Origin of the sequence: Chloroflexus islandicus (assembly GCF_001650695.1) — a bacterium.
GTDB classification, from domain to species: Bacteria; Chloroflexota; Chloroflexia; order Chloroflexales; family Chloroflexaceae; genus Chloroflexus; species Chloroflexus islandicus.
The window spans coordinates 1-83,932 of sequence record NZ_LWQS01000041.1 but is presented as its reverse complement, the minus strand read 5'-3'; the positions used below and the strand labels follow the sequence as shown (position 1 = coordinate 83,932).

70 protein-coding genes are annotated in these 83,932 nt (G+C 61.6%); 39 read left to right on the top strand and 31 right to left on the bottom strand.

Going from position 1 to position 83,932, the window contains the following annotated elements; genetic code table 11:
• Window positions 1–166: 166 nt before the first annotated feature.
• Complete coding sequence (gene cas6 / locus A6A03_RS20825) at window positions 167–772, bottom strand: CRISPR system precrRNA processing endoribonuclease RAMP protein Cas6 (RefSeq protein ID WP_245668868.1); 606 nt, start codon at window positions 770–772, stop codon at window positions 167–169.
• A complete protein-coding gene (locus tag A6A03_RS20820) occupies window positions 733–1,134 on the bottom strand; it encodes a hypothetical protein (RefSeq protein ID WP_245668867.1) in 402 nt (133 codons plus the stop codon). Before A6A03_RS20820 ends, cas6 begins: the two co-directional genes overlap by 40 nt.
• 357 nt (window positions 1,135–1,491) lie before the next feature.
• Here A6A03_RS20820 and A6A03_RS06695 point away from each other — a divergent pair, with 357 nt between their 5' ends.
• Together A6A03_RS06695 and A6A03_RS06690 are read left to right on the top strand one after the other, a co-directional pair.
• A complete protein-coding gene (locus A6A03_RS06695) occupies window positions 1,492–5,109 on the top strand; it encodes a GAF domain-containing protein (protein ID WP_172812288.1) in 3,618 nt (1,205 codons plus the stop codon).
• A complete protein-coding gene (locus A6A03_RS06690) occupies window positions 5,070–5,705 on the top strand; it encodes a response regulator transcription factor (protein ID WP_066785300.1) in 636 nt (211 codons plus the stop codon). Before A6A03_RS06695 ends, A6A03_RS06690 begins: the two co-directional genes overlap by 40 nt.
• A gap of 179 nt (window positions 5,706–5,884) precedes the next feature.
• On the opposite strand, the gene A6A03_RS20320 is transcribed toward A6A03_RS06690, so the two are convergent.
• Window positions 5,885–6,067: a hypothetical protein gene (locus A6A03_RS20320; RefSeq protein ID WP_156525286.1), complete on the bottom strand. Its 183-nt coding sequence runs from the start codon at window positions 6,065–6,067 to the stop codon at window positions 5,885–5,887.
• On the opposite strand from A6A03_RS20320, the gene A6A03_RS06685 reads away from it, so the two are divergent.
• Window positions 6,057–6,500: a YdbT family protein gene (locus A6A03_RS06685; protein ID WP_066785296.1), complete on the top strand. Its 444-nt coding sequence runs from the start codon at window positions 6,057–6,059 to the stop codon at window positions 6,498–6,500. The two genes, A6A03_RS20320 and A6A03_RS06685, sit on opposite strands and share 11 nt — an antisense overlap.
• A complete protein-coding gene (locus A6A03_RS06680; RefSeq protein ID WP_066785293.1) occupies window positions 6,500–7,354 on the top strand; it encodes a serine/threonine protein kinase in 855 nt (284 codons plus the stop codon). Before A6A03_RS06685 ends, A6A03_RS06680 begins: the two co-directional genes overlap by 1 nt.
• Before the next feature lie 48 nt (window positions 7,355–7,402).
• Here A6A03_RS06680 and A6A03_RS06675 read toward each other — a convergent pair whose 3' ends face one another.
• Entirely contained in the window at window positions 7,403–8,407 is a 1,005-nt protein-coding gene (locus A6A03_RS06675; RefSeq protein ID WP_082908932.1) for a helix-turn-helix transcriptional regulator, read from the bottom strand.
• 147 nt (window positions 8,408–8,554) lie between these two features.
• Here A6A03_RS06675 and A6A03_RS06670 point away from each other — a divergent pair, with 147 nt between their 5' ends.
• A complete protein-coding gene (locus A6A03_RS06670) occupies window positions 8,555–8,995 on the top strand; it encodes a hypothetical protein (protein WP_066785289.1) in 441 nt (146 codons plus the stop codon).
• Between the two features lie 484 nt (window positions 8,996–9,479).
• On the opposite strand, the gene A6A03_RS06665 is transcribed toward A6A03_RS06670, so the two are convergent.
• From A6A03_RS06665 to A6A03_RS06650, 4 genes are all read right to left on the bottom strand, one after another.
• Window positions 9,480–11,345: an MDR family MFS transporter gene (locus A6A03_RS06665; RefSeq protein ID WP_066785286.1), complete on the bottom strand. Its 1,866-nt coding sequence runs from the start codon at window positions 11,343–11,345 to the stop codon at window positions 9,480–9,482.
• Between the two features lie 502 nt (window positions 11,346–11,847).
• Entirely contained in the window at window positions 11,848–12,315 is a 468-nt protein-coding gene (locus A6A03_RS06660) for a MarR family winged helix-turn-helix transcriptional regulator (protein WP_066785283.1), read from the bottom strand.
• A 177-nt stretch (window positions 12,316–12,492) separates the two neighbouring features.
• Window positions 12,493–16,302, bottom strand: a complete 3,810-nt coding sequence (gene bchH / locus A6A03_RS06655) for a magnesium chelatase subunit H (protein ID WP_066785280.1) — start codon at window positions 16,300–16,302, stop codon at window positions 12,493–12,495.
• A 141-nt stretch (window positions 16,303–16,443) separates the two neighbouring features.
• Window positions 16,444–16,803, bottom strand: coding sequence for an STAS/SEC14 domain-containing protein (locus A6A03_RS06650; protein WP_066785278.1), 360 nt, complete (start codon window positions 16,801–16,803; stop codon window positions 16,444–16,446).
• 205 nt (window positions 16,804–17,008) lie between these two features.
• Here A6A03_RS06650 and A6A03_RS06645 point away from each other — a divergent pair, with 205 nt between their 5' ends.
• Entirely contained in the window at window positions 17,009–17,467 is a 459-nt protein-coding gene (locus A6A03_RS06645; protein ID WP_066785275.1) for a hypothetical protein, read from the top strand.
• Between the two features lie 155 nt (window positions 17,468–17,622).
• Here the strand turns inward: A6A03_RS06645 and aat are convergent, their stop codons facing one another.
• The 4 genes from aat to purL all read right to left on the bottom strand — a co-directional run bounded on the left by aat (window position 17,623) and on the right by purL (window position 22,763).
• Window positions 17,623–18,219 (bottom strand): leucyl/phenylalanyl-tRNA--protein transferase, encoded by a 597-nt coding sequence (gene aat / locus A6A03_RS06640; protein ID WP_066785268.1) that lies wholly within the window; start codon window positions 18,217–18,219, stop codon window positions 17,623–17,625.
• A 69-nt stretch (window positions 18,220–18,288) separates the two neighbouring features.
• A complete protein-coding gene (locus A6A03_RS06635; protein ID WP_245668866.1) occupies window positions 18,289–18,942 on the bottom strand; it encodes a hypothetical protein in 654 nt (217 codons plus the stop codon).
• 90 nt (window positions 18,943–19,032) lie between these two features.
• The gene (locus A6A03_RS06630) at window positions 19,033–19,842 is read right to left on the bottom strand and encodes a DUF1444 family protein (protein ID WP_066785262.1); all 810 of its coding nucleotides are present in this window, start codon (window positions 19,840–19,842) and stop codon (window positions 19,033–19,035) included.
• The gene (gene purL / locus A6A03_RS06625) at window positions 19,839–22,763 is read right to left on the bottom strand and encodes a phosphoribosylformylglycinamidine synthase subunit PurL (RefSeq protein ID WP_066785260.1); all 2,925 of its coding nucleotides are present in this window, start codon (window positions 22,761–22,763) and stop codon (window positions 19,839–19,841) included. The genes A6A03_RS06630 and purL overlap by 4 nt, the downstream gene beginning before the upstream one ends.
• Window positions 22,764–22,948: 185 nt before the next feature.
• Here purL and A6A03_RS06620 point away from each other — a divergent pair, with 185 nt between their 5' ends.
• Window positions 22,949–23,461 (top strand): YbaY family lipoprotein, encoded by a 513-nt coding sequence (locus A6A03_RS06620; protein ID WP_066785258.1) that lies wholly within the window; start codon window positions 22,949–22,951, stop codon window positions 23,459–23,461.
• Here the strand turns inward: A6A03_RS06620 and A6A03_RS06615 are convergent.
• Complete coding sequence (locus A6A03_RS06615) at window positions 23,453–24,199, bottom strand: winged helix-turn-helix domain-containing protein (RefSeq protein ID WP_066785251.1); 747 nt, start codon at window positions 24,197–24,199, stop codon at window positions 23,453–23,455. The genes A6A03_RS06620 and A6A03_RS06615 overlap by 9 nt on opposite strands.
• Before the next feature lie 135 nt (window positions 24,200–24,334).
• Complete coding sequence (locus A6A03_RS21030; protein WP_082908930.1) at window positions 24,335–24,463, bottom strand: RNA polymerase factor sigma-54; 129 nt, start codon at window positions 24,461–24,463, stop codon at window positions 24,335–24,337.
• Window positions 24,464–24,874: 411 nt separating this feature from the next.
• Between A6A03_RS21030 and A6A03_RS06610 the strand changes: the two genes are divergently transcribed.
• From A6A03_RS06610 to A6A03_RS06600, 3 genes are all read left to right on the top strand, one after another.
• Window positions 24,875–25,099 (top strand): hypothetical protein, encoded by a 225-nt coding sequence (locus tag A6A03_RS06610; protein WP_066785248.1) that lies wholly within the window; start codon window positions 24,875–24,877, stop codon window positions 25,097–25,099.
• Between the two features lie 200 nt (window positions 25,100–25,299).
• Complete coding sequence (locus tag A6A03_RS06605; protein ID WP_076798224.1) at window positions 25,300–29,142, top strand: magnesium chelatase subunit H; 3,843 nt, start codon at window positions 25,300–25,302, stop codon at window positions 29,140–29,142.
• A 116-nt stretch (window positions 29,143–29,258) separates the two neighbouring features.
• Entirely contained in the window at window positions 29,259–30,215 is a 957-nt protein-coding gene (locus A6A03_RS06600) for an AAA family ATPase (protein WP_066785245.1), read from the top strand.
• 799 nt (window positions 30,216–31,014) lie between these two features.
• Here A6A03_RS06600 and A6A03_RS06595 read toward each other — a convergent pair.
• Complete coding sequence (locus tag A6A03_RS06595; RefSeq protein ID WP_066785243.1) at window positions 31,015–32,109, bottom strand: STAS domain-containing protein; 1,095 nt, start codon at window positions 32,107–32,109, stop codon at window positions 31,015–31,017.
• An 81-nt stretch (window positions 32,110–32,190) separates the two neighbouring features.
• On the opposite strand from A6A03_RS06595, the gene A6A03_RS06590 reads away from it, so the two are divergent.
• Both A6A03_RS06590 and A6A03_RS06585 read left to right on the top strand, forming a co-directional pair.
• The gene (locus A6A03_RS06590) at window positions 32,191–33,420 is read left to right on the top strand and encodes a hypothetical protein (protein WP_066785240.1); all 1,230 of its coding nucleotides are present in this window, start codon (window positions 32,191–32,193) and stop codon (window positions 33,418–33,420) included.
• Window positions 33,417–34,124: a hypothetical protein gene (locus A6A03_RS06585; protein ID WP_066785237.1), complete on the top strand. Its 708-nt coding sequence runs from the start codon at window positions 33,417–33,419 to the stop codon at window positions 34,122–34,124. Before A6A03_RS06590 ends, A6A03_RS06585 begins: the two co-directional genes overlap by 4 nt.
• Before the next feature lie 29 nt (window positions 34,125–34,153).
• Here the strand turns inward: A6A03_RS06585 and A6A03_RS06580 are convergent, their stop codons facing one another.
• The 7 genes from A6A03_RS06580 to A6A03_RS06545 all read right to left on the bottom strand — a co-directional run bounded on the left by A6A03_RS06580 (window position 34,154) and on the right by A6A03_RS06545 (window position 41,319).
• Entirely contained in the window at window positions 34,154–34,780 is a 627-nt protein-coding gene (locus A6A03_RS06580) for a hypothetical protein (protein WP_066785235.1), read from the bottom strand.
• A gap of 146 nt (window positions 34,781–34,926) precedes the next feature.
• Complete coding sequence (locus tag A6A03_RS06575) at window positions 34,927–35,598, bottom strand: Crp/Fnr family transcriptional regulator (protein WP_066785232.1); 672 nt, start codon at window positions 35,596–35,598, stop codon at window positions 34,927–34,929.
• On the bottom strand, window positions 35,595–36,359 hold the full coding sequence (gene argB, locus A6A03_RS06570) for an acetylglutamate kinase (protein WP_066785229.1): 765 nt from the start codon (window positions 36,357–36,359) through the stop codon (window positions 35,595–35,597). Before argB ends, A6A03_RS06575 begins: the two co-directional genes overlap by 4 nt.
• Before the next feature lie 1,232 nt (window positions 36,360–37,591).
• Window positions 37,592–37,882: a GIY-YIG nuclease family protein gene (locus A6A03_RS06560; protein ID WP_066785223.1), complete on the bottom strand. Its 291-nt coding sequence runs from the start codon at window positions 37,880–37,882 to the stop codon at window positions 37,592–37,594.
• Between the two features lie 333 nt (window positions 37,883–38,215).
• Window positions 38,216–39,163: a hypothetical protein gene (locus A6A03_RS06555; protein ID WP_066785218.1), complete on the bottom strand. Its 948-nt coding sequence runs from the start codon at window positions 39,161–39,163 to the stop codon at window positions 38,216–38,218.
• 48 nt (window positions 39,164–39,211) lie between these two features.
• The gene (locus A6A03_RS06550; RefSeq protein WP_066785215.1) at window positions 39,212–40,351 is read right to left on the bottom strand and encodes a DUF4350 domain-containing protein; all 1,140 of its coding nucleotides are present in this window, start codon (window positions 40,349–40,351) and stop codon (window positions 39,212–39,214) included.
• Entirely contained in the window at window positions 40,348–41,319 is a 972-nt protein-coding gene (locus A6A03_RS06545; RefSeq protein ID WP_082908929.1) for a DUF4129 domain-containing protein, read from the bottom strand. The genes A6A03_RS06550 and A6A03_RS06545 overlap by 4 nt, the downstream gene beginning before the upstream one ends.
• A gap of 94 nt (window positions 41,320–41,413) precedes the next feature.
• Here A6A03_RS06545 and A6A03_RS06540 point away from each other — a divergent pair, with 94 nt between their 5' ends.
• The 6 genes from A6A03_RS06540 (at window position 41,414) to A6A03_RS06515 (ending at window position 50,374) form a co-directional block, all read left to right on the top strand.
• Window positions 41,414–44,704, top strand: a complete 3,291-nt coding sequence (locus tag A6A03_RS06540) for an efflux RND transporter permease subunit (RefSeq protein WP_066785210.1) — start codon at window positions 41,414–41,416, stop codon at window positions 44,702–44,704.
• An 87-nt stretch (window positions 44,705–44,791) separates the two neighbouring features.
• On the top strand, window positions 44,792–46,351 hold the full coding sequence (locus A6A03_RS06535) for an HlyD family secretion protein (RefSeq protein ID WP_066785204.1): 1,560 nt from the start codon (window positions 44,792–44,794) through the stop codon (window positions 46,349–46,351).
• A gap of 115 nt (window positions 46,352–46,466) precedes the next feature.
• Window positions 46,467–47,090, top strand: coding sequence for a TetR/AcrR family transcriptional regulator (locus A6A03_RS06530; protein WP_066785201.1), 624 nt, complete (start codon window positions 46,467–46,469; stop codon window positions 47,088–47,090).
• Between the two features lie 14 nt (window positions 47,091–47,104).
• The gene (locus tag A6A03_RS06525; RefSeq protein ID WP_066785198.1) at window positions 47,105–48,253 is read left to right on the top strand and encodes an NAD(P)/FAD-dependent oxidoreductase; all 1,149 of its coding nucleotides are present in this window, start codon (window positions 47,105–47,107) and stop codon (window positions 48,251–48,253) included.
• 191 nt (window positions 48,254–48,444) lie between these two features.
• Entirely contained in the window at window positions 48,445–49,347 is a 903-nt protein-coding gene (locus tag A6A03_RS06520; protein WP_066785195.1) for an ABC transporter ATP-binding protein, read from the top strand.
• 109 nt (window positions 49,348–49,456) lie between these two features.
• Window positions 49,457–50,374: an ABC transporter permease subunit gene (locus A6A03_RS06515; RefSeq protein WP_066785192.1), complete on the top strand. Its 918-nt coding sequence runs from the start codon at window positions 49,457–49,459 to the stop codon at window positions 50,372–50,374.
• A 7-nt stretch (window positions 50,375–50,381) separates the two neighbouring features.
• Here A6A03_RS06515 and A6A03_RS06510 read toward each other — a convergent pair whose 3' ends face one another.
• The 3 genes from A6A03_RS06510 to mtnP all read right to left on the bottom strand — a co-directional run bounded on the left by A6A03_RS06510 (window position 50,382) and on the right by mtnP (window position 52,685).
• A complete protein-coding gene (locus A6A03_RS06510; protein ID WP_066785190.1) occupies window positions 50,382–50,984 on the bottom strand; it encodes a nitroreductase family protein in 603 nt (200 codons plus the stop codon).
• A gap of 71 nt (window positions 50,985–51,055) precedes the next feature.
• Window positions 51,056–51,817, bottom strand: coding sequence for a coenzyme F420-0:L-glutamate ligase (cofE, locus tag A6A03_RS06505; protein ID WP_066785188.1), 762 nt, complete (start codon window positions 51,815–51,817; stop codon window positions 51,056–51,058).
• Between the two features lies 1 nt (window position 51,818).
• Entirely contained in the window at window positions 51,819–52,685 is an 867-nt protein-coding gene (mtnP, locus tag A6A03_RS06500; RefSeq protein WP_066785185.1) for an S-methyl-5'-thioadenosine phosphorylase, read from the bottom strand.
• A gap of 1,535 nt (window positions 52,686–54,220) precedes the next feature.
• Between mtnP and A6A03_RS06495 the strand changes: the two genes are divergently transcribed.
• From A6A03_RS06495 to A6A03_RS06440, 12 genes are all read left to right on the top strand, one after another.
• Window positions 54,221–57,508: an AfsR/SARP family transcriptional regulator gene (locus tag A6A03_RS06495; RefSeq protein ID WP_066785181.1), complete on the top strand. Its 3,288-nt coding sequence runs from the start codon at window positions 54,221–54,223 to the stop codon at window positions 57,506–57,508.
• Window positions 57,509–57,604: 96 nt separating this feature from the next.
• Complete coding sequence (locus A6A03_RS06490) at window positions 57,605–59,170, top strand: acyl-CoA synthetase (protein WP_066785178.1); 1,566 nt, start codon at window positions 57,605–57,607, stop codon at window positions 59,168–59,170.
• A gap of 286 nt (window positions 59,171–59,456) precedes the next feature.
• Entirely contained in the window at window positions 59,457–60,527 is a 1,071-nt protein-coding gene (locus A6A03_RS06485) for an alpha/beta fold hydrolase (RefSeq protein WP_066785174.1), read from the top strand.
• 19 nt (window positions 60,528–60,546) lie between these two features.
• Window positions 60,547–61,317, top strand: a complete 771-nt coding sequence (locus A6A03_RS06480; protein WP_066785171.1) for an alpha/beta fold hydrolase — start codon at window positions 60,547–60,549, stop codon at window positions 61,315–61,317.
• Window positions 61,318–61,388: 71 nt separating this feature from the next.
• Window positions 61,389–61,781, top strand: a complete 393-nt coding sequence (locus A6A03_RS06475; protein ID WP_066785168.1) for a MaoC family dehydratase — start codon at window positions 61,389–61,391, stop codon at window positions 61,779–61,781.
• Complete coding sequence (locus tag A6A03_RS06470) at window positions 61,774–62,559, top strand: enoyl-CoA hydratase/isomerase family protein (RefSeq protein ID WP_066785165.1); 786 nt, start codon at window positions 61,774–61,776, stop codon at window positions 62,557–62,559. Before A6A03_RS06475 ends, A6A03_RS06470 begins: the two co-directional genes overlap by 8 nt.
• Window positions 62,556–62,912 (top strand): hotdog family protein, encoded by a 357-nt coding sequence (locus A6A03_RS06465; protein ID WP_156525285.1) that lies wholly within the window; start codon window positions 62,556–62,558, stop codon window positions 62,910–62,912. Before A6A03_RS06470 ends, A6A03_RS06465 begins: the two co-directional genes overlap by 4 nt.
• A gap of 151 nt (window positions 62,913–63,063) precedes the next feature.
• A complete protein-coding gene (locus tag A6A03_RS06460) occupies window positions 63,064–64,425 on the top strand; it encodes a substrate-binding domain-containing protein (protein ID WP_066785162.1) in 1,362 nt (453 codons plus the stop codon).
• 125 nt (window positions 64,426–64,550) lie between these two features.
• Window positions 64,551–65,321, top strand: a complete 771-nt coding sequence (locus A6A03_RS06455) for an ABC transporter ATP-binding protein (RefSeq protein WP_066785159.1) — start codon at window positions 64,551–64,553, stop codon at window positions 65,319–65,321.
• Window positions 65,318–66,025, top strand: a complete 708-nt coding sequence (locus A6A03_RS06450; protein ID WP_066785156.1) for an ABC transporter ATP-binding protein — start codon at window positions 65,318–65,320, stop codon at window positions 66,023–66,025. The genes A6A03_RS06455 and A6A03_RS06450 overlap by 4 nt, the downstream gene beginning before the upstream one ends.
• Window positions 66,026–66,237: 212 nt before the next feature.
• On the top strand, window positions 66,238–67,716 hold the full coding sequence (locus tag A6A03_RS06445) for a branched-chain amino acid ABC transporter permease (protein WP_066785153.1): 1,479 nt from the start codon (window positions 66,238–66,240) through the stop codon (window positions 67,714–67,716).
• 3 nt (window positions 67,717–67,719) lie between these two features.
• Window positions 67,720–68,754, top strand: coding sequence for a branched-chain amino acid ABC transporter permease (locus A6A03_RS06440; RefSeq protein ID WP_066785150.1), 1,035 nt, complete (start codon window positions 67,720–67,722; stop codon window positions 68,752–68,754).
• Here the strand turns inward: A6A03_RS06440 and A6A03_RS06435 are convergent.
• Window positions 68,725–69,750, bottom strand: coding sequence for a GHMP family kinase ATP-binding protein (locus A6A03_RS06435; RefSeq protein WP_066785147.1), 1,026 nt, complete (start codon window positions 69,748–69,750; stop codon window positions 68,725–68,727). The two genes, A6A03_RS06440 and A6A03_RS06435, sit on opposite strands and share 30 nt — an antisense overlap.
• 757 nt (window positions 69,751–70,507) lie before the next feature.
• Between A6A03_RS06435 and A6A03_RS06430 the strand changes: the two genes are divergently transcribed.
• The 7 genes from A6A03_RS06430 to A6A03_RS06400 all read left to right on the top strand — a co-directional run bounded on the left by A6A03_RS06430 (window position 70,508) and on the right by A6A03_RS06400 (window position 76,654).
• Entirely contained in the window at window positions 70,508–71,572 is a 1,065-nt protein-coding gene (locus tag A6A03_RS06430; protein ID WP_066785140.1) for a histone deacetylase family protein, read from the top strand.
• Entirely contained in the window at window positions 71,559–72,305 is a 747-nt protein-coding gene (locus tag A6A03_RS06425) for a CPBP family intramembrane glutamic endopeptidase (protein WP_066785137.1), read from the top strand. The genes A6A03_RS06430 and A6A03_RS06425 overlap by 14 nt, the downstream gene beginning before the upstream one ends.
• 185 nt (window positions 72,306–72,490) lie before the next feature.
• A complete protein-coding gene (locus A6A03_RS06420) occupies window positions 72,491–74,035 on the top strand; it encodes an acyl-CoA carboxylase subunit beta (RefSeq protein ID WP_066785134.1) in 1,545 nt (514 codons plus the stop codon).
• Window positions 74,036–74,054: 19 nt separating this feature from the next.
• Complete coding sequence (locus tag A6A03_RS06415; RefSeq protein WP_066785132.1) at window positions 74,055–74,408, top strand: OadG family protein; 354 nt, start codon at window positions 74,055–74,057, stop codon at window positions 74,406–74,408.
• Window positions 74,409–74,414: 6 nt separating this feature from the next.
• Complete coding sequence (locus tag A6A03_RS06410) at window positions 74,415–74,873, top strand: biotin/lipoyl-containing protein (RefSeq protein WP_066785130.1); 459 nt, start codon at window positions 74,415–74,417, stop codon at window positions 74,871–74,873.
• Window positions 74,874–75,005: 132 nt separating this feature from the next.
• Window positions 75,006–76,121 carry a sodium ion-translocating decarboxylase subunit beta gene (locus A6A03_RS06405; RefSeq protein ID WP_066785127.1) on the top strand — a complete coding sequence of 372 codons (1,116 nt, stop codon included), beginning with the start codon at window positions 75,006–75,008 and terminating at the stop codon, window positions 76,119–76,121.
• Between the two features lie 95 nt (window positions 76,122–76,216).
• Window positions 76,217–76,654: a CBS domain-containing protein gene (locus A6A03_RS06400; RefSeq protein ID WP_066785112.1), complete on the top strand. Its 438-nt coding sequence runs from the start codon at window positions 76,217–76,219 to the stop codon at window positions 76,652–76,654.
• Between the two features lie 6 nt (window positions 76,655–76,660).
• Here the strand turns inward: A6A03_RS06400 and A6A03_RS06395 are convergent, their stop codons facing one another.
• From A6A03_RS06395 to A6A03_RS06375, 5 genes are all read right to left on the bottom strand, one after another.
• Window positions 76,661–76,867 carry a hypothetical protein gene (locus A6A03_RS06395; RefSeq protein WP_066785109.1) on the bottom strand — a complete coding sequence of 69 codons (207 nt, stop codon included), beginning with the start codon at window positions 76,865–76,867 and terminating at the stop codon, window positions 76,661–76,663.
• A gap of 14 nt (window positions 76,868–76,881) precedes the next feature.
• Complete coding sequence (locus A6A03_RS06390; protein WP_066785106.1) at window positions 76,882–78,087, bottom strand: MFS transporter; 1,206 nt, start codon at window positions 78,085–78,087, stop codon at window positions 76,882–76,884.
• Window positions 78,088–78,181: 94 nt separating this feature from the next.
• Window positions 78,182–78,544, bottom strand: coding sequence for a calcium-binding protein (locus A6A03_RS20980; protein ID WP_066785103.1), 363 nt, complete (start codon window positions 78,542–78,544; stop codon window positions 78,182–78,184).
• Window positions 78,541–80,283, bottom strand: coding sequence for a signal peptidase I (locus A6A03_RS06380; RefSeq protein WP_066785099.1), 1,743 nt, complete (start codon window positions 80,281–80,283; stop codon window positions 78,541–78,543). Before A6A03_RS06380 ends, A6A03_RS20980 begins: the two co-directional genes overlap by 4 nt.
• Window positions 80,284–80,362: 79 nt before the next feature.
• Window positions 80,363–80,734: a hypothetical protein gene (locus A6A03_RS06375; RefSeq protein ID WP_066785096.1), complete on the bottom strand. Its 372-nt coding sequence runs from the start codon at window positions 80,732–80,734 to the stop codon at window positions 80,363–80,365.
• A gap of 287 nt (window positions 80,735–81,021) precedes the next feature.
• On the opposite strand from A6A03_RS06375, the gene A6A03_RS06370 reads away from it, so the two are divergent.
• Both A6A03_RS06370 and A6A03_RS06365 read left to right on the top strand, forming a co-directional pair.
• Window positions 81,022–81,966 (top strand): NAD-dependent epimerase/dehydratase family protein, encoded by a 945-nt coding sequence (locus A6A03_RS06370; RefSeq protein WP_066785093.1) that lies wholly within the window; start codon window positions 81,022–81,024, stop codon window positions 81,964–81,966.
• 50 nt (window positions 81,967–82,016) lie between these two features.
• The gene (locus A6A03_RS06365; protein ID WP_066785090.1) at window positions 82,017–83,225 is read left to right on the top strand and encodes an aminotransferase class I/II-fold pyridoxal phosphate-dependent enzyme; all 1,209 of its coding nucleotides are present in this window, start codon (window positions 82,017–82,019) and stop codon (window positions 83,223–83,225) included.
• Window positions 83,226–83,932 lie beyond the last annotated feature (707 nt).

Sequence of the window (83,932 nt, the reverse complement as noted above, 5' to 3'; positions counted from 1 at the left end):
CCCGCGCCCCATCCCCCCCCCGGCGCGCGGGCAGCTCGCCCGCACCTATTACCGCCGGCGGGCCAGCGGCCCGCGCCCCATCGCCCCAGACCGCTGGCGGGCCAGCGGCCCGCGCCCCATCCTCCACCCGGCGCGCAGGCAGCTCGCCGCATCCGCGTCCTACGCCTCACCGCAGCGGGCGCACCTCGATCCAACCGTGGCCAAACACGCACGATTTGCCGGTATGCACCAAGCTTGCCGCCAACAAGAACGACCGCACCAGCGGCGGCACATTGCGCAACGTGGCTGCGCCGACCAACCCTCCCAACACCATTGACTGGCGCTTGCTGGGGCGGGTGCTTGAACGTTCCCAATCGACCCAGCGGGTGGTGTCATCTTCAACCGTTACCTGCTGCGCAGCAGCGATCGCTGGCCGGTAATCAAGCTCCCACGGCACATGGCCGTAAAAGTGATTAAGCGCCTGCAAGCGCCACGCAGTCGCCTGCACAATCGCCGGAATCTCCGGTTTCTGCATGAGCTCGCCGCGCGTCTTGATCCGCAGCGGCGTGCGGAGCGCGAGCCGGAGATCGGCGGGCAGGCGTTGTGCGATTGGCGTCAGTTCCGAGAGGTTAAAGACCGGCAACTCGCCGAGGGCCAGATCAGCATCGCCATCGCGGTAGATCGTCACCCCCAGCAACTGGCCATACGGCAACGCCTCGATCCGTTCGAGGCGCGCTGCGGTTTGGTAGCGGCCTAAACCGGCGCGGGCGAAATCGGCGAACGCCAGCGCCACAAAGGGCAGAACCTCATATTTGTTTCGAGCAGATCGCCGGCAGCGTAGACGCGGCGCTGGTCAAGCGGCGGCTCGATCACGAACGGGCGCGGCGCATCGCGCAGATCGTGCAAAAACTCGCTGTTCGGCGGCGCCGCTGGCTCAAACAGATCACGGTACACGCAATGCGCTAGCGCTGCCGGGCAAGCGTTCGACTGGCCCCAGCACTGTTGCGGGCACGCAATCCGTTGCAGCGCATAGCCCAACCCGCCACGAAATAATGCGCCTTTAAATGGCGGCAACCGCGCCGGCGCCGCCAGCCGCAACGTGACCCGAATGCGCAACACGTTCAGCGCCGGCAGTGTCAGTTCAGGTTCAGCCATGACCATCGACTTTCCGTGACAAGAGGGTTCGTAACCAATAACGATGATTCCCGCACGTCTCCCAGCCGGGAGAGAGCGCCAGTGGCTTCTCACACATAACGGCGGGGAAGAATAGCGCAAAACGCACATCGAAAACGCGTTCGGCATTTAGGTGCAAGTATACCGCATCGGCGTTGAAAGCATGTGCGATGCGCCAAACAGATCACCTATTGCTGAACGAATCGAATAATTTGTACCTTCCCATGCGACCACCATGGCTGGTACGATACATGTATTCACGGCGAAAGACTAGCGCGTAAAGGATGGTCAACCATGCCGCTCGATTCTGAAGTTCAAAGGGCGCAGTTGAGCCGCGACATGCAATTCAATCTCAACTGGCGGTGGCGTCAAATCAGGGCATGGTTTGGCCAAGAGCGCGGTGCGTTATTCTTGATTTGGTGCTTGCGGGTCGGCGGTTTGGGTTTGCTCATTATGTGGGCATGGCTCAAAGCGCCAAACATACCGGAGCCAAACCTGAAGACAGGCTGGCTCATTATCGGTGTGATGGCCTGTTTCCAGATCTTTACAGCGGTCTGGGGAGCATTTCAACCCGAACAATGGCACAAACCGCCAGCGAAGTTTCTGCAAAACCTGATCGAAGTCATCTTGATCAGCTCGGCTATTCTACAGTTTGGGACCGCGTCTAATGTCTTTTGGGTACTTTACCTTATCCCCATTGTTAGCGCGATGCGCTTTCTCAATAACGTATGGGGCAGTGTCATCGTTGGGCTTTCGATTAGCGCGGCCACCGCAGTAGGTAGCGTTCATGCCGATAATCTGCTCGAAATCGCGATCGCGCCAACCATCACGATCTTTGGCTTGCTGTTGTTGTATGTTTTGCGCCGCACCTCGGTGCATCCGGACGCTTTTGCCAATCAGCAGACCGAATTAGTCCAAATCCTCGATCGATACCAAGCCGGGATCTGCGTGGTCGATCAACATCGCCGGCTCGTGTTTGTCAATCATGCGCTTGAACAGCAATTTGGCCCGTGGACGCCCAAGATGACCTGCTACGAGTATTTAGTCTGCTTGCAGGCGAATTGCACGGCCTGCCAAAAACCCCAGCCATATCCGCAACCATACACGATGCAAGTCCCCGGCGGGCGCAAAATACTATTCAATGTCGAGTCGCAGCGGGTCGCTGATGGCGAGCATCTCTTGCTGTTTCTCAATCCGCCGCGCCCGATCCGGCTTGATTTGTACGAAAAATTGCTCAATGCCATTGTTGAAGAGGATCAGCAAAGGTATATCAGCGCCCTTCGCGAACTGCTTGACTCGGTACGTAAAGCGTTTGAAGCGGAATCAGCGGCGATCTTTTGGTTCAAGGATGGGAGGCTGACACGTGACATCATTAGTGGCCCGCCCTTGCCATTCGATGAGGATTACGAATCGGGCCAAGGGATTACCGGGTTGGCGTTGCCCGGTTCAGAAGGGGCGCCATTTGGGCGCACCGTCGTCGTCAATAACCTCGATGTCGCACCAGTAGTCATCGATAATTTTGCCGAACACCCTGTCGTGCATCCCAAATACTTCGAGGCGTACAAACAGGCACTCCCTAGCCGGCAGGTAAAACACCTCTTAGTAGGGCCACTCAACGGACGCCGGCGGATTATCGGCGTGTTGCGGTTAGTCAACCGGCTGAACGAGCACGGTCAATTTTACAGCGAGGGTTTTCAGCGCCTGCATGAAATTGATTTGAACATCATTTGTGAACGGCTGGCGCACGTCATCGAGTATGGGGAATTGTACCTTGCCCGGAAACGACAGCTTGAAGAGACGGAACGGTTCTACCGCATCTACGATGCTAGCACACGCGGCCAAGCCGTCTTTACGACGATTGTTGAAGAAGCGCTGAAGGCGTTTCCTGCCGCGAGCAAATGTGAAATCCGGCGGCTTGATCGGGCGAGCCAGACCTTACAATTGATCGCGGCACGACACCGGCGCGGCTTTGATTACGGCGCGCCACCGAGCCCGCTCGCCGGCATTAATGCGCGCGCCCTGCGTGAAGGGCAAATACAGTTTGTCACGGATACCGCCCACGACCCCGATTTTATTCACCGCCAACCACCCATTGGCGCACTGATGGTCGCGCCGCTGATCGGCTACCTCGGCATTATCGGCATTCTTACCCTTGATTATGATGAGCCTCGCACGTTTACCACCGAGGAACGCCGGCGGTTCGAGGCGCTAGCGACCCATGCCCGGCTAGCGGCAGCCGTGATCTGGCGGAACGAACAGGCTGAACATCTGCGCAAGCATATTCAACAGATGAGCGACTTGAGCGAAGGGATCACTGGCGTCTATCAGCACATCCTTAAGGCTTACCATAACCTGATTGGCTATGATAGCGCTTCGATTCAGTTGCTTTACGGTCATTATTTGCAGATTGTCGAATGCAGCGGCTTTGCTGATCGGAATGCGGTCTGTTCTTTATCGTTCGACCTGCACGATGAGCGGTTTCCTAACAGCCGAGTATTGCGCGAGCAACAACCGCTGGTTGAGGCTGATGTCACCCAAACCTACCCCCACTTCGTGCAAGAATCGGAACGGTATCAGACAGCGAATATTCGCAGCATCCTTTATACGCCGCTGACCTATCGCGGCCAATGTATCGGGATGATTGCGCTCGACAGCCATACACCCTCCTTCTACCGTGAAGGCGATGTAGTGTTGAGCACGCTGCTTGCCAATGCCGCCGCTTCGGCGATCGACAACGCGCGGCTAGTGGAAACGCTCCAACAGCGACAAGAACAGTTACGGGTGTTGCTCGAGCACAGCACGTTGTTAATGGGAATTCATGACGAGCGCAAACTCATTGCATCGTATGCCCAGCTTGGGGCGAAGCTGTTCGCATGCGAGCACTGTGCCATCTTCCTGCGCCGATCGCCGGATTATGAGTTTGAGCTAGCGGTGTCCTCGCAGCACGATGGTTACTTCGACAATGAAGCCTATGGGCGATTGGCGGCAACCATTGCGGCGCACAATCAGATCATCGCCCTCACTGGTGATGAGTTGTTGGCATGGTATGCCGAACATGGCATTGCCGGCGATGAGCTTGCGCATTTGCCCACCGCGCGCGGTCGTTCCTTGCTCGCCGGCCCGATCCGCGACCAACGCCAGATGGTGGTTGGCGTATTAATCTTTGAAAATCACGAACCTGATTATGGCACAGGTTTCCCGCAGCCGGCGCATGATTTATTAGAATTGTTTGGCAAACAAGTTTTGAACGGGATGAATATCGTCAATATTCGCCGGACAACTCGCGAGAGTTTAGGTCTCGATGTCCATGATTTACTTAATTTTGTCCAAGGAACAATTATTTTCTCACTCAACACGATGATCAAGCAGATTGAACGAGCTGAGCCGGTGGCTTCACTTACCCCTCAATTATTGCAAACGAACCAAGCGGCAAAGTTTCTCTATCAACAATTACGCTATATTCAAGACGATCTCCGTGGACGTACCGATCTTGAGCAGCCATTTGACCGGATGGTCAATGATTATATCAATTTACTCAGAGGATCGGTGCTCAAAGATGTCCCGATCTCCTTCAATCCCTTGACTAACGTCAACCTGCCTCCGAAAACGGCTTACGCCCTCTTCCGTATTTGCCAAGAAGCGCTCGCCAACATCGCTAAACACGCTGAAATCCACCTCAAGCCAGATGGCGCAGTGTGGATCACGTATACCCAAACAGAGACTGGATTTACGCTCACGATCGAAGATAACGGTCGCGGCATAGCAGAGAGCATGGAAAGCCTGCGCCAGCGGGGCGCGTATGGCTTAACCACGATTCAACAATGGGCAGAACGGATCGGCGGGCGGGCAACCGTACAACCACGTCCTACCGGCGGCGTCGTTGTGCAGGTCACCGGCCAGATCAAGGAGGAGCAGGCATGGACACCCCCATCAGAGTCATTATTGCCGATGATTTAGCCCTCTTTCGCGAAGGGCTGAAAAAGGTGCTCGCCTATATTCCTAACATTCACTGTGTTGGCGAAGCGCATACCCCGCAAGAAGCGATCAGCATGGCAAGCAGGCTCCAACCAGATATCATCATGATGGATATCTCGTGGTACGGCGACCGATGGACCGGTATTCATGCGATCGAACAGATCAAACGCCAAACGCCTCAGGTGGCAGTTATCGCCATGACAGCCTATCCCGAGTGGATCGAACAGGCCCAGCGCAAAGGCGCTGACATGGCAGTCTCAAAAGAGGTTTTCAATGATTCTGACCAGCTCGAACGCTTGTTAGAAGAGGTGTTGCGGAAAGTTCGGCAGGCGCACACCCGGCATATCATCACGACCCCGCTCACCGAACGCGAAAAACAGGTGCTTCGCCTAATGGCGCGCGGCGCTCTGATCGGAGAGGTGGTGAAAGAGTTGAGTTGTAGCGCCGGCACAATTAAACGGGATGTGCAAAACATCTGTGATAAATTGCAAGTGACCAACCGGGTTCACGCCATTGCGCGCGCCTACGATCTCGGCATCTTAACATTGGGCAGCAGCTTCCCACCCGAACCGATCTGAGCCGAGAGCCAGTAACGATACCGAAAGACGGCGCAGCCGGCTGCGCCGTTTTTTCGTTGCTACATGATTGCACATAGACGCATTTCTTCCAGTGAGAGAGCATGATCCATTCGACGATCAGACCCGGCGTCACTATGAGTCTTCTGATGGATGCGGTGTGATCATCGAATTACGTATAATCATCGTAATAAATCTCCATCACAGCACACAACAAACTCACCCGTTAAAAAAGAGTAAAAAGGAGGTGATTGGCCGCACTCGTTGCCATAGGCGGGCACCAAGCGGAACACCGGCACCCAGATCGGTTCGCGCTGGCGAACCGGCTCGCGCCACTCGGCGAAGGAGGATACGATGGCGATCATTCACCAGTCTCCCCCGACCCCGTTCCGTCGACATCCGCTGCGGCGCCTGCAGCAGTATCTCGGCTTCGCTGCCCTCTACGGCATCCTTGCCGGATTAGCGTGGCAAACGTTCACCGTCGGGTATGTCTCGATCGCGCTTGGCTTCGCCTTAGCGAGTACGGCTTCTCTGCTGGGCATCATCGTACTGGTGATCCAAGAACGCCGGTTCCACATCGTGATCACCTGCGACCGGTTCATCATCGATAACGGCTATCCGTTTTGTTCACGCCGCGTTATCGAACGGATCTATATCCGTGGACATTACTTCCCGCCCAATCCGATTGGTCATTGGTTCGACACCGGCACACTGGTGATCGAATATGGCGATGAAACGATCGTCCTCGACGGCTTGACTCCATTCAGCACCCTCCGCAACCTCTTGGAGGTGTCGTGATGATGGGGACGCCGCGCAACGAGGTAGTGGCCGATCGCTTTCAGGTGGCTCACCGGCTAGCCCGCACGGCTCACAGCATTGTCGATCTGGCGTACGACGCGCGGGATCAGCAACCTGTGGTGATCAAACGCCTTGCCCCTACTGGTCGCAGCATGTCGCTCGCCAACGCTGCCCGCGCCTTCCGGCGCGAGATCGACATTGTGTGCGCATTGCCGGCAGCAGGCAACGATGAATGGCATTGCTTCCCGCGGTTCATCACGATGGGCCGTGATCGTCACGGGTATTACTATGTCCAGAGCTACATTCCCGGCCAGACGCTGGCTTCCATCCTTGCCGCCGGTCATCCGCACAACGCTCTCACCATCGCGATCAACCTCTGCTGGGTGCTGCGTATCTTGCACGCGCACGGGATTGTTCACGGCGATCTGCATCCGCAAAACATTATGGTGGGATTGCACGGCGAGGTGGCGTTGATCGATTTCGGTCTGAGCCGCTATCGCTACCAACTGGCGCCGGAAGTGCAAGGGATTGGCCGGCCCATCTATACCCCGCCGGAACAGTTGGCCGGCTGGCCGCTTGACGAACGGAGCGATTTCTTCGCGTTGGGTTGGGTATTGCACGAGCTGCTGGACATTGAGCAGTTACCGCCGGCTACCCAGCATCTGATCGCAACGATGTGCGATCCGTTTCCGGCCAACCGGCAGGTGACACTGGCGGCATTGCAGGCCGAGCTTGAGGAAGTGCGCGATGAGCGCTCGCAACCGCAGCCGGCGCCACAGTGGTTTATCAATGGCCTCATCATTGTGAGTACCGCCGCTATCGCGCTGCTCTATCTCAGCTTGTTTTGGCGATAATTGCATCGCTACGTGCGGCAGCGAGCCTGCCGCACGCCATCCTTCCCCTTACTCGGCATACACCGCGCGCATCCGTTCGATCGTCTGCCGGATCATCGCTACCAGCTCATCCGGTTCGAGCACACGGCAATGTTCGCGGTAACGGAGCAGAATCTGCTCGGCTTGCCACAAATCGCTGGTTTGGGCCACGATCTCGGCGCTGCCGTCGGGGTGATACGTCACCGCACTGTTGGGAAACCAGAGCGCCACGTCACGGTTGCGCGCCACTTGCGGCGAGAGCCAGTAGCGCAACGACCACACCTTGCGCGGCGGCAATTCGGGTGGCAACACCCGCCGCTCGACGTGCAACGAGTCGGGGATGATCCGGTCTACCCGGTAGGGAATGTAGCGACCCACCGTCGCTTGATGGGGTGAACTGTAGCAGTAGGCTTCGAGGTAGGTATGGCCATCGCGCATCAAGAGCCGCACCGGCGCCACCCGGTGCGCTTCCGGTTCTTGGCTAAAGGTCGAGCGATAGAGAAAGCGCAGGGCATGGCGGCGAAGATTGCGCCGGAGCCGGGACAGTAATTGCGGATCAACGGTTGCGCTGCTTTGAGGCAGCTCAATGTCCATATTCTGCTGCTGGCGGAGGTTTGCCCGCCGTTCCGGCGGTAGCAGCGCAATGACATGATCGAGCAGTGACCGTACCTGCAGGCCGTTGGGCCAACTGCCCTCACTGAACAGCGATGTGAGAAACGCGAGCGCCTCTAATTCTTCGTCGGGCAGATTGAGCAAGGTGAGCCGGCCAAAATCGGTGAGTGCATAGCGTCCGTCAGGCTGGCGCTCAATCGTGCAGAGAAATTCGTTGCGGAGCGCGTTGAAATCGTGGCGAAGCGCAACCAGCGCGTTAGGCGGATAGATGCTGGAGTCGAAGGTGCGGCGCGCGTCCGCAATCAGCTCGGCGGGTGTCGCCGGGCCGCGTACAAACCGGCTGATCAGCCACAACCGCCGCTGCACCGTCAACGCAGAACTGCGCTTTTGGCCGCGACCACGACGAGAGCGTGGAGTCGCCACGTGACACCTCGTTGCCATATCGTGCGGATCTTTTGCGTATTATACCTGACTTGGCCGATGATGGGAATAGCCGCTTGACAAGAATAAATTAACGGTGTATATTTACATTATAAATAAACACCGTTAACTCAGAAAGGAACCGCCCCTATGCACCTCGTCTCGATTACCCGCCTGCGCGTCCGTTCAGTCTTCCTCATGCCACTCTTTATCTGGCACGCGCTGCGCACAATGGCGCAGGCCCAACGCGCCGATGGCATCGTTCACATCGCCACCCGTTTCGAGTGGGGCAATGTCGTCTGGACAAAGACGATCTGGCGCGATGCGGCGGCGATGAAGGGGTATCGCAATGGCGGCGCGCATCGTTTGGCGATGCGGTTGCTGGCCGAGCTGTGCAGTGAGGCGGCGGTCACGCGCTGGGAGCAAGCTTCGCCCGAACCGCCAAGCTGGGCCACGGCCCACGAGCGGTTGCTGCGCGATGGCCGCTTATCGCATGTCAAGCGTCCATCGCCTCTGCATGCCGCCGGTCACACTGCACCGGCGACGATGCAGCCGGGGTTTGCGCCGCCATCACCGCCGGTACTAAGCTGATGAAGGTAAGCTAGTTACCACAGAGAGCGCAAAGGGCGCAGGCAGAGAGGCAGGCTGTCATTGCAAGGGCGCGCCGCGCCTGCAGCAATCTTCTCCGTCAGCAGAACAGCATCCTTGAAAGGCGTCACTTCCCCTCCCCCAGCGGGGGAGGGGCACGGGGTGGGGGCAAATCGACCGTGGGCATGCCGAACGCTACCCTTGAGCAAAACCCAGCAGCGCCCCTCTCCCGCGCCAGTCGGAGCGGGGACGGGGGTGAGGGTACGGCGCCAACTAGCCACAAAGAGCCACAAACGACGCCAAAAGAGCACGTTTTTGTGGGTTTTGTGGCTTTTCGTGGCTATGCTCCACCCCTCCCCCAGCGGGGGAGGGGCACGGGGTGGGGGCAAGCAAAACCTCTGCGTCCTTCGCGCCTTTGCGTTAAAACCCTCTGCGCCTTTGCTTGCTTTGCGGAGCCGGACAGCCGTCCGGCTCTACACGCGCCTTCTCATTCCATCATTGGCGGCAAATCTTGGCCGTAGCTGCGCTGGAGCGGCAGTTCAGGAATGAACAGCGCCAGCACCAATCCGATCACGGCCAGCCAGATCGCGTACCAGTAGATGGTCGTCACGCTGGTAGTGAAGGCATCTTTCAGCGCCGCACCGATCTGCTCGCCGATTGCCCGCCCCTCAGCGCGGGCCGTCTGCTCAGCTTGGTCAAGCTGCGCCAACACCCGATCGAGCGCCTGCGCGCGGGCGGCTGCCGGCAAACTCCCGATCATATCCAGCATTGCCTTCTGCTGATCAGGGATTTGCGGATCGGCGCGCAGAGCCTCGATCGCCGCCGGATCGGCATCGCGCAGCGCGCGGGTGAGCAGATCACGCCGGGAGGCAAATTGCTCGGCAATCGCCTGCTCGATCTTCACCGCCGGATCAACGGCGCCGCCACTCGCACCCTCACCGGCTCCCATCCCATTGCGCAGCGCGCTGCTGTCAAACTGGGCAGCCATAGCCGGCGGCAACTGGGCTTGGATCGGGGCCAGATTCGCGCTCAGCGTCGTCGTCAAGACACTCGTGAGCAGCGCGCCAAAGACCGCCGAACCGACCACCTGTCCGATCTGCTGGAAGAATTGCCGGCTGGCGGTCGCGGCCCCCATGTCGGTGCGCGGCACCGCATTCTGCATCGCCAGATTGAGGATCGGCATCGAGGGGCCTAACCCCAACCCTAGCGCGATCATGCGCAGCCGCACCATCCAGATCGACGTCTCCGGGGTTAGCGTCGTCAGCCACCACAGCGACGCCACGATAATCGCCATCCCGCCGATAATCACCCATTTGTAGCGCCCGGTGCGCTGCACGATCTGCGACGACACCATCGCCCCCACCACAAGGCTCAGGGTGAGCGGGATGAGCGTGGTGCCGGCGGCGGTGGCGCTGACGCCGAGCACGTTGACCAGATAGAGCGAGAGGAAGAAGATTGCTGCAAAAAGAGTCGCGCCGACGGTGACACCGATCATGGCGGTGAGCGTGAAGGTGCGGATGCGGAAGAGGTGCAGCGGCAAGATCGGCGACTCGGCCCGCCGTTCGATCAGCAGGAAGAAGATCAAGCCAACCACGCTGACGGCAAACAAGCTCACGATCAGCGGCGATGTCCACGGAAAGTCATTCTTGTCGAGCGTCAACGCCAGCAAGAATGGGATCACCGTCAGCAGCAATGTCGCCGCGCCGGCGTAATCAATCGCTGGTTTGAGACCGCTGTGCAAACGCGGCAGCTTGGCAATGATGAAGCCGAGCGCGACCACACCCAACGGCAAGTTGACGAAGAAGACCCAGTGCCAGCTCAGGTTGTCGGTGAGCAGACCGCCGATAAACGGCCCCACCACGCTCGACAGACCGAACACGGCGCCAAACAGGCCCATATAGCGCGCCCGTTCCGCTGGCGCAAACAGGTCGGCGGGAATGGCGAAGGCGGTTGAGGTAAGCGCCGCCGCGCCAAAGCCTTGCAAGCCGCGGAAGACAACCAACTGGGTCATATCACCAGCCAAGCCGCACAACAGCGAGCCGAGCAGGAAGACCACGATCCCGAACAGCAAGACATATTTGCGCCCGTAGATGTCCGACAGTTTGCCGTAGATCGGCACCATCGCCGTAGACGCCAGCAGATAGCTGGTCGAAACCCACCCAATCAGTTCGATCCCCTTCAGATCGGCCACGATCCGCGGCAAAGCCGTCGAGACGATCGTCTGATCGAGCGCCGAGAGAAACAGACCGAGCAAGACTCCGATGAGGATCAGCACCTTGCTGCGCTGATCAAGGGTTACGGCGTAATCAATCCGTGTGGTAGCGACAGTCGTTGGCGATGTGGTGGTGGCCATACGGTTGTGTGACTCCTCGTCTTGTTGAACGTATGTCAAATAATAAAACCCATGTCATTGCGAGGGGAGCGGTGGCATCTAGCACGGCTGGGAGCCGCCCGACCGAAGCAATCTCCTTCTTCAGCGGAACGAACCGCTGAGGGGCTTCTCCCGCCCTCGCGGGAGATTGCTTCACCGCCTCCGGCGGCTCGCAATAACAACCGGCCTGTCATTGCGAGGGGCACCGTCTCCGCAACGGCGCAAAGGTGATACACGCAAAGACGCTAAGGCGCAAAGGATTTAGAGGAATTGACCTAAGTACGCTTATACCTCCAACCATAACAGCTTCGCGTCCTTCGCGCCCTTTGCGTCTTTGCGTTGAGAGTCTCTGCGTCTCTGCCCCCTTTGCGCCTCCGGCGGCTCGCAATGACAATTGGTCTGTCCTTCAAACGCAACAGCTACCCATGACAGCGCGGCATCCACGCTGCCGGCAACGAAGGCCAACCTGCTGAACGCGGTGGCGTTACTCAGCCGTTACGAGGTTCCACTCGCGGCATGCGGCACTGAGCGCCTGACCAAGCCGTTCGAGCAGCTCAGGCGACAACTGGCGCAGATGGCGGCTGGCTTCGCTCAAGCGAATCTGGCGCGCTTCCGCTACCAACCGCTCGCCTGCAGGTGTGAGCGAGACCAACTTTTGGCGGCGGTCGTGCGGCGATTCGCTGCGCTCCACCAACCCATCTTGCACCAGTTGATCGACAATCTGGCTGGTGGTCGCCATCGTCAAATTGAGCTGCTCGCTCAGCGATGAGATGGTCGCAGCATGGCGACGGTCAATATGCATCAGCGCAATCAGGCGCGGCATCGAGAGGTTCGTCCGCTGCAAGAATTGCAAGAGCGTCTCCATGCTTTGGCCCATCAGCTCGCTATGCACGAGGTTGAACAACTCAGCGACGCGCTCTGGAGTGTAGGGCGGGTCGAGTTCATGGTACACGATTTGATCCTCCAAATAGTTTGGTTATTCAAACTATTTGGAGGATACAACTAGTTACCCGGCTTGTCAAGGGGGAATTGTGCGGCAGTATTGTGGAGGGCGGCAGTGTGACTGCCGCCCTCCATAAAACAAAACCGGGCGAGCCACGATTGGCTCGCCCGGCGCCGTCATTCAACCCTAGGCCACGCCCTCTAACCGGTCTTCCAGATCGGCGTGCAGTTCGCGCAGCCGCTCTAGCGTCTCTTCGTCGGTCTGCCAGATGCCGCGCGCATTGGCTTCGAGCAAGCGGCCTACCATATTGCGCGCTGCCGCCGGATTGAGCTGCTCGATCCGGGTGCGCATGGCGTCGTCGAGCACGAAGGTTTTCGCCGCTTCGTCGTAGACCCACTTGTCAACCGCGTCGGTCGTGGCGCTCCAGCCGAGCATGTAGGTAAAGCGGCTGGCAATCTCGGCGGCGCCGTTGTGGCCGTGGCGCAGCATGCCTTCGTACCACTTCGGATTGAGGAACTTGGTGCGATACTCAACCCGCAAGGTCTGCTCGAGCGTTTGCAGCTTGGTCTCGGCGGTAAAGCTCTCGACGAAGTTGAGCGGCACGCGCTGGCCGGTAGCCCGCTCAGCCGCCGCCTTCAACGCCCCCGAATAGCCATAGTAGTGCTGCATATCGGTCAAGCCGTACTCCACGCTGTCGATCTCTTGCGCTACCCGGCTGACCGTGCCGAGCAACGAGCGCAACACCTCTGGCTGCGCTTCGCCATTCTGCCGTCCGCCGAAGGCGTAGGCATTGCGCTTGATGAACAGATCCTCTAGCTCTTCGCGCTTCTCCCACGCACTGCCTTCAATCGCCTCATCGACATCGGTGCCGTAAGTGCCGGCAGCCTGCGTGAAGATGCGCGCTGTCGCCTGATCGAAGCTCTTGCCGGCGGCCATCATCTCTTGCACGTGCTTGCGGATGTAGTTCATCTCAACCGGCTCGTCGGCCTCCGCCGCTTCCCGCACCAACCGGTCGAGCATATCCATGGTGCCGGCGAAGATGTCGCGGAAGATGCCGGAGGCGGTCATCAGCACGTCGATCCGGGGCCGGCCCAGCTCGGCCAGCGGGATGAGCGCGTAGCGACCGACCTTGCCTTGCCCATCCTTCACCGGGCGCGCGCCGATCAAACCAAGCACAATGCCGATCGACTCGCCCTTGGTCTTGATTGCATCGAGCCCCCACAGCACCTGCGCAATCGTCTCTGGGTACTGGCCGGTCTCGGCGCGGTGAGCGGCAATGAGTGTCTCGGCGATACGCGCGCCGCGCTCGTAGGCGCTGTCGGTCGGCACCCGGAAGGGGTCGAGGCTATGGATGTTGCGCCCGGTGGGCAGCACCGTCACCCCATCGCGGATAATGTCGCCGCCGGGAGCCGCCGGGATGTAGTGACCACCCAACCCGCGCACGAGGTAGTCGAGCTCTTGCGTATTATCGCGCAGCGCCGCCAGCAGCGCCCGCCCATGCTGGATCAGTCCCAGCACTTCGTTACCGTTGGGCAAGCCAAACTGGCGCGCAGCCTGATCGGGCGACAGATGGCCAAAGACCGTCTGCTGGACGAACTCGGTGCAGCGGGTCTCGATCTCGTCGCGCAGGGCCAAGGCTTCGGCATCACCCTGCCGCGCCCGCGCCAGCACATCGCCGTAGCGCACGGTGGCGCGCCGCGCCGCGAGGAACAGATCAGCCAGACCGGGCAACTCGCCGCGCGGCACCTTGAGCGTCTCGACAATCAGGGTCAGTTGCTCTTCGGGCGGCGGGGCGCTGCCCAGCACGTGCAAGCGGTCGGTAATCATCGTCGCCGCGAGATCGCGCAAATAGGCGTAGGCCCGCGACGCAAAGCGGCTGAACGGCTCGTTGGGCTGGCGCACCAGATCGCTATCAAGGTTGAGCAGCGCGATCTTCTGCATGATCGCCACCGCCTCCGGGCTTTGGTCATCGTCGGCGACCGATGCCGGACGCTCGCGATACTCGGCCAGCAGGTCTTGCAAGGCCTGCAACTCACGGTAAAGACCGGCCCGTCCGTATGGCGGAATGGCGTGGCCGATAATTGTGCTATAGCCGCGCCGCTTGGCGATATTGGCTTCGGCGGGGTTGTTGATCGGATAGACGTAGAAATTAGGCGTCTCACCGAGCAAAATATCGGGCCAGCAGCGATCGGTCAGACCCAGTTGCAAGCCGGGCATCCACTCGGCAGTGCCGTGCATACCGAGGTGAATAATCGCATCGGCGCCGAAGCTCTCGCTGAGGTAGCGGTAGAAGAGCGCATACTGGTGGTGCGGCGTATTTTCCTTATCAAACAGCAGCCGCATCGGGTCGCCGGGCATGCCGATCACCGGCTGCACACCGATAAAGATATTGCCGAGCTGGGTACCGGCCAAGCGCACCTTATCGCGCCCCAGCGGGGCAATATCGCCGGGGAACGCGCCCCAGCGGGCATTGATCCGCTCTTGATCACTGGGCCGCAGCCAGCGGTAGAAATCTTGCAGATCGGCGCTCACCCCCATCACCACCGGCGGGTGGCCGGGAGGCAACGGCTGATCGCTCACCAACCCCTCAAGGCAGCGGGCAAAGGTTTCCGGATCGCGCGGATAGCGGCCCACCTGATAGCCTTCGGCAGCCAGCCGGTCGAGGATCGCGATCAGGCTCGCCGGCACATCGAGCAGGGCCGCCGTCGCCACCTTGCCTTGGCCGGGTGGATAGTTATAGACGATAATCGCCACCTTCTTATCGCGATTCGCCTTCTTGCGCAAGCGGACGAAGCCGCGGGCAATCCGGGCCAGCCGCTCGATCCGGTCTTGCACCGTCGTGATCGTGCTGCCGCGCATCCCACCCAGCACCACCGGCGCGATCGCGCCATCCATTTCGGGCAGGCTGTAGAGGAACGTGCTTTGTAGCGGGCCGACGCCGCGTTCGCGCCAATCGTCTTCATCTTGCACAAACAGCGGTTGGGCGACGATATACGGCACATCGAGCTTGCTGAGCAACTCGCGGGCGACGTCGACGGTCAAACCGGCCTTGGTCGAACCAGCCGGGCCGCCGACCAGCGGAAAGCCCATCGTGTTAATCACCAGATCGACCTTCATGTGACTGAGCCACTCGCGCACCACGATATGGCTCTCGATCCCCATCACGAAGATCGGCAGCACCCGCAAGCCGGCGGCTTCGAGCGTCTGCACAATCTTGTTATGGTAATCGGCCCCCGACAGGATGTGGGCGCGGAACGACAGCACCGCCACCGTACCGAGCGGGGCCGGCACCCCTTTGCGCGCGCGGTTGCGTTCCTTTTCCCACCGTTCGTACTCGTGGGGATTGGCGAACAACTTTGGCGCATCGGGGTGGGCAAAACCCATATTCGGCATCTCGACCACCGGGTCAACCCGCAGATGGCTCATCCCGCTATATTCGCGCATGATGAGCTTAAACATATTGGCCGCGTTGGCAATGCTACGATGATTCCAATAATTATTGACATTCGTCCAATTGCGAAAATCGTTGAGGCGTTTGCCGGGCAAGAAATTGATCAGTTTTGAGGTAATTTTTTGCAATTTAACGTAGCCATAGAGCGCGTCTTCCTCGCGCCCGCCGACCAACAGCCGGGCCACATTTTGCACCGGCTTAGGCATGCCCTTGCCGCCTTTGAGGTTATACGACCCAACCTTATTCAGCCGCATCACCTCAGGCAACCCCTCAAACGAGAAGACCACCGGCGGATCGTGGCGTTCGACCATCGGGATCAACACCTCCGCCGTCTCGTTCAAGGTAATCAGTGAAAGGATGAGGCACTGGCAACGGGCAATTGCCGCCTCGACTTCAGCCGGACGTGCGGTGACATCACGATCTTCGAAAATATGCAAGCGGAAGTCAGGCACCTCTTTGCGCACCTCAGCTTCGGCGCGGCGGAAGAAATCCTGACTGTACCGCTGCATCCCCAGCACCATCACAAATTCTGTCGGCTGGCTCATAGCACCATTGCTCCTGTCGTCAGCGATAATAACCTGAGTATATTATGCAAGATCGCACAAAAAATAACAATCTGAACAGAAAACGAACAAAACCTGTGCATAATTGCACAGGTTTTGCAACAAAGATGAACAGCAAAACCGTCAATCGCCATATTCCATCACCGTACCGAGATAGCGCAACGCCTCTTGTTCGGTGCCAAACAGGCCAACTCCACTGACAAAACGCACCAATGGCGCAAACAACAACAAATGATGTTCGGAAACAATAAAGGCAATCCGGCCTAAATGCTTATGGCGCGCAATAGCTTCGGTGCGCTGGCGCGCTCCCCAATCAGCGCTAGCGATTCGTCGCCCATCAACCAGCAGATCTGTCGGCTTTGGGCACTGGTCGAGCAAGCGCCACATTTCTTGATAGTACCGTTCCGCTTCGGCCAAGTGTAGATGATCCTCCATCACCACCCAGATCAGATCATGGGCCCGGCGACGAATGCGGTAGGGCATAGTGTACTCCCTCACAAATTACGCGACGTTTTGCACATTATACATACTTTTGCTGTATATGTCTAGCGAAAAAGATGGCACGTTTCCGGTGCGAACTTTGTGCAAGGCAACACGGACGGTTGACGAGCATCCCCGGCGCTGCTATAATCGCCGCCACAATCTAGCAGTACCGACGCTCGGCGACCGTGGAGAGAGGCTTGTCATTATGGGGTTCTTCGACTATTTCGTGACAGTGAGTCCTACATTTGGCTCGTATGCGTGGACATTCTTTATTGTGCAGATTCTGCTGGTCGCGGGCGGCGCCTACTTCATCTGGCTGCACACTGAGCGGAATGTTGCCAAAGCGACCTTTTTCCGCCAGTTGGGGATTGCGCTGATGATTGTGGGTGGCTTTGGCGTGGCGCTTGGTGTGGCACGCATGCTCAATACGCCAACCTTTAACCTGCGGTTCTGGTTTTACATTCAGTTTGTGGTTGAGCTGATCTTGGGCGGTTATGTCTTTTATTACATGCGTAATGTGCTGCCCGAGTTGGTGCGTAACTCGCGCACCCGTGCGCCCGCACCCCGCCAGATGCCGGCCGACGCTGCTCCGGCTGCGCCGCGCCCGGTAGCCACCACTGGCCGCCGCGAAGCCCGCCGCGAACGCAAACGCAAACAACGGTAGTAAGGGCGACGCATGCGTCGCCCCTCATCTACTGGCAGCTATGGTCAGGGCGAGGTATGCCTCGCCCCGCATCTACCGGCAGCGATCAGGGCGACGCGGGCCGCTCCCCCAGCAGATATGGTCAGGGCGAGGCCTGCCTCGCCCCGCCCCTTTTATTACCACACTGCCGGCGTCCGCAATGCCGCTCGCAACAACCGGTGATACTCAACCCGCGAGATCTCGATCGTGCCGAACTGCAACATGTGCGGCCCGACCACAAACTGCGAGTCGAGCAGTGTAAACCCGCCTCGCCGTAACCGTTCGACCAGATGCACCAACGCCACTTTGCTGGCATCGCGCACGCGGTGGAACATGCTTTCGCCGGCAAACAAACCGCCTATCGCCACCCCGTACAGGCCGCCGGCCAATTGGCCGTCACGCCAACACTCGACGCTGTGGGCATAGCCTAACCGGTGCAATTCGCTGTAGGCCCGGATGATCTCTGGCGAAATCCACGTGGTTTCCCGGCCCGGCGCCGGTTCGGCGCAAGCGGTGATGACTTCATCGAAAGCTGTATCAAAGGTGACGGTAAAGAACCCCGATCGCACGGTGCGCGCCAACCGGCGTGGGACGTGAAAGCGGTCATCAAGCGGAATGATCGCCCGCCGCACCGGCTCGTACCAGCCAATCTCGCCGTTCTCGTCGGCCATCGGGAAGATGCCTTGCCGGTAGGCGGCAAGCAGGAGTTCGGGGGTCAAGCGTGGTGTTGCCATCGTCAGCGCCGTTCGCGTGCTTCTGTCCCATTCCAGACCCAGACGTTCGTCTCCGCATCCGGGTCGCGCTTACGCCACCCGGTTTAAGCGATTCAACCCTGATGTGATAATCGCCACACACCACCCCAACAGCAGCAGCGTCAGCCCTAAGCCGACCCGTGCCGGCCACTCGCCGTCGGGCAACAGCCGGCTGATGAGCAACGGCGCACCGGCCACCCCGTAGACCAACCCGCCAAAGATCAGCGGCATCGGCAAGATAGCTGCCGCCATGCTCGGCCACGAGTAATTCTGTACGGTAATGAAGACGTAACAGAGGCCATACGTGATCGTGGCGCTCATCAGTGCTGCCAGCAACTCAGCGCTCATACCGAAGGATAATGCGCCGAGCAGCGCCGGCGGCGCCGGCTCACGCAAACCGAGCAAGCTCACCAATAACTGAAGGCTGATGAAGATGACGTAGGTGAAGAGACCGGTCAGCAGGCCGGGGTTCCACCAGCGATAGAGGTAAAGCGCCACAATGATCATCGCCGGCAAGGTGTCGGGCCACGCTGCGCGAAACGAAGCCGTGACATTGAAGGGTGTCGTCAGCGCCGCCACCAGCGAAGTTAGCGACGGTACGGTTTGGATGCTGTACAGCAGCCGCCAAAACGGATCGAGCAGGGTGCTCAGTTGGCCTGCTACCAACGCAAAGACGTAGAGCGGATTGCGCTGCTGCCACCACAACCAGAAGGCAGCGCCGTACAGCAGAAAGGTGATAACAACCGCCAGCAGAGTTCTCGCTCCTTGCGCGCCATCGCGTGATGGCGCGCGCTGCTATTCCCAGATGTACTCTCGAATCTGACCGTCTTCAATCGTGAAGAGCTGATCGGTCAGACTATATTCGCGTTGGGCGGCATCAAGCTGGATCTGATGTGCGACACTGGTCAAGATGTCTTGGTCGGCATCGCTAAAAGCAATCAGAAAATCGCGATTCGGAATGCCGATGACCATCTTGCCCGGAAAATGCGGCTGCCAGCTCGCCAGCAGATCGGGCAAGAGCAGGCGGGTCGCATCGTAACCGTCTTGGGTGTTGGCGACAATGAGCCGTTGCGCCCCTTCGCCGGTCATCAAAAAGTGGGCTCGCTCTTGGGTGCGGGCGGCTAAATTGGCTAATGCCCGCTCGTGCAACTGGTGCTCGCCGATCCCCCACCGCTCAAGATGGCGCTCGTTGATGTAGGCCACGCTCTGCGGTTCATCGATCACATACGCGATGATCAGATCGGCCAGAAAGGGCCGGTAGGCCAGCATCGGCAACTTCTTTTCAAACACCGCGTTGAGCAGCGTGATCGGTTTGAGCATCGGCATCACCCGATCGGCCACCTCGGCGAAGGTGCGCGCCTCGCGCGCTGGTGTCTGTTCGCGCAGCACGCGCAAGAGGGTGCTGTACACCAGCTCAAGATGCTCAGGCGCTTGGGTGTAGGCATTGTAGAAGTTTGTCAGGTCGACTCGCATCCGTTGATTGGCGACGCGCACCTGCAGAATGTCGCCTTCGCGCCCAAGGAAATCAACGGTTGGCTCAGCCACCAACCGGCGCTCGATTTCAGCCGCAAACGCGGCCCGATCGAGCGGAACCTGCCCGTTCATAGCTCCTCGTCCTTCACACTAATCACATCAAGCCCATGTTGCCACACCGCGCGCAACTGAGCCACCGGCAGGTTGATCAAGGTCTGGTCGTGCCAGACCGCCTGCACCTCCGGCGCTGCCGTCACCACCCCCAACCGCGTCAGCGGCAAGCCGGCCAGCATCGCCTCGAATGCCGCACTCTGCGCCGGATCGACCGCGATCAAGAACCGGCTCGGCGTTTCGCTAAACAGCAGCGCGATCGGGTCAAGATCAATCCCATCGAGGGTCAGGTGCATCCCTAACTCACCGGCGATCGCCATCTCGGCTGCCGCCACCGCCAACCCGCCCTCACTCAGGTCATGGCAGGCGCGCACCAAACCGGCGCGAATAGCACGATGGAGCGCGCGGAAAGTGGTGCGCGCCACCGCCAGATCGACCTTAGGCAACGCACCAGCGTCTTCGATCATGCCAACCGCCGCCAAATGGCTGCCGGCGAACTCGGCCCGCGTCGCGCCGAGCAGGTAGATCACATCACCGGCCTGCTTCAGATCCATCGTCACACACTGGCCGATATCATGAACGTGGCTCAGGGCCGAAATCAGCAAGGTGGGAGGGATCGCCACTCGATTGCCGTCTGCATCGCGATACTCGTTGTTGAGCGAGTCTTTGCCGCTGATGAAAGGGGTGCCAAAGGCGACTGCGCCATCGTAGCAGGCGGCTGCGGCCCGCACCAACCCGGCCATGCGATCGGGTTGCTTGGGATCACCCCAGCAGAAGTTATCGAGGATAGCGGTGCGGTCAGGGTCGCCGCCAACCGCCACCACATTGCGCAACGCCTCATCGATTGCGGCCAAGGCCATCCAATACGGATCGTGGCGGCCATAGCGCGGGCAGATACCAAAACCGAGCGCCAAACCAGCCGGATCGTGCGGCACTGGTTTGATCACCGCCGCATCAGACGGCCCGGCGAGACTGGCGCCGACCAACGGCTTGATCACCGTGCCGCCACCCACCTCATGATCGTAGGTGCGGATAATCCGCTCTTTCGAGGCGATCGAGGGATGGGCCAGCAATGCTAGCAACGCCGCTTCCGGTTGCACGCCAGCCAGCGCCGGCGAGCGGCCCAGCGCCGGCGACGGTTCCCAACGCGCGTTGAGGATGCGCTGGGGCCGCCCCTCGTGCAAAAAGTCCATATCGAGATCGACAACGGCCAGATCGTGATAGTACACGCGCAACCGGCCATCATCGGTAAAGCGCCCGATCGGCGTCGCTTCGACCTCTTCGGCGGTGCAGAGCGTGAGCAGCGCTACCAGCCGGTCTGGCGGCACCGCCAGCACCATGCGCTCTTGCGCCTCTGAGAGCCAAATTTCCCATGGCTGTAAACCGGCGTACTTACACGGCACATGTTCAAGATGCACCTCGGCCCCCAGCTCAGCCCCCATCTCGCCGACCGCCGACGACAAGCCGCCGGCGCCGCAGTCGGTAATCGCCGAATAGAGCTGGGCATCGCGGGCCTGTAACAGCACATCGAGCATCTTCTTTTCGGTGATCGGGTCGCCGATCTGCACCGCGCTGCCCACCTCGCTGGCAGTGGTATGGGTCAACTCAATGCTGGAAAAGGTCGCGCCGTGGATGCCATCGCGCCCGGTGCGCCCGCCCATCACCACGATAATATCGCCGGGCCGCACGTTGCGCGGGTGCATACCGCGTGGAGCAATGCCGACCGTGCCACAGTAGACCAGCGGATTCGCCGTATAGCCGGGATCAAACAACACTGCCCCGCCGACGGTCGGAATGCCGAGCTTATTACCGTAATCGCGCACCCCGGCCACCACGCCGCTTGCGATCCGGCGCGGATGCAGCACGCCGGGAGGCGGCGGCGGCGCATCGGGCATGCCAAAACAGAGCACATCAATATTGGCGATCGGGCGGGCCGACACACCCAGCACATCGCGAATCACGCCGCCGACGCCGGTATTCGCGCCGCCAAACGGCTCCAGCGCGCTCGGATGGTTATGCGTCTCGACCTTATACGACACCTCGTAATCGTGGCCAAAGGCAAGAATGCCGGCGTTATCAACGAACGCGCTCAACACCCATGCATCATCGCGTCCGGCCAGCGCCTGCTCAGTCGCCCGCATCAAGAAGGTGCGGATCAGACTGTCAATATCAGCCTTGCCGGTAGCCAGCCGGGCTAGCATAGGATGCAACGCCGCATTCGCCGGTAACTCCTCTGGCGGCTGCTCGTACTGCACGCGAGCCTTAAAGGTCTTATGCGAACAATGCTCGCTCCACGTCTGGGCAATCGTCTCCAGCTCGCCATCGGTCGGATCGCGCCCCTGCGCCGCGAAATAGGCCTGAATCGCCCGCATTTCGGCCAGATCGAGCGCCAGCACCCCGCGCCGGCTAATCTCAAGCAATTCGGCGTCATCAGCCGCGCGCAACGGCACCGTCGCCACCACCGGCTTGGCCGGGGCCGGATCAGCGACCAGCATCGTGTAAAATGCCGTTCGCGCCGCATGAGGCTGGCCAGTATGGTAGGCAATCGTCGTATGCACCACGTCGATGGACAGATCGGCAGCAGCTTGGGCCGGATCGGTCTCAGGCGGCAAGAGATAGCGGCGCAACGCGCGGGCATGCTCGATCCCGCGCACCCCCAACCGGCGCGCCCCTTCCAGCGCACTCTCGCCCTCGCTGTCGGTCACGCCGGGCCGGTAAGCCACTTCCAACACCAGCGCCTCAGTCGCCGGCAAAAACGGATCGGTCAAGGGCCGGTTCTCCTCCACGACCTGCCAATGCGCCTGCTGCACAATCGGATCGTGCAAGAGCTGATCGACCACAAGGGAAACCGCTGCCGGAACCAATTCATTGCCAGCCAGCAAATAGAGCGTCTGCGGCGAAGCGGCGGCGCGTGACGCCACCGTCACAAGATAGAGCGGCATAAGAACTCCGAAACTTCACGCAAAGGCGCATCGGCACGAGCACCGGCAACAGATTGGCATCATCTTACTATCACCGCCCCAACAGGTTCGCACCTACGTCTCTGCGCCAGATTTTGCGCGTTCACATCGTTTATAATCTTGAGTATACCATCTTCTCTTGCCGATGTTGCAGCACGGAGCAGATTATGCAGTTCTATCGCCGGGCAATGGTTCTTCTGATCGGGGTCTTGCTGCTCATTGCGCCAACCCTGACCATAGCGCAAGGCACTGCCAGCCTTACCGGCACGATCACCTACCGCGAGCGGATAGCGTTGCCGGCTGATGCGCTGGTGACGTTGCAGATCGCTGAAGTGACGGCGAGCGGCGCGGCGGGCCGGGTGATTGTTGAACAGACGTTTGCCACCAGCGGCGCGCAGCCGCCCTTCCGCTTTAATCTCACCTACAACCCGGCGGTCATCGACGCCGGACGGGTGTACACGCTCCGAGGCTACATCCGGTCGGGTGGCAACACGCTCTTCGCCACCGATGGTCTCATTCCGGTGATCACCGGCAACGCGCCGCGCAGCGATCTCAGCGTGGTGATGGTCACGGCCCGCAGCACCAATCTGCCGGCTGCTGGCAGCGGACTGTGGTTAGTGTGGCTAGCGATCGGGTTAGGACTTGCCGGCGGCATTGTGCGGATGGTGCGCTTACGCTAGCAATTGGGGCTGCGGGTCGGCAGCGGATTGCTTGCAAGGCACGCGTAATTGATACCCAACACCGCGTTCGCAGACCAGATACTCGGGATGTTTCGGATCACGTTCGATCTTCGATTGCAGGTAGTACATCCGCCCCCGCAACAGATGGCGCGCCTCTTCTTCGTCGTAATGTGACGGGTAGAGAAGGCGCGCCAATTCTTCGTACCGGCAGAGACGCCCATTCGCATCGTACAGGTATTGCAACAGCGTCAACTCAGCTTTGCTCAAACGCACTTCGCGTTGGCCGAGATAGAGCCGGCGCTGGACGGGATCGATTGCGAACAAGCATGGCGGATCAGCATTGATATGATCAGCGGCAAGCCCAACCCCATCGTCAGCAACGCGCTTTGATAGAACGATCGCCTCTAGCAGCGCCATTGGCACCGGATATGGCAACCAGATCACGCACGCTAGCCAACTGGCATTGCGGGCCATCAACAACCACGGATCGCCACCGGCTAGCACGATCTTCAGATGTGGCGATAGTTTATTCGTAACTAGATTCAGATCGCTTTGTAGATCAGAAAAAAGATCAGCATTCGCAATACAGATAGTAATTCGCTGATCGTTGAGATAATGCGCCATCAGCCGAGCATTGGCTGTTGCCAAGACAGGCCATTGCCATTCGTGCAAGCGGTTTACCAACGTTGTGCGGCTAGCGTTATCGTAGTCGAGGAGCAGCGCGATACCACGGCTCATAATTATTGACGACTCCATATTTGATGAGAAGACTGCTTGGCGGGTAGTATAGTCAGAAATGAAAATTTGTGCAAACGAACACGAATATTGTATGTAGATGCAAAACCAAGATTTCATGCCTTTTTTGAAATGAACCTACGCAAGTTCTGACCTGCCATTGACCAATTGGCGCTGACGAGCACGTTGATGGCAGGCCGGAATCCCCATCTGTTCGCGGTATTTGGCAATAGTGCGCTGCACAACTGCATGCCCCTGCCCAACCAACCGTTAGGATAGTTCATCCAATACACTCAGGCCTGTGTTATTCAGCGCCTCAATTCTCTGCCAGACGCTGGACCTGATGCTGATGACGGAAGTCCAGTCGCGCAGCGTTGCGCCCGTAGAAGTCGTAATGCCTCCTTTTATACCGCTTTAGCGGTAGGCGGTGATCGTCTTCTGACGAACCATGACTTCGAGGGTTGCATATCACGATGGCGTTTGCTATGATACGTTCAAAAGTAAATGTTTAATATCCCACGGGCAACCTGTATGGCTGGCATCCCCGACCCGAGCAACCAGTCGCATGATCCCATACGGGACGACATCAGTCTAGATGCGTCGCGTCGTACGGCCATCACGCTTCATGAGGCACTGCGACCGCTCCTCGGTCCTAAGCACCAAGCAATCCTCCCAGAATTGGCATCGCTGCTCGCGCAAGTCATCAGTCGCGCATTGTCGCCTGAGCAGGCCAGCAGCCGTTTGGTCGATAAACCAGCACTGATTGAAGCAATCCGCTCCTTAGCTGGTCAGCGGATTGAGGCTAGCGGCCTCGAACTCCACATCAACAAACCTGCCACGACTGCTGGTTCCAGCAATTCGCTCCATACCACCACTTCGGCAGCGCCTGTACGTAGACTGTGACTAACCTCCGCTGGCGCCGCTAAGACCGGTTGTTGCGCTAACATTCGACTGCCCTCGCCTCTGCTCACCCCAGTTGCCGAATCTTCACCATCCTCTTAGCCAGAATGCGCGTTTCTTTACAAAATGAGATAATGTATCTATAATGACATATCATATAATAAGAAATAGCTTCTCGGACAAAGGTTGATCACACAAACGTGATGGCGCCGGCGCGCCGCACCATTGCGTCGCTGCACCAACTAGCAAGGAGATCAGCTATGCGCTTCGTGTTCATGTGTATCGAAGCCAACAACGCTCCCGCGCTGCGCAAGGCGGCGGCGGCAATCGAACGCGAATACGGTCTGCGGTTGGCGATTGATTTCTTTACCCCGCCCGATATGCGCACCGCCGCCGATTGGGAGCGGTTGGCCGCGGCGGTGGCGCGGGCCGATTTCGTCTTCGGCTCGATGCTCTTTGGCGAGGAGTATGTCCGCCCCTTGAGCGAGATCTTGGCAACCGCGCCGTGCCCGGTCTGTATGATCATGAGCAGCCCCTCGCTGATTAAGCAGACGCGCATTGGCAAGTTTGATCTCCGCCCCAAGCCTGCCGCTGAACAGAGCGCCTTCCGCCAGTGGCTGAGCCAGTTCCAACCTAAGCATGGTCACGGCGAGATTCAGCGCCAGATGTCGTTGGTGCGCGGCCTGAGCAAGATGCTGAAGTTTTTGCCCGGCAAGGCGCGCGATATTCACACCTATGTGATGGCGCACCAGTTTTGGGCCGCGAGCACGCCTGAAAATCTGCGCCGATTGCTGCTGCTGTTGATCGAACGCTATGTGCCCGGCTATAAAGGCAAGCTGCCGGTGCTCGATCCGCAGGATATTCCCGAATCCGGCGCGTTTCACCCCGATGCGCCGGAGCCGTTTGCCGATCTGGCCGCCTACCGCGCTTGGCGGCGCAAGCAGCGCCAGAAGCTCACTGCCGGCACGGTCGGGTTGTTGACGATGCGCCCATTTGCGCTGTCAGGCAATAGCGCCCATCTCGAAGCGCTGATCCGCGCGCTGGAGGCCCGTGGCATCGAAGCACGCGCCGCCTATAGCCCGACGCTCGATATGCGCCCCACCGTCGAGCGTTTCTTCACCGATGCTGCCCGTGCCCGCCGCCACGAGCCGCCGTCAGACGTCGATCTGATTGTCAATACCACCGGTTTCGCCCTCGTTGGCGGGCCGGCTAGCACCGATCCCGTCCAAGCGAGCACTACCCTCGACCAGCTCGATACGCCAATGCTCGATCTCTTCCCGCTGGTCTTCCAGCATATCGAGCAGTGGCGCAGCGATGACCGCGGGATTGCGCCGTTCCAATTGGCGCTGAATGTGTCGCTGCCCGAACTCGATGGCGCGACCGATCCGCTGGTGATCGGCGGCATGCCACGCGGTCGCGAAGATGTGATCCCGCTCCCCGCCGAGATTGAATTGGCCGCCGAGCGAATCGCAGGCCGGGTGGCGCTGCGCCGCACGCCTCCATCTGAACGGCGGATCGCGATTACCCTGTTCAATTTCCCGCCCAACCTCGGCAACGCCGGCACTGCTGCCTACCTCGATGTGTTTACTAGCGTCTTCCGCCTGATGCAAGAGCTGCGCGCCGCTGGGTATACGGTCGAATTGCCGCCGAGCGCTGATGATCTGCGCCGGTTGGTGGTTGAAGGCAATGCCTTGCTGCACGGCACCGACGGTAACGTCGCCGATTCGCTGCCGGTCGAAGAGTATCGCCGCCTCTTCCCCGATTATGTCGATATTGAGCCGTATTGGGGGCCGGCTCCCGGCCAGTTGCTCAGCGATGGCAAGCGGCTGCATATCCTTGGCCGCCGCTTCGGGAATGTGTTCGTCGGTCTGCAACCCAGCTTCGGCTACGAGCGTGACCCGATCCGGCTGTTGATGAGCAAGGATGCCGCCCCGCACCATGGCTTTGCCGCGTATTATGTCTGGTTGCGCAAGGTCTTCAAAGCTCACGCCGTGCTCCATTTCGGCACTCACGGCGCGCTCGAGTTTATGCCCGGCAAGCAGGCCGGTCTGAGTGCGCAGTGCTGGCCGCTGCGCCTGCTCGGCGGCTTGCCTAACGTGTACTACTACTGCGTCAATAACCCCAGCGAAGGCAGCATTGCCCGCCGGCGCGGCATGGCGACGCTGGTCAGCTATCTGGTGCCGCCGGTGCAGCAGGCCGGTCTCTACAAAGGGTTGCGCGCGCTCAAAGACAGTATCGATCGCTACCGCGCCCACCCCGACCCGGCGCTGATCGACGACCTGCGCGCCCAAGCCGAGGCGCTGAATATTGCGGTCAGCGGCGAGGGTGACGAGTATGTCGCCGCGCTCGGCCACGAGCTGTTGCAGGTCGAGCAGCGCATGATCCCGGTCGGTTTGCACGTGCTCGGCCAGCCGCCCCAAGCCAGCGAGCAGGTTGATGTGCTCAGCCTGATCGCAACCTTTACCCGCGTGCCGCGCGGCCATAACCAGCCGCCGCTCGAACCGCTGCCGCACATTGTTGGCCGCGCCTTGGGGGTTGACTACGCTGCCTTGACTGGACGCTTGCGCCACGATCCGGCGGCCCAAGCCCAGTATCGCCAGATCGAAGAGATTTGCCGCGCGACGATCACGGCCTTGGTTGAGCATGGCACGGGCCGCGCCGCCGATGAGGCGCTGGCCCGCCACGTGAAGCTGCCGCACGGCCAGCTTACGCCCTTGTGGGACTACCTGCTCGATATTCAGCGCCGGATGACGACCGAGCGCGAGATCAGCGGGTTGCTGCGCGCGCTCAACGGCGGCTATGTGTTGCCTTCGGCAGGCAACGATGTGGTGCGCAACCCGTCGGTCGTGCCCACTGGCCGCAACATCCACGCTTTCGATCCGTTCCACGTGCCGGCCCCGGCTGCCGCTGCCGCTGGTATGGCTGTCGCCAACGAGCTGCTCGAGCGGGTGCGCGCCGAGCAGGGGGCCTACCCCGAAACGGTGGCGATGGTGTTGTGGGGCACCGATAACATCAAGACCGAAGGTGAGGGAATCGCGCAGGCGCTGGCCTTGGTCGGCGCGCGCGCCGTCGCCGACGAACTAGGCCGGATCACCACGGTCGAGCTGATCCCGCTGGCCGAGTTAGGCCGCCCGCGCATCGATGTGGTGCTGACGGTGAGCGGCATCTTCCGCGATCTGTTCGCCGCGCAGGCCGCCTTGCTCGATCGCGCCATCCGCATGGCCGCCACCGCCGATGAGCCGCCAGAGCACAACTTCGTGCGCGCCCACGCGCTAGCACAGGCGACTGAATTGGGTTTGAGCGTCGAAGCGGCGGCGACCCGCGTCTTCTCGAACGCTTCCGGCAGCTATGGCGCTAACGTCAACCATCTGGTCGAGAGCAGCACATGGGAGGAAGATGGTCAATTGGCTGAAGCCTTCATCACCCGCAAGAGCTTCGCTTTGCAACCCGGCGGTGAATGGAGCGAAGCGCGGGCCGTGATGGAAAAGGCACTGGCGACGGTCAGCGTGACCTTCCAGAATGTCGATAGCGTTGAGAATGGGATTAGCGACATCGACCACTACTACGAGTACCTCGGCGGCTTGACTAAGAGTGTCGAGAAGACGCGCGGCGAACGTCCGCTGGCGCTGATGGGTGAAGTGGCCGAGCTGGTCACGCCGGGATCTAGCCGGGTGCGTTCGCTTGAGCAGATGGTGCGGATCGAGAGCCGGGCCAAGTTGCTCAACCCGAAGTGGTACGAAGGCATGCTCAAGCACGGCTACGAAGGCGTGCATGAGATCGAGATCCGGGTGAGCAACACTTACGGTTGGAGCGCCACTGCCCACGCGGTGGACGGCTGGGTCTACCAAGGCGTTGCCGAAACCTACCTGCTCGATCCAGAGATGCGCGAGCGGCTGGCCAGTCTCAACCCGCACGCCACCGCCGGCATCGCCGGACGCCTGCTCGAAGCCCACAACCGCGGCTTCTGGCAAGCCGACGAAGCCACGCTCGAGCAGTTGCGCGAGATCTATGCCGACCTCGAAGACCGGCTGGAGGGGGTGCGGTAAACGCCGAACTTGTCGCAGCGACGGCCCGTTGGGGCCGTCGCTACTTGACACGCTGCACCTGCTCTACTACACTGGCAACGCATTGCATCACAGAGCGCCAGAGTAAGGAGCGGCGCATGGCGCGGATCGTCGCAGTCATCAATCTCAAAGGCGGGATCGGCAAGACCACCACCGTTGTCAATCTCAGCGCCGGGTTGGCGCTGAAGGGGGCGCGGGTGTTGCTGATTGACATCGACGCCCAAGGTAATTTATCCATGGCGCTCGGTGTGCGCGCGCGCCGTACCCTCTACGAAGCGATCGTTGATCATAAACCGCTAGCCGATCTACGGGTCAGCGCCCGCCCCAACCTCGACCTCGTCGCCGCCGATGAGTCATTGCTGCTCGCCCAGCAAGCCATCGCCGGACGCGCCGATTGGGTGCGTGTGCTCGAACAACTGGTGCGCCCGCTGCGCTCGGAATACGACTTTATCTTCTTCGATTGCGGCGGTTCGCTAACCGTGCTGAATCAAAACGCACTGATGGCAGCCACCGAGGTGATCGTCCCTACAACGGTTGAACCCTTCTCAGTGCGCGGCTTAGAAAAGCTGATCGCCCAAATTGCGCGGGTGAAGGGCAGCACCAGCGTGGTGCGAGCGATCATTCCCACCATGGTCGATCCGCGCATGAAGCAATCGATTGAACTGCTCGCGCATCTCAACCGCACCTATGGCCAGCTCGTCATGCCGCCGGTGCGGGTCAATGTGCGCTTATCGGAAGCTTCGGCAGTGGGGAAGACGATCTACGAACACGATCCGCGCTCACGCGGCGCGCTCGACTATGCCCAGATCGTTGAATTGCTCAGCAAAGCGTGGAGTTTTCAGCCTCAACGTGCCACACCGCAACCAGCCACGCCCATTCGCCCGGCAGCGCCAGCCGCACGCGCTGAACCGGTCGTGACCGGCGGCGGCGAAGTGCAGACCAACGTCTGCCCCAACTGCGGGCACACGCTCCAGCGTGCCACTGTCGCTGGCTACCGCATCACCTACTGCGCCAACTGCCGCTATCGCCGGCAAGAGCTGATCAACGGGAGCTAAAGCCGGAACGCGAGCCGCTGGCCCGCCATGCTAGCTCGTCACCCCCGCCCCAGTATCGCGAGGAGCGCGGGCCGCTGGCCCGCCATGCTTCACCTGCGGGCGAGCCGCCCGCGCCCCGCTACCCATTGCGCCCTTGGGTTTACATCCGCTGCGTCTTTGCGTTGACTCCCTCACCCCCGGCCTCCACCTGACGGCGGGCGAGGGGGAGCCGCGCGATGGGCGGGTGAGGCATTGGTGGAGCGGAACGCAGCAGCGCCCTGAGCGGTTCCCGCCTGCCTGTGGGGTGTATTTTTACCGCAGAGGACGCGGAGAACGCAGAGGATGAGCGGCATGCTGTCATTGCGAGGGCGCGTAGCGCCCGAAGCAATCTCCTGCTTCAGCGAACCACGTGCCTGAGCGGTTCCCGCCTGCCTGTGGGGTGTGTTTTTTACCGCAGAGGACGCGGAGAACGCAGAGGATGAGCGGCATGCTGTCATTGCGAGGGCGCGTAGCGCCCGAAGCAATCTCCTGCTTCAGCGAACCACGTGCCTGAGTGGTTCCCTCCTGCCTGCGGGGTGTATTGTTTACCGCAGAGGACGCGGAGGACGCAAGGAGCGCGGGCCGCTGGCCCGCCCCGCTAGCGCCGCCCGCGCCCCAGCATCGCGAGGAACGCGAGCCGCTGGCCCGCCCCACTATTCACTTACGGGCGAGCCGCCTGCGACCCTGCATCAGTAAGGAGCACGGGCGGCGCTGGCCCGCCCCGCCAGCGCCGCCCGCGCCCCGATCACTAGCATCCGTACCCTATTGCGCTGCAATGTCTCTATCTCGTCGCCAATTGCCGTCCCACCCGCTCAACCGCCCCGGCGAGATCGCTGAAGACGTGTGAAATCGGCAACTCAATCCCAAGGCTCACCATTGTCTGCGCCACTTCTGGCCGCACCCCGACCAGCGCCACCTCAGCCCCCAGTAAGCGCACACTCTGCACCAGTTGCACCACCCCAGCAGCGACATCGGTATCGATCACTGGCACACCGGTTACATCGAGGATCAGCCAACGCGCGCGCTGCTGCTCGATCTGAGCCAACGCTTGCTCTTGGATCAGCGCCAACCGATCGCGATCAATGGCACCCACCAGCGGCATCACCAACGCCTGCTTGCCAACCGGCAACACCGGCACGCTCAGGTCACGGATTACGTCACGCTGCGCAATCACTTCGGCTAGCAGGCGATCCTGCGCAACGGCGCGCTCTTCGAGTTCGCGCAGCGCCTCTTGCAGCGCAGCGGTCTGCATCTCGACCCGCTGATCCAGCTCAGCGTTAATCTGTTGCAGTTGAGTTGCCGTATGCTGCGCCTGTTGCAATGCGGTCTGCAGCCGGCGATGGAGCGATTCGTTGCCGGCGCTTTGCACAAAACTGACAATCGCGACAAACCCTACTAAAATCCCGGTCGTCACCAGAAAATGGTGTAATGGCAACGAAATGATCGCCGGCTCAGCTAAAAATGCAATACTTATTAACCCCATCACCACTGCCGCTGTAACCATCACGACATCGCGAAACCGTAAAATGGTCGCTGCCAGCACTAAGGGCACGGCAATAAACTGGGCAACTGGACGATCAGGATTAACGACTGCTGCCGTGATTGTGCCAAGCAATGCCACCAAAATAGTCAGCCACCCCGCGAGATCAACATATCCCATGCGCGTCAGCGCAATGATCACGACGTAGAGGGCGGCGCCAAATGTAGTTGAGATTAACAGCGCGGGCAATTCTGGAAAATAGAACAGAATCGTAACTGCAACGAGCACATTGATAACAAACAGACCAAGACCGATAATAACAATATTTCGTCCACGCTGGCGGGTTTCTTCATCAGGGTGGCGAATGTCGAGCAGGGTGGCAAAGATGCGTTTCATACGTCGTACAGCACAGTTGCAAGAACGATTATTCGGTGATTATAATAGATACACCTTATTTTGACAAAGTATGCTCCTCACATGCATTTCCTACCCTTCAACCACGTACCCTACCGGCTGACCGGCGCAATCGCCGGGTTGAGCGGCATTGGCATGCTGTTCCGCATCCAGCGCCAGCCATTCACCACCCTTCACGCCTTCATCGTGATTGACGGGTTAAGCTGCCTCGTGCTCATCACGGCTGGCCTGCTGATGTTCACCATACCGGCCCACTGGCGGCGTGTGGGGCAACTGGCGGCGCTGGGTTTTGCGATACTGAGCGGCCATCTGGCCGGAATCGCAGTGGGGTTGATGATCACACTGCTCTTGAGCGAACGCTGGCGGGAACGAGGGGCCGGGGTGGCGTTGGCGACGGGGTATGGCTTGATCGGCTGGTTTGCTTCGTCGTGGCGCTTGAACGCCAGCGGCGATGGCTTGAATAGCCTGAGCTTCATCTTGCTCTTGGCCGGGGCAGCAATTGCTGCCGGCCTCCTTGATCTCGCCACGGCTAAACGAGGGCCATTCGATCCACTGGCGGCGTTGGCTGGAATTGCCGCCGTATTGCGGTTGTTTAGCGTGGGGCCGTGGAATCTGGGTTGGCAGTTGGCCACGCTGCTGCTAGGCGGCATGCTCGCTATCAGCGCAGCATGGCGCGCGGCCACGACAACCGAGCCGCTGGAAGCGGAGGAGTGGCTGCAACGGAGTTTGAGCGGCTTAGCCCTTACCGTGACCGGCTGCGCCTCGCCGGCGGGGGTAGCGGCGGCTGGGTTGCTGTTGCTGCATCTCACTTTGCGCCGGCTGGCGCAACCAATGGCAGGATCTGCGACGTGGGCCGGTTGGCTGTTAACTGGCGCCGTGCCGGGCACCCTCGGCTTTGTCGCCTTCTGGTCGGCCAGTGCCGCAGCGATGGCCGCCGGTATACCGGTCTTGGCCATTGTGGTGTGGGCCGCCGCGTTGTTGTGCATGCTGGCGGCAGGCCGCCACATCCAAGGGCCGGCCCGCTGGCCAAGCACAGCCGGCGCGCTGGCTGGTCTCGCGCTCGGCCTTGCCGCGCCGGTCTTGGCGCGTTGGCTGCTCCGTCCGCTCAGCGACCATCTGCAAGGCGGATTGACGCCGTATGGAGCGATCGAACCGTGGGGATGGGCTGGGTTGCTAGCGCTCGACTCCGGCGCGCGCACCGCAGCCACCGCGCCGGGACTAGCGTTGTTGGCGTTGATGGGGCTGTTTGGCGCACTTGTCTGGCTGATCAGTCGCTGGCGCGGGTGGGTATGAGCGATCTGCTGGGTGCGTTTGGCCAAGCGTGGCTGCGGCTGCTGCTCTACCCCGGCGGGCTGAGCGCGGTGCTGGCTGCGTTGGTCTTAGCCCGGTTGCGTGGTATCCGGCAGCTTGAACCGCTCACCGCACCAAGGTTGCTCGATCTGTTGCCGCCGCTCAGCGCCATTGCGCTGCTTCCTCTCGCTCCAGCAGCCTCGTTCCCTTACGGTCTCGATTTGCCCACCGCCGTGACGTTGCTGCTCTGGCCGGAATTGCGCCGCGCCGCCGCCGAGCGCCGCGATCCGCACCAGCTTGCTGCGCACTACCTGCCCACCTTCCTTGCCGCAATCGCTCTGGCTAGCGCAGCAGGCACCTTCGACCTCAGCGGCTTGCTGCGCTGGCCATCCACCCCGGTACGGCAAGCGGCACTCCTCCTCGGCGCCGGGGCTTGGATCGCTGCCATACCGCGCCTTGCTCCGCCCCAACCCCATCTCGCCGCCGCTTGCAGCGCCTTGGGGCTCATGCTGATCGGAGTCTTGCCGCTCAGCGCCGCCATCAACACCATCGCCGCCGCTGCCCCGGCGTGGCTAGGTGTGGCGGCGGCGATAACGATCGCCCTTGCCGGTATGGCAGCGGCGCGCCGCCTACCGGTGCAATGGGGATATGTATGGGCAAGCGCGGCGTTGGTAGCGGCAAGCGGCGTGCTGCTCGACAGTCGCTGAAGCAAGGCGCGGCAGACCGCGCCCCGCTGCTACGCCGCATCTACCGAGCGATAGCCGCCATTGCCATGCGGATGGAAGGTATCGCTCAGATTAGCGATGATCGTGCGGGCCAGACTCATCTCCGAACGCAAGAGCCGGCGGAGGCTCTGCACATCACGGTCTTCCCACTGCTCGAACAGATCAACCATCGTTGAGCTGACTAACTGCACCGCTTCTAATTCAACCCGTTGCCCGGCAGGTTGATACACGCGCCGCACTTCCACTGAAACCGGCTCAACTTCGGCTATCTCAGCCGGAAAATGGCGCTCAAAGGCGGTGTGGACGGCGCGCTGAAACATGCGCACCAATTCAATGTCGCTCCGATCACGGTGATTGGTCAGCGTCACCGTGTACGTCATGGTCAATTCAAGCGGATCAGCCGGCAAATCGCGGCCTTCGCTAATCAGTTGATGCACCGGCGACCACGTAAAGTTAATCTCAAGCCACGGCGGCATCGTCGCCAACGTTAACGGCTCGGCGTGATCGGGGAAGAGTTCAATCTTGCAGGTACGATCGTGCGTGGCGGGGATGACGCTCTCTATCAGCGCGTGTTCATGCAGGCCAACGCTGAGCCATGCATCTTCCAGCGCCATCACGAGATCGTCGTAGGTTACCATCAATTGCACTCCTTGCAACAGTATCATAACCTCTCGATTGTACCTGAGTCTGACGATGATGGCAACCGCCGTTAGCCGGATGTCATCTTTACCTATTACTGTAACACGAGAACGCGGTTGTTGCGGTATAATTCCGTAGAGAATATTTACCCGGATGCTAAGCGGCGCAATTGGGCAAGATCGACTAAGACGATCGCATCGTCAGCGATCCGGATGAGGTTCGCCTCACGCATATCGCCGAGCGCCTTCGTCACCGTTTCGCGGTAGGCGCCGATCATCTCGGCCAATTGCTGGTGGGTATACCGGACGAGCGTCGCCGGCGGTGCGCCATCAGCCGGATCGCCGGCCAGATCGAGCAACAGGGCCGCCAAGCGCTGCGGCACGCTCTTGAAGGCAATATCGGCCAGCCGTTGTTCCATGGTACGCAAGCGCGCGCCCATCAACTCCATCAGATCAATTGCCGCCCCCGGATGGCGGCTGAGAAAGGCGCGCAACGCTTCCCGCTCGATCCGCGCCACTACGCAATCGGTCATCGCTTCGGCGCAGGTATCGTGAATCCCCGGCCCGATCAGCGCCATTTCACCAAACAGACTCGGTGGATGGAGCACCAACAGCGTCAATGCCCGCCCTTCCGGCGAGAGCTTATAAATCCTGACCCGGCCTTGTTGCAAGAGAAAGACGTGCGCGCCGGCTTCATTCGGCATGTGAAAGGTATGCCCCGCCGGATACGAACCAACCTGCAATAATGCCGCCAGATCGGCTTGGGCCGCTGGATCAAGATCGGGAAAGAGCGCCAAGAGACTCTGGCGGTTGGTCATGGCCCGGTTTCCTCGCTCACAAAGCGCGTGCCGCCATCGCTGAGACCGGCCAGATTCGTGATCCGGACGCTCGCCGCGCCCCGGCTGAGAGCAGCCAAGGCCGCCCGCACCTTCGGGATCATGCCGCCGCTGATCACCCCCGCCGCGATATACGCTTCCGTTGCTGAAGGGGTGAGGGTTGGCGCAACCCGGCCTTCCACCAATACCCCCGGCACATTGCTGACAAACACCAATTCAGCGCCGCTGAGCGCGCCAGCCACCGCTTCAGCCACCATGTCGGCGTTCACGTTGTAACTCAGGCCATCGGCGCTCCCCAACGCCACCGGCGCAATCACCGGCAACCAACCCAACGCCAGCATCTGGCGCAACGCCGCACCATCAACCGTTGTCACCACTCCCACCCGGCCTAAATCGCGCCCGTTGGGCCGGTAGGGTTCACAGCGGAGCAAGCCGAGATCTAGCCCACTGAGGCCGATCGCGCGCGCACCAGCATTGACCAGCGCCGTAACGATCCGCTTGTTGATCGCCCCACAGACGACCATTTGCATAATCGCCATCACTTCCGGCGACGTCACCCGCAAGCCATCGACAAACTCTACCTGCAACCCGGCTTGTTCCACCGCTGCGCTGATCTCTTTCCCACCGCCATGCACCAGCACCACCGGTTGGTGCATGGTGCGAATCGTTTCAGTCAGACCACCCAGAAATGCCGGATCGTCGAGTTCGTGGCCGCTGACTTTAATCACACTGATTGGATCCATACGATCATCCCATTTATGATGGATGGTAAACAAGATAATAGTATCACTTTATCACTATTGCCGCTTTCCGCCAGTCATTGCGCACCGCCGCCCTCCACCTGTCATTGCGAGCGTAGCGCAGCGGAGCGAAGCAATCCCCCACGAGCACGGGATGCACCCGCTCAGGCACCCTGCCTTGTGACTCCCTCCCCCAGCGGGGGAGGGCTGGGGTGGGGGCCACATTCCCCCGCCCTCCACCTGTCATTGCGAGCGTAGCGCAGCGGAGCGAAGCAATCCCCTTCGAGCACGGGATGCACCCGCTCAGCGCTCGTTCCCGCCGAAGCGGGGGATTGCTTCGGGCGCTTCGCGCCCTCGCAATGACAGAGCCGCCCTCCACCTGTCATGGCGCACCGCCGCCCTCCACCTGTCATTGCGAGCGTAGCGCAGCGGAGCGAAGCAATCCCCCACGAGCACGGGATGATCCCCCTCAGCGGTCGTTCCCGCCGAAGCGGGGGATTGCTTCGGGCGCTTCGCGCCCTCGCAATGACAGATCTGCTCCCCACCTGTCATTGCGAGCGTAGCGCAGCGGAGCGAAGCAATCTCCTCCGAGCACGAGATGCACCCGCTCAGCGCTCGTTCCCGCCGACGCGGGGGATTGCTTCGGGGGCTGCGCCCCCTCGCAATGACAGATCGGCTCCCCACCTGTCATTGCGAGCGTAGCGCAGCGGAGCGAAGCAATCTCCTTCGAGCACGGGATGCACCCGCTCAGTGGTCGTTCCCGCCGAAGCGGGGGATTGCTTCGGTCGGGCGGCACCCAGCGCTGCTGGGTGCCGCCACTCCCTCGCAATGACAGATCTGCTCCCCACCTGTCATTGCGAGCGTAGCGCAGCGGAGCGAAGCAATCCCCTTCGAGCACGAGATGCACCCGCTCAGCGCTCGTTCCCGCCGACGCGGGGGATTGCTTCGGGCGCTTCGCGCCCTCGCAATGACAGATCGGCTCCCCACCTGTCATTGCGAGCGTAGCGCAGCGGAGCGAAGCAATCTCCCACGAGCACGGGATGATCCCCCTCAGCGCTCGTTCCCGCCGAAGCGGGGGATTGCTTCGGGCGCTTCGCGCCCTCGCAATGACAGATCTGCTCCCCACCTGTCATTGCGAGCGTAGCGCAGCGGAGCAATCTCCCCCGAGCACGGGAGCGGAACCTTTCCGCCGAAGGAGGAGATTGCTGCGGGCGCTGCGCCCCCTCGCAATGACACTACGCCCAATCCACTGACAGATCGCGCCACTCCGGATTCATCGCTTCAATTAAAGCGATCTTCTTTTGCCGTGAGCCGGCTTTGATCTGTTTCTCCCTCGTAATGGCAGCACGTACATCTGTCGTCATTTCATAGTACACCAATTTCGTGGCTTGATATTTTCGCGTAAATTGTGATCCTCGTCCAGTCTTATGTTGATAAACGCGCCGTGTTAAATCGTTTGTCATACCGGTATAGAGAACAGTGTGGTGGTTATTCGTCATAATATAGACAAAGTAATGATGTTGCATGGCGATTGATGATAAGATCGTAGATTAATGACTCCTTCGCCTTCGATCATAGGAGCAAGCCGCTCAGTGGTCGTTCCCGCTGAAGTGGGAGATTGCTTCGGGGGCTGCGCCCCCTCAGCGCTCGTTCCCGCCAAAGCGGGAGATTGCTTCGGTCGGGCGGCACCCAACCCTGCTGGGTACCGCCACTCCCTCGCAATGACAGATCTGCTCCCCGCTTGTCAGTGCGAGCGTAGCGCAGCGGAGCGAAGCAATCCCCTTCGAGCACGGGAGCGGAACCTTTCCGCCGAAGGAGGAGATTGCTGCGGGGGCTTCGCCCCCTCGCAATACCCCACCTCACGACGCCAAGCGTACCTCGCTGTGAGCCGCCTGCTGGATGCGCCGGGCCAGATCGACACCGTTGCGCTCAGCTAGCATTTGCCGGTAGTGAAGCGTGCTCCAGATCGGCAATAGCGGCATCGCCGCCGTCAACCCAATCACCCACGCCACGGCGCTCAAGCCGCGGGTCAGCGGATGTTCCGCGCCGAACAGCAGACCAAAGGGCGCTGGCAGCAAGACCGCGATCGTCAGCGTTACAATCACTGCCAATACGCTGAAGAGCAACGCTGCACAGGCAAAAACAAGCACATTATAGGAGAAACGCCGGAAAAGCAGACTCCACGAGAGCTTGAACGCAAACCCAATAGGAATGGTGTCGTCAATGATCGGTTGGATGCTGTACAGAGCAGCCACCAGACCAGAGGCGCTCAGAACGAGATAGAGGAAATACGCGATGAGTCCGGCGATGATGATTAATGGCAAAAATACAATCAACGCGCTGGTGCTTAACGCAGTGCTCGTAACGAAAACTACAGCAATCAGCACACAAAAAGCGATAAACATTAAAACCCCGCTAACCGACGACATGATCATCACCCAAACCAACGCCATTGCCCCGCCGTACATACTAGCGATGAGCCAGCGCCCAATCTGCGGCCACCGCCATAGCACGCTGCGCAGCGACGGCGGCTGGCCATCGACCGCCATCCGGGTGGCGCGGGTCAGCGGTGGAATCATCAGCAGCGAGGTGAAGAGCAGGCCGGCGAGAATGAGGAACAGATCCTCAAAGAACGTTTCCTCTAGATCGCCGAGTGAAAAGAGAAGATTGAAGGTGACGATCAGCGCCGGCAAGCTAAACAGAGCGGCTAGCAACGCGAAGGTGCTGAGATAGCGCCGGTAGAGATTGACGCCTTCGTCAAGCAGGTTGATCGCTTCTTGCAAGGGCAAACGCCGTGGGTTGGGCATCGGTTTGTCCTCTCGGTGTATGGACGGCAATAGCTGCGCAGACGGTCGCTACCTAATGCGATCAGCTTCGGCGACGAGGTTCAGCAACTCGACTTCACTCAGATCCGGACGCCGTAATTCAGCTAGCACCCGGCTCAGGGTGGCGCGATCGATCGGGCGAATCGCGGCTAATTCGGCGACAAAAGCCTCATCGTCAAGCGCGAGCGAGATGCCATAGGGTTGGCCGAGCCGGCGCCGGAGCGTGTGCCGGTAGTGTTCGGCGGCGTAGGTAATCTGTTTCGCGCGGCGCAACATGCCGGCCATACTGTCAATGAATTCGACACTGCTGCGGCGAGCGGCTTCGCTGCGCAACGGCAGCGGGCGGGCGAACCGGCGGCTGCCGGCGAGGATGTATAGGCCCACCATCGCCACACTGTACAGGATGGCCCAACCGAGCGGATTGCTCAGCAACAAGCTGCGCAAATCGGTTGACGGGCCGAAGCCATGGTGAAATTCATCGAACACGATCCGCTTGCCGGGAGGCAGCCAGCGGAGCAGGTTGAGCACCAGCGCCGCCGATTCAGGCTCGCGCAGACCTTCGTTCGTGAATGGGTAGACGCTTGACAAGGCGATTACATACCCGTCGCCGAAGCGTTGGCCGGCAATGATCGTTGTTGCGCCATCAGCCGCCAGCGGCGCAAAGGCCGGCAATGGCGTGGTCGCAGCGATCGCGGCGCGTGTGTATGCCGGCACGCGGGCCACCGGCGGCGCGCCGAGGGCGGGGTGCAAGACCGCGGCGGTAGTGATGCGCCGTTCGCTCGCGATGAGTTTGAGATCAAACGCCGCCAGCAAGGGCGACACAGCGCTCTGCGGGCTCGGCGCATTATCGGCCACCACCAGCACGCCGCCAGCTTTGACCCATTCCACCACTGCGTCAACTTGCGCCGGCTGGTACCGTTCGCTTGGCCCCAACACCAACAGCAGTCCGTCATTCGGGGTCAAGGTAAACGGGCGATAGGCCAGCCGGTCAACCTGCCCCACCCGCGAGAGCCAACGGTAGAGCGCCAGCGCGCCATTATCGTCACTACTAAACGATGTTACCCGCGCGTCAATGGTGCGCTGGCCGCTCTGCTCGGCGCTGTAGGCGGCAAAGAGGCCAAGCGCGATAAAGAGCGCAATCAGCGCGATCACTTCAAGTCGCAGCTTCATGATGCCGTTCCCGCTGATTTGGTCAAGGATTGCACCGCCGCTACCTGCTGCTCATAACGGGCGAACGCTTGGTCATCGATTGGCTGAAAACCGTACCACACCGCGTCAAAGGTTGCCACCACCGGCGCGAGCAGATCGCGTACCGGCGGCTGACTGCGCAGCCGGTGCAGGTGTTCGCGGTTGGTAAGCGACCGCTCGTAGCGCAATAAGCCCTGTTCATCGAGCCAGAGCAGGGCAGCGAGATAGAGATAGCGCACCGCGCTGCGCCGGTCGCCGGCTTGGCGCGCTTCAGCGGCCAGACGTTGCGCTTCGCTGTACGTGACCGGATCCTCGCCATCACCAGCCGGCGCTTTGACCGGCGCGCGCAAGGTGCGGCGCACACCCCGCGCCCAGAAAACCAACAAACCAACGATTAAGACGGCTGCGATCCCTAAAATGGCCCAGACCACCGGGGTAAACGCGGCGGGATTAGCCCCTGCCCCCTCGGGTACGGGGACATCCGGTAGATCGGGGCTCAGTTGATCGAGCAGATCAAACAACCAATTCAAAAATCGGGTGAACCATCCCTCTCCCTCGCGATTGAAGGGAGGCTCGTTGTACACCGCTTGCCACTGGCGCAACGCAGCCTCTGCCGGCACAGTGGCGGGCGGCGCTAAGGCATCGATCAACGCCCCTAGCCGGGCGGCAATCGCCGGCAAATCAGGATCGCCGGATGCGAGCGCGGCTGTGAGCCAGCTCTGATCGACCTGCGCAAGCTGGCCGTCAGGCATGCGCACCTGCTTAATCGCCGCCAATTCAGCCGCCAGCGCCTGTACATCGAGCAGATCGCCGCGCTGCGCTGCGGCATGGACGGCCCGCAGCAACCGATCGTAATCGGCCAATGACACGTCAGCGGGTTGGGCCGCAGCCAGCGCCGGCCATCCCCACCAAACGGCAAGAACGATGATCAGCCATTGGCGAACGCTCATTATTTTCATCCTTGACCGTCAGAAAACTTTACGCTATAGTAAAAACAAGTGTGTAACAAAACCTGTGCAACAACGTCTTGTGGGAGGATAACCAATGACCCCGCCACGCCGGGAGAAATTGAACGGCATCTGGATTTCCGATGTCTCGATCCGCCAGCCCGTCTTTATCACGATGGTTATGCTGGCGTTCATCACTTTCGGTATTCTCTCATTCCGCTCAACGCCCGTCAACCTCTTGCCTGAGATCGACGTTCCGATCGTCGCGGTCAGTATCACCTACCCCGGCGCCGGCCCCGAAAGCGTCGTTGATCAGGTGGTGCGCCCGGTTGAAAACGCCGTGAACACCCTCGCCGGCCTCAAGCATATCACATCGCAGGCCAGCGAGGGATTTGCGTTGATTATCCTCGAATTTGAAGCCGGCAACCGGGCTGAACAACTCGAAGAAGATGTGCGGCAACGGGTGAATAGCATCTTGCCGCAACTGCCGCGCGATGTGCGCCAGCCGGTCTTCCAGCGGTTTGACCCCAATCAGTCGCCGATTATGCAGATCGCCGTCGCCGACACCAGCGGGCGCACGCCGCTCGAATTGCGCACGCTGATCGAAGACGAGATCGTGCCGCGGATTCAGCGCGCTCCCGGCGTCGGCTCGGTGACGGTGACCGGCGGCCAACAGCGCCAGATCAACGTCTGGCTCGATCTGGCCAAGTTGCAGGCGTATGGCCTGCTGCCGGCGCAGGTCAGCCGGTCGCTGCAACAGGCCAATGCCAACCTTGGCCTTGGCACCATCGTCGAGAATAATACCGAGATTAGCCTGCGCGTACCCTCGTTGCTGCGCAGCGTCGAGGATATTGCCCGGGTGCAGATTTCGGGCACGCCCTACCGGGTCGGCGATGTGGCGGTGGTCGAAGAGGGCATTGCCGACGTTACCACCATCTCGCGGCTGAACGGCAGCGACGCGATTATTCTCAACGTGCTCAAGCAATCGGGCGCCAATACCGTCACCGTGGCCGATAACGTCTACAAAGCGCTCGATCAGGCGTTTGCCGCTTTCCCCGAACTGACCTACACCATCCCGCTTGACTCGTCTGAGGCGGTTCGGTCATCGGTACTCTCTTCGTTGGAAGAGTTGATGTTCGCCTCGATCGCGGCGTTTCTGGTGGTGTGGTTCTTCTTCCGCAACCTGCGCAGCACGATCATCACTATGGCCGGCCTGCCGGTGATCTTGATCGGCACCTTCATCTTTATGCCGATCTTCGGCTTAACGATCAATCTGATCACCCTGCTGGCCCTCTCGCTCTGCGTCGGTCTTGTAATCGACGACGCGATCGTGGTGCGCGAGAATATCTTCCGCCACCTCGAACGGGGTGAAAGCCCGCGGGTAGCCTCATCACGCGGCACGTGGGAAGTCGGCCTGTCGGTGGTGGCGATGACGCTGACGATTGTGGCAGTCTTCGTGCCGGTTACGTTTGCCGAAGGCGTGGCCGGGATCGTCTTCAAGTCGTTCGGCTTGGTGGTCTCGATCGCGATTCTGCTCTCGCTGGCCGAAGCCTTCACCTTCGCGCCGATGATGTCGGCCAACCTGTTCCCCAACGTCAAGATCAAGCCCAAGCCGCATCACAACAAGCACCAGCCGATCGTAGAGGTGCCGATCTCCGATGAGGTGAGCGAGCGCGACATTGGCTTGCTGCAAGAAGCCAATGAAGACCCCGGCGCGATGGGCCGCTGGTACGGCAAATTGCTGGGGTGGACGCTGGCCAGCCTGCGTAACCGCATGATTGTGGTCGGGATTTCGCTCGCCGTGCTGGTGTTAAGTGTCTGGGTCGCTAGCGGCCTGAAACTGACCTTCTTCCCCGAGCAAGACCCGCACGAGTTCATTATGCGCTTCGAGGCGGCGCCGGGTACGACGCTGGCCGAAACTGACCGGCTAGCCCGGCAGGCCGAGCAGATCTTGCTGAACGATCCGGCGGTCGAAAATGTGATTGCACGGGTCGGCGCAACCGGCTTCCCTGAGCGGGCTGAATTCGCGGTGACGCTGGTTGGCCGTACCCCAACCTTGCCGACTCAAGAGCGCCTGCGCGAGCAGTTGGATTTCTTGCCGCGCCTGAGCTTCTCGGTGCCGAGCTTCCAGCCTTCAAGCGCCGGCGTGGAAGGGCGCGAGTTGCAAGTGAGCTTGCAGACGACTCGCCCCGCTACTGAACTGGCGCCGATTGTGGAGGCGATCCAACGCGAGATGGCGGCGATTCCGGGATTGGTTGACATCGACAGCAATTTGCAGGTGGGCAAGCCTGAATTGCGCTTGCGCGCCGACCCGGCCCGCATCGGCGAGCTGGGGATTACGAACGAGGACATTGCCACCTCGGTGCGGGCTTTGATCAACGGCGACCGGGCCACCGTGCTGCGCACTGGTACGATCGATACCGATGTGGTGGTGCGGCTAGCTCCGCAAGATCGGGCCGGCATTGAGACCCTCGGCGCGATTAGCATCCCGACCCGCGCTGGGGTGGTGCCGCTCAGCTCGTTGGGCACGCTGGAACTCGCATCGAGCCAAGTCTCGATCCGCCGCTACGACCGGCTCAATCAGGTGTTGATCGGGGCCAATCTTGAGGACATCAACCTGAGCGATGCCCAAGCGGCGCTGCAAGCGCGGATCGATGCGCTCAACATCCCGGCCGAGGTGATTGTCAGCTACGTCGGTACCTTTGCCCAGACCAGCGAAGGCTTCTCGTCGCTGTTCCTCGCGATGGGTCTCTCGGTGCTCTTCGTCTATATGGTGCTGGCATCGCAATTCGGCAGCTTCACCCAGCCGCTGGTGATTATGATGGCGATGCCGTTCAGCTTCATCGGCGCCTTCCTCGCCTTGCGTTTGGTAGGGATTGATCTCGACATCACCGGCATGATCGGTCTGATTATGCTGCTCGGTTTGGTGGTGAAAAACTCGATCTTGCTGGTTGACTTTACCAACCGCTTGCGCGAGTTGGGCCTCGACAAGCACTCGGCGCTGAAATTGGCCGGCGCGATCCGGTTGCGCCCGATCTTGATGACAGCACTCTCGCTGGTGGCTGGCGCGATGCCGACCGCGCTTGGCTTGCACTTGCTGGCGACCGGTGAAGGCAACGAGTTCCGCAAAGGGCTAGCGTGGGTGCTAATCGGCGGTATGCTGACCTCGACTGCGCTGACCCTGCTGGTGGTGCCGACGGTCTACAGTTTGATGGACGCAGCGGTGACGTGGCTGAAGCAGCGCTTTAGCGGCGTACAGCCGCACGAAGGATTCGAGCTGCCTGCTCCCGGCCCCGGCGTGACGACTCCGCCGGCAACCCAAGTCACCCGGCCAGCAGTGCCGCCAGCGCCGCCCACGACACCGGCCAGTGAACCTTCAGGCGACTAATCCATACCGTAACGGCACTGCCGTGCCGTTACGGTACACCTACCGCTAATCAGAATGTATGATCATCACACAGGAGCGAAGCGATCCATGCGACGAGTGATTGTTCCCACCCTGATCGGCGGCGCGCTGGCGATCCTGACCGCCTGCGCCACTCCCGCCCCGTCAGCGACGCCGGCGCCGACGGCAGCGGCGGTCGAAGTGCGCCCAACCGTGGCGCCGTTGCCCACCACCGCGCCGGTGACAACAATTGACCTTGCGAGCGCGCCGGCGATTAGCCTTGGCGTCACCGCCAGCGGCGAAGTGGTGGCGCGCAGCAGCGCCAACCTCAGCTTCCGCGTGCCCGGCGTGGTCGCCGAGGTCTTTGTGGCTGAAGGCGACCGGGTCAAAGCCGGTGATCCGCTGGTGGCGCTCGATGCGCGCGAACTTGAGTTGCAAGTCGCCCAAGCCGAAGCGAGCTTGGCGCAAGCGCGGGCCAATTACGAGCGCCTGATCGAAGGGGCGACGCCGGAAGAGATCGCGGCGGTGCGGGCGCAAGTCGCGCAAGCCCAAGCGGCCTTGCGGCAGGCGCGCGGCAGCGTCACTGACGCTGACATCGCCGCGGCTGAAGCGGCGCTGGCACAGGCCATCGCCCGCCGTAACGATTTGCTCGACGGGCCGAGCAATGCCGATCTGACGGCAGCGCGGGCCGCGGTTGAACAGGCCGAAGCTAATTTAAACATCCAGCGCACCAACCTTTCGGCAGCGAAAACGAATGCCGAGCTGCAGGTGACGTTGGCGGCCAACGCGCTGCGCGATGCCCAGCAAGCGTATTCCGATCTGTACTGGAAGAACCGCGAGCGTGAGCAGCAATTGGCGAAATTTGGCTTGGAATTGCCGAAAGAGGCCAAAGATGCCGAAGAGCAGTTACTGCGCGCCGTCGAGTCGGCGGAAGCGCGGTATAAGCAAGCGCAATTGGCGCTCGAGCAAGCGCGCCAGAACGAGATTGACGGCATTGCCGCCGCTGAAGCGCAGCTCCGCACGGCCCGCAGCAACTTGCAGCGCCTGCTCGATGGGCCAACGGCTGATCTGATCGCAGCCGCCGATGCAGCAGTCGCGCAAGCGCAGGCCACCCTCGACCGGCTGCGCGGCGATCAGCGGGCCGGCGCGCTAGCAGCAGCGCAGGCCGGCGTAGCGGCGGCTCAAGCTAATCTGGAACGGATCACCGCACCGCCAACGCGCCAGAATCTGGCCGCCGCCGAGGCCGCGGTCAAGATTGCGGAAACTGCGCTGGCCGCCGCCAAACTCAACCTCGACAAGGCCGTGTTGCGCGCGCCGTTCGATGGCATCGTGGCGCGGGTGAATGTCGATCCCGGCGATCTGGCCGGCACGGGAGCGCTGCCGGCAGTGCAGATCGTTGATGACAGCGTATTGCACGTTGAGGCGGCGATCAGCGACACCGACGTGGCCCGCGTGCGCGAAGGCCAAGCCGTTGAGGTACGGGTCGATGCGCTGCCCGGTACGGTGTTTAAGGGGACGGTTGATTTTGTCGCGCCAGTGGCGAACGTGGTCGGCAATGTGCGCACCTTCACCGTGCGGGTCAAGCTTGATGAACAGGATGGGTTGCGCGCCGGCGTGAGCGTGCGGATTACCATCCTCACCGATAAGTGATGTGGGCGAACGATGGCCGCAGCCGTGGATTACAACCCGGCTGCGGCATTGTTGCGCAATGTGTGGTATAGTTCCGGTTGACAACAATGTCGTTGGCCGGTTGATATAGACGCTTATGAGCACAACGCTCCGTGAACGCCGCCGTCAGATGCTGCGCGACGAGATCCTCGCCGCGACGCAGCAATTCATTGCCGAACGCGGGTTTGCCGCGCTGGCAATGGATGAACTGGCTGCGCGGGTTGGCATCTCGAAACCCACCCTCTACAACCAATTTCCCACCCGTGAAGATTTGCTGGCCGCCATGATTGCGCGCCTCGTTCGCGATCTCTTTGCGGTCGCGGCGGTCGGTGAGCCAACCGATCGGTCACCGCTCGAACAGCTCTGCGATCTCTTGCACGCCAGCGTGTTGTTCCAGATCCAACATCGCGCGGCAGCGTACCAGCTCTGGTTGCCGGAAGTAGCCGAGCTGCTGGAAAAGCATCCCCATTCACGCAACGAACTGCTGCAAGCGCAAGCGCGCGTCTTGCGCTTGGCCGAAGCGGCGATCGCTACCGGTGAAGTGGCTGCCGACTTGCAGCCGGTGGATGTGATTCGCACCTTCTCATCGCTGCTCTGCTTTCCGTTTGTGGGCGGGCGCAATCTGCCGCCAACCGATGATCCAGTGGCGACGGCGGATTTAGTAGTGCGTATCTTCCGGCAAGGGTTGCAAGCGCCGGCAAGCCGGTCAGAACCGGTGTGAAGCTGGTTGTGCCAATGACCCGCTCGCTTTCATCAGAAAACCAACCGGTTTGGCACGATGCCCCCGACCCGCTCTATCCGCCCCTCGCGGAAACGATTGCAGTTGATGTCTGTGTGATCGGGTTGGGCGGATCGGGCTTGACCTGCATCCACGAGTTGCTTGAGCTAGGGGTGAGTGTTGCCGGCATTGATGCCGCCGCAGTAGGTGGCGGCGCAGCCGGACGCAACGGCGGCTTTTTGCTGGCCGGGCTAGCAGCGTTTTACCATGAGGCGGTCGCCGCCATCGGGCGTGAGCGGGCCGCAGCCATTTACCGGCTCACGATCGCCGAAATTGAGCGGATGGCCGCCGCGATGCCGGGAATCGTGCGCCTGACCGGATCGCTGCGCATTGCTGCTTCGCCGGAAGAGGCCGCTGATTGTAACGCTCAGTTGCAGGCGATGCGGGCCGATGATTTGCCGGTCGAGCCATACTACGGCCCAGAGGGTGAAGGGTTGCTACTGCCCACCGATGGCGCGTTTCAGCCGCTGCACCGGTGCCGGTTGCTAGCCGAGCAAGCCCGGCAAGGCGGGGCATTGCTCTTTACCCATACCCCGGCGCTGGCGATCGAAGGCACAACCGTGCAATGCCCACAGGGACGAATCATAGCCCGCCACGTGATTATTGCCGTTGATGGCGGTCTCGAACGGCTGGCACCGGAGCTGCGCGGTATTGTGCGTTCGGCCCGCTTGCAAATGCTGGCTACCGCGCCTGATCCAGCCTGTTCTATCTCACGCCCCGTCTACACCCGCTGGGGCTACGATTACTGGCAACAGTTGCCCGATGGCCGCATCGCGCTCGGCGGCTGCCGCGATCGCTTTGCCGCCGAGGAATGGGACGCACCGCTGCAGCCGTCGGCGCCGGTGCAAGCTGCGCTGGAACAGATCCTGCGCGAGCGGATCGGCAGCCGCGCACCGGTTGAACGGCGGTGGGCAGCACAGGTGGCTTATCGCAGGGATAGCATCTTGCCGATTGCGCGCCAGATCCGGCCCAACGTGTGGGCGATCGGCGCGTACAACGGCACCGGCAACGTGATCGGTGCGCTCTGTGGGCGGGCGGCAGCGCGGGCGGCGGTGGCCAGTGATCTAGAGCTGATACGGTTGTTGGATGGCGCAGAGGGAGGATAGGTTTTTTACCGCAGAGGACGCGGAGGGCAGTTTTTTACCGCAGAGGGCGCGGAGGACGCAGAGGGATAGGTTTTTACCACAGAGGGCGCAGAGGAAACTATGGCACCCACGGCGGTCCCGGCGGTAAAGTATCCTTCCGCACGGCTCGTTATGGTATCATTAGACCGAGCAACACTGCCACGGAACGCGCCATGAACGCCATCGAAACGATCGAACTCACCAAACGCTACGGCAAACGGCTAGCCGTCGATCAGCTCAACCTCACCGTCGGCAAAGGTGAAGTGTTCGGCTTCCTCGGCCCGAACGGCGCAGGCAAGACCACCACGATCGCCATGTTGCTAGGGTTGGTCAAGCCGACGAAGGGACGGGCCATCGTGCTCGGTTACGACGTGCAACGCGAGCCGGCGCTGGCTTTACAGCGAGTAGGTGCGATGATCGAAGCGCCGGCGTTCTACCCCTACCTCAGCGGCGCCGACAATCTGCGCGTCTTGGCCCGCGCCGGCGGCATTCCACTTGAGCGAGTGCAGCGCGTGCTTGAGATTGTTGAGCTGAGCGATCGCGCGCGTGACAAGGTATCCACCTACTCGCAGGGGATGAAGCAACGGCTGGCGATTGCGGCTGCGCTCTTGCCCGACCCCGAATTGATTATGCTCGATGAGCCGACCAATGGCCTTGATCCGGCGGGAACGGTCGAGATTCGCAACCTGATCCGCGATTTGGCTGCCGGCGGACGCACCATCTTGCTCTGTAGCCACCTGTTGCACGAGGTCGAGCAACTGTGCCAGCGGGTGGCGATTATGAAAGAGGGCAAGCTGATTGCGTCCGGCGACGTTGCTACCCTGTTGCGACGCGGGCAAGGCGTGCGCGTGCGGGTACAGGGCGATCCGGGGCCGGCGGTGAGCCTCTTGCGCGGGTTGGCATGGGTGAGCAGCGTCACTGTGCAAGGCGATGCGCTGATCGTGGATGCTCCTACTGATCGCACTGCCGAGATTAATGCGCTGCTGATCAAAGCCGATATTGTGGTAGCTGAGATTGGGGCCAGCAACAACTCGCTGGAAGAGTTTTTCTTGACCGTTACCAAAGCTGAACCGTAGCAATTATGGCATGCGGCAGTCAAACCGCCGCACGCCATACAACCCCGCAAGAGAGAACTGGGCTTACGATAGTCGGATCAGCTAGCTCTCACCCGAAAGGCATCCAACCGTGGACACCCGCACCATGTTCACCAACCTGCTGGCTGCCGAATGGATGAAGATCGCACGCCGGCCAATGGCGCTGTTGCTGCTGGGTATTTTTCTGGCGTTGACCATCTTGCAACAGACGCTCTGGTTTTTGGTGGTGGCGCTGCAAGAGGGAACTTTCAGCGGCGGCGAAGTGACGTTTGGCTTGCTCAGCGCGGCGGCGATCGAACAGATTAAGCGCCAACTCAGCTTGCCCGGCGTGTTTGGCGCTATGCTGAGCGCGATCAACGGCACCGGCGGCATTCTGGCAGTGATCTTGACCGCAGGAATCTTTGGCAGCGATTTTAATTGGGGCACGTTGCGCATCTTGCTCACCCGCGCCCCTAACCGCGGCGCGTACTTGTTGGCCAAGCTGGTTGCGTTGCAACTCGCCCTGCTGGCTGCGATGGTAATAACGCTGATCACTGGCGCCTTGCTGGCGTTGCTCTTTAGCAGCATCCTCGACTTGCCGCAGCAGTTCAGGGTAATTGACCTGCTCTTGGTGCCCGCCGGCATGCTGCGGGCGCTGTTGGTGATACTGCCCTACACCTTAATTGCCGCTGCCAGCGCCATCTTCGGGCGCTCGGTGATTGCCGGCGTGGGTGGCGGATTGATCTTTCTTGCCTTTGATGTCAGCGCCGGCTCGCTCAACACGATCGGCGCCGTCGATCCGCTGATCCGCACGCTGGTCAATCTCTTACTGCAACCGAACATCAACCGGCTCGTGGTCGAAAACAGCCGGATGTTCGGACTAGATCAAAGCGTGCTGACCTCGGCGCTCGATCTCAACCTGTTGCCGTCGCAATGGCAGGCGATCATCGTGATCGTCGTCTACAGCGCGATCTTTGGCTACAGCGCCTACCGCACGCTCAGCCGGCAAGATATTGGCGGGGCGTCGTAACGCACGGTCACATCCACCCAACCACCAACTCGCTCAATGGCCGGCGCGGACGGCGTTTCGGTTCTTGGGCTAGATAGCCGATGGGAATCAGGGCCTGCGGGTGCAGATCATCGGCTAAATCAAGCGCAGCCCGCACCGCCGCCGGCGCAAACAAGGGCGCGCACATCCAACCTGCGGCCAAGCCGAGCGCAAATGCCGCCAAGAGCATATTCTGCACCGCGCACCCCAAACTCTGGATGGCCATCGTGGTCTCAGCAGCTTGGCGGTCAGGATCGGGATAGACATCCAGATCGTTCAGATAAAGGCAGGGAATAATGATCACCGGCGCATTGAGCACCCGCTCCCGCGAGCGTTGCAGCCGCTGCTCAATCGTCGCTGGATCGTGACCGTCGAGGCCGAGGTGGTAGCGCCACGCCTCACCCATCGCCTCAGCCAAGGCCGCTTTACGTTCAGCCGACTCAACCACTACAAACCGCCACGGCTGGCGACCGTGGGGCGATGGCGCCCAACTGGCGGCGGTGAGGATTTGCTCGATGGCGGCCCGTGGCGGCGGGTCAGGCAAAAAGGCGCGCACAGTGCGGCGAGTTTGGGCCAGCGTCAAAAAGTCCATAGGTTTTCACCACAGCGGACGCAGAGGACTCGCACATATCCTCCGCGTCCTCTGACACACCTCTAGAACCATCATCGGAACAGATCAAAGCGGGGATCGCGGATCAACTGGCGCGCAGTGGCGGTCTCGCTCGGTTGGTACTGGTAGCCGCGCACCAGCGCCGCCGGCACGCGATCGATCTTGCCCATCACCAGCTCGGCGGCAGCGGCCAGCTCATCGGCGACGGCGATCAACGTGGCCTGCATTGTATAGCCGTAGGAGTCAGCAACACCGGCGAAATCGCGCAGCGGGGCAATGCCGGCGACGCCGATCGCGACATTAACCTGCCCTTCACGCCATGGCCGGCCAAAGGTATCGGTAATGATCACCGCCGGCGCGTGGTCGTAGCGGGCAGCCAAGGCGGCGCGCAACGCAGCGGCGCTGGCGTCGGGATCAACCGGCAGCAACGCCAACCGCCTCCCGCCATCGACGTTCGACTCATCAACCCCGCTGTTGGCGCAGACAAACCCGTGATGGGTTTCGGTAATGAGCACGCCATTCGCCATCTTAACGATACGCTTGCTCTCGCGCAAGACCACCTCTTGATAATGGGCGTCTTTTTTGGCGGTGCGGGCAATCTGATGGGCAAACGGCGACGGCTCAATCGTAGCCGGATCAACCAGCCGGCCCTCGGCCTTCGAGACTATCTTTTGGGTGACGACCAGAATATCACCGGCGACTAATCCGCCAACATCATCGATCGCCGTGGCGAGGATGGCGGCCAGATCATCACCCGGCCGCACCTCGCCAATGCCGCGCAACGGGATAATCCGAATCTCAGATTGGGATGTCATGTTACGACCAATACCGGCCGGCAATCGGCGCTAACCGCTCTTTGACCGCGGCGGGAATATAATCAGGATGGGTGATAATCGCATGGCGCAGCGCATCGTGAGCCGGACTGGTAAAGTTCTCATCGATCTGAGCCACCGCCAAGCGCACAATCTGCTGCGACAGAGCCACATTCGCATTCAGCACCCGAATCACTTGCTCAACCGTCACCGCATCGTGTTCGGGATGCCAAACATCGTAATCCGTCACCATCGCCAGCGTAGCATAGGCAATCTCAGCCTCACGGGCCAGCTTAGCTTCGGGCAGCGCCGTCATCCCGATCAGGCTATGGCCGCGGCGGCGATTTTCTTCACTCTCCGCCTTGGTCGAAAACTGCGGCCCCTCCATCACCACCAGCGTCCCGCCCTGATGCACTACCGCACCGGCAGCTTGCGCGGCATGCAAGAGAATGTTGCTGAGGTTTGGGCAGAAGGGCCGGTCGAAGCCGACATGGGCCACGACGCCACCCTCAAAGAAGGTAGCGGGACGGATGCCCTTGGTGCGATCGAAAATTTGATCGGGAATAACCGCGTGACCGGGAGCGTAATCTTCGCGCAGCGAACCGACCGCGCTGACCGAGATCAGCGCCCGCACGCCCAACAGCTTAAAGGCATAGATATTGGCCCGCGCCGGCACTTCGCTGGGATTGAGGCGATGGCCACGCCCGTGCCGGGGCAAAAACGCCACCCGCCGGCCTTCCAATTCACCGATGATAAACGCATCGCTCGGATCGCCAAACGGCGTCGTCAGGCGCACCTCTTCCGGGTTTTTGAGATCAGGCATTGCGTACAGCCCGCTGCCGCCGATTACACCGATCATTGCGCTGCTCATAGCCAGTGCTCCTTAGTTCAGAAGACTACGCCGCTATGCAGTATACCGTAGGTGGCGGGGAATAGGCAAAGGGGGGCAGGAATAGCCACAAAGAGGCGCAAAAGGTTGTACGTTTTTGGGCTTTTTGTGTCTTTTTTACCGCAGAGGGCGCAGAGGACGCGGAGGGAATAATGTCATTGCGAGGGCGCGTCAGCGCCCACAGCACGCTCCTCCTGCGGCGGCAAGGTTCCGCTTCCGTGCTCGCGGGGGATTGCTTCGCTGCGCTGCGCTCCGCTCGCAATGACAACCGGAGAGCGGCGCTGCCGATCTTTTGTCATTGCGAGGGCGCGGAGCGCCCGAAGCAATCTCCTGCTTCAGCGGAACCGGCTCCCTGACAGGGGTCGCTTCCCCTCCCCCAGCGGGGGAGGGGCACGGGGTGGGGGCACGGAACCGAATAGCCACAAAGAGACGCAAAAGGCACAAAAGGTTGTACGTTTTTGTGCGTTTTGTGTCTTTTCGTGGCTATTCCACCCGCGCAGCGGGCTGGCCCTCACCCCCCAGCCCCTGCTCCCACCTGACGGCGGGAGCGGGGGAGCCGCGCGATGGGCGGGCGAGGCATGGCAGGAGCGGAACGCAGCAGCGCCCCTCTCCCGCGTTGCGGGAGAGGGGATGTGGGGTGAGGGTCTATGTACCGCCAGCGCCCGAAGCCCGCTCCCCCTCCGGCGGCAAGGTTCCGCTTCCGTGCTCGCGGGGGATTGCTTCGCTGCGCTCGCAATGACAGGCGGGAGGCGGCGCTGCCGATCTTTTGTCATTGCGAGGGCGCGGAGCGCCCGAAGCAATCTCCTGCTTCAGCGGAACAGGCTCCCTGAAAGGTATCGCTTCCCCTCCCCCAGCGGGGGAGGGGCACGGGGTGGGGGCACGGAACCGAATAGCCACAAAGAGACGCAAAAGGCACAAAAGGTTGTACGTTTTTGTGCGTTTTGTGTCTTTTCGTGGCTATTCCACCCGCGCAGCGGGCTGGCCCTCACCCCCCAGCCCCCGCTCCCACCTGACGGCGGGAGCGGGGGAGCCGCGCGATGGACGGGTAAGGCATTGCTTGAGCGGAACGCAGCAGCGCCCCTCTCCCGCATTGCGGGAGAGGGGTTGGGGGTGAGGGTCTATGTACCGTCAGCGCCCACAGCACGCTCCCCCTGCGGCGGCAAGGTTCCGCTTCCGTGCTCGCGGGGGATTGCTTCGCTGCGCTGCGCTCCGCTCGCAATGACAACCGGGGAGGACGATGCCCCCCTCCCAGCCTCCCCCCGCTGTGGGGAGGAGCCGCGTACCCCTCCCCCAGCGGGGGAGGGGCACGGGGTGGGGGCACGGAACCGAATAGCCACAAAAAGACACAAAAGGCACAAAAGGTTGTACGTTTTTGTGTATTTTGTGTCTTTTCGTGGCTATTCCCCTTTTGTGTCTCTTTGTGGCTATTCCCCACCAAACCCTCTGCGCCGCCGCTGCCCGTCGCGCTGCTGGTATAATACTCGGTACCATCAGTGGCCCTGTATCACCATACCGCTATGGCGATGGCGCGTGAGGAGACAGTGTTGTTGCAGGCTAAAGTCGCGCCGCCGCGACCGCACCGTTACCGGCTGGTGCGCCCGGCAGTCACGGCGCGCTTGCGCGAGGCGTTTGATTATCGGGTGACGCTGGTGCAGGCCGGCGCTGGCTATGGCAAGACCACGGCGCTGGCTGAGCTGGCGGCCAGTGCGCAGACCGTCTGCTGGTATACGATTGGCGAGAGCGACCGCGATCCGGTGACGTTTTTGACCTATCTGACTGCGGCCTGCGCGCCGGTGTTGCCGCAAGGCGCGCCGGAAGCGCTGGCGGCGCTGCATGCCCGTCCCGCTGACCGGACGGCGTGGACGCAGGCGCTCGATGGGTTGCTGAATGCGCTGGCCGGCGTTGATCCCCGGCCAACCCTGCTCATTCTCGATGACTACCACTTCGTGACGGCATCCGCCGAGATCCGCGCCTTGACCGAACGGCTGATTACCTACGCGCCGCCGTGGTTGAGCTTGTTGATTGCCACTCGCTACCCGATTGTCAGCGGCGAGCTGGTGCGCTGGCGCGCGCGCGGCGAGGTGCTGGAATTGCACCGCGAGGCGTTGGCTTTTACTCGCGATGAGATTGCTGCGCTCTTCGCCGAGGTCTTTGGCATGCCGTTGAGCGCCGCCGATGTTGATCTGCTTAGCCACCAGACGGAAGGGTGGCCGATTGCGTTGCAACTGGTTTGGCAGGGGTTGCGCGGCGGGCAGGCGCGGAGCGTGGCCGAAGTGCTGGCGAACGGCCCAGCTTCGCTGGTGGCGTTATTCGACTTTCTGGCCTGCGATGTGCTTGATCGCCAGCCGCCAGAGATTGCCGCCTTTTTGCGCGCGACGGCGCCGTTGCGGGTGCTGACCGCGGCGGCTTGCGATGCGGTGCGCCAAGCCGCTGACAGCGCCGAACTGTTGGCGCAGGTGCGTGATCGCGATCTCTTTGTGGTTGACTTGGGGGCCGATCATTATCGTTACCATCACCTGTTTCACGACTTTTTGCGCCAGCAGACCCGCCACGATCCCGATTTGGCGGCGCGCCACCGGCGGGCAGCGCAGCACTACGCTGCCGCCGGCCTCGCCGAAGAGGCCATCTATCACTGGTTCGCCGCCGGTGAAGGCGCGATCGCCGCTGATGCGATTGAGGCCGCCGGTGAAGAGGCGTTGCGCAATGGCCGGCTCGATACCGTCGCTGGCTGGATTGATGCGCTGCCGGCGGAGTTGATCGCCAACCGGCCCCGGCTGCAATGCTACCTCGGCGACCTCTACCGGCTGCGCGCCCGCTTCGACGAGGCCCGGAACTGGTATGCCCAAGCTGAAGCAACCAGCCGCCAGCAGGGTGATCGGGCCGAGCTGGCCCGCGCGCTGTACGGGCAGGCGCTGGTCTACATCGATCAAGTGCAGCCGGCCCAAGCCGAGAGTGTGTTGCAAGAGGCGCTGCGGGTCAGCGAGGGGTTGGAGGATCAGGTGGCCCGCGCCCGCGTGCTGGAATTGCTGGCCGAGAATAAGCTCAATATGGGCCAACCCGCCGAGGCCGAAGCTTTGCAGCAGCAAGCGAGCCAGTTGCGCGCGGCTAGTCCGGCGGCTGACCTGCTCAGTGCGCGGGTTAAGCTGCGCACCGGCCAGTTGGCGGCGGCGCGAGCCTTGTTGCAGGCGTGGCGCGATCACGAGCGGGTGGCCACAGCGCGCGGCGCGACCCCGGCCCCGCGCGGCCATCGCGAAGCGGCGCTGGTGCTGGCTTTGATCGCTGCGTTTGAAGGTGATGTGGATCAGGCGCTGGCGATGGCTAGCGAGGGGGTGCAAGTGGGGGTTGAACGCAATTCCCGCTTTATTACCTCGGTCGCCTACGCCCGGCTTGGCCATGCGTGGTTGTTGCAGAGCGCCACTGCCGGGGCAGCCGCCCGTGACCACGCGCTCGACTACTACCGCAAAGCCTTGGCCGAAGGCAATGCCTTGGGGGTTGATCGGCTGCGGGTGGAACCGCTGTGGGGGTTGACGCGCCTCTACGGTTTGGCCGGCGATCTGGCCGCCGCCGAGAGCGCTGCCGCCGATGGCCAAGCGTTCTGCCGGTGGGCCGGCGATCTCTGGTTAGGCGCGATGATCCAACTGCAACGCGGCGTGAGCCATCTGATCGCTGGGCAGGTGGAACGGGCGCACGAGGTGCTGTTAGCCGCCCGCGCCGATCTGCGCGCGTGCAGCGATCGGTTCGGTCAAGCGGCGGCGGCGCTCTGGCTAGCCCTTGCCTATCACGAGCAACGGCAGGATGCGGCGGCGATCGCTGCCATCAACGAGGCGCTTGATCTCAGCGCCACCCACGGCTACGACTACCTCTTCACCCGCCCCACCTTTCTCGGTCTCACCGACCCGCGCCGCGCGCTGCCGGTCGTGCTGGCGGCCCGCGCGCGCGGCCATCACCGCGACTATATCGAACGCTTGTTAGCGACGCTCGGTCTGCGCGGGTTGGAGGCGCACCCCGGCTACCAATTGCGGGTGCAGACACTGGGAGCGTTTCGGGTGTGGCGCGGCGATCACGAAATCGAGGCCCGTGAATGGCAGCGCGACAAGGCGCGCCAGCTCTTGCAGGCGTTGATTGCCCATCGCAGCCGCTGGTTGCAACGCGAAGAGCTGGCTGAGATGCTGTGGCCGCACCTCGCCCCCGAAGCCGCGATCCGTGATTTTAAGGTGGCGCTGAGCGCGCTCTACCGGGTGCTCGAACCGAGTCGCAGCGAGGCGACCTCATCGTTCATTGCGCGCGACGGCAGCGCCTACCGGCTGCGTCCCACCGCCGATATCTGGCTCGATTGCGCTGAATTGAGCGCCGGCTGCGCCGATGGGTTGCGCTTGCTCGATCAAGGCCGCACCGAGGCCGGCATTCAGCGGCTGCAAGCGGCCTTGCAGCTCTACCACGGCGACTTTTTGCCCGACGCGCTCTACGAGAGTTGGGCCGAAGCCGAGCGGGAACGGTTGCGCAATACCTTCTTGCGCAGCGCCGACCGGCTAGCGCAGGCGCTGGCCGAGCAGGGGCGCGACGAAGAGGTGATTGCCCTCGCTGAACGCATGCTTGGCTACGACAACTGTTGGGAGCGGGCCTACCGGCTGTTGATGCTGGCCCATGCTCGCCAAGGCAATCGCGCCGCCGCCTTGCGCGTCTTCCAACGCTGCGTAGATAATCTGGCGCGCGAATTAGAGGTGGAACCAGCGCCGATCACGCTCGCCTTAGCCGAACGGCTGCGCGCCGGTGACGCCACCCTACCGCCTGTTACCGATTTGTAACCGCCGCGCAACCCCCTTCTGCTACCCTCAACCACAAATCCCCGGCTACACGTTGCGCATCTGCGCGTATCGCGGCGGCGACGCCGCACAGAACACATGGACGTGATGAACCTTGGCGACTGGCTGGGCCGGCGCGCACAGTTGTCACCGCATACGGTGGCGCTGTTCGATGCCCAGCATGGCATGCGCCCAATCACTTACGGCGAGTGGAATGCGGTGGCGAACCGCACCGCCAATCTGCTGCGCGCGTTGGGTGTTGAGCGGGGCGATCGGGTGGCGACGTTGGCCCAAAACTGCGTCGATCTGCTCGATCTGTGGTTTGCCTGCGCGAAACTCGGCGCGATCCTGCAACCGCTCAACTGGCGGCTGACCGCTGCCGAGCTGAGCGATTTGATCGCCGATGGCGAGCCGAAGGTGCTGGCGTATGGCCCCGAATACGCCGCCATGACGCTCACCCTGCGCGCGCAAGCGCCATCGGTCGCGCACTGGCTGGCAATTGACGGCGCGCCACCCGCCGATCCATCCGATCCAACCATTGCCCAACGCGACACGTTGCCCGCCGAATGCACCCCGGTCACGCTGAGCTGGAACGATCCGTGGGTCATTTGCTACACCGGCGGCAGCACCGGCTTGCCAAAAGGGGCCATTCTCACCTACCGTAGCATTACCGCCAACGCGGTCAATACGGTGATGAGCTGGCAGTTGCGGCCCGACGATGTGGCCATCCTTAACGCGCCCCTCTTCCACACCGGTGGCCTCAACGTCTTTACCGCGCCACTCGTGCAAATCGGCGGCGCCTCGATCGTCTGTCGCGGCTTCAATGTCGATCAGGTCTTCGATCTGATTGATCACGGCCCAGCCACCCTGTTCTTCGGCGTACCGACGATGTTCATCGCTATGCAACAACACCCGCGCTGGCCGACGGTTGACTTCAGCCGTATGCGGATCGTGATCAGCGGCGGCGCACCCTGCCCCGAACCGGTCTTCCACGCCTTCTGGGAGCGCGGCATTGACTTTAAGACCGGCTACGGCCTGACCGAAGCCGGCCCCAACACCTTCTGGCTGCCGCCGGAGCTGGTGCGGGCCAAGCCGGGAGCGGTCGGCTATCCGCTGATGTTTATCGATGTGCGGGTGGTAGCGAGTGATGGCCGCCTCTGCGGCCCGGACGAAGTCGGCGAATTGCAGATTCGCGGCCCGCACGTTTGCGCCGGCTATTGGCGGCGGCCTGCCGAGACGGCGGCGGCTTTTGTGGATGGCTGGCTGCGCACTGGCGATCTGGCCAGTGTTGATACCGATGGATGTTATCGCATTGTCGGCAGGTTGAAAGATGTGATCATCTCTGGCGGCGAAAACATCTATCCCGCCGAGGTTGAGAGCGTCTTAGCCGGGCACCCGGCCGTCGCCGAAGTGGCACTGGTGGGGATGCCCGACCCGCACTGGGGCGAAGTGGGGTGGGCGGCAGTGGTGGTGCGCCCCGGCAGCGACTTCTCTGACCAAGACCTGCTCGCGTTTGCCGGCGCGCGTTTGGCCCGCTATAAGCTGCCGAAACGGGTTGTGACCCTTCCCGAACTGCCCAAGACCGGGGCCGGCAAGATTGACAAGCAGGCGTTAAAGCGGATGTTTCAACAGGATGGAGGTAACGCCGCGAGCGCTGAGGGGTGAGGTCGTTTCGCTGGGTTGAATGCCCCCATCCCCGCTGGGGTGAATGCCCCCACCCCCAGCCCCTCCCCCGCTGGGGGAGGGGAGTGCGGAGGGGGTGTGCTAGAGGGGAGCAGGGATGGGAGGTGAGACTCATCAGCCCGCGCAGCGGGCTTCGTAAACATAGCCCGGCCCTTCAGGGCCGGGGGGGAGGCGGTTCTTTACCCTCTGCGGTCTCTGCGCCCTCTGCGGTAAACATCCTCCTGCTGGAGGAAGAACCGGTGTATCGTCATAACGAATGGAGCATAGCATGAGCAACATTCCCACCCTGCCCGGAATCACGTCCACCATGGTGCAAACCCCACGCTTGCAGATGCACGTCCTCAGCAGCGGCCCGGCTGACGGCGAGCCGGTGCTCTTCGTGCATGGCAATGCGTCGTCGGCGACCTTCTGGGAAGAGACGATGCTAGCCTTGCCGGCGGGTTTCCGCGCGATTGCGCCTGACCTGCGCGGCTACGGCGAGACCGAAGACCTCTTGATCGACGCTACTCGCGGGTGTGGCGATTGGGTGGATGACCTGCTCGCCCTGCTCGACACACTCGGCATTGAGCGTTGTCACGCGGTTGGTCACTCGCTCGGCGGCGTGGTGCTGTTCAACCTGATCGCTGCCGCGCCGCAGCGGATCATCACCGCCACGCTGGCTGCTCCCGGCTCGCCCTACGGCTTCGGCGGCTGCAAAGGGCTGAACGGTGAACTCTGCTGGCCGGACGGAGCTGGATCGGGTGGCGGTACGGTGAATCAAGCATTTGTTGAGCGGATGGCGGCGGGTGATACCACCGAAGAGGCAGGGGTGGCGGCGCCGCGGGTGGTGATGAACACCTACTACTGGAAACCGCCCTTCCGCCCGGCCCGCGAAGAGGCGCTGCTGCTCTCGCTGCTCAGCGAGAAGGTTGGGCCGCAGCGCTACCCCGGCGACTTCAAGCCGTCACCTAACTGGCCGGGGATCGCGCCGGGAGTGTGGGGGCCGATCAACGCCATCTCACCCCTGTATGTGGGTGACTCGGTCGAACGCTTTGTGGCAGCCGATCCCAAGCCGCCGATCTTGTGGGTGCGCGGCGCCGATGACCAGATCGTCAGCGATATGTCGCTGTTCGACGTCGGCACGCTCGGCCAACTTGGCGTGTTGCCCGACTGGCCCGGCGCCGAAGCGCATCCGCCGCAGCCGATGATCAGCCAGACCCGCGCCGTGCTCGAACGCTACGCTGCCGCCGGTGGCTCGTACCGCGAAGTGGTGTTTGAGAATTGCGGCCACACGCCGTACATCGAATATCCAGAGCAGTTTAACGCAGCTTTTCATGCGCATTTGGCAGGCCAAGGGTAGGGAAGAGGAAGGAGGGCCTATGCCCACCATCAAAGCCGGCGATCTCGATGTGCATTATCTCGATTATGGCCACGGCGAACCGGTCATCTTCGTGCATGGCAATTGGGCCAGCAGCGGCTGGTGGCTGCGGGTGCTCGAACGGTTGCCCGCCGGCTACCGCGGCTTGGCCCCCGACCTGCGCGGACGCGGAGCGACGCAGGGGCCTGACAACGACTACACGATGCCGTCGTTGGCCGCCGACCTGTGGAACTTCGCCGATGCGCTGGGGATTGAACGGTGCCATCTGGTTGGTCACTCGCTGGGGGCGGCGGTGGTGTTGCAAGCCGCCCTTGACCGGCCCGATCGTGTGCTGACGATTGCCGTGCTGGCCCCGCCGTGGGTGGATGGTATGCCCGACGAAGTGTACCAACCCGAGCGGCAGCAACTGCTGAAAGACAACCCCGATTTCTTTGCGCAGGCGATCAAGGCGATGGCGCCAACCGCGCCGGAAGACGATCTCTGGCGCGAGTTAGTCGCGATCGGGCATAGCCAGCGGCTCAGCGCAGCCAACGGCGCGATCAACGCCCTCCGCGCATGGAAACCGGGTGACGCCTTGCGGCAGATTGGCGCGCCGGCGCTGGTGATGGGCGGCGAACTAGACCCGCTCGTCACCGCCGAGACGGTCAAACGCGCCGCCGCGGCATTGGGGGTCGAACCGCAGATCATCGCCGGGGTGGGCCATTCGGCCAACCTCGAAGCGCCCGACCGGTTCGTCGCATTATTGACGGCACATTGGCAACGCACCCCGTAGGGACACAGCGTGCTGTGTCCCGTGCAGCCACAGCGTGCTGTGTTCACACGAGATACGTCAAGGACATCCGTATGACGCCAATCCCAACCGGCACGCGGTACAACCGCGCGCACACCATCAGCCAAGCGGACATCGATCGCTTTGCGGCGGTGAGCGGTGACACCAACCCAATCCATATTGATCCGGCGGTAGCGGCGACCACCCGTTTTGGCCGCACCATCGCCCACGGCATGTTGCTGTACGGCTACATCAGGGCCGCGCTGCGCACACTGGCGCCAACCGGCGTGCAGCGCAGCCAGACCCTCAGTTTCACCAACCCGGTGTTCGCCGGTGAAACGATCGAGATCGTCGTCGAGGTGCTGGAAAGCGATGGCCACCAGCTTCGGTGCGCGGTGAGCGTCGTGCGCAGCGACGGCAAAGTTGCGTGCAGCGGCGAGACGGTGATCGAGATCACCCATGCATGACGTTGTGACCATCCAACCTGACGGCCCAGTGGTGGCGATCACGCTCAACCAGCCAGCGCAGCACAACCCGCTCACGCCAGCATTGCTGGCCGCGCTGCTGGATGCGCTCGCCGCCGCGCGCCACCACCACGGCGTGCGGGCAGTGATCTTGCAAGCCGCTGGGCCGTCGTTCTCGCGCGGGATCGACATCGCCAGCTTAGCCGGTCACGCTGAGCGTGTATTGTACGCCGATGAATTGCTGCGGCAATTGCACCGCGTGATGCTGGAGTTGATCGATCTGCCGGCGCCGTTGATCGTCGCCGTGCAGGGGCCGGCTAACGGCAGCGCCATGGGGCTGGTGCTGGCTGCCGATGTGGTCTTGGTCGCGCCGGAAGCCAGTTTCACCGCCTACACTACCACCCTCGGCCTCAGCCCGGAAGGGGGTTGGGCAACGCTCCTGCCGCGCTTGATCGGCCAACGGCGCGCCGCCGAGGCGCTGCTGCTCGAACGCTCGATCAGCGCAGAGGAAGCGGTAGCGTGGGGCTTGGCCAACCGGCTCGTACCGGCCAGCCACCTCGCTGAAGAGACGCAAGCCGTGGCCCACCAAATGGCGGCGCAGTTACCGGGGAGCATCGCCTGCACCCGCCGGCTGCTCTGGAGTGAACGCGACCGGTTGGCCGCCGAACTGGATCGTGAACGGGAATTGTTTTGCGCGCAGATCCGGTCAATCGAAGCGAGCATTGGTCTCAACGCTTTTCTTGACCGGCAACGCGCCATGATGACGGAGGCAGACCTGTGAAACAGCTTGCTGTTGGGATGCAGGCCACGACGCAGCGGGTGTTCGATCACGACCTGATCGCCGAATACGCTGCGCTCTGCGGCGACCAGCCGGGCGAGACCGTGCCGGAGCCGCTGATCGGCGCGCTCTTTTCCTACCTGCTCGGCGTGGAATTGCCCGGTTCCGGTTCGGTCTATCTCAAACAAGACCTGACCTTTGTCGATCGGGCGCGTGCCGGCGAAGCGTTAACCGCGACGGTAACGATTACCCACATCCGCGCCGACAAACCGTTGGTGACGTTCCAGACGCGCTGTACCGGCGCTGATGGTCGCCTGATTGCCGATGGCGAGGCGATTGTGATGGCGCCGAGGTAGAGAAGCAGGGCGCAACCCTGATTTGTTGTTCGGGTAGACGGAGGGTGCGAACGAAGCTGGTGCGGGAGAGCAGCAACCCGCACAGGAAACGTCGTTCATCCCTTGTCAACCCGCTGGTGATAGGAAAAGGTTAGTCGAAGGAGACCGTTCAATGCAGAGTACCCACTTTGTCCGCCGTGTTGCCATGACGTTGTTAGTGATTCTTGCGCTGGCGCTGAGCGCCTGTGGCGGCGGCCAGACCGCGCAGCCAACCGCGGCCCCGCAGCCGACCGCTGCACCCACCGCCGCGCCCCAACCAACCGCCGCACCCACCGCGGCCCCGCAGCCGACCGCCGCACCCACCGCAGCCGCTACCGGTGAACCAATTGTGGTCGGCTTGATGACCGACAACTCTGGCCTGCTCGCCATCTACGGCCCGATGCTTGAGCGTGGCTTTACGCTCGGGTTGGAGTATGCAACCAACGGTACGAATGCGGTGGCTGGCCGCCCGATCAAGGTGGTGGTGAAAGACACCGCCAGCAACCCTGAGACCGGCGTCGCGCTGGCCCGCGAAGCGATCGAGAGCGACGGGGCCGATGTGCTGGTCGGTTCGCCCAGCTCGCCGGTGGCGCTGGCGATCTCGGCTGTGGCCGCCGAAAACAAGATTATCTACATCGCTGCGCCGGCAGCGACCCCCGCCCTCACCGGCGACAACTTCAACATCTACACCTTCCGCGCCGGACGCACCAGTGTGCAAGACGCGCTGACGATGAGCGCCGCACTCTTGCAGACCGGCAAGAAGTTCATCCAGATTGCCCAAGACAACGCCTTCGGGCGCGGCTCGGCAGGCGCGTTCTATCTCACGGTGAAGGCGCTTGGCGGTGAGTTTGTGCTCAATGACACCGCTGAGGGCGCCGGCACCGTCTTTGCCCCGCCGGACACCACCGACTTCACGCCCTACATCAACCAGTTGCTCGATTCGGGAGCGGAAGTGTTGATCGTCACGTGGTCAGGCACCGGCTTCGTGCCGATGTTCCAGCAGATGCAGCAACTGGGTGTGTTCGACGTGATGACGGTTGCCACCGGCTTCGGCGACAACCAGACCATGGTCAACGGCTACGCCGACGCAATCGGCTCGGTCGGTGTGAGCGTCTACCACTACAGCCTGTTCGACAATCCGGTGAACAAGTGGCTCACCGAGCGCCACAAAGCAGCTTACGGCACGCCTCCCGATCTCTTCACCGAGAGCGGCTTCAACGCGGCGATTATGCTGGTCAAGGCGTTGGAAGCGACTAAGGGCGATCCGGCGGCTGAGGGGATGATCGCCGCGCTCGAAGGCATGACCTTCGACGGGCCGAAGGGTACGTACACCGTGCGCGCATCAGATCACGTGCTCTTGCAGCCGATGACGCTGGTGCGCCTGCTCAACACCAACGATCCCGACTTCAAGTTCTTCGAGCTGGTGACGCTGTTCACGCCTGAGCAGACCGCGCCACCCTGTATGGTGCCGGCAGCGATGAACCGGTGCCCGTAGGTTGAAACGTGCGTATGGAGTGCGGCAGTCAAACTGCCGCACTCCCAGCAACCGGCTTCTGGTTGATGATCCCCCACGCGGGGCAACGCAATGCAGAGTGCGAGGGGACACCCCAAGGAGTCTACGTGAGCGATTGGATTATCGAAACGCACCGCCTCACCCGCGACTTCGGCAGCTTACGCGCCGTTGATCAGGTTGATCTACAGGTGCGCGCCGGCAGTATTCACGCCATCATTGGCCCGAACGGCGCTGGGAAGACGACGCTGTTTAACTTGATCAGCGGCTACATCAAACCAACCGCAGGGCGAGTGCTGCTGCGCGGGCAAGACATTACGCGCGTGCCGCTGCACCGCATGGCGCACCTCGGCATTGGGCGCTCGTTCCAGATCACCAACATCTTCCCAACGCTGACGGTGCTGGAAAACGTGCGGCTGGCGGCGCAAGCGCGCGGGCGTGACAACTTCCGGCTGTGGACGAGCGCCGCCAAGTTGCGGGCCTACACCGAGCGCGCGTTAGCGGCCTTGCATCAAGTTGGCCTCCACGAGCGGGCCTTGCAAATTGCCGCCACCCTGCCGCACGGCGACAAACGCCGGCTCGAACTGGCGATTCTGCTGGCTGGCGACGCCGACATTCTCCTGCTCGATGAGCCGACCGCCGGTATGGCGACCGAACAGGTGCCAATGTTGCTCGATCTGTTGCGCGGCATCCGGCAAGGAACGAACAAAACCATCTTGATCGTTGAACACAATATGTCTGTCGTCATGAGTCTCGCCGAGACGATAACCGTCATGCATCAAGGGCGCGTGCTGGCAGAGGGCAGTCCGGCGGCGATCAGCGCCAATCAGGCAGTGCGCGAGGCGTATCTGGGCACGGCCTTCGCCGGAGGGCAACCATGAGTGACGTGTTGCTCGAAGTTGATGCGATCCATACCTTTATCGGCCAATTCCACATTCTGGAAGGGGTGTCGCTAAAGGTGCGCGCCGGCAGCATTACGGCGCTGCTAGGCCGCAACGGGGCCGGCAAGACGACCACCCTGCGCTCGATCATGGGGCTCAATCCGCCGCGCAGCGGCAGCATTCGCCTCGCCGGCGAACCGATCAATGGCCGGCCAGCCTACGAGATTGCCCAGCTTGGCGTCGGGTACGTGCCCGAACATCGCGCCATCTTTCGCGATCTGACCGTCGAAGAGAATCTGCGGCTGGCCGAGCGCAAACGCGGCGATCTGGCCAAGCGCAGCGATTTCATTATGGCGCTGTTCCCCGATCTCAAGCGGTTTTACCGCCATCCGGGCGGCAAGCTGTCGGGCGGCCAACAGCAGATGCTGGCGATCGCGCGCGCGTTGGTGGCCGATAACCGGCTGTTGTTGATCGACGAACCGAGCGAAGGGTTAGCGCCGATCATCGTCGAGCAGATTGTCGCCGCGCTGCGCCAAATGGCCGCCGAAACGACGATCTTGCTGGTTGAGCAGAACTTCGCGATGGCCGCGCAGTTGGCCGATGAGTACTACATTCTCGATGATGGGCGCAGCGTGCAACACGGACGTATGGCTGATCTGGTGCATGACCACGCCACGATCGACAAATATCTCGGCGCGGGGTGACGCAAAGGCGCTGAGATTAAACGCAAAGACGCGAAGAACGCAAAGGTGATACACGCAAAGACGCAAAGGACGCAAAGGGTTTGGAAGGATCGGCCCAAGCTCGCTTATACCTCAACCATATAAACTTAGCGTCCTTCGCGTCCTTTGCGTCTTTGCGTTGAGAGTCTCTACGCCTCTGCTTGCTCTGCGGCTTGGGGTTGAAGGAGTAGTGCATGATCGAGTGGATTCAGCGCCGGCGCGGATTGATCGCCGGCATCGTAGCGGCGATCCTCTTCGCCGTGTGGGCTTCGAGCCAGTACGAACCACGGGTCTTAGCCAGCATCTTATTGTCGGGTCTCACGCTCGGCGCGCTCTATTTTCTAGTGACATCAGGCCTCTCGCTGATCTTTGGCTTGATGGACGTGCTCAACTTCGCGCACGGCACCCTTTTTATGATTGGCGCGTATATTGGCTTTACGCTCTACGCCAACCCGCGCCTGTTGCTCAATACGCTGCCCTTCGTGCTCGCGTTTGTGGCTGGCTGGCTGCTCGCGCGCTGGTTGCCGTTCAGCAGCCTGCCCGCCGGGCATCGCCGCCCGCTGTGGGTGGTGGCCGTGCTGGTCGGGGTGTTTGCGGTCTGGGGGTTTGAGCTAGCGCCGCTGGCGACCACTGCCCTCAGTTCGGGCGGGAGAGTGCCGACCGAGCAGGCCCAAGCGCCGGTGGGCATCTTTATTGCACGCACACTGGGGCTGGCAATTACAGGTCTGATCGCTGGCGCGGCCTTTGTGATTGGCAGTGAGCACGCGCGCCGGCCAGCTAACCGTGATCTGGCTTGGCCGCTTGGATTGCTGGCGCTGGCGTTGATCATCGCGCCGCTGCGGCTGAGCGCCGAAGGCTGGATTTTGGCCCTCGACTCGAATACGCGCTTTCTCTTGGCGCTGGTAGCCGGCGCCGGCGGCGGCGCGGCGTTGGGCGGGTTGATGGAATGGAGCCTGATCCGTCCGCTGTACAGCCGGCCCATCTATCAGGTGCTGGTCACGCTCGGCTTGGTCTTCGTCGGCACCGAGCTGGTCAAAGGCATTTGGGGGCCGGGTGGCTATTTTATGGAACTGCCGGCATGGTTTAGCCGGCGCGGCCCAAGTTGCCCCTCGCCAAACCTGATCGCGTGGCTGCAAGACAACTGCGCTAGCATTGACGTACTGGGCCGGCCCTTCCCCAGCTACCGCATCTTTATTATTGCCTTGGGCATTGCTATGTTCATCGGCATCGCTGTGCTCTTGCGCTACACCCGGCTCGGTATGATCATCCGCGCCGGCGTACAAGACGGCGAGATGGTGCAGGCGCTGGGCATTAACGTTCGCCGCGTCTTCACCCTCGTCTTTGCGTTGGGGGCCGGGTTAGCCGCATTGGGTGGCGTCGCCGCGGCGCCATTTCTCGGCATTAGCCCCGGTCTCGGCCAAGAATTTCAACTGCAAGCCTTCATCGCGGTGGTGATCGGCGGTATGGGCAGCTTCACCGGCGCAGCCATGGGAGCCTTGCTGGTCGGCCTTGCCCGCGCCTTCGGCGACCAAATGGTGCTGACCGGCATTCAACTGCCGTGGATGAGCGAAGCGATGACGTTTTCGCCATCAATTGCCCGCGCTTCAACCGTGTTGATCATGGCGCTGGTGCTGCTCTTGCGCCCAGCCGGTCTGTTTGGCAAAAAGGAGTAGCCGATGCGGGATCGTTTCACCTCTGCACAGTGGGCCGGCCTGACCCTCATCGGCGGCCTGATCATCTTTCCGTTTGTCGTTTCGCTGTTCAGCGGCCAGCCGGTTGGCGAGGGAGTGCCCAAGTTTTGGCAGGGCATGCTGATTCAGGTCTTTATCTTGGCCGTCTTCGCCATGAGCTACGATATTTTGATGGGCTACACCGGCATTCTGTCGTTTGGCCATGCCCTCTTCTTCGGCACCGGCGCGTACACTATCGGTATCCTGCTCAAACATGCCGGCTGGGATCTCGGCTCGGCCCTGCTGGCCGTCATCGTAATCGCCATCATCCAGAGCCTGATCATCGGCCTGCTCTCGCTGCGGGTGAGCGGTGTCTATTTCGCGATGGTGACACTCGCGTTTGCCCAGATGTTTTTCCTCTTGGCCGAAGCGACCGACTTCCGCCAGTGGACGGGGGCCGAAGACGGATTGCAGAGTATTCCGGTGCCAGCGTGGATTAGCCCGACCACGGAACGGCTGCGCTTTTATTATGTCACGCTAGCGTTTGCGATCGTGATGTACCTGCTGGCGCGGCAAGTGGTCAATTCGCCGACCGGACGGGTGATGATGGCGATTCGCGACAACGAGACGCGAGCGAAGGTCTTGGGCTACCATACCCTCACCTTCAAGCTGATTGCGATCACGGTCAGCGGCGTGATGGCCGCGCTGGCCGGTGCGTTCAACGCGCTGTGGAACCTCAACGCCAACCCGGCGGTGCTCGGCGTGGGTACGACGATCAACGCGCTGCTGATGACAATCATCGGCGGCGTTGGCTCGCTGATCGGGCCGATGCTCGGCGCCGGCGTGATTCAACTGCTCGGCTATTGGCTCAACGTCTTCTTCGGGCCAAGCTGGCCGCTCTTGTTCGGCATCGTCTACATCTTGATCGTGCTGTTCCTGCCCTACGGCATCGTCGGCACGTGGCGGTTGCGCAGCGCCGGTTGGTTAGCGATGTGGCGCGAGCGATCGCGATCACTCATCCGGTTCTTCCACCACCCATGACTGCACGCCGTGGGTCACGAACGAGAACGGGCGCACGATCACACCGGCTTCGGTCAAGGCGCGCTCGATGGCTAGCCGGCGGTCAAAGGGACAGGCAAAGACCATAAAGCCGCCGCCGCCGGCGCCGGAAATCTTGCCGCCCCATGCACCGTGCTTGCGGGCCAGCGCATAGACCTCTTCGACGATCGGCGGCGCGATGTGGGGTGAAAAGGCTTTCTTGACCTCCCATGCGTCGTGCAGTAAGCGGCCAAAATCGGCGATGCGCTGTTCGCGCAGCAGCCGGGCCGCCGTATCGACAAACGCTTTGGTTTCGTGATGCAGCCGCAGGGTATCGCCCTTGACCAGCCGTTGCACCTGATCGGTCATCAGATGGCGCGTCAGCAACTGGCGATCACCGATATAGCCGATAATCAAGCAGCTCTCAAGCTCAAGCAAAGCGGTTGGATCGCTCAGCACCGGCTCGACAATCACCCGGTCGCGCCCAAAGTGATAGACGCACATTCCGCCAAACACCGCCGAATACTGGTCTTGGCGCCCGCCGGGAATGCCGAGATCAACTCGTTCGATCCGGTAGGCCAGTTCAGCCAGTTGGTGCGGGTCGGCGTTTTGGCCAGCCACAGCGTAGAGCAGCTTGAGCATGCTCACCACCAGCGCCGACGACGAGCCAAGGCCGGAACCGGGTGGCGCGTCGCTGAACATGGTGATCTTGTAACCGGCGGAAGCGGGCCGCAACTGGGGCAGCGCATCAAGCACCGCCTGCGGGAGGGCCAGTTTGCCATCCCATTCGCGATCGCTCACCTGCCGGCTCACCTCTTGCAGATCGAGCGAGCGGATCAAAATGCCGGGTGTATTGCTGGTAGTGAGCATACACCGCACATAGAGATTGATCGTGCAATTGAGCACTTTTCCGCCGTATTCTTCGGCGTAAGGGCTGACATCGGTGCCGCCGCCGAAAAAGCCGATTCGCATCGGCGCGCGCGCTTTATAGATCTTCATGCGTTCCTCCGGCCATTGTTGAGTGCCGCGGCGCCAGTATACCAGAAATGACGCGATAGGACGGCTGTCCGGCTCCGCAGAGGGTTTGGTGGGGAATAGCCACAAAAAGACACAAAACACACAAAAACGGACGATTTTTGCGCCTTTTGCGTCTCTTTGTGGCTATTGGCCTCAGTGCCCCCACCCCTCGCCCCTCCCCCGCTGGGGGAGGGGAGTCCGGCTCCTCCCCCCAGCGGGGGGAGGCTGGGAGGGGGGCATTGTCGTGCCCCCACCCCTCGCCCCTCCCCCGCTGGAGGATGGGAAGTGATACCTGTCAGGGAGCCTGTTCCGCTGAAGCAGGAGATTGCTTCGGGCGCTCCGCGCCCTCGCAATGACAAAAGATCGGCGCCGCACCCTGCTTGTCATTGCGAGCGGAGCGCAGCGCAGCGAAGCAATCCCCCGCGAGTACGGGAGCGGAACCTTGCCGCCGAAGGAGGGGAATTGCTGCGGGCGCTGCTGTGTTCCGCTCAAGCAATGCCTCGTCCGCCCATCACGCGGCTCCCCCGCTCCCGCCGTCAGGTGGGAGCGGGGGCTAGGGGGTGAGGGCTAGTGGCATCGCCACGAAAAGACACAAAACGCACAAAAACGGACGATTTTTGCGCCTTTTGTGCATTTTTGTGGCTATTCCCCACCAAACCCCTCAGCGCCCTCTGCAGTAAACAACATACCAGAGGTCAACACCGCTCCCCATCCGCCCAGACTACGGTACAATATCACTATGAAGATCTTTCTGAGCGCCGACCACCACCGTCACGATCCGCCGTTCGAGATCCTTGACGGCCAGCCAGTGCCATATTTTGAAACGCCGCGGCGAGTCGACATCATCCTCGCCGCGCTGCAAGCCGCCGGGTTCGCGCCACCGGTCGCTGCACCACCAGCGACGCTCGCTGAACTGGCTGCCGTGCATACGCCCGACTACCTCGATTATCTTGCCCATGCCTACGAACGCTGGCAGGCCGCCGGGTTGGCCGGGCCGGTGCTGCCCTCGGCATGGCCGTTGCCCGGCTTGCGCTTGCGCAGCGATTGCCCACAAGCAGCAGCCGGTCGCTATGCGTTCGATCTGAGCGCGCCAATCACCGCCGGCACCTTCGCCGCTGCCCAAGCGTCTGCCGGTGCGGCGCTGGCCGGCGCTACGGCGCTGTTGCAGGGCGAACGGTTCGCCTATGCGCTCTGCCGCCCGCCCGGCCACCATGCCGCCGCCAATCTAGCTGGCGGCTACTGTTTCCTCAATAACGCGGCGCTAGCCGCTGACCGGCTCGCCCGCGCCACCACTACCGGCGATACGACTTGGGCGCTGCGCGCGCCGGCAGTAGCGGTGCTTGACATCGATTATCATCATGGCAACGGCACTCAGAGCATCTTCTACGAACGCAATGACGTGCTGACCGTTTCGTTGCATGCCGATCCCGCCCGTGAGTACCCGTACTTTCTCGGCTATGCCGACGAGCGCGGCGCGGGAGCCGGCGAAGGGTACAATCTCAATCTGCCCTTGCCGGCAGGGATTGGGGATCGCGACTATCTAGCCGCCCTCGTGCAGGCCTTGCAAGCGATCGCCGACTACGGCCCGCGCTATCTGGTCATCTCAGCCGGGTTTGACACCTTCCACGCTGATCCGTTGGGTGATTTTGGATTGACCACTGCCGCGTATCGGGCGATTGGCGCTGCGATTGGGCAACTTGGCCTCCCCACGCTCGTCGTGCAAGAGGGAGGATACGCGATTGAAAACTTGGGCGCAAATGTGGCGGCGCTCCTAGATGGAGTTATCTCGCATGCTCACAAATAATCCGCCTGAACAACCGCAAGCGCCGATCGCGCCGGCGTGGGGTTGGCTCGATCTCTTCATCACGCTGCTGGTGATCGGCGTGGGTGGGGCGCTGGTTGTGCTCGTTATCCGCACACTGGCTGAAGTGGCCAACTGGGACACCTCGCGCGGTTTTGTCAGCCCGCCGGTCTATATTGCCGGCACGCTGCTGTATCTCATCATCGGCGGTACGGTGCTGGGGGTGATCGGCCCACGCGCCGGCTGGCGCGATCTCGGTTTGCAGTGGCCGCATTGGATGTACTTCGCCCTCGTTCCACCCATCTTTATCTTTGGCATGGGGATGATGGTGTTGACGAATGCCGGAGTCACCCTCCTGTTTGGCGAATTCCAAAACCCGCAGGTTGAGAGCATCTCTGGCGGGCAGGCGTTTGGCGCCGGCGAACTGGTTGCCTTATGGGTGCTCATCGCCGGGATCGTGCCGTTGGTGGAAGAGCTGTTCTTCCGTGGCGTCCTCCATCATCTGCTTCGCCGTCATCTCAACAATACCCTCACCATCATCGTTGGCGCCGCCGTCTTTGCAGTCGTTCACTTCATCCCGGTGCTCATTCCCGGCCTGTTTGTGGCTGGTCTGTGCCTTGGTTACCTGCGCGAACAGAGCGGCTCGATCTGGCCGGGGGTGCTTTTCCACATGTTGCAAAACACGCTGGCGTTGCTGGCGATGGCGTTGTTATTGGCGACCGGTGGGGTGTCGTAGAGGCCGGTTTCAAACCGGCCCCTCATACCCTTCCGGCGACACTCTGCCTAGACCTACGTTCACTTCTCACCAGCAACCGTTCGTCGCCAAACATTTGCGCCTAGTAGTGAATTCTTTTCCTCATCAGGGCGGTGAAACCGGTATACTTCCATTGACTTTAGCCCCAACAACAACGAGGTGTGACAGTGGAATCCCCCGAAGAGCAACTCGAACGGCTGCGCAACCTGCGCGAGCGGGCGATGCAAGGCGGCGGGCCAGACCGGATTGCCCAGCAACATGCGCGCGGCAAACTAACGGCCCGTGAACGCTTGGCCTTGCTGCTCGATGCTGGTTCGTTTCAAGAGATTGGCGCCTTGGCGACCAGCATTACCGAAGATGAAGAGCAGCGCATCCCCGGCGACGGCACCGTTACCGGGTTCGGCAAGATTAACGGGCGACGGGTGGCGGTCTATGCGCAAGACTTTACGGTGATGGGCGGTTCGTTCTCGGCGGTGCAGGCCAACAAAATTTGCCGCATGCAAGACCTCGCGATTGAGAGCGGCATCCCGATCATTGGCCTAAACGATTCGGGCGGGGCGCGCATCCAAGAGGGCGTCCGTTCACTGGCCGCTTACGGCGAGGTCTTTGTCCGCAATGTGATGGCATCGGGCGTGGTGCCGCAAATCTCGGCCATTCTTGGGCCTTGCGCCGGCGGCGCAGTCTATTCGCCAGCTTTGACCGATTTCGTGATTATGTCGGAATCAACCGGCTACATGTTTCTCACCGGCCCCGACGTGATCAAAGCGGTATCGGGCCGCGACATTTCGACCCAAGAGCTAGGCGGCGCGGCGGTGCATTGCGCGCGCAGCGGCGTGGCCCATCTCTCTGCACCCGATGATCGCGCCGTGATCGAGTTGATCAAGCGACTGCTCAGCTACTTGCCGCAAAACAACAACGAAGACCCGCCCCAGATTATGCCCTACGATCGCGCCGACCGGCAAGAACCGGCGCTCAATGCGTTGGTGCCGGCTGATGAACGGCAAGGGTACGATATTCATACCTTGATCGATCTGGTCTTTGACCACGATAGTTTTCTCGAAATTCAGCCGCTCTTCGCCCCCAACGCGGTGGTTGGCTTTGCCCGGCTCGACGGCTATGCGGTTGGCGTGGTTGCCAACCAACCCGCCGTGATGGCTGGTGTGCTCGATATCGATTCCAGCGACAAAATTGCCCGCTTTGTCCGCATCTGCGACGCCTTCAACGTTCCGATTATCACCTTTGTCGATACCACCGGCTTTTTGCCCGGTATCGAGCAGGAGTACGGCGGTGTGATCCGGCATGGCGCTAAAATCATTTACGCTTATAGTGAGGCGACCGTGCCGAAGATTTCGGTAGTGGTGCGCAAAGCGATTGGCGGTGCGTATGTAGCCATGTCAAGCAAACAATTGCGCTGTGACCTCAACTTTGCGTGGCCATCGGCCCAAATTGCAGTGATGGGCGCTGAAGGGGCAGTGCGCATCTTACGCCGCGACGAGCTGCGCGCCGCCGCCGATCCGTCGCAGCTCATGGCCGAGTTTGTCGCCGAGTACCGGCGCAAGTTCTTCAACCCCTACCATGCCGCCGATCTGGGCCAGATCGATGAAGTGATCGAACCAGCTGAAACCCGGCCTCGCCTGATCCGGGCATTAGAGATTTTGCGCACCAAGGTGCAACAGAATCCGCCGCGCAAACACGGGTTGTACCCGTCGTAAGCCGGCGGCAGGAGGCAGCATGGAGAACCTTGGCTTTGGTTTGACTATGACCGTGCTCGGTATGAGTTTAGTCTTTACGGTGCTGGCCTTGATTTGGGGGATGCTCAACTTGCTCACCCGGTTCGACCAACCTGAACCATCCACCATAACCGAGGTCATGCCGACGCCAGAGATTACGCCAGCACCGACCGAGCAGCTTAGCCCTGACGAAGTGGCAGCGATCGCCGTGGCCGTCGCCGTTCACACGGCAACGTTACGCCGCGAGGCAGCGCCAACGGTACGCAGCTACTGGCCGGGCAGCTTGCTCTTTGCCAGCCGCTGGGTGGCGGCTGGCCGCACGCGCCAGAATCAAAGTTGGCAACGAAGGAGATAACCTGTAATGCGTCGCTATCAACTGACGATCAACGGTAAGACGTATACGGTTGATATTGCCGAGTTGAGCAGCGATCGCTTCGCTGTCCAGCTCGATGGGCGCGAATTTGAGGTGCAACTGAGCGAAAGCGGCGACATCGGCGAGATTACGCCGCGCGCTACACCGGTACCGGTTGCGCTGCCCGCAACTCCAGCCGCACCCGCCGCACCGCCACCGGCTGCGCTGCCACCGGCGGCTGCCACTGGCGACAACCTGATCCGGGCGCCGATGCCGGGCACCATCTTGCAGATCGTGGCCCAACCCGGCGCGAAGGTCAAACGCGGCCAGCCGATCATCGTGCTCGAAGCGATGAAGATGAACAACAGCATCGGTGCGCCGCGTGATGGCGTAGTCGCGGCGATTTTGGTCAAGACCGGCCAGAGCGTTGGCTACGGCGAACCGCTCGCCCAATTGGCCGAGGGGTAAACGCGGTGTGCAAGCCGCCGGCCCGCACCGCGCGCAAGCGCCGCAAAGTTAAGTTCTGCGCAAATTCGCCTCCTCCAACAGAGCAATGGATGCAGGAGGGGGAGTGATGAGTCAAGAAAAGCGATCAACACTATGGACGAACTAGCTCTCCGGCTGTTACAAGGGATCACCTCGATCACATGGCAATCGCTGGTGATGATCGCCGTCGCTGGTTTGTTGTTCTACCTCGCGATTGTGCACGACTACGAACCGCTCCTGCTCTTGCCGATCGGCGCCGGCGCGTTGCTGGCTAACTTGCCGCTCTCGCCGCTGTTAGGTGAAGACGGCATGCTCACCATCCTCTACACTGCCGGCGTCGGCAACGAACTCTTCCCGCTGCTCATCTTTATCGGCATCGGTGCGCTCACCGACTTCAGCCCGCTGCTTTCCAACCCGCGTATGGTCTTGCTCGGCGCCGCCGGGCAGTTTGGCATCTTCGGCACCTTGCTGGCTGCGCTCGCGCTCGGCTTTAGCCGCGAAGAAGCGGCCTCGATCGGAATCATCGGCGCGATCGACGGCCCGACCTCGATCTATGTTTCGAGCCTGCTCGCACCGCAATTGCTCGGCCCGATCACGGTCGCCGCCTACAGCTATATGTCGCTGGTGCCGGTCATTATGCCGCCAGTCATTCGCGCGCTCACCACGCCAGCCGAACGGCGCATCCGCATGGAATACGTCAGCCGCCCGATCAGCCGGCGCACCCGCATTCTGTTTCCGATTGTCACCACGATTGTGGTCGGCGTGCTGGTGCCGTTCGCTATTCCGCTGATCGGGATGTTGATGCTCGGCAACCTGATGCGCGAGTCGGGTGTGGTTGAACGGCTGACTAACACCTCGTCACGCGAGCTGGCCAACATCGTGACCCTCTTTTTGGGGCTGGCGATCGGCTCGACAATGGAGGGCACCCGCTTCTTGCAACCGGCGACGCTGGCGATTCTCGCGCTGGGCATTCTTGCCTTCGTGCTCGACACCGCCGCCGGCTTGCTCTTTGGCAAGTTTCTCAACCTGCTCAGCCGGGGCCGCTTCAACCCGATCATCGGTGCTGCCGGCATCAGCGCCTTCCCGATGGCGGCGCGCGTGGTGCAAAAGCTGGCTCACGACGAGGATTTCGAGAACTTCATCCTGATGCACGCGATGGGAGCGAACGCCGCCGGGCAGGTGGCCAGCGTAGTGGCCGGCGGGGTGGTCTTGGCGTTGATGGGGAGGTAGCCAGTTACAGGAGGGGCATAGCGCTGCTATGCCCCTCCTGTAACCGGCGGTATACAATGAAAAGAAAGCATTGATAGCGATAGAGGAGTTTGAATATGTCGAAGACCGAGCGCGTAGCCGAATGGATGACCGAAAACCCGGTTTGCGTCCCGCCAGACTTTTCGGCGCTGGCTGCTTATGAGCGCATGCGAGCGCGCGGGGTGCGGCGGATGCCGGTGGTGGATAAACAAAGCAAGCTGGTTGGCATCATCACCCGCAGCGACATCGAGCAGGCGATGAGCCACCCTCGCGATGAAGAAGAGCGCCGGTTGGCTCGCTTCAACCTCGCCGGCCAGACCGTAGCCGAACTGATGACACCGAACCCATTGACGATCGCTTCCAGCGACTCGATCGGCAAAGCAGCGGCGATCATGGTGCGCGCGCGGGTCAGCGGCTTGCCGGTGGTCGATGAGGGCCGGCTGGTCGGGATCATCACCGAATCGGATATCTTCCGGCTAGTGGCCAGCACATGGGCGGCGGAAGAGACCGAGTAGCTCGGTTCAGTGGCACAAGAAGAACCACGTCAGATCGCTCACCATAGCGGGCGTTGTGTTCAAGAGCCACAACGCCCACAACCCGCCGCCGATCAGGCTCAGCAGCAGCAACCCGCCGCCGGCTAGCCAAACGAACGCCGCGCCGTCATCGGTGGCCGGCGGCGCCTGCTCAGCCGGCTCGTAGAGCGCGCTCAACGTCTCAATGCGTTGCATTCTCACCCCCTGTCTCACACCGGTTGCTCAACAACTTGGCGCGCCGGACGATCGTCGATCAGCCAGTGGATGGCCGTCGCGGCAAGGCTGAGCGCCAGCGCGGCTAGCCAAACCGGCAGATAACTGACGGTGCGATCGTAGACGGCGCCACCCATCCATGCGCCCAAAAAGGCCCCGATCTGGTGGCCGAAGAAGACAAAGCCGTACAACATGCCGAGATAGCGTGTACCGAAGAGCTGCGCAACTAACCCGCTCGTTAGGGGCACAGTGCCGAGCCAGAGCACACCGATGCTCAACCCAAACGCCAAGGCGCTGGCATCAGTGAGCGGCACGATCAGAAACAGAACAAAGATGATCGCTCGCCCAAGATAGATACCGCTCAAGACCTGTTTCTTGACCATGCGGTCGCCGAGTGCGCCAAAGAGATACGAACCGGCGATATTCCCCAACCCGATCAGCGCCAGCGCCACCGCAGCAACAGTTGCGCCAATGCCACTATCGACCAGATAGGCCGGTAGATGGGTGGCGATAAAGGCAACGTGAAACCCGCAGACAAAGAAGCCGGCAAACAACAAGGCATAGCCGGGATGGCGCAACGCCAGCGCGATCACCTGTTGCCCGCTTGGCGCATTGTCGGCGGCGCCGGTGCGGCGAGCAGGCGCGCCGAGGGCCGGCGTCAGCACCGCCGGCAGCACCATCACCGCCGCCAGCGCCAGCAACGCCCCTTGCCAACCCAATGCCGCTAGCAACAATTGCGCCAACGGCACAAACGCAAACATCCCCACCGAACCGCCGGCGGTCACAAGACCGAAGGCGAAACCGCGCCGCGCTGGCGGCGCTAATTGACCAATGACACCAAACACCGGCGCGAAAGTGGTCGCGCTCTGCGCGAGCCCAACCACCACCCCTAGCGCCACCAAGAGCAATAACGGCGAGGCCGCGATCGTGACCGCTGCCACCCCCAGCGCGTAGACAATCGCGCCAACTGCAAGTAAACGCTGGCCGCCATACCGGTCGGCCAGCGCGCCAGCGAACGGCGTAGCGATCCCAAACACGAGATTCTGGATCGCTAGCGTCAACCCTACTTGTTCACGGCCCAAACCAAACGCTTCGCTCAGCGGCACGAGGAAGACGCCAAAGGTCTGGCGCACACCCATCGCGATAGTGACAATCAACGCGCCGCAGATACTTGCGATAAGCCAACGTGGCAGCGATCGCATATCATTCTCGCCGATCTAAAGAGTTGAATACAATGGCGGAATGATACCGATAAACCGCTATAATAGCAAGCGCCGCTCACCGGACGCCATCAGCTTACCGCTCGCACGTGCTATCAGCGCCGCTGCCAATGCACACATCGAACCCAGCGCCGCCAATGAGCACATCGTCACCCTTGCCGCCGATAATGCAGTCGTTGCCTCCCCGGCCATCGATGAGATCATTGCCGGCGCTGCCCACGATAAGGTCATTGCCATCGGTGCCGGTGATCACGCCAGCGCCAGAGATAATGGCACTCAAACCCATACCGGCGCAGGCTGGCGGCGCCACATTTTGCGCGCTTAGCGACATATTCAGATCGGCCATAGCGGCGTCAGGGATCGCGATGCTTGCAGCGGACGCCAATGCCGTCGCACCGATAACGGCGCTTATCAGTATGAGCAAGATGAACCGTTTCATGCCTCGCCTCGCTGTTCAGTCGCCGCTTCCCAATGCTGTTGGCGGGCCTCGCGCCATGCCTGCGCAAACGCCGGGTTCTGGCTGCGTTCGCGATAGGCGGTGAAGGGATCCACTCCCACTGCTTGGCAGGCTTCACTTACCAAACCGGTTTCGCGTAGGGCGGCAATAAATTGATCGCGCCAATCCGCCGGCGGCGGATGGTGGGCAACCGGTGCTGGCGTGACACGCTGGTGCGCCTCTGGCCCAGAGTCGCTAGCTTGATAGACGTAGACGGTACCGTCGTCGATCAATACGTATTGGTTCGGCTCGCTGCCGGTGTCGCGGATGATCAACCCGCCGGCGCGTTGGGCCAAGCGGGCCAGATCAGCCATCGTCGCGACGGCTGCCCGTGGCAGATCAACGTGGGGCGCGGCGCCGGTGATGATAAGATTACCGTACCAGAATTGGATCCGCATAGTTTCATCGCTTTGCCAGCGCCGCCATAACGGCCAGCCGATCGCAATCGCGGCCACCGCCAACCCGCCGGCAATCACCATTCCCCACCAGCGGGCCGACTCTACTTCAAGGCTGAAGAACAACAATGATAAGCGTGCCGGCTCGATCCTCGTCCGTGCCACCTGACCCTCGGCGCGGGGGGCAAGCCCCTGCCGGTCATCGGCAGGGTTGACCAGGGTGAGCTGCGCTTTATCAAACCGGAAGAGCAATTGCGGCGAAAAGGCATCGCTGAACGCTAGCCCGTCCACTTCCCCGTTCACCACCACATCTGGAGTGATAGCGAGCAGATAATATTGGTTACTCAAACTCGTCTGTTGTTCGAGTTGGGCGATTAGCGCGCGCAGATCAGTGAGGTTGATCACCCCCCGCACGGTTGCTTCCGCCCCCTCAAACGGCTGTGCCGGCGCGAGCGCCAACCGCCGGCGCCAACCATTCGCGGCGCTGACTTCGGCATTTAGCCCGATCGTGCCGCTCGCCGTGGCGACATTGGCCAATTCATAGTGAAAGGTGACGGCCAGCGTTGATGAGAGTTGGAAATAGACCGGATCGCCGGTTTGGGCCTGCGCCGTATCGTAAATGCCGGGAGGTGCATCGGCGAGATAGGTAAATGTCCCCTGCTGGCGATAGATGACCGGTTCGTTAACGACGCGGCTGGCGGGTTGGAGGAAGGCGTAGCCAGCAAGCATGCCGGCGACGATTGCGCCAAGTGCGCACAGTGTCACCGCAGCCATCGCTGCCTCGACCGGCTGAACAATTGTGTGGCGTGGCCGGCGACGCCGTCCGGTTGCGCGTGGTTGTGCCATCACCATCCCTCCTGCCAGCGCCAGAATGATCAGCCACCAGTATTGGCGCGCCAGCACTAAGCCGCTCCCCAGCCACGGTATATGCAGCCATGCCCGCCCTTCAATCTCGGTCGTCAACGGCTCGTAGGGATCGACAAAATCGTTGTGATCACCCTTCAACTGCCAACGTTCGCCATCTTGGCCGATGATGCGATGGATCACTAACCCAATCTCAGGATGGCGGTAGGTGACAATATCGCCCAGTGCATAGTCATCAGCAGCGCGCGTAATCACCAGATCGCCGCGTCGGTAGAGCGGGGCCATGCTATTGCCGTTGATTACGACAAACTGGGCAACGCCACCCAGCGAGCGGGGTGCAAACAGCCACCAGATCAGCGCAAGGCCGAGCAGGATCGCCAGCCCACCCAGCCACCGTCCAATGACTGTTCGCCCCAGCTTCATAGCCACCTCTCATCATACAGAACGGGCAAGAGGAACGTTCTTGCGCGCCTCTTGCCCGCTCCGTGACGTCACTGTAGATTTAGTTGTGCGCCACAATGCGCAAGGTTGTATGGGTCGAAATCGGCACATTCGGCGAGGGATCAGCCGTCCACGTGCCGCCCGATTCAGTCGCGTTCACCCAGTTCGAGCCATCGAGTTGCACGAGCACCGTGGTCGGAGCAGCAGCGCCGGTCAGGGTAAAGGTAACTTTGTCGATCAACGTCGGATCAGTTGCATCGTAGACATAGGTCAAGCTACCGACCGTGTAGCCGCTGATGGTCAACGAACCGTCACCGGCAACAATAACTGCACTACCAAATGAGTTTGTGGCGGCGAAGCCATACGCGGCAGCGGCCAGCGCCAGCGCCAGAACGGCGGCGATCAGGGTTTTGGGATGGAGAAGGGTAGCCATACAACGCCTCCTGCGTGTCGTGAAGCGGTTCACTAACCGTTTCTTTAGAATTGATGATAATTGAGGCGTTGACCAATTACAATCGCATAAAAGTATGCTACTACAGATAATCGTTTCGTGATCAGAGGTATAACCTAGGTACTATATGTAATTGTGATAGAACTCGCAATATTAAACGTTGTTGCAGCTTCACCCTGACCATACCAAACCCCCACTGGCAGAATCCGCCGCTATCGTGTATAACAAGTATCAGTCATGCATCTCGCTGACCAAAATGAGGCACCGCAATGGAGCGACGGATTCTGGTCATCGGCGCGTTGGGGCAAGTCGGTTCCGATTTGGTGCCGGCGCTGCGCCAGATCTATGGCGCGACGCACGTTATCGCCAGTGATCTCAAACCGGCGACCGATGAAGCTGGGCCGTATGCCATGCTCGATTGCACCGATGGCGTGGCGCTCGATGAATTAGTCACCCGCATGCGCGTCGGCATCATTTACCATCTGGCTGCGCTGCTCTCGGCCACTGCCGAGCGGATGCCGCAACAGGCATGGCGGCTCAACGTTGATGGCCTGTATACCGTGCTCGAAGTGGCGCGCCTCCACCGGTGCCAAATCTTTGTGCCGAGCAGTATTGCCGCGTTTGGCCCGGAAACGCCGCGCGACCCTACTCCGCAAGTGACAATCCAGCGCCCCACAACTATGTACGGCATTAGCAAGGTGATTAGCGAGTTGCTTTGCTCGTACTATGTTGCCCGCTACGGTCTCGATGCGCGCGGCCTCCGCTTCCCCGGTCTGATCTCGGCCACTGCGCCACCCGGCGGCGGCACCACTGACTACGCAGTTGAAATCTTTCATGCTGCGCTGAGCACAGGCGCTTATACCTGCTACCTGCAACCGGATACGCGCTTGCCGCTGATGTACATGGCTGACGGCATCCGGGCAATGCTCGAATTGATGGCTACCGACCGTGAACGGCTGCGCTACGCGAATGCGTACAATATTCAGGGCTTTAGCGCCACCCCAGCCGAACTCGCCGCCGCGATCAGCCGCCGCATTCCTGAGTTTCAGATCGACTACGCGATCCAACCGTACCGCCAAGCAATCGCCGACTCGTGGCCGCATGCGCTCGATGACAGTGCGGCTCGCGCCGATTGGGGATGGCAACCGCACTACGATTTGGAAGGAATGGTGGACGAGATGCTGCGGGTGATTCGCCAGCAAAGCGCATCGTAAACGCGCTGCCCCCTCACCTATCCGTCCACCTGTTAAATACGGAGAACGCTATGCCTCACGACCGTCTGGCCGGAATCCTCCAACAGCAACTTGACCAACTGAGCGCCGAACGGCGGCGCAAAGGCTTTGAGCGCGTGATTACCGAACGACTGCCGGGAGATGGCAAGCGCGGGCCGCGCTACCGGGTCGCTGGCTACGAGCAACCGTTCATTCGTATGAATTCCAACAGCTACCTCGGATTGGCCGCCGATCCGCGCTTGATCGCGGCAGCGGAAGCGGCGACGCACCGGTTTGGCGTCGGCCCCGGCGCCGTGCGCTTCATTAGCGGCACCCTTGCCCCGCACGTGGCGCTGGAACAACGGCTGGCCGCCTTTCACCGACGCGATGCAGCGATGCTTTTTTCCAGCGCCTATGCCGCAGTGCTCAGCGTGATCACCTCGCTCACGACGCCTGACACCGCGATCATCAGCGATGAACTGAACCACAACTGCATCATCAACGCCATCCGGCTCGCCCGTCCACGCGAAAAGCTGGTTTACCGCCATCTCGATCTTGAGCAGCTCGACGCAGCGCTCGCGCAAGCCTCCCAGACCTGCCGGCGAGCGATTGTCGTCACTGATGGCATCTTCTCGATGCGTGGCGTGCATGCGCCCCTCGACCGGATTGCCGCTATTGTTGCCCGGTATGATGCGACATTTGCTGAAAACGCCTTGCTAATCGTTGACGACTCGCACGGCGTCGGCGCGTTTGGCGCCACTGGCCGCGGCAGCGAAGAGTATTGCGGCGCGCGCGCCGATCTGTTGATCGGCACGCTAGGCAAGGCGTTTGGCGCCAACGGCGGTTACGTCGTCGGGCCGCAAGTGCTGATCGATAGCTTGCGTGAAACCAGCCCGACCTACATCTACTCCAACCCGATCACCGCTGGCGAAGCGAGCGCGGCGCTGGCGGCGCTCGATATCCTTGAGAGCACCGAGGGCCAAGAGCGGTTAGCGCATCTACGCGCCATGACGGCCCGTTTCCGGCAGGGCTTGCGTGACGGCGGCTTCGAGACCCTGCCCGGCGCGCATCCGGTGGTGCCGCTGTTTGTGCGCGATCCGGCGGCAACGGCAGCCCTCGTTGACACCCTCTTTGCGCGAGGGGTGCTGGCAACCGCGATTATGTACCCCGTCGTGCCGCGCGGCGATGACAGCATCCGCTTCCAGATCAGCGCCGAACACACCGCCGCCGATATTGATGAGGCGTTGGCGGCGTTGCGGTAGCCGGTATGGGTGTGGCGGACGTGCCCGCCTGTCATTGCGAGGGAGCGAAAAGGGTGCGTGATCTGGCACCCGGCCCTAAAGGGCCGGGCTAAGCTTACGAAGCCCGCTACGCGGGCTGGCCCTCACCCCCAGCCCCTCTCCCACTAGCGCGGGAGAGGGGAGTGCAGTCTTCAGCGGAAAGGGGTCGCTTCCGTGCTCGTGGGGGATTGCGTCGCTGCGCTACGCTCCGCTCGCAAGGACACCGGGGTGCGGTGACATGGCCCCCATCCCAGCCCTCCCCCGCTGGGGGAGGGAGTCACGGGGAAGGACGCCTGAGCGGGGGCTCCCGCCCTCGCGGGGGATTGCTTCGCTGCGCTCCGCTCCGCTCGCAAGGACACCGGGGTGCGGCGCGCAAGGACACCAAGGGAGCGGGGGGGCCCATCTGTCATTGCGAGGGGGCGCAGCCCCCGAAGCAATCTCCCGCTTCAGCGCGAACGAACGCACAGCGGGTTGTTTCCGTGCTCGCGGGGGGATTGCTTCGCCGTGCCCAGCGCGGCTCGCAAGGACAACTGGGGAGCGGCGTACATGGCCCCCACCCCAGCCCTCCCCCGCTGGGGGAGGGAGTCACGGGGAAGGACGCCTGAGCGGGGTCTCCCGCCCTCGCGGGGGATTGCTTCGCTCCGCTCGCAAAGACACCGGGGTGCGGCGCGCAAGGACACCGAGGGAAC

Coding starts and splice junctions, on each gene's coding strand:
- A6A03_RS06480 (WP_066785171.1), top strand. CDS start 60,547: ATGCCCACCATCAAAGCCGGCGATCTCGATGTGCATTATCTCGATTAT.
- A6A03_RS06375 (WP_066785096.1), bottom strand. CDS start 80,734: ATGGCTACCCTTCTCCATCCCAAAACCCTGATCGCCGCCGTTCTGGCG.
- A6A03_RS06605 (WP_076798224.1), top strand. CDS start 25,300: ATGGCGCCGGCGCGCCGCACCATTGCGTCGCTGCACCAACTAGCAAGG.
- A6A03_RS06585 (WP_066785237.1), top strand. CDS start 33,417: ATGAGCGATCTGCTGGGTGCGTTTGGCCAAGCGTGGCTGCGGCTGCTG.
- A6A03_RS06520 (WP_066785195.1), top strand. CDS start 48,445: ATGAACGCCATCGAAACGATCGAACTCACCAAACGCTACGGCAAACGG.
- A6A03_RS06430 (WP_066785140.1), top strand. CDS start 70,508: ATGAAGATCTTTCTGAGCGCCGACCACCACCGTCACGATCCGCCGTTC.
- A6A03_RS06445 (WP_066785153.1), top strand. CDS start 66,238: ATGATCGAGTGGATTCAGCGCCGGCGCGGATTGATCGCCGGCATCGTA.
- argB (WP_066785229.1), bottom strand. CDS start 36,359: ATGGATCCAATCAGTGTGATTAAAGTCAGCGGCCACGAACTCGACGAT.
- A6A03_RS06405 (WP_066785127.1), top strand. CDS start 75,006: ATGGACGAACTAGCTCTCCGGCTGTTACAAGGGATCACCTCGATCACA.
- A6A03_RS06460 (WP_066785162.1), top strand. CDS start 63,064: ATGCAGAGTACCCACTTTGTCCGCCGTGTTGCCATGACGTTGTTAGTG.
- A6A03_RS06490 (WP_066785178.1), top strand. CDS start 57,605: ATGGACGTGATGAACCTTGGCGACTGGCTGGGCCGGCGCGCACAGTTG.
- A6A03_RS06600 (WP_066785245.1), top strand. CDS start 29,259: ATGGCGCGGATCGTCGCAGTCATCAATCTCAAAGGCGGGATCGGCAAG.
- purL (WP_066785260.1), bottom strand. CDS start 22,763: ATGCCGCTCTATCTTGTGACGGTGGCGTCACGCGCCGCCGCTTCGCCG.
- A6A03_RS06555 (WP_066785218.1), bottom strand. CDS start 39,163: ATGCCCAACCCACGGCGTTTGCCCTTGCAAGAAGCGATCAACCTGCTT.
- A6A03_RS06690 (WP_066785300.1), top strand. CDS start 5,070: ATGGACACCCCCATCAGAGTCATTATTGCCGATGATTTAGCCCTCTTT.
- A6A03_RS06475 (WP_066785168.1), top strand. CDS start 61,389: ATGACGCCAATCCCAACCGGCACGCGGTACAACCGCGCGCACACCATC.
- A6A03_RS06545 (WP_082908929.1), bottom strand. CDS start 41,319: ATGAGCGTTCGCCAATGGCTGATCATCGTTCTTGCCGTTTGGTGGGGA.
- A6A03_RS06525 (WP_066785198.1), top strand. CDS start 47,105: ATGACCCGCTCGCTTTCATCAGAAAACCAACCGGTTTGGCACGATGCC.
- A6A03_RS06695 (WP_172812288.1), top strand. CDS start 1,492: ATGCAATTCAATCTCAACTGGCGGTGGCGTCAAATCAGGGCATGGTTT.
- A6A03_RS06435 (WP_066785147.1), bottom strand. CDS start 69,750: ATGAAGATCTATAAAGCGCGCGCGCCGATGCGAATCGGCTTTTTCGGC.
- A6A03_RS06670 (WP_066785289.1), top strand. CDS start 8,555: ATGCACCTCGTCTCGATTACCCGCCTGCGCGTCCGTTCAGTCTTCCTC.
- A6A03_RS06400 (WP_066785112.1), top strand. CDS start 76,217: ATGTCGAAGACCGAGCGCGTAGCCGAATGGATGACCGAAAACCCGGTT.
- A6A03_RS06620 (WP_066785258.1), top strand. CDS start 22,949: ATGCAGTTCTATCGCCGGGCAATGGTTCTTCTGATCGGGGTCTTGCTG.
- A6A03_RS06595 (WP_066785243.1), bottom strand. CDS start 32,109: ATGAAACGCATCTTTGCCACCCTGCTCGACATTCGCCACCCTGATGAA.
- A6A03_RS20320 (WP_156525286.1), bottom strand. CDS start 6,067: ATGATCGCCATCGTATCCTCCTTCGCCGAGTGGCGCGAGCCGGTTCGC.
- A6A03_RS06650 (WP_066785278.1), bottom strand. CDS start 16,803: ATGCCCTACCGCATTCGTCGCCGGGCCCATGATCTGATCTGGGTGGTG.
- A6A03_RS06535 (WP_066785204.1), top strand. CDS start 44,792: ATGCGACGAGTGATTGTTCCCACCCTGATCGGCGGCGCGCTGGCGATC.
- A6A03_RS06450 (WP_066785156.1), top strand. CDS start 65,318: ATGAGTGACGTGTTGCTCGAAGTTGATGCGATCCATACCTTTATCGGC.
- A6A03_RS06395 (WP_066785109.1), bottom strand. CDS start 76,867: ATGCAACGCATTGAGACGTTGAGCGCGCTCTACGAGCCGGCTGAGCAG.
- A6A03_RS06680 (WP_066785293.1), top strand. CDS start 6,500: ATGATGGGGACGCCGCGCAACGAGGTAGTGGCCGATCGCTTTCAGGTG.
- A6A03_RS06550 (WP_066785215.1), bottom strand. CDS start 40,351: ATGAAGCTGCGACTTGAAGTGATCGCGCTGATTGCGCTCTTTATCGCG.
- A6A03_RS06665 (WP_066785286.1), bottom strand. CDS start 11,345: ATGGCCACCACCACATCGCCAACGACTGTCGCTACCACACGGATTGAT.
- A6A03_RS06685 (WP_066785296.1), top strand. CDS start 6,057: ATGGCGATCATTCACCAGTCTCCCCCGACCCCGTTCCGTCGACATCCG.
- A6A03_RS06615 (WP_066785251.1), bottom strand. CDS start 24,199: ATGAGCCGTGGTATCGCGCTGCTCCTCGACTACGATAACGCTAGCCGC.
- A6A03_RS06365 (WP_066785090.1), top strand. CDS start 82,017: ATGCCTCACGACCGTCTGGCCGGAATCCTCCAACAGCAACTTGACCAA.
- cofE (WP_066785188.1), bottom strand. CDS start 51,817: ATGACATCCCAATCTGAGATTCGGATTATCCCGTTGCGCGGCATTGGC.
- A6A03_RS06410 (WP_066785130.1), top strand. CDS start 74,415: ATGCGTCGCTATCAACTGACGATCAACGGTAAGACGTATACGGTTGAT.
- A6A03_RS06425 (WP_066785137.1), top strand. CDS start 71,559: ATGCTCACAAATAATCCGCCTGAACAACCGCAAGCGCCGATCGCGCCG.
- A6A03_RS06485 (WP_066785174.1), top strand. CDS start 59,457: ATGAGCAACATTCCCACCCTGCCCGGAATCACGTCCACCATGGTGCAA.
- A6A03_RS06560 (WP_066785223.1), bottom strand. CDS start 37,882: ATGCAACATCATTACTTTGTCTATATTATGACGAATAACCACCACACT.
- A6A03_RS06530 (WP_066785201.1), top strand. CDS start 46,467: ATGAGCACAACGCTCCGTGAACGCCGCCGTCAGATGCTGCGCGACGAG.
- bchH (WP_066785280.1), bottom strand. CDS start 16,302: ATGAGCCAGCCGACAGAATTTGTGATGGTGCTGGGGATGCAGCGGTAC.
- A6A03_RS06645 (WP_066785275.1), top strand. CDS start 17,009: ATGGGGTTCTTCGACTATTTCGTGACAGTGAGTCCTACATTTGGCTCG.
- A6A03_RS06580 (WP_066785235.1), bottom strand. CDS start 34,780: ATGGTAACCTACGACGATCTCGTGATGGCGCTGGAAGATGCATGGCTC.
- A6A03_RS06390 (WP_066785106.1), bottom strand. CDS start 78,087: ATGCGATCGCTGCCACGTTGGCTTATCGCAAGTATCTGCGGCGCGTTG.
- A6A03_RS06370 (WP_066785093.1), top strand. CDS start 81,022: ATGGAGCGACGGATTCTGGTCATCGGCGCGTTGGGGCAAGTCGGTTCC.
- A6A03_RS06510 (WP_066785190.1), bottom strand. CDS start 50,984: ATGGACTTTTTGACGCTGGCCCAAACTCGCCGCACTGTGCGCGCCTTT.
- aat (WP_066785268.1), bottom strand. CDS start 18,219: ATGGCAACACCACGCTTGACCCCCGAACTCCTGCTTGCCGCCTACCGG.
- A6A03_RS06440 (WP_066785150.1), top strand. CDS start 67,720: ATGCGGGATCGTTTCACCTCTGCACAGTGGGCCGGCCTGACCCTCATC.
- A6A03_RS06540 (WP_066785210.1), top strand. CDS start 41,414: ATGACCCCGCCACGCCGGGAGAAATTGAACGGCATCTGGATTTCCGAT.
- A6A03_RS06380 (WP_066785099.1), bottom strand. CDS start 80,283: ATGAAGCTGGGGCGAACAGTCATTGGACGGTGGCTGGGTGGGCTGGCG.
- A6A03_RS20820 (WP_245668867.1), bottom strand. CDS start 1,134: ATGGCTGAACCTGAACTGACACTGCCGGCGCTGAACGTGTTGCGCATT.
- mtnP (WP_066785185.1), bottom strand. CDS start 52,685: ATGAGCAGCGCAATGATCGGTGTAATCGGCGGCAGCGGGCTGTACGCA.
- A6A03_RS06470 (WP_066785165.1), top strand. CDS start 61,774: ATGCATGACGTTGTGACCATCCAACCTGACGGCCCAGTGGTGGCGATC.
- A6A03_RS20980 (WP_066785103.1), bottom strand. CDS start 78,544: ATGAAACGGTTCATCTTGCTCATACTGATAAGCGCCGTTATCGGTGCG.
- A6A03_RS06495 (WP_066785181.1), top strand. CDS start 54,221: ATGGCGATGGCGCGTGAGGAGACAGTGTTGTTGCAGGCTAAAGTCGCG.
- A6A03_RS06590 (WP_066785240.1), top strand. CDS start 32,191: ATGCATTTCCTACCCTTCAACCACGTACCCTACCGGCTGACCGGCGCA.
- A6A03_RS06575 (WP_066785232.1), bottom strand. CDS start 35,598: ATGACCAACCGCCAGAGTCTCTTGGCGCTCTTTCCCGATCTTGATCCA.
- A6A03_RS06630 (WP_066785262.1), bottom strand. CDS start 19,842: ATGAACGGGCAGGTTCCGCTCGATCGGGCCGCGTTTGCGGCTGAAATC.
- A6A03_RS06415 (WP_066785132.1), top strand. CDS start 74,055: ATGGAGAACCTTGGCTTTGGTTTGACTATGACCGTGCTCGGTATGAGT.